Origin of the sequence: Cupriavidus sp. OTU4054, assembly GCF_038440175.1 — a bacterium.
In the GTDB taxonomy this organism is placed as follows: Bacteria; Pseudomonadota; Gammaproteobacteria; order Burkholderiales; family Burkholderiaceae; genus Cupriavidus; species Cupriavidus pauculus_D.
In genome coordinates this window covers 111,732-225,745 of the sequence record NZ_JASATF010000001.1, presented here as the reverse complement: position 1 = coordinate 225,745, position 114,014 = coordinate 111,732, and the positions used below count along the sequence as shown (strand labels likewise).

Sequence of the window (114,014 nt, the reverse complement as noted above, 5' to 3'; positions counted from 1 at the left end):
TCGTCGCTGGCCGAAGCGAGCGCGCGGTAGTAGGAGGCGGTGCCCGTCTCGACCACGCAGCGCGCGGCCATCTCCAGCGCGCGCGAGGTTTCGAGGTTGTCGTCGTTGCAGGTCAGGCGGTATTCGCCGAAGAACCGTTCGTAGCCGGCCTCCCAGTCGAAGTCCGGCCAGACGTGCTCCACATAGCGGCGCAGCGCGAGGCCGTGCTGGAGTTCCTCGCGCTCCCAGTGCTGCTTGAGCCAGCCCGCGGCTTCCGGCGTCTCCGCATAGTGGCGCGCGAGGTTGCCGGCGTAGGTATCGGAGCCGCTCTCCATATAGGACGCGGAGGTCAGCAGGTAGAACAACGTGCGGTTCGGGCGCACGCGTGAAACGTCTATGGCGTCGTAATCGATTTCATCGACCGACCACGTCATGTGGCTTCTCCATGTTGTCTGGGGTGTAACCCTGGCGAGTTTCCATCCGATTTGCCCATGTGACAATTGGATGTCGGTATTAGGCGTTCTAGAGACTGGTTCAAGCATGGCGCGCAAGTCTTGGATATACAACACTTTTCCGGGTCACCCGAGTGGGTTTTCGTGCCGCGCGCAACGGTCGATAAAGCGGCCGGTGGGGCGTTTCGCGATGGTATGATTGTCGCCATTCCGTCGGGCATCTCAGGTTTAAAGTGGGTATTAAGTCACACGTGACACCACGCCCGCCCGCATTCTCATCCGTAACGCCGAAAACCACACGACAACGTGCGACTGTCATCGATCAAGCTGGCGGGCTTCAAGTCCTTCGTCGATCCCACCAATTTTCAAGTGCCGGGCCAACTGGTCGGCATCGTCGGTCCCAACGGCTGCGGCAAATCGAACATCATTGATGCCGTGCGCTGGGTGCTGGGCGAGTCACGCGCTTCCGAGCTGCGCGGCGAGTCCATGCAGGACGTCATCTTCAACGGTTCCACGGCGCGCAAGCAGGCCGGCCGGGCGAGCGTCGAACTCGTGTTCGACAACGCCGAGGGCCGCGCGGCGGGCCAGTGGAGCCAGTACGCCGAAGTGGCCGTCAAGCGCGTGCTGACGCGCGACGGCACTTCCTCGTACTACATCAACAACCAGCCGGTCCGCCGCCGCGATATCCAGGACATCTTCCTCGGTACGGGCCTGGGTCCGCGCGCCTACGCGATCATCGGGCAGGGCATGATCTCGCGGATCATCGAGGCCAAGCCCGATGACATGCGGATCTTCCTGGAAGAAGCCGCGGGCGTGTCCAAGTACAAGGAACGCCGCCGCGAGACCGAGAACCGCCTTTCCGACACACGCGAGAACCTGACGCGCGTGGAGGACATCCTGCGCGAACTCGGCACCAACCTCGACAAGCTCGAAGGGCAGGCCGAAGTGGCGCAGCGCTTCAAGACGCTGCAGTCCGAGGGCGAGGAGAAACAGCATCTGCTGTGGCTGCTGCGCAAGCGCGAAGCCCAGGCCGAGCAGGAACGCCACCAGCGCGCGATCGAGCAGGCGCAGATCGACCTCGAAGCCCAGACCGCGCAGCTGCGCCACGTCGAAGCCGAGCTGGAGACCATGCGCGCCGCGCACTACACCGCGTCGGACGGCATGCATGCCGCACAGGGCGCGCTGTACGAGGCAAATGCCACGGTCAGCAAGCTCGAGGCCGAGATCCGCTTCGTCGTGGAGTCGCGCAATCGCGCGCAGGCGCAGATCGCCGCGCTGACCGCGCAACGCGACCAGTGGCAGGGCAAGGCCGAGCAGGCCGCCGACGAACTCGCGCAGGCCGAGGAAAGCCTCGCCGTGGCCGAAGGCCGCACGGTGGAAGCGCAGGAAACGGTCGCGGTGAAAACCGACGAACTGCCGACACTCGAGGGGCAGTGGCGCGATGCGCAGCAGCGCCTCAACGAGCAGCGCACCGCCATCGCGCAGGCCGAACAGACGCTGAAACTCGAGGCCGCGCAGCAGCGTAACGCGGACCAGACGCTCCAACAGCTCGAGCAGCGCCGCGAACGCCTGTCGCTCGAGGAGAAGGGGCTCGACCGTCCGGACGAAACCCGGCTGGAACAGCAGCGCGAGGAACTCGCCGAGCAGGAAGCCATGCTCGAGGAAGCGCAGGCCGTGCTGATGGACAGCGAGGACAGCGTACCGCGCCTCGATGCCGATCGCCGCACCGCGCAGGAGCGCGTGCAGAGCGAAGCCGCCGCCATTGCCTCGCTCGAGGCGCGCCTGGCCGCGCTGCGCCAGCTGCAGGAAAACGTGCAGACCGACGGCAAGGTCCAGCCCTGGCTCGAACGCCACGGCCTGGCCGAGCTGCCGCGGCTATGGAAGAAGGTGCATATCGAGCCGGGCTGGGAAAACGCGCTGGAATCCGTGCTGCGCGAGAAGCTGGCCGCGCTGGAAGTGTCGAACCTCGACTGGGTCAAGGCCTTCCTCTCCGACGCGCCGCCCGCCAAGCTCGCGTTCTATACGCCGCCGCCGGCCGCGCGCCCGATCGAGGCACCGGCAGGCCTGCGGCCGCTGATGTCGCTCGTGCAGATCACCGAGCCCGGCATCCGCGCGGTCATGCAGGACTGGCTGGCCGATATCTATACCGCCACCGATATCGCGCAGGCGATGGGCGCGCGCCATACGCTGCCCGATGGCGCATCGTTCGTCGTGGCCGAGGGGCACCTGATCGGCCGCAACGCGATCCAGATCTACGCTGCCGACTCCGAACAGGCCGGCATGCTCGCGCGCGAGCAGGAGATCGAGAACCTGCAGAAGCAGGTGCGCGCGCAGATGCTGCTGTCCGACGAGGCAAAGAGCCAGGCCGTGCGCGCCGATGCGGCGTACACGCAGGCGAGCCAGGCGCTGAGCGAGGCCCGCGGCCGCGCCGAGCAGGCCACGCGCCGCGTGCACACGCTGCAGATGGACGTGCTCAAGCTGTCGCAGGCGATGGAGCGTTTCTCCGCGCGTAGCGGCCAGATTCGCGACGAGCTCGCCGAGATCATGGCGCAGATCGAGGAGCAGCGCGCCGTGCGCGCCGAATCGGAAGCCGCGTTCGAGCAGCACGACGCCGCGCTTGCCGACCTGCAGGCCGCGCACGAGGACCAGCAGATGGCCTTCGACGCGCTGGACGGCAAGCTCTCGACCGCGCGCAACCAGTTGCGCGACTTCGAGCGCGCCGCGCAGGAAGCGCTGTTCGCCGAGCGCAACCTGTCGGGCCGTATCGACGAACTGCGCCGCAATATCCAGATGGCGGCCGACCAGACGGAGCGCATCGGCGAGTCGCTCGAGAATGCCCGCGCGGAACTCGAGACGATCAACGAACAGACCGCGAACACGGGCCTGCAGGAAGCGCTCGAAGTGCGGGCCGAGAAGGAAGAGAAGCTGTCGGCCGCGCGCATCGAACTCGACGCGCTGTCGGCACAGCTGCGCCAGTTCGACGAACAGCGCCTGGCCGCCGAGCGCAGCCTGCAGCCGCTGCGCGACCGCATCACCGAGTACCAGCTCAAGGAGCAGGCCGCGCGCCTGAACCAGGAACAGTTCAGCGAGCAGCTGACCACGGCGGAAGTCGATGAGGCCGCGCTGGCCGACAAGCTCACGGGCGACCTCAAGCCGTCGTACCTGCAGGGCGAAGTCACGCGCCTGAACAACGCGATCAACGCGCTGGGCCCCGTCAACATGGCCGCGCTCGACGAGCTGGCCGCCGCGCGCGAACGCAAGACGTTCCTCGACGCGCAGTCCGCCGACCTCAACGACGCGATCAACACGCTCGAGGACGCGATTGCCAAGATCGATCAGGAAACGCGCGCGCTGCTGCAGGGCACGTTCGACCAGGTCAACCATCATTTCGGCGAGCTGTTCCCGTCGCTGTTCGGTGGCGGCCAGGCGCGCCTGATCATGACCGGCGAGGAAATCCTCGACGCCGGCGTGCAGGTCATGGCCCAGCCGCCCGGCAAGAAGAACTCGACGATTCACCTGCTGTCCGGCGGCGAGAAGGCGCTGACCGCGATCGCGCTGGTGTTCGCGATGTTCCAGCTCAACCCCGCGCCGTTCTGTCTGCTGGACGAGGTGGACGCGCCGCTCGACGACGCGAACACCGAGCGGTACGCGAACATGGTGGCGCGCATGTCGGACAAGACGCAGTTCGTGTTTATCTCGCACAACAAGATTGCAATGGAAATGGCCCATCAACTCATCGGCGTGACGATGCAGGAGCAGGGCGTATCGCGCATCGTCGCGGTGGATATGGACGCAGCGGTATCGATGGCGGAGGCCGCCTGATGGAACTGCAGAATGCCCTGATCATCGCCGGTGTCGTATTGCTGCTGTTGCTGGTGGCGTACAACCGTTGGCAGATCCACAAGTCGCGCCGCGTGCGCCCGCTGATGCCGGAAGACGACCTGCCGCCGATGCGCGAGCCGGTGGTCGGCAAGACCGTGCGGCCCGAGACGGCCGCCAAGCTGCAGGAGACGCCGCCCGAACATATCCCGCGCCGCGAGCCGACGCTCGGCGGTGCCGGCAAGGTGTCGGTGGGGGCCGGTGCGGTCCAGGATGCCGACGCGCGCGATGCCAGCGTGGCGGCCGCGGCCGCGCATGCGGCGGCAGGTGGCGCCGATGCCGACGAGGCCGTTGCGGACGAGGTGGCCAATGCGGTCGCCGTGGCGCGCAAGCCGGGCGAGGGTGCCGATGGCACTCACGCGGCCGGCACCGCAGCGGGCGACGACGAGTCGGCCAACCTTGCCGCGGCCAATCAGGCCACGGCCAGCGCCGAGGCACAGTCGTCGCCGCAACTGGGCGCCGCGAGCCTCCAGCCGGAACCGAAGCCCGAAACCGCGCCGATGGATGGCCAGCCGTCGCCGGCCGTGATCGACCCGCTGATCGACTGCATCGTGCCGATGCACCTGGAACGCAAGGCGTCCGGCGATCGCATCCTCCCGCTCACGGGACGTCTGCGCCGTGCCGGGACCAAGCAGGTGCATATCGAAGGCCTGCGCGTGGAAGCCAATGCGTGGGAACCCGTGACCGCGGGCCACCAGTATGAAGACCTGCAGGTGGCCGTGCAGCTTGCCAACCGCAGCGGTCCGCTCAACGCGCTCGAGTTCTCGGAGTTCGTCAATGCGGTCGAGGCGCTTGCCGAGGCGCTCGACGCGTCGGCCGAGCTGCCGGACATGACCGAGACCGTGGCCAACGCGCGCGAGCTCGATGGGTTTGCCGCGGGCTGCGACGTGCAGCTGGGCGTCAACGTGATTTCCGATGGTGCGCCGTGGTCGGCCGCGTACGTGCAGAACGTGGCCACGCAGGACGGCCTCGTGCTGTCGCGCGACGGCACGCGTTTCTCGCGCTATCAGGCCGATGGCGACGGCGTGCAGCGTCCGCTGTTCACGCTGCAGTTCGGCGATACCAACTTCCTGCGCGACGACCTGACGATCAACGCCGGCGGCCAGATCACGCTGCTGCTGGACGTGCCGGTGGCCGCGCAGTCGACCAAGCCGTTCAAGACCGTGTGCGAGTACGGCTACAGCCTGGCGCAGCGCATGGGCGCGCAGCTCGTCGATGACAATATGCGGCCGCTGAGCGAGGCGTCGTTCGTCGCGATTTTCGGCCAGCTGGAGAAGCTGTACGAAAAGCTCGAGGCACGTGGCATGCCGGCTGGCTCGCCCGTCGCGCATCGACTGTTCAGCCTCTAGGAGTGCCGCGATGACCGGAAAAACCCGTGGCGCGCAGGCATCGACCTCCGCGCCGGCGGAGCGCGTGCAATGGCTGCGCGAAGAACTCGACCGCCATAGCTACCAGTATTACGTGCTGGATGCGCCGACGATTCCCGATGCGGACTACGACGCGCTGTTCGGCGAGTTGCAGGCGCTCGAGACCGAACACCCCGAACTGCTGACCGACGACTCGCCGACGCAGCGCGTGGGCGGCGCGCCGCTTGCCGCGTTCGATGCCGTGCGGCATCGCGTGCCGATGCTGTCGCTGAACAATGGCTTCGAGGACGACGACGTCGTCAACTTCGACCGCCGCTGCGCGCAGGGCCTCGGGCGTCCGGCCCCCGTGCCCGTGCCCGCCGCCGACGCCCCGCAGGATCTGTTCAGTCAGGCGGAAGAGACCGCGCGCGTGCCCGACAACGCGGTGGAGTACGCCTGCGAACTCAAGTTCGACGGACTGGCGATGTCGCTGCGCTACGAGGGCGGCAAGCTCGTGCAGGCCGCCACGCGCGGCGATGGCGAGACGGGCGAGGACGTCACCGCCAACGTGCGCACGATCAAGGCCATTCCGCTCAAGCTGCGGGGCGAGGCGCCCGCCGTGCTCGAAGTGCGCGGCGAGGTGTTCATGTACCGCGAGGACTTCGACAAGCTCAATGCGCGCCAGGCCGAGGCCGGCGAGAAGACCTTCGTCAATCCGCGCAATGCGGCCGCCGGCAGCCTGCGTCAGCTGGATCCGCGCATTACCGCGAAGCGTCCGCTGTCGTTCTTCGCTTACGGTCTCGGCGAACTGCAGGGCGCCGATCGTCCCGTCACGCACAGCGTGATGCTGGACGGTTTTGCGCGGCTGGGGCTGCCCGTCTGTGCCGAGCGCCGCGTGGTCAAGGGCGCGCCGGGCCTGCTCGCGTTCTATCGCGATATCGGCGCGCGCCGCGACCAGCTGCCGTACGACATCGACGGCGTGGTCTACAAGGTCAACGCGCTGGCAGAGCAGGAGCAACTGGGCTTTGTCTCGCGCGCGCCGCGCTTTGCGCTCGCGCACAAGTTTCCCGCGCAGGAGATGACCACGATCGTCGAGGACATCGAGGTGCAGGTCGGCCGTACCGGCGCGATCACGCCGGTGGCGCGGCTGGCGCCCGTGTTCGTCGGGGGCGTCACGGTGACCAACGCGACGCTGCACAACGAGGACGAGATTCGCCGCAAGGATGTGCATATCGGCGACACCGTGATCGTGCGCCGCGCCGGCGACGTGATTCCGGAGGTCGTGGCGGTGGTGGCCGAGCGCCGGCCCGCGGACGCGCGCGCGTTCGTGATGCCGACCGCATGCCCTGTATGCGGCTCGCATATCGAGAAGCTCGAAGGCGAGGCCATCGCGCGTTGCACGGGCGGGCTGATCTGCGCCGCCCAGCGCAAGCAGGCGCTGCTGCATTTCGCGCAGCGCCGCGCGATGGATATCGAAGGCCTCGGCGATAAGCTCGTCGAGCAGCTCGTCGATCAGGGCATCGTGCGCACGCCGGCCGATCTGTACAAGCTCGGCGTGATGAAGCTCGCGGCGCTCGACCGCATGGCGGACAAGTCGGCCGCCAATATCGTCGAGGCCATCGAACGTTCGCGCACGCCGATGCTCAATCGTTTCATCTTCGCACTGGGCATTCGCCACGTCGGGGAATCTACGGCCAAGGATCTGGCCAAACACTTCGGCAGGCTGCAGGCGGTCATGGATGCGGACGAAGCGGCACTGCTCGAGGTCAATGACGTCGGCCCCGTCGTGGCGCAGTCGATCGCGAACTTCTTTGCCGAGGAACACAACCGACAGGTCATCGAGGATCTGCTGGCTTCGGGCGTGACCCCGTCGGAGAGCGAACCGGCCGCGCGCGTGCCGGCGCCGCTCGCGGGCAAGACGTTCGTGCTGACGGGCACGCTGCCCACGCTCTCGCGCGAGGAAGCCAAGGAGCGGCTCGAGGCGCTGGGCGCCAAGGTGGCGGGTTCGGTGTCGAAGAAGACCGATTACGTGGTGGCCGGGGCCGAGGCGGGCAGCAAGCTCGAGAAGGCCCAGTCGCTCGGCGTGGCCGTGATCGACGAGGATGGCATGCTGGCACTGCTCGCCGAACTGGCGGGCGACGCGAGTGCGGGCTGAACCGGAGGGAACACGATGATTCGAGACATCCTGAAGATGGGCGATTCGCGACTGCTGCGGATCGCGCAACCCGTGACGCGGTTCAACACGCCCGAACTGCGCGCGCTGGTCGAGGACATGTTCGACACGATGGCCCATGCGAACGGCGCGGGCCTGGCGGCGCCGCAGATCGGCGTGGACCTGCAGGTCGTGATCTTCGGGTTCGATCGCATGCCCAATCAGCCCGACCGGCCGATGGTGCCGAAGACGGTGCTGATCAACCCCGTCATCGAACCGCTGTCGGAAGAGCGCGAAGAGGGTTGGGAAGGTTGCCTGTCGGTGCCCGGCATGCGCGGCGTGGTACCGCGCTACACGCATCTGCGGTACTCGGGCTACGACATCGAAGGGCACCGCATCGAGCGCGTCGCGGACGGGTTCCATGCGCGCGTGGTGCAGCACGAATGCGACCACCTGCTCGGCGTGCTGTACCCGATGCGGATCGAGGACTTCTCGCGCTTCGGCTTTACCGAAGTCCTCTTTCCCGAGCTCCCCGCGGATTATGACGACTGATCGCGACGACTGATCGCGACGACGGTTTACCGTGACGGGCAGGCGGCGGCCGGCACGACCGGCTGCCCATGCCGCGCGTGGTAGCGCAGCGCGCCCGCCAGCAACAGCACAATCAGCAGCAGTTCCGCGCCCAGTCCCGCCTGTGTGGCATCGAGGTAGGCGCCCGGCGGGATCGCGGCACCCGCATGGTGGTGCAGCACCTGCGCGAACACCGTCCCCAGCAATGCCGAGCCCAGGCCGAACGCGGCCTGCTGCATCGTCGCCAGCATCGCGCTTCCCGCGCCCGCGTGGTCGGCCGGAATATCGGCCAGCCCGATGCGATAGAAACAACCCACCATCAGCGCATTGCCGAAGCCGATCACCACGGTCGGCGGGGCAAGGTCCAGCCACGTCGGATGCGGCCACACGTGATGCAGCGTGTAGCACAGCGCGAGCATGCCGACGATATGAATCGCGCAGCCGGCGATCAGCGTGCGTGTGCGGCCGATGGCCGCGACGATGCGCGCGCTGAGCACGGCGCAGATGAAGTACGCGGTACCGAGCGCGATAAACGCATTGCCGCACTGGGTCGGCGACAGATGCGCGCCCGATTGCAGCGCGAGTGCCAGCACGAACATCATGCCGCTCCAGCTCGTGAACAGCAGGATGGCGATCGCGAGGCCGAAGCGCACGCTCGGCAGGCGCATCAGCGAGGGCGGCAGCAGCGGATGCAGGCCCCGGCGCTCCTGATTCAGTTCCACACGCCAGAGCAGCGCGATCAGCGGAACCGCGGCGGCCATCGTGGCCAGCAATGGCCAGGACCAGTGCATGGTCGGACCCATGGCCAGCGGCACGAGGATCGCCATGATCACGACCGCGAGGATCGCGGTGCCCGGCACGTCGATGCCGAACGCATTCTCGCGGCGCGTCTCGGGAATGAGCCGTGGCGACAGCACGAGGATGGCCGCGCAGACCGGCAGGTTGATCAGGAACGCACTGCGCCACCCGAGTCCGGCGATATCGGCGGAGACGAGCACGCCGCCGAGCACCTGCCCGATGATGAACGCGATGCCGCTGACAGAACCGAACAGCGCGATCGCGCGCGAATGCGCGGGGCCGCGCAGGCCCACGTGGATCGTGGCGAGGATCTGCGGCACCAACAGCGCGGCCGCGGTGCCCTGCAGCACGCGCGCGGCCAGCAGCATCAGCATCGAATCGGCGATGCCGCACAGCAGCGAGGCGATGCCGAACAGCAGCACGCCCATATTGAACACGCGGCGGCGGCCGAAGTTGTCGCCGAGGCGCCCGCCCATGGCGAGGCAGACGGCAAACGCCACGCCGTAGACGGCGACCATCAGTTCGAGTTCGGTGGCGGTCGCGTGCAGCGACTGCTCGATGGCGTTGAGGGCTACGTTGACGATCGAGAAGTCGATTTGCGGCAATAACTGGCCGGCCAGCAGCACATAGAGGCCGGACTTGGCCAGCGAAGGGGAGGGTGTCGTACTCATTGGGGTTTACCTGCAGACGCGATGCGATGTGCGGTAGTATCGGAGGTCGCCTAGACTGGTACAAGAGCCCAGTCTAGACTGGTATAAATTGTGTCAGCTTAGGTTTCCGAGGAGTTCTTGCATGACTGCACGTCCGGGTAGGCTCGATGTGGTGTCGCTCGATGACGATGTGACCGATGACGGGGTCTCGGACAGCCGCTCGCTGGAGCTGGGCGCCTTTCTGCGCGCCCGCCGCGAAAGTCTCGATCCCGCGGCCATGGGGCTTGGGCGCATGGGGCGGCGGCGAACGCCGGGGCTGCGGCGCGAGGAAGTCGCGGCGCTCGCCGATATCGGCATCACGTGGTACACGAAGCTCGAGCAGGGGCGTCCGATTCGCGTCTCCCACAAGGTGCTCGGCGCCGTGGCGTCGGCCCTGCAATGCAGCGAGTCCGAAACCGAGCATCTGTTCGTGCTGGCCGGCATGCCGCGTCCGCCCGCGATCCAGGCGCCGTGCGAAGCGGTGCTGCCGGCGACGCAGCGGATTCTCGACCAACTGAGCCCGTTGCCGGCGATCGTGGAGAACACGCGGTTCGATATCCTCGGGTTCAACGATGCCTATTGCCGGCTGGTGGGGATGGACCTGTCCCGGGTGCCACGCGAGGATCGCAACTGCCTTTACCTGGCGCTGTCGCAACCGAGCTGGAAATCGATCGTCGTGGACTGGGAGGGCATGGTGACCGCGATGGTCGCCCTGTTCCGCGCGCAGATGGCGGAGCATACGCACGACCCCGTGTGGCAGGCGGCGTTGCAGCGGTATATGGCGGTGTCGGAGACGTTCCGGGCATTGTGGCCGCGGTATCAGGTGCGCGGGTTCGAGAACCAGACCAAGCGCTTTTTTCACCCCGACACGGGCGTGTTGACCCTGCATAGCAACAACTGGTGGTCGTCGCCGCGGCATGGGGTACGGATGCTCGTGTATGTGCCGGTGGACGAGTCCAGCGAAGCGGCCTTGTCGCGGCTGCCGCCGCTGGCATCGTAGATGGCTGGTTGCCCTCTCCCTGCGGGGGAGAGGGCCGGGACCTCAGAACTTCTCGAACGGTCCGAGGAATCGCCACTGGCCGACGGGCAGGTCGCCCAGCACGATACGCCCCATGCGCACGCGCTTGAGCCCCACCACCTTGAGTCCGACCTGTTCGCACATCCGACGGATCTGACGCTTGCGGCCTTCGCGCAGCACGAAGCGCAATTGCTCTTCGTTCTGCCAGCTGACCTTGGCGGGCTTGAGCACCACGCCGTCGAGCGATAACCCATGGCGCAGCAGGTCGAGCTGCTCGGGCGGGAAGACCTCGCTCACCTTGTGCTCGACATCGCCCTGCGGGGATTGCCATACCACGCGCACGAGGTATTCCTTCTCGACCGTCGAGTCGTCGCCGATCAGCGCGCGGGCGACGCGGCCGTCCTGTGTCAGGACGAGCAGGCCCGTGGAGTCGATGTCCAGGCGGCCGGCGGGGGCGAGGTTCTTGCGTTGCCAGGGGGCAAAGCGCTTGCGGGTGGGATCGTTCTCCCACTGGTTTTCGGGGGCGAACAGCACGGCTGCGGGCTCGTAGCCGTCTTCGGCCTGGCCCGACACGTAGCCGATGGGCTTGTTGAGCAGCACCGTGACGCGTTCGCCCTGCTCGGAGCGGGCGGCCTGCAGGATCTCGATCTCGGCGTCGGGGCGGATGCGCGTGCCGAGTTCGGTGATGGGTTTGCCGTCGACGAGCACCCAGCCGCGCGGAATCCATTCATCGGCCTCGCGGCGCGAACACAGGCCGAGTTCGGACATGCGCTTCGAGAGCCGAACGAGACCGTCGTCCTCGGCGCGGGCGGAGGCATGATCCTCGCCGCGCGGCGCGGCGGCGGGGGTGCGCGGGGCCGGACGGGCGCGGTCGGCGTTGTCGCTGAACCGACGTTCGCGGGTCGGGGCGGGGCGGTCGCCACTGTCACGGCGCGGCGGACGAGCGTCGCCCTCTCGCCGCGGCGCGCGGCCGTCATCGTCGCCGAAGCGTCGCGGCGGACGCGAGTCGTCGTCAAAGCGTCGCGGAGGACGGCCCTCGTCGTTGCCATACGGCCGCGGCGGACGCACATCGCCGTCACGTCGCGGCGGGCGCGAGTCGCCGTCAAAGCGTCGCGGCGGCCGGCCCTCGTCGTTGCCATACGGCCGCGGCGGACGGGCATCGCCTTCACGGCGCGGCCGACGAGCGTCGCCGTCAAAGCGTCGCGGCGGACGACCCTCGTCGTTGCCATAGGGCCGGGGCGGACGGGCCTCGCCGTCACGTCGCGGTGGACGCGAGTCGTTGTCGAACCGTCGCGGCGGACGCGAGTCGTTGTCAAAGCGTCGCGGCGGACGGCCCTCGTCGTTGCCATAGGGCCGGGGCGGACGGGCATCGCCCTCACGTCGCGGCGGGCGCGAGTCGTTGTCGAACCGTCGCGGCGGACGCGAGTCGTTGTCAAAGCGTCGCGGCGGCCGGCCCTCGTCGTTGCCATAGGGCCGGGGCGGACGGGCATCGCCCTCACGGCGCGGCGGACGCGAGTCGTTGTCGAACCGTCGCGGCGGTCGGCCCTCGTCGTTGCCATACGGCCGGGGCGGACGGGCATCGTCGTCACGTCGGGGCGGACGCGAGTCGCCTTCAAAGCGTCGGGGCGGACGCGAGTCGCCGTCAAAGCGTCGCGGCGGCCGGGCGTCGCCTTCCCGTCGCGGCGGGCGATCGCCATACCCACCCCCGGCATTGCGCGCCGGCGACGCCGCACGCTCGCCACTCTCCCCCCCCTGCGGTTTCCGCTTCCCCGCCCGTTCCTTCGCCTGCCGGATCCCCTCCTGCACCGCCTGCACCCGCTTGCGATTCAGGTCCGACACGCGCACGGGGCGCGTCGCCCCCGTCTTCTTGGCAGGCGCGGCGTCGGAGGAGGAGGGGGTCTTGATGCCCAGCGTCTTGCGCCCGGGCGTTTTGCTATCGGTCATCTTGTAGGGTACGAATGCGGCGGCCGTTCAGACCGCCAGCGCATCGAGCAGGTCCTGCTCGAGCTGAAGCTGTAATCGATTATCCGAAGACAGGCGTCCGCCATCGACGAGGAACACGTCCTCGATACGCTCGCCGAGCGTATTGATCCGCGCCGAGAACACCGAAACCCGATGCCGCGCCAGCACCAGCGCGATCGAGTACAGCAGACCCGTACGGTCATTGGCGGAAAGCGAAAGAATGTAGTACTGGCCGCGCTCGTCGGCCCGCAGGTCCACGCGCGGCTTGATCGGAAAACTGCGCGACTGGCGCGACAGCCGTCCCTGCGTCGGCTCCGGCAGCGGACATTCCAGCCGCAGCCGCTCGGCCAGTTCATGCTCGACCAGCGCGAGAATGTCGCGATAGTCGCCCGCGAGCCCGGGATCGGTCACCTGGAACGTATCCAGCGCATACCCATGCCGCGTGGTGTGGATCTTCGCGTCCTGAATGGAGAACGCCTTGCGCTCGAAGTATCCGCAAATGCGCGCGAACAGATCGGGCTGATCCTTCACGTACACGGCAATCTGCAACCCCTCGCCGGCGGGCGAGATGCGCGCCTTCACCACGGCCGTCTCGCTGTCCACCTTGTTGAAGAGATTGCGCGTCAGCCACGCAATGTCGCGCGCATCGTGCCGCAGGAAGAACGACACGTCGAGCTTGTCCCACAGCGGCTTGCCGAGCTCCGGGTCGAATGCCTTGAGCCGAAGCTGCGCAATGGTCTCGTCACGGCGCTGCGCCCACAGCGAATGCGGGTCGAGCTGCGCGCCACCGAGCACCCGCAATGTAATGCGATACAGGTCCTCGAGCAGCTTGCCCTTCCACGCATTCCAGACCTTGGGACTCGTCCCGCGAATATCGGCAACGGTCAGCAGATACAACGCGGTGAGGTAGCGCTCGTTGCCCACCACCTTGGCGAACGCATGCACGACCTCGGGGTCCGTCAGGTCCTGCTTCTGCGCGACATGGCTCATCGTCAGGTGATGCTCGACGAGCCACGCGATCAGATCGGTGTCCTCGCGCGAAATGCCATGCTGCTTGCAGAAGCGCCGCGCATCGACGATGCCGAGCTTCGAGTGGTCGCCACCGCGGCCCTTGGCGATATCGTGGAACAGCGCCGCGATCCACAGCACCCACGGCCGGTCAAAGCTCGCGATGAGCTGGCTGCAGAACGGAAACTCGTGCGTATGCTCGACGATCGCGAACCGCCGCAGGTTCCGCAGCACCATCAGGATGTGCTGGTCCACGGTATAGACGTGGAACAGGTCGTGCTGCATCTGGCCGACGATGCGCCGGAAGTTGATGAGGTACCGGCCCAGCACGCTGGTCTGGTTCATCAGCCGCAATGCATGGGTGATGCCGTGCGGCTCCTGGATGATGGCCAGGAACAGCCGGCGGTTCTCGGGATCGTTGCGCCAGCATGCGTCCATCACCGTGCGCGCGTTGTAGAGCCCGCGCAGCGTGCGCGGCGACAGGCCCTTGACGCCAGGCGTGCGCTCGTACAGCAGGAACGTCTCGAGAATCGCGTGCGGCTCGCGCTCGTAGAGGTCGTCGCTCGTGATCTCGAGCATGCCCTGGCGCTCGACGAAGCGATCGTTCAGCACGCGCGTCACCTTGGACTCGCTCGGGAACAGCATCGCCTCGATATTGAGCAGCAGCACGCTGTTGAGCTGCGTGACCGCCTTGGCCGCCCAGTAGTACCGGCGCATCAGCTGCTCGCTCGCGCGCTTGTGGTTGTTCTGGCGATAGCCGAAGGCCTCGGCCAGCGCCGTCTGCAGGTCGAACACGAGCACGTCCTGCCGGCGCCCGGCCAGCAGATGGAGCCGCGCGCGGATCGTGCGCAGCAGACGTTCGTTACGCGTCAGTTCCTGCGCTTCGCGCTCGGTCAGCAGTCCGCGTTCGAACAGCTGTTTCCAGCTGTCGCCGAGGCCGGCCGCCTGCGTCATCCAGAGGATGACCTGCAGGTCGCGCAGGCCGCCCGGGCTTTCCTTGCAGTTCGGTTCGAGCGCGTAGGGCGTGTCCTGGTACTTCGCATGGCGCTGGCGCATTTCCAGCAGCTTGGCCTGGAAGAAGTCGCCGGCATCCATGTCCGCGTCGTAGCGCGCGCGCAGTTCGTCGAACAGCTTGCGGCTGCCCGTCAGCAGGCGCGCCTCGAGCAGCGAGGTGCGGATCGTGATATCGGCCGCCGACTCGCGGATGCAGTCGTCCACGGTCCGTACCGAGGACCCGATCTCGAGCCCGAGGTCCCAGCACAGGCCGATAAACCGCTCGAGCCGCGAGGCCGTGTCCGCATCGGGCTCCCCGCGCAACAGCAGCAGCACGTCCACGTCCGAGTACGGAAACAGTTCGCCGCGGCCGTAGCCGCCGACGGCCACCAGCGCGGCATCGCGCGGCAGCCCGAGGCCGGTCCACGCCTCGATCAGCGCGGCGTCCACGGCGCGGCGCAGCTTCGTGACGAGCGGATGCACCTGGTTGCTCGCATCGAATTCGGCGAACAGCGCCTGCTTGTCGGCACGCAGCCTGTCGCGGATGCGTTGGCAGAGCAGCAGTTCCGGCGTGGTGTCCATGGCGTGGGCGAGTGAATTCTTCACGGCTGAAAGCACAAAGGGCGCCATCGTCGGCGCCCCGGTATCGTTTGCGGCCTCAGGCCGCGACGGGTTCGGTAATAAAGGGAGGCGGTACCGGCGACCCCGCCGATAACGTCAGCACCTCGTAGCCGGTGTCGGTGACCAGCACGGTATGTTCCCATTGCGCGGACAGGCTGCGGTCGCGCGTCTTGACGGTCCAGTGGTCGGGCATCGTGCGGATGTCGCGCTTGCCCGCGTTGATCATCGGCTCCACCGTGAAGATCATGCCGCTCTTGATCTCGGCGCCGGTGCCCGGACGGCCGTAATGGAGGATCTGCGGATCCTCGTGGAAGTTCTTCCCGATACCGTGGCCGCAATACTCGCGCACCACGCTGTAGCCGGCCGCTTCCGCATGCGTCTGGATGGCATGGCCGATATCGCCGAGGCGCGCGCCGTTGCGCACCTGCTGGATGCCCTTCCACATGCATTCGTAGGTCACCTGCGCCAGGCGCTTGGCGAGGATGGAACCCTCGCCGACGACGAACATGCGGCTGGTGTCGCCGTAATAGCCTTCTTTCGTGATCACGGTGATGTCGAGGTTCACGACATCGCCGTTCTTGAGCACGCGGTCACCGGGAATGCCGTGGCAGATCACGTCGTTGACGGACGTGCAGATGGCGCCGGGGAAGGGCGGGTAGCCCGGCGGCGCATAGTTCAGCGGGGCGGGCACCGTGCCCTGCACGTCGCGCATATAGGCATGGCACAGGCGATCGAGTTCGCCCGTGGTCACGCCGGCCTTGACGTGCGGGGTAATGTAGTCGAGAACCTCGGAGGCCAGACGGCAGGCCACGCGCATTTGCGCGACGTCGTCGGCCGTATTCAGGTAGATGCTCATGCTGCGCTGTAAAAATGTGACGACAAGATCATAAAGACCTCGTCGGAAATCGAATCGCAAAGTAAGATTATCTCACCAACCCGGGCGGTTGGCAGGGATTTGCTGGCCCGCTTGAAGGAAACGCCGATTTGTTGCTACAATCGCGGGCTGCCTTGCTGACGGTTGCCGTTGCAGGCAGCGGAGTCGTACTCGAGAGCGAATGCTTGAGAGCATTACTCGGAACTTTTTGTAAATCGCTTGTCCGCCCATCCGGGGTGTTCCTTTTCAGGAATGTCGGGGCGGACTTCAGACCCAACCCTATTGGAGCACCTCACATGTCCGTGACCATGCGCGAAATGCTGGAAGCCGGTTGCCACTTTGGCCACCAGACCCGCTTCTGGAACCCGAAGATGGCCCCCTTCATCTTCGGCCATCGCAACAAGATTCACATCATCAACCTCGAAAAGACGCTGCCGATGTTCCAGGACGCACTGAAGTACGTGCGTCAGCTGGCTGCAAACCGCGGCACCATTCTTTTCGTGGGCACCAAGCGCCAGTCGCGCGAAGTCCTCGCCGAGGAAGCTGGCCGTGCCGGCATGCCTTACGTCGATGCCCGCTGGCTCGGCGGCATGCTGACCAACCACAAGACGGTCAAGATCTCGATCAAGCGCCTGAAGGACATGGAAGCCGCCAAGGAAGCCGGCGCGCTGGAAACCATGAGCAAGAAGGAAGCGCTGATGTTCGAGCGCGAAATGACCAAGCTGCAGAAGTCGATCGGCGGCATCAAGGACATGGGCGGCATTCCTGACGCCATCTTCGTGGTGGACGTCGGCTACCACAAGATCGCCATCACCGAAGCCAACAAGCTGGGCATTCCCGTGATCGGCGTGGTCGATACGAACCACTCGCCGGAAGGCATCGATTACGTGATTCCGGGTAACGACGACTCGAGCAAGGCTGTGGCACTGTACGTGCGCGGCGTGGCCGACGCGATCCTGGAAGGCCGTGCGAACGCCGTGCAGGAAGTGGTGGAAGCCGCTCGCGAAGGCGACGAATTCGTAGAAGTGCAAGAAGGCTGATGTTCCGGGCACGGGCGCCCTGGCGGCGCCCATGCCGGGAAATCGGGGGTCGAACCCCGAAACAGGGGGCACATCCGTCGCCCCCTTTTTTCAAACTATCAAGCTGTCATCCGCGGTGCGTACCCTTTCCCGCCGGTGACATCCAAGGAGTGAAAAATGGCGGCAATTACCGCAAGCATGGTTGCAGAACTGCGCGCGAAGACCGACGCGCCGATGATGGAATGCAAGAAGGCCCTGACGGAAGCCGATGGCAACCTGGAAAAGGCCGAAGAGCTGCTGCGCGTCAAGCTGGGTAACAAGGCCAGCAAGGCCGCTTCGCGCGTGACCGCCGAAGGCGTGGTCGCCACGTTCATCGACGGCACGACCGGCGCGCTGGTCGAGCTGAACTGCGAAACCGACTTCGTGTCGAAGAACGACGACTTCCTGGCCTTCTCGGCCAAGATCGCCGAACTGATCGCCAAGCAGAACCCGGCCGACGTGGCCGCCCTGTCGGCGCTCGAGATCGACGGCGTGTCGGTGGAAGCCACGCGTACCGCGCTGATCGGCAAGATCGGTGAAAACCTGGCGATCCGCCGCTTCAAGCGCTACGCCAACGGCGGCAAGCTGGCCTCGTACCTGCACGGCACGCGTATCGGCGTGGTCGTGGAGTTCGACGGCGACGAAACCGCTGCCAAGGACGTGGCCATGCACGTGGCCGCCATGAAGCCCGTGTCGCTGTCGTCGAACGACGTGCCGGCCGAGCTGATCGCCAAGGAGCGCAGCATCGCCGAGCAGAAGGCTGCCGAATCGGGCAAGCCGGCCGAGATCGTCTCCAAGATGGTCGAGGGTTCGGTCCAGAAGTACCTGAAGGAAGTCTCGCTGCTGAACCAGCCGTTCGTGAAGAACGACAAGCAGACCGTCGAGCAGATGCTGAAGGCCGCCAACACGACCGTGAAGGGCTTCACGCTGTTCGTGGTGGGCGAGGGCATCGAGAAGAAGCAGGACGACTTCGCTGCCGAAGTGGCTGCCCAGGTGGCCGCTGCCCAGAAGGGCTGATGTTCCGGGTGGCAAGCGGGCGTTCCATGCGGACTCCCAACGCTGCCACCGTATAATGCCGAGGGGCGCCGCAAGGTGCCCCTCTGCACAAGTAGCACTGCACCAGCACTGTACAAGCAGCCAGTTTTCGTCGTGATCCGGCACCCCGGGTCACGACGAAAACCGGTTACGACCGGCGTTTCCCAGTTAAATTTGCCCGAGGGTGAACATGCCAGCCTACAAGCGCGTCCTTCTGAAACTGTCCGGTGAGGCCCTGATGGGCGACGATGCCTTCGGCATCAACCGCTCCACCATCGAAAGCATGGTCAACGACATCGCCGAGATCGTGAAGCTGGGCGTCCAGGTGGCCGTGGTCATCGGCGGCGGCAATATCTTCCGCGGCGTGGCTGGCGGTGCCGCCGGGATGGACCGCGCGACGGCCGACTACATGGGCATGCTGGCCACGATGATGAACGCGCTGGCCCTGCAGGACGCCATGCGTCACGCCAATATCGAAGGCCGGGTCCAGTCCGCGCTGCGCATGGACCAGGTGGTCGAGCCCTATATCCGCCCCCGCGCCATCCGCCAGCTCGAAGAAGGCAAGGTCGTGATTTTCGCGGCCGGTACCGGCAACCCGTTCTTCACGACCGACACGGCCGCCGCGCTGCGCGGCGCCGAGATCGGCGCCGAGATCGTGCTCAAGGCCACCAAGGTAGACGGCGTGTACACGGCCGACCCGAAGAAGGATCCCAGCGCCACGCGCTACACGACGATCTCGTTCGACGAGGCGATTTCCCGCAACCTGCAGGTCATGGACGCCACGGCGTTCGCGCTGTGCCGCGACCAGAAGCTGCCGATCAAGGTTTTCTCGATCGTCAAGCCGGGCGCGCTGCTTCGTGTGATCCAGGGTGAGGACGAAGGTACGCTGGTGCACGTTTGACGTGGACGGACCGAGGCAGAATGGCAATTCGCGCGGTCCTTGAGAGTAGAATGGTTCATTTTCGATCCCGCCCAGGGCGGGATCCTGTCTGGCATTTCCGGAGGTAAACATGACCGTCGCCGACACAAAGAAGAGCGTCGAGCAGAAGATGCAGAAGTCGATCGAAGCCTTCAAGGCCGATCTGGCCAAGATTCGTACGGGCCGTGCCCATACCGGCCTGCTCGATCACGTGCAGGTGGATTACTACGGTTCGCCGGTGCCCATCAGCCAGGTGGCCAATGTCGGCCTGGCCGATGCCCGCACGATCAGCGTGCAGCCGTGGGAAAAGAAGATGGTGCAGCCGGTCGAGAAGGCCATCCGCGACGCGGACCTCGGCCTGAACCCGTCCACCATGGGCGACGTGATCCGCGTGCCGATGCCCGCCCTGACCGAAGAGCGCCGCAAGGAGCTGACCAAGGTCGTCAAGAGCGAGGCCGAGGGTGCCAAGATCGCCGTGCGTAACCTGCGCCGCGACGCCAACGAACAGTTCAAGAAGCTGGTCAAGGACAAGACGATCTCCGAGGACGACGAGCGCCGCGGTCAGGACGAAGTCCAGAAGCTGACGGACAAGTTCGTCGCCGAGATCGACAAGCTCGTGGCCGAGAAAGAAAAGGAGATCATGACGGTGTGAAACCGTCTGTCACCATGCAGCACATCAGTTCTACGCTCGGCGTTCCCGATACCAGCTATGTGCCCCAGCACGTTGCCATCATCATGGATGGCAACGGCCGCTGGGCGACACAACGCCATCTGCCCCGCATCGCCGGCCATAATCGTGGCCTGGACGCGGTTCGGGCCGTGGTCGAGGCGAGCGCCGCGCGTGGCGTGCAGTTCCTCACGCTGTTCGCATTCAGTTCCGAGAACTGGCGCCGCCCCGCGGACGAAGTCTCGTTCCTGATGCGCCTGTTCATGACCGCCCTGCGCCGCGAGGTGGTCAAGATGCACGCCAACAATATTCGCCTGCGCGTGGTGGGAGACCTGTCCCGCTTCAGCCCGCGCATTCAGCAGCTGATTGCCGATGCCGAGGCGCGCACCGCGAAGAATACCGGCCTGACGGTGACCATCGCCGCCAACTACGGCGGCCGGTGGGACCTGCTCCAGGCCATGCGCAAGATGCTCGCGCGCCAGCCGATGCTCGACCCCGAAACCATCGACGAATCGGTGCTCGCACCGCATCTGGCGATGGCCTACGCCCCGGAGCCGGACCTGTTCATCCGCACCGGCGGGGAACAACGCATCAGCAATTTCCTGCTCTGGCAGCTCGCCTACTCCGAGCTTTACTTCACCGATACCTACTGGCCCGATTTCGACGCCGCCGAACTCGACAAGGCGTTTGCGTCGTACCGGCAGCGGGAACGGCGTTTCGGCCGCACCAGCGCACAGCTGGTCGCGCCGGGTCTGTCGGGAACCGCCTGAGCGTCCTCGGGACGCTCCTGCCGTTCACGGGCCATTCACTCAGGGACACCGCAGCGCATGCTCATTACCCGCGTCATCACCGCCGTTTGCCTGCTGCTGTTGATCCTGCCGATCCTGTTTCTGGCACCGCCGGTGGCGCTGGCCGGGCTCGTCGCGATCATCGTCCTGCTGGGCGGCTGGGAGTTCGGCCGCCTGATCGGCCTGCGGGGGTCCATGCCCGTCGTCTATGCCGTGGTCTGCCTGCTCGTGCTGCTGGTCTGGGATGCCGCGCCCGATCCGCGCTCGGTGATGGTGCTGCTTGCGGCCGCCGTCGTCGCGTGGGGCGTCGCGCTGGTGCTGCTCGCGCGTGGCGTGCGGACGGCCACGCCGGCCTTTACCGGGCTGGGCGCGATTCTGGGTGTCATCATGCTGCCGGCGTTCGGCCATGCCGTGATGGTGCTGCGCGGGCAGGGCATTGCCGTCCTGCTGTCGGTGGCGGTGCTGGTCTGGGTGGCCGATATCGGCGCGTATTTCGTGGGCAAGGCCATTGGCCGCCGCAAGCTCGCGCCGACCATCAGCCCGGGCAAGTCCTGGGAGGGCGCGCTGGGCGGCTGGGTGTTCGTCATGGCGCTCGGCCTCGGACTGGCGGCATCGCATGCGTTCGCGCCGACCTGGTTCTCCGCGATGGCGGACCGCCACGGTCTGGGCCTCGTCGCGGTGCTGACGACATTGCTGGTGGCCGCGAGCGTGATCGGCGATCTGTTCGAGTCGCTGCTCAAGCGTCAGGTCGGGATGAAGGACAGCAGCGGCCTGCTGCCCGGGCACGGTGGCGTGCTGGACCGCATCGATGCGCTGATTCCCGTATTTCCGCTGGCGGCGCTGCTGCTGGCGTGGCTGTGACCCTTATCTGAACTGGTTTCTATGCAACGCATCACCATTCTCGGCGCAACCGGATCCATTGGCGAAAGCACGCTGGACGTCGTGCGGCGCCACCCGGACCGCTACACGGTTCACGCGCTGTCGGCGCATCGCCAGGTCGACAAGCTCGCGGCCGCCTGTGCCGAGTTTCGTCCGGCACGCGCCGTCGTGGGCAGCCCGGAAGCGGCACGCGAACTCGAGGGCCTGCTGCGCCAGGCCGGCGTGAAGACCGAAGTCAGCCATGGACCGGAGGCGCTCGAGTCGGTGGCCGCCGATACGGGGACCGATGCGGTCATGGCCGCGATCGTCGGCGCCGCGGGGCTGCGCTCGTCGCTGGCCGCCGCGCGCGCGGGCAAGCGCGTGCTGCTCGCGAACAAGGAATCGCTCGTGATGTCCGGCGCCATCTTCATGGACGCGGTGCGCGAGCATGGCGCCACGCTGCTGCCGATCGACAGCGAGCACAATGCCATCTTCCAGTGCCTGCCGACCGACGACCCGCGCTATCGCGCCGGCGTGTCGAAGGTGCTGGTCACCGCGTCGGGCGGCCCGTTTCGCACGCGCGATCCCTCGACGCTGCACGACATCACGCCCGACGAGGCCTGTGCCCATCCCAAATGGGTGATGGGGCGCAAGATCTCGGTGGATTCGGCGACGATGATGAACAAGGGCCTCGAGGTCATCGAAGCCCACTGGCTGTTCGGCGCGCCCGCGGACAAGATCGAGGTCCTGATCCATCCGCAGAGCATCGTCCATTCGATGGTCGCCTATGCCGACGGCTCGGTGCTCGCGCAGCTCGGCAACCCCGATATGCGCACGCCCATCGCCTACGGCATGGCGTACCCCGAGCGCATCGACTCCGGCGTGACGCCGCTGGACCTGACCGTGGCCGGCGGCCTGCATTTCGAGACCCCGGACCTGAAACGCTTTCCGTGCCTGGGGCTCGCGTTCGACGCGCTGCGCGCGGGGGGCGTGGCGCCGGCGGTGCTGAATGCCGCCAACGAGGTCGCCGTGGAGGCGTTCCTGACCGGCGGCGCGCGCTTTACCGACATCGCGCGCGTGGTCGAGGGCGTCCTCGGCCAGCCGCACGAAGGCTCGGCGGAGTCGCTCGACGGCGTGCTCGCGGCCGATGCCGGCGCGCGCGCGGCCGCGCAACAACTGGTGGCGAGCCTGGCTCGCTGATGATCGTGGCGATAACGACCGCGGCGATGTGCAATGCGCGTTCGCCGAGGTCCGCAGTCTTGACGGATGACATGCCATGCAAACCGTGATCGCTTTTATCGTTGCCCTGTGCATTCTGATTTTCGTGCACGAAATGGGGCACTACCTGGCGGCGCGGGCCTGCGGCGTCAAGGTCCTGCGATTCTCGATCGGCTTCGGCCGGCCGCTCGCGCGCTGGGTATCGAAGGGCCGTGACCGGACCGAGTGGACGCTCGCGGCGATTCCGCTGGGCGGCTACGTCAAGATGCTCGACGAGCGCGAGCGCGATCCCGAGGTCGATCCGCCGATCGACGCGGCCGAACTGCCGCGCGCGTTCAACCGCCAGCCCGTGGGCAAGCGGTTCGTGATCGTGGCGGCCGGCCCGCTGGCCAACTTCCTGCTGGCGATCGTCTTCTATATGGTGCTGCTCGCGGGCGGCATGCGCGAGCCGGTGCCCGTGGTGGCGGCGCCCGCGGCCGGCACGGTCGCGGCGGAGGCCGGCGTGCGCGAGGGCGACCGCGTGCTGTCGCTGACCGCGCACGACAGTACCGAGACCATCCGCTCGTGGAACGACCTGCGCATGGCCGTTTTCTCAAACGGATTCGACGATGCCCCGGCCGTGCTGCGCGTGCGCGGCACCGACGGCGCCGAGCGCGACGTGCGGCTGGGCCGCCTGCCGAATACGGGCGGCAATCCGGAGCAGGACCCGCTGGCCACGCTGGGCCTGAATCTCAAGGGCGGCCCGGTCACCGTGGCCGAAGTCCTGCCGGACAGCGCCGCGCAACGGGCCGGCCTGCGGGCGGGCGACCAGGTGGTGGCGTTCGGGGACAAGCCGCTGACGCAGGCGAGCGAGCTGATCCGCGCCGTGCGCGCGCAGCCGGGCCAGGCGGTGGTGCTCGGCATCCAGCGCGACGGCAAGCGGCTCGACGTGCCGGTCACGCTCGACACCGCGCCCGGCGAGGCGCCCAAGGATGGCGGTGCGGCAAAGCCCGCCGGCAAGCTGGGCGCGGCGCTCAATCAGGCCGTACAGACCGAAACCGTGCGCTATCCGCTCGGGCAGGCGACGGTCCGTGCCGCGGCGCAGGTCTGGAACACGAGCGTGCTCTCGCTGAAGCTGCTCGGAAAGATGCTGATCGGCGAGGCGTCGCTGCAGAATCTCAGCGGGCCGCTGACCGTCGCCGATTATGCGGGCCGCGCGGCCAACATGGGTTGGCAGCCGTTCATCAGCTTCCTGGCGCTGGTCAGCGTCAGCCTCGGTGTACTGAATTTGTTACCTATTCCGGTTCTGGATGGGGGGCATTTGCTGTATTATTGCGTGGAATTTTTGACTGGCAGGCCCGTACCAGATCACTGGCAGGCGACGCTGCAGAAGGTCGGCATCGCCTGCATCTTGCTCCTGACCTCACTCGCTTTGTTCAATGACGTCAGCCGATTGTTCCTGGCGCGCGGGTAGCTGCGCGTTGGCCGGGACGACGGGTACGCGCCGCGGCGCCAGAGCCTAAAAAATATTCCTGTATCGCATTGCATCGATTTGAGAGAGAGGGGATCGACATTGATCAGAAATAAGCGCATCTCGCTGGGCGTGCTGACGAGTGCGATTATCGCGGCCTGGAGCCCTGCGGGCTGGGCCGCCGATCCGTTCGTAGTCAAGGACATCCGCGTCGAAGGGCTGCAGCGCGTCGAGCCGGGCACCGTGTTCGGCTACCTCCCGGTCCGCGTCGGCGAAACCTTCACCGACGACAAGGGCGCCGATGCCATTCGCGCGCTCTACAACACGGGCTTCTTCAAGGACGTGCAGATCCGTGCCGAAGATGGCGTGCTCGTCGTGCAGGTGGAGGAACGTCCCGCCATCTCGCAGCTCGAGTTCGTCGGCATCAAGGAATTCGACAAGGACACGCTGCGCCGTTCGCTGCGTGCCGTCGGCGTGGCCGAGGCGCGTTACTACGACAAGGCGCTGATCGACAAGGCGGAGCAGGAGCTCAAGCGCCAGTACGTCGCGCGCGGCTACTATGCCGCCGACGTGCAGACCACCGTGACGCCGGTGGACCGCAATCGCGTGTCCGTGGTGTTCAACGTGGACGAAGGCCCCGTCGCGAAGATCCGCCAGATCAATATCGTCGGTAACAAGGCGTTCAAGGAAAGCACGCTGCGCGACGAGATGCAGCTGTCGACGCCGAACTGGCTGTCCTGGTACACGAAGAACGATCTCTATTCGAAGCAGAAGCTGACGGCCGACCTGGAAGCGCTGCGTTCGTACTACCTGAACCGCGGTTACCTCGAGTTCCAGATCGAATCGACGCAGGTGTCGATCACGCCGGACAAGAAGGACATCTACCTGACGCTGAACATCAAGGAAGGCGAGCAGTACAAGGTGTCCGACATCCGCCTGGCCGGCGAACTGCTCGGCAAGCAGGAAGAGATGGAAAAGCTCATGCAGCTGAAGAAGGGCGATATTTTCTCGTCCGAAAAGCTGACCGCGAGCACCAAGGCCATTACGGACCTGCTGGGCACGTACGGCTACGCGTTCACCACGATCAATCCGCAGCCGAACATCGATCAGGGCAAGCGCGAAGTCGCGCTGACGCTGATGGTCGATCCGGGCCGCCGCGTCTATGTGCGCCGCGTGAACGTGGTCGGCAACAGCAAGACGCGTGACGAGGTGGTGCGCCGCGAGATGCGCCAGATGGAAAGCTCGTGGTTCGACAGCGAGAAGCTCACGCAGTCGCAGGCGCGTATCAACCGTACCGGCTACTTCACCGACACGAACATCACCACCGAGGACGTGCCGGGCGCGCCCGACCAGGTCGATGTGAACGTGAACGTGACCGAGAAGCCGACCGGTCAGATCAGCCTGGGTCTGGGCTTCTCCTCGACCGACAAGCTCGTGCTGCAGGCCGGCCTGCGCCAGGACAACGTGTTCGGCTCCGGTACCAGCCTCGGCCTGGACGTGAACACCGCGAAGTCGTTCCGCACGATCTCGCTGACGCAGTACGACCCGTATTTCACGGTGGACGGCATCAGCCGCTCGACCGATATCTACTACCGTACCGCGCGTCCGCTGTACTACACGGGCGACCAGGACTACAAGATCGTCACCGCGGGTGGCGGCTTCAAGTTCGGCGTGCCGTTCTCGGAAAACGATACCGTGTTCTTCGGTATCGGCTACGAGCGCACGCAGGTCTACACCTCGGTCAACACGCCGTCGCAGTACCAGGCGTGGCTGCAGAAGATTGGCAAGAGCAGTGGCGACCCGATCAACAACTTCCCGTTCACGATCGGCTGGGCGCGCGATCGCCGCGACAGTGCGCTGATCCCGACCAAGGGTCCGTACACGCAGGCCAACCTCGAAGTGGGCGTGCCGGGTGGCGATACGCAGTACTATCGCGCCAGCTTCCAGCAGCAATACTTCTATCCGCTGTCGAAGGCCTTCACGCTGGCCTTCAACGGTGAAGTGGCGTACGGGCACGGCTACGGCGACACGCCGTTCCCGGTGTTCAAGTACTTCTACGCCGGTGGTATCGGCTCGGTACGTGGCTACCAGACCAGCACGCTGGGTCCGAAGGACCAGAACGGCAACCCGGTCGGCGGCGCGTCCAAGCTTATTGGTAACGTCGAATTCGTGTTCCCGCTGCCGGGGTCCGGTGTGGACCGCACGCTGCGTCTGTTCACGTTCTTCGACTTCGGTAACGTGTATCAGGAAGGCGCGCCCATCAAGGTCAGCGACCTCAAGTACTCGACCGGTCTCGGTATGTCGTGGCTGTCTCCGATCGGCCCGCTCAAGGTCAGCGTCGGCTTCCCGCTCAAGAAGGACGATACCGACCGGGTCCAGCGCTTCCAGTTCCAGATCGGTACCGCGTTCTGATTGCGACAAAGGATTCGTTTCATGAAACTCCATTCTCCACTGATGAAATCCCTGAGCGCGGCCGCGCTGGCCGCTGCGGCCCTGTGCGCGGCAGCGCCGGCGATGGCTCAGGAGGCGCGCATCGCCGCGGTCAACTCGGAGCGCATCCTGCGTGATTCGCAGCCGGCGAAGGCCGCTCAGGTCAAGCTCGAGCAGGAATTCTCGAAGCGCGACCGCGAACTGCAGGACATGGCCCAGAAGATCAAGGGCATGGCCGACAAGCTCGACAAGGACACCGCGGTGCTCGCGGACTCCGACCGCCAGCGCCGTCAGCGCGAAGTGGCCGACCTCGACCGCGAATTCCAGCGCAAGCAGCGTGAATTCCGCGAGGACCTGAACCAGCGCCGCAACGAGGAACTGGCACAGGTGCTGGAGCGCGCCAATCGCGTGATCCGCAGCCTGGCCGAGCAGCGCAAGTACGATCTGATCGTGCAGGAAGCGGTGTACGTGAATCCGCGCATCGACATCACCGACGACGTGATGAAGGCGCTGAACGCGAGCACCACGGGCGCGAAGTAAGCCCGTCGGCCCGCAGGTTCCATCGCGCGTCGATTCGATCGTTCCCTTTCAGGAAGTACCGCCATGCAGACACCCACACTGGGGCAGCTCGCCACCGAGAACGGCGCGCAGGTTGTGGGTGATCCCGACCTGACCGTTGCCGGCCTCGCGCCGCTCGACCAGGCCGGTCCCGGCGACCTGTCGTTCCTCTCCAATCCGCTGTACCTCGCGCAGGCCGTCGCTTCGGGCGCGGGGGCGATCATCGTGTCGCCCGCCGACCTCGAGCGCATTCGCGCCGAAGGGCATGCCGACGGCCGCAACTGGCTCGTCGCGCGCAATCCGTACGTATGCTTTGCCCGTGTCGCGCAGCGTTTCGACCGCGCCAACGCGGACACGCGTACGGGCATCGACCCGCGCGCGAGCGTGGCGGCCGATGCCGTGGTCCCCGCCTCGTGCTTTATCGGCCCGAACGTGGTGATCGAGGCTGGCGCGCGACTGGGCGAGCGTGTACGCATCGTCGGCAACAGTTTTGTCGGTTCGCACGCGGAGATCGGCGACGATACGCTGATTTACGCGAATGTATCGGTTTATCACCACTGCGTGGTCGGTAAACGGAATATCCTGCATAGCGGCGCGGTGATCGGCGCGGACGGCTTCGGCTTTGCGCCCGATATCGGGCCGGCCGGCGTTGCCTACGTGAAGATCCCCCAAACGGGTCGCGCGGTGCTCGGCGATGACGTCGAGGTCGGCGCCAATACCGCGATCGACCGTGGCGCGATGGCGGACACGGTGATCGAAGAGGGCTGCAAGCTCGACAATCAGGTCCAGATTGCGCATAACGTAAGGGTCGGCGCGCATACCGTGATCGCGGGTTGCGCCGCGATCGCGGGCAGTACCCGTGTCGGCCGTTTCTGCGTGATCGGTGGATCGGCCAATTTCGCGGGCCACCTGACCATTGCCGACCGGACCACGATTTCGGGCGGCACCTCGATCACGAAGTCGATCAGCAAGCCTGGCGGCCATTTCACGAGCGTTTTCCCATTCCTGCCGCATGGCGAATGGGAGCGAAACGCCGCCATCGTACGCGGGCTCGCGAAGCTTCGCGAAAGGGTGATCCAGCTGGAGCGCCGTCTGCGCGGCCAGTCACCGGATCCCGCCCCAACACAAGACCAAGAGAAATCATCATGACCGCATCCGACATCGACATTCGCAAGATCCTGAAGCTGCTGCCGCATCGGTATCCGATCCTGCTCGTCGACCGCGTGCTCGAGCTGGAGCCGCAGAAGCGGATCAAGACGCTCAAGAACGTCACCATCAACGAGCCGTACTTCGTGGGCCATTTCCCGGAACAACCGGTGATGCCCGGTGTCATGATTCTCGAGGCGCTCGCGCAATCGGCCGGGCTGCTGACGTTCGGCGCGGACATGGAGCGCAAGGAAGGCTCGCTGTACTACTTCGTCGGCATCGACGGCGCGCGCTTCAAGCGCGTGGTGTACCCCGGTGACCAGCTGCACCTGAACGTGACCGTGGAGCGCTATATCCGCGGCATCTGGAAGTTCAAGGCCAATGCGACCGTGGACGGCGAGGTCGCCTGCGAAGCCGAACTCATGTGCACGGTCAAGCAGGCCGACGCCTGAGCCGCGCCACTTCACACGCATCAGACCACAGGACAGGACGTATGACGCAAATCCATCCCACCGCACTGGTCGACCCGAAGGCAGAACTTGCCGCCGACGTGACCGTCGGCCCGTTTTCCATCGTTGGCCCGAACGTGCGGATTGGCAGCGGTACCCGGATCGGCTCGCATACCACCGTCGAAGGGCATACCACCGTGGGCGAGGGTAACCGTATCGGTCCCTACGCCTCGATCGGCGGCACGCCGCAGGACATGAAGTACGCCAACGAGCCGACGCGGCTCGAGATTGGCGATCGCAACACGATTCGCGAATTCACGACGATCCATACGGGTACCGTGCAGGATCGCGGCCTGACCCGCCTCGGCAACGACAACTGGATCATGGCGTACGTGCATATCGCGCACGACTGCGACGTTGGCAACCACGTCGTGTTTTCGAGCAATGCGCAGATCGCCGGCCACGTGCAGGTGGGCGACTGGGCGATTCTCGGCGGCATGAGCGGCGTGCACCAGTTCGTGCGCATCGGCGCGCATGCATTCCTTGGCGGTGCCTCGGCGCTCGTGCAGGACATTCCGCCGTTCGTGATCGCCGCGAGCGACAAGGGCGGCAACAAGGCCACGCCGCACGGCGTGAACGTCGAGGGCCTGCGCCGCCGCGGTTTCGACGCGGGCCAGATCGCCGCGCTGCGCCAGGCGTACAAGCTGCTCTACAAGTCGGACCTCAACTTCGACGACGCGCGCAATGAAATCGCGGCGCTGCTCGCGCAATCGGACGCCACGACGGCGGAGCCGCTGCGCGCGCTCGCCGACTTCCTGGCCACGACGCAGCGCGGCATCGTTCGCTAAGCCGACGCGACATGGTCGAGGCAAAGCGCGGAACCGTCGCGATGGTGGCCGGAGAGGCTTCCGGCGACCTGCTGGCGTCGTTATTGCTCGAAGGGCTGCACAAGCGGCTCGGCGAATCGGTGGACTATGCCGGCATCGGCGGCCGCCGCATGATGGAGCAGGGCTTCGTCTCGCACTGGCCGATGGAGACGCTCTCCGTCAACGGCTATGTGGAGGTACTGGGCTCGCTGCGCGAGATTCTCGCCACGCGGCGTGCGATCCGCGAGAAGCTGATTGCGCAGCCGCCGCTATGCTTTATCGGCGTGGATGCGCCCGATTTCAATTTCGGCCTCGAAGTCCCGCTGCGCCGCGCGGGGATTCCGGTCGTGCATTTCGTCAGCCCGTCGATCTGGGCATGGCGCGGCGGGCGGATCCGTACGATCGCGCGCGCGGTCGACCATATCCTCTGCCTGTTTCCGTTCGAACCCGAGATCTACGCGCGCGCGGGCATTCCCGCGACGTATGTCGGCCATCCGCTGGCCGACGTGATTCCGATGGTGCCCGATGTGGCCGGCGCGCGCGCGACGCTGGGCCTGCCCGAGGGCAAGCGCGTGGTCGCGGTGCTGCCGGGCAGCCGGCAGTCGGAGGTGAAGAACCTCGGCGCCACGTTCTTCGGCGCGATGGCGCGCATGCATCGCATGGACGGCAACCTCGCCTTCGTCGTGCCTGCGGCAAGCGCGCCGCTGCGCGCGATCATCGAGGGACATGCGCTCGATCATCCGGAACTCGACGTGACGATCGTCGATGGTCAGTCGCATCTTGCGATGGAAGCCGCCGACGTCGTGCTGCTGGCGAGCGGCACCGCCACGCTGGAAGCCGCGCTGTACAAGAAGCCGATGGTCATCTCTTACAAGGTGCCCTGGCTGACCGCGCAGATCATGAAGCGGCAGGGCTATCTGCCCTATGTCGGGCTGCCGAATATCCTGTCCGGCCGTTTTGTCGTACCGGAACTGCTGCAGGACGATGCCACGCCCGAGGCGCTCGCGCGCGAAACGCTGCTGCAGCTCAACGACGAAGGCAATATCGCATTCCTCCGCGAGCATTTCACGGCCATGCACGAGACCCTCAAGCGCAATACCGCATCGATCGCCGCCGATGTCGTGGTCGATCTCATGCATCAGCGGGGGGTACGCTGATGCCGCGCGCCAAGTCGCCTTCGCCGCAACTGGGGCTCGAACTCACCCAGACCGTGGCCGTCGTACAGCGCCTGTGCGGCGTGGACGAGGCCGGTCGCGGCCCGCTCGCGGGGCCCGTGTATGCGGCCGCCGTGGTGCTCGACCCCGCGCGCCAGATCCGCGGGCTGGCCGATTCCAAGATCCTCAGCGCGGAGAAGCGCGAAGTGCTGTTCGAGCGCATCTGCGAACGCGCGCTGGGCTGGCATATTTCGTTTGCGACGGTCGAGGAGATCGACTCGATCAATATCCTGCATGCCTCGATGCTGGCCATGCAGCGCGCGGTGCAGGGGCTCGCCGCCAAAGGCGTGATTCCCGACCTCGTGCAGGTGGACGGCAATCGCTGCCCGCAGGTCGCGTTTCCGGTCGAAGCGATCGTAAAGGGCGATGCCAAGGTGCGTGCGATCTCGGCGGCGTCGATCCTCGCCAAGGTCGCGCGCGATCGCGAACTGCACGCGCTGCACCAGCAGTATCCCGAGTACGGGTTCGACAGCCATGTGGGCTATCCCACGCCGCAACACCTGGCCGCGCTCGAGCAGTTCGGGGCCACGCCGCATCACCGCCGCACGTTCGCGCCGGTACGCATCGTGCTCGATCGCATGACGGTTGCGCAGGAAGCGCCGCCGTTCTGAAGGGTCTACGGTGAAGCACATCACATCGCGCGACAACGCGCTGTTCAAGCATCTGAAGGCGCTGACGGGCTCCACCCACCAGCAGCGCAAGGCGGGCCAGTCCGTGCTCGATGGCGTGCACCTCGCGCAGGCCTACGTCGCGGCGCTGGGGCAGCCCGTGCAATGCGTGCTCGGCGAGCGCCACTACGATCATCCCGAGGTGCGGGCGCTGCGCGACGCCGTCGACGAGCACCGCGTCATCGTGCTGGCCGACGCGCTGTTCTCGCAGATCGCGTCCGTCGCCAATGGGATCGATCTGCTGTTCGTGATCGACACGCCGGGCGGGCATCTGCCGCAGACCATCGACACCGATTGCGTGATTCTCGATGGCGTGCAGGACGCGGGCAACGTCGGCTCGATCCTGCGCAGCGCGGCCGCGGCGGGCATTCCGCACGCGTTCCTCGTGACCGGCAGCGCGTCGGCATGGTCGGCCAAGACCCTGCGCGCCGGCATGGGCGCGAACTTCCATCTGAATATCGTCGAGCACTGCACGCTCGACATGCTGTCCAGCCGGCTGCGGGTGCCGTTGCTGGCGACATCCTCGCACGCGGATGCGGCGGTATTCGATACCGATCTGCGGGCGCCGGTGGGGTGGGTCGTCGGTAACGAAGGCGCTGGTGTCAGCGCGGCATGGATGGCGCATGTGTCCCGCACGGTGACCATTCCACAGCCAGGCGGACTCGAATCGCTGAACGTGGCGGCGGCCACTGCCGTTTGCCTGTTCGAGGCGGTGCGGCAGCGGCGCGGGGCGGGCGCATAGCGGGCTAGCGCGTCTGCGCCCTGGTGTCCGCCGGTTGTCCCGTCTTCGGGGCGATGAATGCTTCGACCTTGTCGAGCCGAACTTCGAGTCTGTCCACCTTGCGATCGAGGGCGTGCACCTGCGCCTCGAGGCGATCAAACCGCTGATCGAATTTGGTTTCCAGGCGACCGAGCCGCTGATCGAATTTGGTTTCCAGGCGACCGAGCCGGCTGTCGAATTGGGTTTCGATGCGAACGAGGGCGTCCTTCAGGTCGCGGCCGTTGTATTCCACGATGGCAAACACGGCGGACAGCGACGTGAGAACGCCGGCGAAAAGAAGGGCGCCGACCTTCAGCGGCAGGTGGCCGGGATCGCGTGGGGTCAGGGTATGCGGGAAGTCGCCAGCGGTATGCACATGGCCTTGGGGATGGGACACGGTGGTTTTCTCCTGTGGACAACGACAGCGTTGCCATTGAAATTTGCCACCGTGTCAGGGCTCCGAACAGGAGACGATTCTCAAAATAGCGGTCAATAGTTGTCGCGATCGACCTTGATTTCCTGCAGGATCGTCGTCGCGATTTCCTCGATCGACTTGTGGGTCGAGGACAGCCACTTGATGCCCTCGCGCCGCATCATCGTCTCGGCCTCGTTGACCTCGTAGCGGCAGTTCTCGATGGCCGCGTACTTGCTGCCGGGCCGGCGCTCGTTGCGGATTTCGGTCAGGCGCTGCGGATCGATGGAAAGCCCGAAGATCTTGTTCTTGAACGCATAGAGCGCCGAGGGCAGCTTGCCGCGTTCGAAGTCGTCGGGAATCAGCGGGTAGTTGGCGGCCTTGAGGCCGTACTGCATGGCCAGGTAGAGGCTGGTCGGGGTCTTGCCGCTGCGCGAGACGCCCACGAGGATGACGTCGGCTTCCTGCAGGTTCTTGTGCGACTGGCCGTCGTCGTGCGCGAGCGAGAAGTTGATGGCCTCGATGCGGTTCTTGTAGGCCTCGGTGTCGGCGTTCTGGTGGAAGCGGCCGATCGCGTGCGTGGACTTGAGGCCGAGCTCCTTCTCCAGCGGCTCGATGAAGGTCTGGAACATGTCCAGGATCATCGCCTTGGCGCGGCGGATGGCCTTGTTGGATTCGGCGTTGACGAGCGTCGTAAACACGATCGGCGGCACGCCTTCGTTGTAGAACGCCTCGTTGATCTTGCCCACGGCGATATGTGCCTTCTCGGGCGTATCGACGAACGGCATGCGCACCTTGCGGAAACGCATCTCGAACTGCGCGAGGATCGAGTGGCTGAATGTTTCGGCGGTAATGCCGGTGCCATCCGAGACGATAAAGACCGTACGGACGGCAGGGCGATCGGCGGCGCCGGTGACGGGGGTGGGCGCTACGGACGCCGGTTGCGGCGCATCAGGCGCTTCCGGAAGGGACATGTCTGATCAATTATTTGGAGCCGCATTTTCGCGAAGTGCGGTGCGGCACGGTAGAATAGCGGCGATCTTTTGGCTAAGCAATTGCGCGGGCGCAAGCCAGACAACGATCATACGGTCGATTGTCAACAATGTGCGCCGCAGCAAAGGCGATGGAAATGCCGGGCAAATGCTTAGCCAAGCGATCGCTTCCGGGAACAGAACTCCAACAAGATACCGGGCGACACGAAAGATTTCTTACTTTGTTTTGAGGCTTTCATGACCAACGCCAATCAGGCAAATGCCGGCGCACTCGACGGCGCCTATGTGCTGCCGTTCGAGCAGCTCCGCATGCACGACGTGGAGACTGTCGGCGGCAAGAACTCGTCGCTCGGCGAGATGATCTCCCAGCTGGCGCAAGCCGGCGTCCGCGTTCCCGGCGGCTTTGCGACGACCGCGCTCGCCTTCCGCGATTTCCTGGCTCACAACGACCTGACCGCGCGCATCTCCGCGCGCCTGAAGGCACTCGACGTCGACGACGTCAAGGCACTGGCCGAGGCCGGCGCCGAGATTCGCGGCTGGGTCGTGAACGCGCCCCTGCAGCCGCGTCTGGAAAAGGAGATTCGCGAGTTCTACGCAACGGTGTCCGCGCGCGAAGGCGCCGAGGCGTCGTTCGCCGTGCGTTCGTCGGCCACGGCCGAGGATCTGCCGGACGCTTCGTTCGCGGGCCAGCAGGAGTCGTATCTGAACGTCAGCGGCATCGATGACGTGCTGGACAAGATCAAGCACGTGTTCGCCTCGCTGTACAACGACCGCGCGATCTCGTACCGCGTGCACAAGGGCTTTGCCCACGACGTGGTGGCGCTGTCCGCCGGCATCCAGCGCATGGTGCGTTCGGACCTCGCATCGTCGGGCGTGATGTTCACGATCGACACCGAGTCGGGCTTCCCCGACGTGGTGTTCATCACGTCGAGCTACGGCCTCGGCGAGACGGTGGTGCAGGGCGCCGTGAACCCGGACGAGTTCCACGTGTTCAAGCCGACGCTGGCGTCGGGCAAGTACCCGATCATCCGCCGCTCGATCGGCTCGAAGCTCATCAAGATGGAATTCACGGCACCGGGCGAAGCCGGCCGCGTGAAGACCGTCGATGTGCCCGTGGAACTGCGCAACCGTTACTCGATCACCGACGCCGACGTGTCGGAACTGGCCAAGTACGCGGTCATCATCGAGAAGCACTACGGCCGCCCGATGGACATCGAGTGGGGCAAGGACGGCAAGGACGGCAAGATCTACATCCTGCAGGCGCGCCCGGAAACGGTGAAGAGCCAGTCCGCCGGCAAGGCCGAGCAGCGCTTCAAGCTGAAGGGCACGGCACCCGTGCTGACCAGCGGCCGCGCCATTGGCCAGAAGATCGGTACCGGTCCGGTCCGCGTGATCAACGATCCGTCGGAAATGGAACGTGTGCAGCCCGGCGACGTGCTCGTGGCCGACATGACCGACCCGAACTGGGAGCCGGTGATGAAGCGTGCTTCGGCGATCGTGACGAACCGTGGCGGCCGTACCTGCCACGCGGCGATCATCGCGCGCGAACTCGGCGTGCCCGCCGTGGTGGGTTGCGGCGACGCGACCGACATCCTCAAGGACGGCACGCTGGTGACCGTGTCCTGCGCCGAGGGTGACGAAGGCCGGATCTACGACGGCCTGCTCGAGACCGAAGTGACCGAGGTCCAGCGCGGCGAAATGCCGGCCATCGACGTCAAGATCATGATGAACGTGGGCAATCCGCAGCTCGCGTTCGACTTCGCGCAGATCCCGAACGAAGGCGTGGGCCTGGCGCGTCTCGAGTTCATCATCAACAACAACATCGGCGTCCACCCGAAGGCGATTCTCGACTATCCGCAGGTCGATGCCGACCTGAAGAAGGCCGTGGAATCGGTGGCCCGCGGCCACGCGAGCCCGCGCGCGTTCTACGTGGACAAGCTGGCCGAAGGCATCGCGACGATCGGCGCGGCGTTCTATCCGAAGCCCGTGATCGTGCGTCTGTCGGACTTCAAGTCCAACGAGTACAAGAAGCTGATCGGCGGTTCGCGCTACGAGCCGGACGAAGAAAACCCGATGCTGGGTTTCCGTGGCGCCTCGCGCTATATCTCCGACGACTTCGCCGAGGCGTTCGAGATGGAATGCAAGGCCATGAAGCGCGTGCGCGACGAAATGGGCCTGACCAACGTCGAGATCATGGTGCCGTTCGTGCGGACCCTGGGTCAGGCGGAAAAGGTCATCGAGCTGCTGGCCAAGCACGGCCTCAAGCGCGGCGAGAACGGCCTGCGCATCATCATGATGTGCGAAGTGCCGTCGAACGCGATTCTGGCCGAAGAGTTCCTCCAGTACTTCGACGGCTTCTCGATCGGCTCGAACGACCTGACGCAGTTGACGCTGGGCCTCGACCGCGACTCCGGCATGGAGCTGCTGGCCAAGGACTTCGACGAGCGCGATCCGGCGGTGCAGTTCATGCTGGCCCGTGCGATCTCCACGGCGCTGCGCCTGGACAAGTATGTCGGCATCTGCGGCCAGGGTCCTTCGGACCATCCGGACTTTGCCGCGTGGCTCGCCAAGGAAGGCATCAAGTCGATCTCGCTGAATCCTGATTCGGTGATCGATACGTGGAAGCAGCTGGCTTCGTAAGCCACGTCGCCATGTAGAAAGGCCGCCCCGAGGGGCGGCCTTTTTGTTTGCAGGTTTGCGAGATCGCTTATTTTTCCTGCATCTTCGCGGCCTTGACGATCTCGCCCAGGCGGCGGCGTTCGGCGTCCACGAACTTCACGAACTCGGCGCGCGTGCCGCCGATGGGCTCGATACCGACGGACTTGAGCCTGGCCGCCGTGGCCGGGTCGCGCATGGCCTGATCGACCGCGGCCGCCACCTTGTCCATGATCGCGGGCGGCGTGCCCTTGGGCGCGTGCACGCCGGCCCAGTGCGCGATCTGCAGGTCCGGGAAGCCTTGCTCCGTGGCCGTGGACAGCTGCGGGTAGGCGGAGATGCGCTGCGTCCACGTCGTGGCCAGCGGCTTGAACTTGCCTTCGCCCACGATATGCGGCAGTGCGATGATGCTGGCCTCCGACGTGCCTTCCACCTGTCCGCCGAGCACGGCGGTCGTGCTCTCGCCACCGCTCTTGTACGGAATCGACTGCAGCTTGGCGCCGTACTTCACGTTGAGGATCTCGGCCACGAAATGCGGCGTGCTGCCGGTGCCCGCGGTCGCGAAGTTGAAGCCGTTGCCTTTCTTCGAGGCATCGACGAATTCGCGCAGGGTGTTGTACGGGGAGCTCTTCGGCACCACGATCACGGACGGGGCCAGGCCGATCATCACGACCGGCACCAGCGCATCGTCCTTGAACGGGATCGACTTCTTGATCATGCTGTTCGAGATCACGCCCGCCGCGCTGATCAGGAACGTATAGCCGTCGGGGGCGCTGCGGGCGACGACTTCCGCGCCCACGGTACCGCCCGCGCCCGGACGATTGTCGATCAGTACCGTCTGGCCCAGCACCTTCGACGCGCCTTCGGCCGCCGCGCGGGCCATCAGATCGTTGGCGCCGCCGGCCGAGAACGGCACGACGAAGCGAATGGTCTTGGACGGCCACGTGTCGGCGGCGGCCGCGGTGCCGGCCGCCGTAAACGTGGTGATCAGGGCCGCCGAAGCGATCAGGGTGCGCGTGAATCGGTTGGTCTTATGCAAAACGTGTCTCCAAAAGCGAATAACAACATCTGAAACGTCAGTCTTTCGCGGCGTACTTCTTGTCGAGCGCGTCGTAGCGCGGCTTGTTGACAAGGCGTTGGCGCTCGCTGAACGGTGCCACGAGCGTCGCGTCTTCATCGAGGCGCCCCTGCTTTTGCAGCGTGCCGAGCGCGCGCTGCATGCCGAGCACCGCGCCCTGCAACGCCGCGTTCGCGTACAGCACGATGGCGTAGCCAAGGCCGGCAAGCGCCTCGCGCGACTGCGTCGGCGTCTTGCCGCCGATCACGATATTGATCAGTTGCGGAATGTCGATCAGGCCGGGCAGGCGTTCGATATCGGCCAGCGACTCGGTGGCTTCGATAAACAGGATGTCCGCGCCCGCCTCGACGAAGCGGCGGCCGCGGTCGATCGCGTCCTCGATGCCATGCACGGCGGCCGCATCGGTCCGCGCGATGATCAGCAGGTTTTCGTCCTCGCGCGCATCGGCCGCGGCCTGGATCTTGCCGACCATCTCGCTCGTGCTGATGACTTCCTTGCCCGCGAAGTGCCCGCACTTCTTCGGCATGATCTGGTCTTCCAGCTGGACCGCGTCGGCGCCGCTGCGTTCGAGGACCTGGATCGTGCGATAGACGTTCACCGCGTTGCCGAAGCCCGTGTCGGCATCGACGATGATCGGTAGCGCGATGGCATCGCGCACGCGCGACGTGTGCTCGGCGACTTCGTGCAGGCCGATAAAGCCGAGGTCGGGCAGGCCCAGCGACATGTTGGTCACGCCGGCACCGGTCAGGTACAGCGCCTCGAACCCGGCGTCCTCGATGACGCGGGCGCTCATGGCATTGAATGCGCCGGGCACGAGCAGGCCCTGGCGGGCTTCGACCTTGGCGCGGAAGGCGGCACGGCGTGCCGCGGAGGAGGTGGTCATGATGGGGTCTCCGGATCTCGAATGGATGTGCCTCTTTTCGCACGGAGCGTGCCAGTCGGACGGTTCGCCAAAAACTTCATGCAAAACAATGACTTGGGTGCGGGGCGCGTGGTTGAGCTACCATGCCGGAACGTTTCATGTGTTTCACGGAACGTTCCAGTCTCGGGCTGGACGTTTTGGCACCAAGGTCTTTCCCATGTCCCAAGTCGTATCGAACGCCGTCCCTGGACGTCCCGGCATCGCCCTCGTCAGTTTTAGTCAACTTGCGACGCTCTGTGAAACCGTCGCGCCGCGCTATGGCGATCAGGCGCGATTTTTCTCGGTGCGGGCCGGCTACGGCGCGGCCGTCGCGGCGCTGCAGACACATATCGAGGCCGGCACGGTCGATGTGGTGCTGGCCGCGGGCTCCAACGGCGCCTATCTGCGCGACAACCTCGCGGTGCCCGTGGTCATGGTCAAGGTCAATGGCTTCGACGTGCTGAGCGCCATCGCGCAGGCCATCTCGCTATGGCCGGGCGAGTCGGTCGGACTCGTGCTGCACGAGGCCATTTCGAAGGAGCTCGCCGAACTGGGCAAGTACCTGCGGCTCGACCTGCGGCAGCGCGCCTATCGCTCGATCGACGAAGTGCGCGAAGCCGTGGAGACCCTGGCGGCCGAAGGCTGCACCGTGATCATCGGCCCGGGCATGGCCTGCGACCTTGCATTGCGTGCGGGGCTGCACAGCGTGTTCCTGTATTCCATGGGCGCCGTGGAGGAAGCGTTCGAACGATCGATCGAACTCGCGCGCATGAGCCGGCAGAAGGAGTCGAAGCGCGTGCGTCTGAACACGATCGTCGCGCATCTGCGCGATGGGGTGGCCGCGTTCGACGAGTCGGGGCAGGTGGAGGTGGTCAACCCGGCAATGCTCGAACTGCTGGGTGTGGACCGCGCGCAGGATATCGATGCGCAGTTGATGCGCGCGCTTGGCGCGCAGCTGCGCGACGCGGGCGACGGCGATGCCATGGCGGAAGAGCGCATCGAGCAGATGGGCGGCCGCGCGCTGATCATGAACAGCCTGCCGATCGTCGATCATGGCGTGCGTTCGGGCACGGTCATCACGGCGCAGGATGCGCTCGTCGCGCAGCGCATCGACCGCTCGCTGCGCACGAGCCAGCGGCCGCGGCATCTGGTCGCGCGGCACAAGCTGGCCGATCTGACCGGCGCATCGGCGGCGATCGATCGCGTCAGGCGGCTCGCGCAGGCCAGCGCGGCGCACGATGCCACGCTGCTGCTGATCGGCGAGAGCGGCACGGGCAAGGAGCTCGTCGCGCAGGGCGTGCACAACGCGAGCGAGCGCCGGGGCAATCCGTTCGTGGCCTTCAATTGCGCGGCGTTGCCGGAGGGACTGATCGAAAGCGAACTGTTCGGGCACGAAGAGGGCGCGTTCACGGGCGCGCGGCGCGGCGGCAAGCCGGGGCTCTTCGAGGTGGCGCACACGGGCACGATCTTTCTGGATGAAGTGGGCGAGATGCCCGCGGCGTTGCAGAGCCGGCTGCTGCGCGTGCTGCAGGAGCGCGAGGTCATGAAGCTCGGGGCGGGGCGCGCGACGCCGATCGACGTGCGCGTGATTGCCGCCACGCACCGGGACCTCCGCGAACTCGTGCGGCAGGGGACGTTTCGCGCCGACCTGTATTTCCGTCTGAATCTGCTGCAGATCGCGTTGCCCGCGCTGCGCGAGCGGCGCGAGGACATTCCCGACCTCGCGCGGCAACTGCTGGCGCGCAGCCGCAGCAAGTACGGCCTGGCCCCGAGGAACGATGGACAGGACGACGCGCGCATCGTCGCGTTCCTGCAGCCGTTATTCGCGTCGTACGCGTGGCCGGGCAATGTGCGCGAGCTCGAGAACCTCGTGGCGCGCGCGGCGATCTATCTGACCGATGCCGCGTGGAGCGCGCAGCAGGATCTGCGGGAGATCTTTCCGGAGTTCGATGAGGTGGGTGAGGTAGATGAGGTGGGTAAGGCGGGTGAGGCGGGCGAGCGGCACCGGCAGGCCGCGGCACCATCCGCAGCGCCGCTGTCGCGTGACGACGTGCTGCGCGCGCTGGAGGCGCACGGCGGCAATCGCGCCGCGGCGAGCCGCGCGCTCGGCATCGGCCGTACCACGCTGTGGCGGCTCATGAAGTCGCCACCCGCGCGCTGAGGGCGGCCACGATCAGGACGACCGGATCGTGGGCGATTACTCCTTGGCGTCGCCCTTGAGGATGCGCGCCTTCTCGCGCTGCCAGTCGCGGTTCTTCTCGGTCTCGCGCTTGTCGAACTGCTTCTTGCCCTTGGCCAGTCCGATCTCGCACTTGATGCGACCGCGCTGGTAATGGAGGTTCAGCGGGACCAGCGTATAGCCGCGCTGCTCGACCTTGCCGATGAGCTTGCTGATCTCGGCGGCCTTGAGCAGCAGCTTGCGCGTGCGGACGGGGTCGGGCTGGACGTGCGTGGAGGCGCTCTGCAGCGGGCTGATATGCGCGCCGATGAGGAACATCTCGGCGTTGCGGATGACCACGTAGCCTTCCTTGATCTGCGCGCGGTTAGCCCGGATCGCCTTGACTTCCCAGCCTTCCAGCACGAGGCCGGCTTCGTACCGCTCTTCGATGAAGTAGTCGAAAAAGGCTTTCTTGTTGTCTGCGATGGTCATGCGTTCCGATGAATGATGAGCTGGGGTGTCCGCTGGGGATGCCCTTCGCGCGCGTGTCGGCTAAAATCCCGATTCTAGCAAACCAGACAGGCGCCGGCCCAGCCCGGCAGCGCCCCGCATTCCGCTTACATGGCCGACGTCCACAAATCCGTCCTGCTCGGGTATTCCGCCGAGCAGATGTACGACCTGGTAACCCGCGTGGAGGACTACCCGAAGTTCCTGCCGTGGTGCGGAGGAGTGGAGGTCTTCGAGCAGACCGAGACGCTGCTCGACGCGAAGATCAATATCCACTTCAGCGGCATCAAGCAGTACTTCCATACGCGGAACATCCAGGAGCGTCCCACGCGAATCGATATGACGTTCGCGGACGGACCTTTCAAGACCTTCAATGGCACGTGGCGCTTCACGCCGCTGCGCGCCGACGCGTGCAAGATCGAATTCCATCTGCACTACGAGTTCTCGAGCGTCCTGCTCGAGAAGATCATCGGCCCGGCGTTCAGCGTCATCGCCAATACGTTCGTCGATGCGTTCGTGAAGCGGGCCGAGGTGGTCTATGACAACAAGACCTGATCTGGCGCCCGGGTCGCCGGCTGCCGTCGTGCGCCTGGCCGTCTGCTATGCGCGGCCGGACCGCGTGTTCCTGGAGGACGTGGAAGTCCCGCCGGGGACGTCGATCGTGCAGGCCATCGCGGCCAGCGGGCTCGTGCGGGCCTGTCCCGAGGTCGATCCGAACACGATGCGCGTGGGAATCTTCGGCAAGCTCAAGACGCTCGATACGGTGGTGCGCGACGGTGACCGTGTGGAGGTGTATCGCGCGCTCACGGCCGATCCCAAGCAGGCGCGGCGCAGGCGCGTGCAGAAGACCCGCGCCACGGGGACCCGCGAAGGCCAGAAGTGGCTGCGCGGCAAGTCTGACTGATCAGCCGCCGGCGCCGCACTCCGCCGCGATCGCGGTATTCGTGCGTTCCAGCGACGCGGCGCGCTCGGCATCGTCCAGCGCCTCGCGCGCGCCTTCGCTGTTGATGCGCGCGATGCGCGCGTTCTGCGAGAGTCCCAGCGCGTAGTTCTGCAGCTCCTGGCAGCGCGCGGCGCGCTGAGCGAGCCTCGCTTCCCTGGCGGCCGTTTCCTCTTCCTGCTTCAGGCGCGCCGCGCGGCGCTTCTCGAAGCCTTCCTTCTGGGCCTGCAGGGCCGCCTGGCTGTCGTTCGGCGTCGAGGCGATGGTATTGACCGACCCCTTGCCCTTGTCGGCTGCGCCCTCGGCGCCATCGGCGGGGACATAGGCGCCCGGCGCGCGGCCCGGTGCCGACAGGATGTTGCGCGCCGGCACGCCAGGCGGCGGTGGCGTGTCGCTGTAGACCTTGCGGCCGGCCTCGTCGCGCCATTGCCACTGGGCCTGGGCGATGCCGGGCAGCGCGGCGATGCCGGCCGCGGCGAGCAGGGAGAGACCGAAAAAGCGCGCGAACGAGCGTTTCATGGGGAGGTAACGTGCGTGGTGAGCAACGCACAGCAGTCTACGCAGACTTGTCCGGGGCGTGCAAGCGCACGGACCAGGCCACCCCGATCATCAGCAATGCAACGGCGGCCGTCTCGAGCGGCCGGGGCCAGCGATGGTCGAAGACAAACCCATATGCCAGCGCGAATAGCGTCTCGAACACGATCATCTGGCCCGACAGCGTGAGGGGTAGCCGACGGCTCGCGATGTTCCACAGGTTGTTGCCAATAAGCGACGCTCCGATTGCAACGGCGCCGTTGACGATCCAGAACCACTGCCAGTCGCGCTGGCTGCCGGACGCGGTGAGGGTGTCGCCGGCGACCATCCACCCGATGACCGCGAGCACCGCGGAAACGAGGCCCGTGGACAGCCCGTAAAGCGCGGACCATTCGTTGCCGCTGAAATGCGGGTTGCGCTGCAGGTAGCGCGCGTTGTCCACCGCGTACAGCGACCAGCAGACGAGCGCGCCCACGGCGCACAGCACGCCGGCGATCTTCTCCCATACCAAACGGATTGCCGCGTCGGTGGCCGCCGCGCCATGGGCGCCGCCGCCGCCGGAGAACAGATCGATATTGATGCAGGCGATGCCCGCGGCAACGACGAGCAGCGGCAGTACGAGCTTCGATAACGGAACCGCGCCATGGTCGCGGCGGCCCATGATCGTGACCGTGATCGGGAGGATGCCGATGATCAGCGAGGTGGGGCCCACGCCGGCCAGTTGCACACCGAACGCGAGCAGCACGTAGTAGAGCAGGTTGCCCGTGAATGCCTGCCGCAGCAGCGCGATGCAGTCGGCGCGCGTGAGCTTGCGCAGGATGCGGCGAAGCATCGGCAGCGTGGCCACGAATGCGACGATGCCATAGGCGAGGTAGCGGCCGATGGCGAGTTCCCACGGTGAAAATACCGGCAGCAGCTTGGGCGCGATGAACACCATCCCCCAGAACGCGCCGGCCAGCAGGCCGCACAGGACGCCGATTCCCATCGTCTCCGTTCTCGAATCTTGAAAGGAAGGCGAGCATAGCAAAGGGTTTGCGGGAAAGCATCAGCAAATCCTGCAATCCTGTATAATCTGCTTTTGCGCCTAGAGGATTTGCTATGCGTCTTGTCCAGAAAGCACTCACGTTCGATGATGTGCTGCTCGTACCGGCCTATTCGGCCGTCCTGCCCCGGGATGTTTCCCTTCGCACCCGCCTGTCTCGTTCCATTGAATTGAACATTCCGCTGGTCTCCGCCGCCATGGATACCGTGACGGAAGCCCGCCTCGCCATTTCCATGGCACAGGCCGGCGGCATCGGCATTGTCCACAAGAACCTGAAGCCAGCCGACCAGGCGCGCGAAGTCGCGCGGGTCAAGCGCTACGAGTCGGGTGTACTGCGTGATCCGATCACCATTTCGCCGGACATGAAGATCCGCGATGTGATCGCGCTGTCGCAGCACCACGGCATTTCGGGTTTCCCGGTGCTCGAAGGCAAGACCGTCATCGGCATCATCACCAACCGCGACCTGCGCTTCGAGGAAGACCTGGAAGCGCCGGTGCGCGCGAAGATGACGCCGCGCGAGAAGCTGGTGACCGTGGCCGAAGGCGCGCCGCTCGAAGAAGCCAAGCGCCTGATGAACCGTCACCGCCTGGAGCGTGTGCTCGTGGTCAACAGCGCGTTCGAGCTGCGCGGGCTGATCACGGTGAAGGACATCCAGAAGGCCGTCGATAACCCGCTGGCAAGCAAGGACGACCATGGCCAGCTGCGCGTAGGCGCGGCAGTTGGCGTGGGCCCGGACAACGACGAGCGTGTGGATCTGCTGGTGAAGGCCGGCGTGGACGTGATCGTGGTCGATACCGCCCACGGCCACAGCCAGGGCGTGCTGGACCGCGTGCGCTGGGTCAAGCAGAACTATCCGCAGGTGCAGGTCATCGGCGGCAACATCGCCACCGGCGCCGCCGCGCGTGCGCTGGTCGATCATGGCGCCGATGGCGTCAAGGTCGGTATCGGTCCCGGTTCCATCTGCACCACGCGTATCGTCGCGGGTGTGGGCGTGCCGCAGATCACGGCCGTCTCCAACGTGGCCGAGGCGCTGCAGGGCACCGGTGTGCCGCTGATCGCCGACGGTGGCGTGCGTTACTCGGGCGATGTGGCCAAGGCCCTCGCGGCCGGCGCGCATACGGTGATGATGGGCGGCATGTTCTCGGGTACCGAGGAAGCGCCGGGCGAAGTGTTCCTCTATCAGGGCCGCTCGTTCAAGAGCTACCGTGGCATGGGTTCGGTGGGCGCGATGAAGGATGGCGCCGCGGACCGTTACTTCCAGGAAGACAACACCGCCAACGTCGACAAGCTCGTGCCGGAAGGCATCGAGGGCCGCGTGCCTTACAAGGGCCCGGTGCAGGCGATCATTCACCAGCTGACCGGTGGCATTCGCGCGTCGATGGGCTATTGCGGCAGCAGCTCCATCGCCCAGTGGCACGAGACGGCGGAGTTCATGCAGATCACGGCGGCAGGCATGCGCGAGTCGCACGTGCACGACGTCCAGATCACGAAGGAAGCGCCGAATTACCACATCGACTGATTCCGCAGTCGATCCGGCCGCACGGCCGCGCAAGCCTTGTCCGCGCAGATTGCGGGCGGGGCCGCGCGGCCGTGTGTACATGAGTCACCGACATCACGGACAGGAGCGCCAATGAAGATACTGCTGCGAGCGGTGCTGTTTCTCGATGCCTTGCTCCAACTGCTGCTTGGCATCCTGCTGCTGGCGTCGCCGTTTGCGACGCTGTATGCCGCGCTGCAATTGCCGCAGCCGCAGCCCGCGCTGTACGGGCAACTGCTCGGCGTGGCGATGATCGGCTTTGCCTGGCTTCTGGTGCAGGCCACGATCAACGGCCAGCTGACCGTCGCCATCGCGCGGACGGTCGGACAGGTGAATCTGATCGGCGCGATTCTGATCGTATCGTGGGTGCTGTTCCTCGAAGTGCCCGTGCAGGGCGCGGGCAAGATCTGGCTGCTGACGCTGGCCGCGGTCCTCGCGTTCTTTGCAGCGGTGCAGATTCCCGCGGCCAAGCGCGTGCGCCGGCGCGAGCGCGAGGCACAGCTGGCACGCGAGGCCGAGCGCCAGGCGGCCACCACGGCCACCACGGGCGGACGTCCCGTCGGTCCCGGTGGCGATGCGGTGCGACCCGACCCTTATCCTCATGACGATGCGGTTCGTCCGGCATCGCGCGAATATCCTGAATACCGGCGCGAGCCGGTCATCACGCCGCCGCCGGGCTATGGGCCCGGTACCGAAGTGTTGCCCGACCCTGCAACGGAAGAACTGCCATCCCCCCATCATGCACGACAAAATCCTCATTCTTGATTTCGGCTCGCAGGTCACGCAGCTGATTGCCCGCCGTGTTCGCGAGGCCCACGTCTATTGCGAAATCCATCCGAACGACGTGTCCGACGAGTTCGTGCGACAGTTCGCGCCGAAGGCCATCATCCTGTCGGGCAGCCACGCCAGCACCTACGAGGACCATCAGCTGCGCGCGCCGCAGGCCGTGTGGGACCTCGGCGTGCCCGTGCTCGGCATCTGCTACGGCATGCAGACGATGGCCGTGCAGCTGGGCGGCAAGGTGGAGTGGAGCGACCATCGCGAGTTCGGTTACGCCGAGGTGCGCGCGCACGGCCATACGCCGCTGCTGCAGGACGTGCAGGACTTCGTCACGCCGGAAGGCCACGGCATGCTCAAGGTCTGGATGAGCCACGGCGACAAGGTGGCCGAACTGCCGCCGGGCTTCAAGCTCATGGCGTCCACGCCGAGCTGCCCGATCGCGGGCATGGCCGATGTGGATCGCGGCTACTACGCCGTGCAGTTCCACCCCGAAGTCACGCACACCGTGCGCGGCCGCGAGATGATCGAACGCTTTGTGCTCGGCATTGCCGGCGCGAAGGCGGACTGGGTCATGCGCGACCACATCGAGGAAGCCGTCTCGAAGATTCGCGAGCAGGTGGGCGACGAAGAGGTGATTCTGGGCCTGTCCGGCGGTGTCGATTCGTCGGTGGCCGCGGCGCTGATCCATCGCGCGATCGGCGATCAGCTGACCTGCGTGTTCGTCGATCATGGCCTGCTGCGCCTGGACGAAGGCAAGATGGTGATGGACATGTTCGCGGGCCGCCTGCACGCGAAGGTGGTGCATATCGACGCGTCGGACCAGTTCCTCGGCCATCTGGCCGGCGTGACCGACCCCGAGCAGAAGCGCAAGATCATCGGCCGCGAGTTCGTCGAGGTGTTCCAGGCCGAGGCGAAGAAGCTGAGCAACGCCAAGTGGCTGGCGCAGGGCACGATCTATCCGGACGTGGTGGAGTCGGGCGGTACCAAGACGAAGAAGCAGACCACGATCAAGAGCCACCACAACGTGGGCGGCCTGCCGGAGACGCTGGGCCTGAAGCTGCTGGAACCGCTGCGCGACCTGTTCAAGGACGAAGTGCGCGAACTCGGCGTGGAACTCGGCCTGCCGCCGGAGATGGTGTACCGCCACCCGTTCCCGGGCCCGGGCCTCGGCGTGCGGATTCTGGGCGAGGTGAAGCGCGAGTACGCGGAGCTGCTGCGCCGCGCCGATGCGATCTTCATCGAGGAACTGCGCAAGACGATCGCGACCGAGCAGGACGCGGCGGCCGGCCTGTGCGAGCCGCATCAGGTGGGCAAGAGCTGGTACGACCTGACGAGCCAGGCGTTCGCGGTCTTCCTGCCCGTGAAGTCGGTCGGCGTGATGGGCGATGGCCGCACGTACGACTACGTGGTGGCACTGCGCGCGGTGCAGACCACGGACTTCATGACGGCGCACTGGGCGCACCTGCCTTACGCGCTGCTGGGCCGCTGCTCGAACCGCATCATCAACGAGGTCCGCGGGTTGAACCGCGTGGTGTACGACGTTTCGGGCAAGCCGCCTGCGACGATCGAGTGGGAATAACGGCCCAGCGGACTTCCGGTTTATAGATGTCGCAAAAAGCTCACGTTCAGTGAGCTTTTTGCCATTTGTGAGCCATCTCCGCCTTGACGCATTGAGGGTGGCACTAAGATAACGTACTTCTGCACGATAACATGGTGTATGTTATCGTGTGGAATGTACGTTACCGGGGCTTCACCTTGCCATCTCTCGCGACCGACGTTCTGCGTTATCTCCATGAGGTCTTGGGCATCGACGCACCAGGCGTCGAGCCGTGGACAGGCGCGGGGCAGTTGCCTTACTTCCTCCAGGATGCCTTTCAGTTCTGCGAGCTAGAGCTGCTAGGGCAGCCCGTCATTCTGGCGATGGCCGCCGCCGACGCCAGGACGTCTCTGAGCGAGATCCGGCTCTGGGTGAGCAAGGTCGGCGCCTTGGCCGGCCATCCGGTGGTTTACGTCACCGATGCCTTGCCGTCCTATGACCGCCGGCGGTTGATCGAGCAGAAAGTCCCGTTCATCGTTCCGGGCAACCAACTCTACCTGCCAGACCTGGGTCTGGATTTGCGTGAACATTTTCGGCAGCGCGCTACGCCCACGGAAGCGCTGAGCCCATCCGCGCAGGCCATGCTGATTTCCGCTTTACTGCATCAGCCATGGCAATCCGACTGGCAGCCCTCCAGCGTGGCGGCGGTCCTCGGCTATACGCCAATGACAGTGTCGCGTGCTGTCAAGGAACTCACTGGGACCGGGCTCGCCACTGCCTACACGGTTGGTCGTTCGCGCTGGCTGAAGATGGAACATCCTCCAGAGCAGATATGGGAACGTGCGAAACCCATGCTGCGAACGCCGGTCAAGCGCGTGGCGTGGGTGGCAGCCTGTGTAGACGTCCGATATCGGCCGACTCGCATGGCGGGCCTGAGTGCCCTCGCTCGCCATTCCATGCTGACGGAGCCGAGATGGCCGGTGTATGCGATGGCTGCCACCGATTGGAAGGTCGCGACGGAGGCCGGGATTCAGGAGTTGCCCGAGCCCGAAGCGGGCGCCCAGCAGTGGCAGTTATGGAGCTACAGCCCGGCGTTGATGTGGGATACCGACATTGTTGACCCCCTCTCGCTGACGCTTAGTTTGCAGGATAGCGCCGACGACAGGGTTCAGCTCGCACTGGATGAACTCAAGGGACTGTTGCCGTGGTGAGAGGATTGGCTATTTTTCAGGAGCATTTCGCGGCGTACGCCGACCAATATGTATTGATTGGCGGCACAGCTGCGAGTCTGACGATGGAGGAGGCGGGCCTGGAGTTCCGAGCCACGAAGGACCTCGACATTGTCCTGCACGTGGAGGCGTTGACGCAGGCGTTCGGCGAAGCCTTCTGGGAATTCGTTGAGGAGGGTGGGTACGAAATTCGTCAGGCGAGTGACACAGGCAAACCGACCTTCTATCGATTTCAGAAGCCGGCCGATGATCGCTACCCCGCGATGATCGAGTTGTTCGCGAGAACGCCTGCCGGACTAAAGCTGGCCGAAGGCAGTGCGCTGACACCGATACCATTGGATGAAGCCGTCTCCAGCCTGTCCGCCATTCTGCTGGACGAAGTCTACTACGCGTTTATCATGGCTGGACGTCGCGAGGTCGGTGGTCTGCCGTGGGTCGGTGAAGATCGTCTGATCCCGCTCAAGGCCATCGCGTGGCTGGACCTGAGCAGCCAGAAGGAGCATGGCGCAAAGGTAGATGCCAAGGACGTGCGCAAGCACCTCAACGACGTGCTGCGTCTTTCCCAGCTTCTGACACCCGATACACGCATCGCGCTCGACAACAAGATCGGCGCGGACCTGACGCGCTTTCTGGTCGCCATTGCGGCCGATGCAACGATCGATCCAAAAGCACTGAATCTCGGCAACGTTGCCGTCGCCGATCTGGTCGCCCGAATCGCCAGGGCGTATGACATTGCATTGCCTGCGCAGGCGGAGCGATGATGATCTATGCGGCCAGCGGGACCCCGAATGCCCTCACGCTTAGGTCCACGAAGCTGCGTACCTTGGGGTCCATGTAGCGGCTGGAGGCGAATACGGCGTGGACCGGGGCGGGCGGTTCTGACCAGCCCGGCAGTACGCAGGACAGCGCGCCTTCCGCTTCGTACGGCGCCGCCATGAAGCGGGGCAGTTGCGCGATGCCGATGCCCGCCAGGGCGAGGTTTCTTGCGGAGAGGGTGCTGCTGACCGCGCAGCGTGGGGACGTCGTGATGCGCTCCGTTTGCGTGCCATTGCCGAGCGTCCAGCTGGCGCGGCCGCGGGTCGTTTTCACGATCAGCGCGTGATGCTTCAGGTCGCCGGGCGTCAGAAGCTTCGGTGCATCTTTCAGGTAATCCGGGGCCGCGTACAGGCCGTAATCCACTTCCCCCAGCTTGCGGGCCGACAGGCCTGAGTCCTCCAGCGCGCCGACGCGAATCGCGACGTCGAAGCCTTCGTGGATGATGTCGACCATGCGGTTCGTGTATTCCGCCTCCACCGTGACCTTCGGTGCCAGCCGCAGGAATGCGGCGACCCACTGGTCCACGACCATCGTCCCGAATTCGGAGCCGGCCGTGATCTTGAGCAGGCCCTTGGGCTCCCTCGACTGTTGCGCCACCGCGGCCTCCGCGGCCTCGGCGGCGGTGAGGATGCTGATCGCGCGCTCGAAATAGTCGCGGCCGACTTCGGTCACGTTGAGCCGCCTCGTCGAGCGAGTCAGGAGCTGGGCGCCGAGTTTTTCTTCCATGCGCCGCACGATGCGGCTGACCCTTGCCTTGTCGGTGCCGAGCCGTTCCGCGGCCGTGGTGAAGGAGCCGTCGGTTACCACGGCCGCGAAGACGCGCATCTCGGGCAGGTCGATTGATGTAGTCATGGACAACAGTATGTGATTTTCGGCGCTATTTATCAATCATGGCGTCACGTTCAAAGTGCGATCTTCTTCAACACACGAGACGTACGATGAAACAAACAATCGGAATCATTGGCGCGGGACTGGTCGGCAAGGCCGTTGCGCGTCTGGCGGTCGCGGCGGGCTATCACGTCGTGATCAGCAACGCGCGCGGCCCCGCCACGCTTTCCGCGCTGGTCGGGGAGCTCGGGCCGCTCGCTCGCGCCGGCACCGTCGAGGACGCGATTGCGGCCGCGGATATCGTCACGCTCGCCATTCCGCTGGCGGTCTTCGAGACGCTGCCGGCGGACGGATTTGCCGGCAAGGTCGTGCTCGACCAGACCAACTATTACCCGGGCATGGGCGAGTTTCGCCGGGCCGATCTCGACAACGGCGAACTGACGTCGAGCGAACTCGTGCAACGGCACCTTCGTGGCGCGAAGGTGGTGAAGGGCCTGCATAACCTGAGCTGGATCCACATGGCGCGCAATGCCCGTCCCCGGGGCGATGCCGCCCGGACGACATTGCCCATTGCTGGCGACGATGCGGCCGCGAAGGCTGCCGTGATGCGCTTTGTCGAGGCGGTGGGCTACGACGTCATCGACGCGGGCGCGCTCGCGGACAGCTGGCGGATCGAACCCGGCACGCCGATCTATTTCTGGCGCTATGCCCCCGTCGTGCCGGATGGCGCGACGGGCGACGAGGCGAAGCGGTACTACCTGCAGCCAGGCAAACCCGTTTCTCGCCATGATGCCCGCCAACTCGTCGACGAGGCGGTACGCCCGTCGCCGATCGGCGGGACGCTGGACGGCATGCCGCAGGTGCATATCGACCTGTTCCTCGAGCAGGCCAGTGCGGACACGGTCAGAACGTAAGCGCGAGGAACCAGACATGTCACAGTTGCTTGTGGGGAAAACCGCGCTGGTCACGGGTGGGTCGCGCGGCATTGGACGGGCGATCGCCGAGCGGCTCGCGAAAGAGGGCGCGACGGTCGCGCTGACGTACAACGCGAACAAGGCCGGTGCAGAAGAGGTGGTTGCGGCCATCGGGAGGGATGGGGGCCGTGCTTTCGCGCTGCAGGCCGACCTCGTCGATGCGGCGGCGATTCCGGCAATGTTCGCGGCGCTCGACGGCGAACTTGTCGAACGCACGGGCAGCACGGTACTCGACGTGCTCGTCAACAATGCCGGGAATTCCGGCTGGGGCGGTCTTGCGGATGCGACGCCGGACAGCTGGGACACGATGTTCGCGGTACATGCCCGCGCACCGTTCTTCGTCGTTCAGTCCGCGTTGCGTCGTCTGGCGAATGGCGGTCACATCGTCAATATCTCGTCGGGCCTCGCCACGCGTCCGTTGCCGGTGGTGCCCATCTACGGCATGGCCAAGGCGGCGATCAACAACCTGACCCACTCGCTGGCCATGGAACTGGGGCCGCGCGGCATTACCGTGAATGCCGTCGCGCCAGGTTGGGTGCGAACCGACATGAACGCCGCGGTTCGCGAGAATGCCGGTATGGTGAAGGCCATCGAGGGCGATACCGCATTGGGCCGCTTTGGCGAAACCTCGGACATCGCGGCGGTGGTGGCATTCCTGGCGTCGGACGAAGGGCGCTGGGTGACCGCGCAGGTGATCGAGGCGAGCGGCGGGTACAGGCTTGGATAAGGGTAAATCGGCAAAGTGCGATTCCAAAGGGGGGCTTGGGGGGTGTATGGTTGTCACATGACAACTATGTGGGGGTTCCCACACTGGAGATCGCCGATGGCGCGCGTCGCTCATCCGAAGAAGGACGTAGAGGAAGCGCTCAGGTACGCCGAAAGTTGTGGCTGGCGTGTGGAGGCGGGTGGTGGCCATGCGTGGGGACGGATTTTATTGTCCCCATAACGCGCGCGATTGTCGTTGCGGGGAGTTCTGTATCTCCAGTGTCTGGAGTACTCCCCGGAACGCCTGCAACCATGCGCGTGCGATTCGGCGCGTCGTGGACAACTGCGCGATGCAACAGAGACCGATTCACGTTCCCAAGCTGCGGGAGGATTAGCCGATGGAATACGTTTTTACCTTGAAGTACCAGCTGGCCGATGGTCTGGGCGATCCGGACCGTGTGGTGGCACGGCTGGGGGATGCGGGTTGCGATGACGCGCTGGTTGGCATCGGGCAGCCCGGCCGACTCGCGTTGGCGTTCACGCGCGAAGCGCCCAGCGCCGATGCGGCGGTGCGCAGTGCGCTCGCGGATGTGCGGCGGGCCGTGCCGGAGGCGCGGCTCATCGAGGTGGCGCCGGACCTCGTTGGACTGACCGATGTCGCCGAGATGATTGGCGTGTCGCGGCAGAACATGCGGAAGCTGATGCTGTCGCACCCGGGGAGTTTTCCGACGCCCGTGCATGAAGGCAGCGCTTCCATCTGGCATCTGGTGGACGTGTTGGCGTGGCTGCAGGCGAAGGGGACCTACTCGCTGGCCAGGGAGGCGCTAGACGTGGCGCGAGTCGCGTTGCAGGTCAATCTGGCCAAGGAGGGCCAGCGGTTGCCGCGGGCGGCGGCGAGGGAGTTGCAGGCACTGGTGGGGTGAGTCCGGTTTTCGGCGGAATCACGCCTTGCCTGGCTCGGCCTCGCGCATGGCCATGCGATAGGCCCTGGGCGAGTGGCCGTTCACGCGCTTGAAGGCCGTGCTGAACGCGCTATCGGATGAGTAGCCGAGCGATTGGGCGACGACGGTGACCGGCGTGTCGTCTTCCCGCAGCGCGCGTTCGGCGAGTCGCATGCGCCATTCGGTGAGGTAGGTCAGCGGCGCGACGCCGGCGACGGTCCTGAAGTGGGCGGCGAACGTCGTGCGGGACATGGCGCAGGCTTTCGCGAGGTCTTCGAGGTGCCAGGTGCGCGCCGGGTCGTCGTGCATCAGGCGCAGGGCCGGCGCGAGGCGGGCGTCTCCGAGCGCGCGGAGCCACCCGGGTGGCATCGGTGCGGACGTCCGCAGGTGCGCGCGCAGGATCTGGATAAACAGCAGCTGCGCGAGCTGCGCGGAGGCGAGCTGGGTGCCGGGCTGTTCGTTGGCGCGCTCTTCGACCAGTTGCGCGAGCAGCCAGCGAAAGGCCGTGGCCTGCGCGGAGGCGGCCGGGACATGGATCCATGGCGGCAGGACGTCGGCCAGCAGCCGGCCGCTGACAGGGTCCAGCAGGATGTGGCCGCCTATCTGCGAGAAATCCGGCGCCGTGCCGGTGCCGGTGCCGATACCGATACCGAGATGCACACCGTTGTTGCCGGCACGGGCGAACACGCTCATCGCATCGACGGGTGGCGTGTCCAGATCGCTCGCGAGCACGAACGATCGTTTGGCCGCCAGCAACCCGACGTCGCCAGTCTCGAAGCGGACCGGTTCCTGCTCGCCGTCGATCCGCACCCAGCACTGCCCCTTCACCACCGCAAAGAACTTGATCTTCTCCGGAGCCGGGAAGCGGAGCGCCCACGGGCCGGTCGCCGTGAATCCGCCTGTGACGATGGACTCGGCATGGGTGAACTTCAGGATGTCGGAAAACGGATCGCGGCTCATCGGACTCATTCGGCGTATTTCGAGCTTTTTAGTACTATCGCGAAAGTAAATCGCACTTTCAATTATTCACCGTACGCGGCCTCGTGTCTAACCTGACGCCTTTCGGTATTTGGGACATCGACATGAGCGAAGAGACGGTACTGGTCACGGGCGGAACGGGATTTATCGCGCAGCACTGCATGCTGGCCCTGCTGCGCGCGGGCTATCGGGTGCGGACCACGGTCCGGTCCGCGGCGCGGGAGGCGGCGGTGCGCGACCAGTTGCGGACGGGCGGCGTGGCGGCGGGAGATCGGCTGTCGTTCGTCGTCGCCGACCTGGGCGACGACCGCGGCTGGACAGAAGCCGTGGCCGGATGTGCCTTCGTGCTCCACGGGGCGTCGCCGACGCCGTCGGGCGATCAGGTGCGCGACGAGGACTGGATCCGGCCCGCGGTCGACGGCAATCTGCGCGTGCTCCGCGCTGCGCGGGATGCCGGTGTCAGGCGCGTCGTGCTGACCTCCGCGTTCGGAGCGATCTGCGCCGGGCATGCGCAACTGAATCGGCCGTTCGACGAGAACGACTGGTGCGATCTGACGGCCGGCGACATCTGGCCGTACCAGAAGTCCAAGACGCTGTCCGAGCGCGCGGCGTGGGACTTTATCGTGCGCGAGGGCGGTGGCCTCGAGTTGTCGGCCGTCAATCCGACGGCGGTGGTGGGGCCCGTGCTGGGCGCCGACTATTCGCACTCCATCTCGATGATCACGCGAATGCTCGACGGGCAGCGCGGATGCCCGAAGGTCAATTGCGGCTTTGTCGATGTGCGGGACGTGGCCGACCTGCATGTGCTGGCCATGACGAACCCTGCCGCCCGTGGCGAACGCTTCCTGGCGATCGCGGGCGACAGCCTGTGGATGGGCGACGTGGCGAAGGTATTGCAGCGCCGGATGGGCGCGGCGGCCAGCAAGGTATCGGCGTGGGAACTGCCGAACTGGATGGTGCGCCTGGCCGCGCGCAGGAACCCCTCGTTGAAAGGGGTCGCCACGCTGCTGGGCAGGAACATGAACGCCACGAGCGAGAAGGCCATTCGCCTGCTTGGCTGGGCACCGCGTTCGAGCGAGGACGCGATCGTGGCCACGGCCGAGAGTCTGGTCCGGCTGGGCTTGCTGGGGCGGTCGGGCATGGCGGCTTAGTCAGAGTTTGCCGAAAGTTTCTGGTGGGTCCACGCGTGGGATGAATTCGAGAGATCGGCTATTCAGCGCGCTTTGCGGCGCTGCTAGGGTTGGGGTCTGATAACTCTCCGCGCTCGGAATTCGTACCATGCATCCTCCGCACGTCACGCCGCATGACTACTTCACGTTCACCCTGACATACCAGCTTGCCGAGCACGAGCGTGACCTCGAAACCCTCGTCGAACGTCTCGCCCGGCCCACGCTGGCGCAAATGCTGATCCAGATCGACCGCGAGCGGCGATTATCGATGACGTACGTGTGTACGGCGACCGAGGCGCATGCCGTCATGAGCCAGATGCTCCTCGGTGTTCAGCGCGTCGCGCCGTCGGCGTCGTTCGTGTCGTGGGTCCGCCGCGATGGCGTCTGCATCCAGCCGTGACATGCATGGCGGTCGACCGCGACGTTCCTGTCGCGGCGGCGTCAGCGATGCTCACTGCGCCAGATAGGCGCCATCGACCGCAATGGACTGACCCGTGAGATAGCGGGCCTTGTCGCTGCCAAGAAACACGATGGTCTGCGCGATCTCTTCGGGCGTGCCGGCGCGGCGCGCGGGAATCGTGTCGAGAAAGCCGGACCGGGCGCCGGCGTCGTTGCCGGTGAAGCGGTCGAGCATGTCCGTGGCGACGGGCCCGGGGGCGACCGCATTGACGCGGATGCCGGCGACGGCACCCTCCAGCGCGGCGGACTTGGTCAGGCCTTCCACGGCGTGCTTGCTGGCCACGTAGACCGATGCGCCCGCAAAGCCAGCGTGTCCGGCGACCGACGACAGGTTGACGATCGCGCCGCTGCCCTGGGCCAGCATCACGCGCATCTCGTGCTTGAGCGCCAGCAGCGTGCCCAGCACATTCGTCGAGAACGTTTCCTCGTAGTTGGCCGCCGACTGCTCGGACAGCGGGGCGACCTGGCCTTCGGTCCCCGCGTTGTTCACCGCCACGTCGATGCGGCCGAAGCGTTCGACCGCGCGTTCCACGAGGTTGCGGACATCGGCTTCGAAGCGCACGTCGGCGCGAACGAACTCGGCTTCCGTGCCGAGCGCGCGCAACTCGGCGGCCAGCTGATGGCCGGCTTCCTCGCGGCGGCCGCTGACGACGAGGCGGCTGCCCTCGCGTGCGAAGGCGAGGGCCGTGGCGCGGCCAATGCCGGTGAGGGCGCCGGTAATGAGGACAACAGGGGCGGCAGCGGAAGGGGTCATGATGGGTCTCCGTGGTTTTGCGTTCATCCACTATCGTTGATTCCCATGCGTAGATTCAGTGGGGTATTCTCATATCAATCATTCCACCCTGGAATAAAGACGAAGGGATATCGATGGACAAGCTGCAGGCGATGCGGACCTTTGTGCGGGTCGTGGAAGCCGGGAGTTTTTCGGCGGTGGCGCATGAGGCGGACGTGACGCAGGGCGCGGTAAGCAAGCAGGTGGCGGCGCTCGAGGCGGACCTCGGCGCGAAGCTGCTCACGCGCACGACGCGATCGCTTGCACTGACCGAGGAAGGCGCGCGCTATTTCGAGCAGGTGCGGCGGCTCGTGGCCGAGATCGCGGAGGCCGAGGGTGCGCTGCGTTCCGGAGAGCAGCAGCTGTCGGGATGGCTGCGCGTGGCCGCGTCGGTCGCGTTCGGGCGCCGCAAGCTGATGCCGATCGTCCAGGATTTTCTGGCGGAACATCGCCATGTAAAGATTGACCTGCGCCTGCATGACGGGTTTGTCGATCTCGTCGAGCTCGGGATCGATGTCGCGGTGCGGATCGGCGAACTATCGGACAGCAGCCTCGTGGCACGGCGGCTGGGCACCACGCACCGGACGCTGGTGGCGCATCGCAAGTATCTGCGCAGGTTGCCGTCCGGCCTCAAGGCGCCGAAGACACCGGAAGATCTCGCGCAGCACAACTGCCTCGTCTACACCGAGACCGTGTCGCGCAACGTCTGGCAGTTCACGGCGGGCGCCGGTGCGGAAGTGCCGGCGGGCACGACCTCCGCGGTACGGATTCAGGGGAATCTGCAGACGAACAGCAGCGAGGTCATGCGGGCGTCGCTGCTCGCGGGCATGGGGATCGGCTACTCGCCGACATGGCTGTTCGACGAAGAGCTGGCGAGCGGCGAGTTACAGCGATTGTTACCGGACTGGGAAGCCGTGCCAATGCCCATTCATCTGGTCAGCCCCCAGCAACGCCGGCATTCGGCGAAGGTGAGGGCGTTCGCGGACTTCGTCAGCCGCCGGTTCGCGTAGCCGGGCCAGCAGAACGAGCGAGGTCAGGCCGGCGCGAGCATCTGTCCCGGATAGGCGCCCGTGGCGCGCTGCCCATCCCAGACGCATTCGCCATTGACCCACACTCCGGCAATCCCCTCGCTCGCCTGAATCGGCGCATCGAACGTCGCGCGGTCGGTGACCGTGGCCGGGTCGAAGACGACGAGGTCGGCGCGCATGCCCGGTAGCAGCAGGCCGCGGTCGGGCAGGCCGTAATACCGGGCGGCCAGACCCGTCATCTTGTGGATGGCGGTCTCCAGCGGCATCAGCCCGCGTTCGCGAACGGTGTCCGCCAGAATGCGCGTGAACGTGCCCCACTGGCGCGGATGCGGATGCTTGTCGAACGGCAACCCGTCCGAGCCGACCATGCACTGGGGATCGGCGACGATACGATCGACGTCCTCCTGGCTCATCAGGAAGTAGATGGCGCCGGCCGGTGACAGGCGCGCGAGCATCTGGTCGTCGTCGAGGCCCAGTTCGCGCTGGATATCGTCGAAGTCGCGGCCGGAAGCCTCCGGATAGCCTTCCGACCACGTGATCATCGTGCGGCGGGCCAGACGCACGCGGTCGAGCCGCAGCATCGTCGAGGTGGCGGGATACGGATGGCAGTCGAGGCAGACGGGCTGGAGCGCGCCGGCCTGGCCGATACGCGCGAGCGTCGCGGCCGAGCGGCCATGGTTGCGTTCGCCCGCGAGCTTGTGGTGAGAGAACACCACGCGTGTGCCGAGCGCGCGACCGATCTCGAGCGCTTCTTCGATGGCCGCGTCGATCTGGTCGGCCTCGTCGCGCAGATGCGTGGCGTAGATACCGCCGCGCGCACGCAGCGGGTCGCCGACGTCGATGATCTCGCGCGTGGTGGCATGGGCCGCGGGCGGATAGAACGTGCCCGTGGACATGCCGAATGCGCCGGCCTCGATCGCCTCCGCCAGCAGTGCCTGCATGCGGGCCGTCTCGTCCGGCGTGGCGGGGCGTTGCAGGTCGTCCATCGCGGCGACGCGCAGCGTGGTATGGCCCACAAGTGGAATCACGTTCACCGCCGCGGGCTGGGCGCGCAACGCAGCGAGCCAGTCCGCGAAACGCGGAAAGCGGAACAGGTCGCGCGGGCCGAGCAGGTCGAGCGGTTGCGGCAGCCGGTCCGCCGCCGGCGACGGCGCCAGGCTGATGCCGCAGTTGCCGGTGACCACCGTGGTGATCCCCTGCGACACCTTGGGCACCATGTCGCGATGCGCGAGCAGATAGCCGTCGTCGTGCGTGTGGGAGTCGATAAAGCCGGGCGCGACGGTGAGCCCGGCGATATCACGCACAGTCATATCGCCCACGTCGCCCTCGGTGGCGGTGCCGGGCGCGGCGAGGGCCGCGATGCGGTCGCCTTCGACGAGGACGTCCGCGGCGCGGGCCGGCGCGCCGGTGCCGTCGATGACCATGCCGCCACGCAGCAACAGGCGGGCGGTCCGATCCGGTTGGCGGGATGGGGTCATGGCGATCAGTCGAGCTTCTCGATATGCGCTTCGTCGATCAGCTTGCGCCAGCGCTCGGTTTCTTCGTTGATCGTCGCCTGGAAATCGGCCGGACTGCCACCGGCGGGCACGGCACCGAGCTTGGCAAGCCCATCGCGCACCACGTCGGTCTTGAGCGCGGCATTGGCGGCCTGGTTGAGCTTGCTCACCACCTCGGGCGGCGTACCGCGCGGCGCGACCACGCCGCCCCATGCCACGGTCTGGTAGCCCTTGAGCCCCGATTCGTCGAGCGTGGGCACGTTGGGCAGGATCGGCAGCCGCTTGAGGCTGCTGACGCCGAGCGCGCGCACCTTGCCGGCCGCGATCTGCGGGCCGACTTCGGACGTATTGGCGAACAGATAGTCGATGCGGCCGCCGAGCAGATCCTGCAGCGCGGCCGGGCCGCCGTTGTACGGCACGAAAAGCACGTCGATCCTGGCCATGCTCTTGAACAGTTCGCCGCCAAGGTGGCCCGTGGTCCCGATGCCGGGCGCGCCGAACGACAGCGTGCCGGGCGCCTTTTTCGCGGCGTCGATCAGGCCCTTGGCGGTGTGGAACGGCGAATCGCTGCGGACGATCAGCACGTTGTAGAGATCAAACGCGTGCACGATGGGCACGAGGTCCTTGTCCACGTCGTAGGGCAGCTTCTTGAACAGCGAGCGGTTGACGGCCAGCGTGTTGACGTTGCCATAGCCTACCGTGTAGCCGTCCGCGGCCTTGCTCTTGATTTGCAGGATGCCGATATTGCCGGCCGCGCCGGGACGGTTCTCGATGACCATCGGCACGCCGAGCGTGCGCGTCATTTCATTGGTGACGAGCCGCGACAGCACGTCGGGCGAGCCGCCCGCCGCGGACGGGACCACGAACGTGATGGGTTTGTCCGGCCATGCGGCGAACGCCTGCACCGCGGGCAGTGCCAGCGAGACGCCGATGGCGGCAATGGTCAAACGCTTGATGAAACGGGAGGGCAGACGAAACGGGAGCATGCGACTTCCTTCGGGCAGACGGCAGATCGATAATTCGGGGAATGCAACAAGCGTGCGCGGCGATGGTTCGACGTGGCGTTCCACGCAGCCTCAGGGCAGCGGATCGCCCACGCCGACGCGCTCGGTAATGAGCCGGTAGTGTTCGGGGCGCCGGTGCTTCGCGAAGTTGAAGACGTGCTGGCGGAAGTGTTCGCCAAGCGTCAGGTCCGCGTGCACCGAGATGACCTCGTCCTCTTCGGTGAGCGCGCGCGCGACGATCTCGCCCGTGGGCGCGACGATGACCGAGTTGCCGATCATGTGATGGCCGTCCTCGCTGCCGCACTTGGCCGCCGCCGCGACCCAGATCCCGTTCTGGTAGGCATTGGCCTGCAGCGAGATGAGGTGCGTGGACGTGCGCAGATGCGCGGGCTCGTTCCAGTGGATATTGCGTGACGGCGTGTTGTAGCCGAGCACGACCACCTCGGCACCCTGCAGCGCCATGACGCGATAGGTTTCGGGCCAGCGGCGATCGTTGCAGATGCACATGCCGAAGCGCGTGTCCTGCGTATCGAATACGCGGAAGCCGAGGTCGCCGACTTCGAAGAACTTCTTCTCGAGATGCTGGAACGGCGCGTCCGGCTTGTGATCGCTGTGGCCAGGCAGATGGATCTTGCGGTATTTGCCGACGATCGCACCGTCCGTGCCGACGAGGATCGACGTGTTGAAGGCCTGCCCCTCGGGCGTCAGTTCCGCGTAGCCGAGGTAGAAGCCGACGCCGAGCTTTTTCGCCTCGTCGAACAGCGGCTGCGTGGCCGGGCCGGGCATGCTGCGTTCGAAGAAGCGTTCCTGCGCTTCGGCCTCGTCCATCCAGTAGCGGGGAAAGAACGTGGTGAGCGCGAGCTCGGGAAACACGACGAAGGTTGCGCCGCGGCCGTGCGCGTCGCGCATCATGTCGAGGAGTCGGCGGACGACGGCGGCACGCGAGTCGGCCAGATGGACGGGGCCCATCTGTGCGACGGCGAGGCCAAGGGTGCGCTTGGATTGCATGCGGGTTCCGTAATGGTCGGGAGCGGGATGCGAGCCATTATCGGAACCGGGTGCGGGCGCGTCGAATGACGGTTTGTGCGTCGGTCTTAATCGCGGTTTAAGACGTTGCCCCGGCGTGGTGCGGTGCACACGGACAGTGCGGCGTGCACAAAGGTCGCTACGGTGCCGCCACGTCGTGCTGCGCCAGCACATTGCGCAGCACGCGGATAAAAGCCTCCGCCACCGGCGAGACGGACTCCGTGCGCAGGTGGACGAGGTCCGCGACGATCGGCGCGGCATGCTCCAGGGGCAGAACGCGGAAACGCGCGCCGGGCCAGCCGCGCAGCAGGAACTCATCGACGAGTGCAATGCCCGCGCCCGCATGCACGAGCGCACAGGCCGTGTGGGGCAGTCCGGCCTCGATCGCCACGCGCGGGGTTTCGCCGGCTTCGCGGTAGAGCTTGTCGATGCGCTGGCCGAACGGCGTATCGGGCGGATAGGCGATAAGGGGATACGGCAGCAGGTCCGCCACGGTGACCGATGTCCGCGACGCCAGCGGGTGCGACGGCGGGCAGATGCAGACCACGCGGCTCGATGCCAGCGGCGTGGTGGTCAGCGTCGGATGATCCATCGGCAGCGTGGAGACACCGACCTCGATCTGACGGTTCAGCAACTGCTCCTTGAGCTGCGCGTGCGTCATGCACTGGAAATGGATGCGCACGTCGGGGTTGCCGATATGGAATTGCGCGATGGCCTGCGGCACGAGCATCTGGCCGATGCTGGGGCTCGCGCCGACGCTGATCAGGCCGTGGCGGCGATCGGCGAGCTCGTGGATCAGGTCCTCGATGCGCTCGACGCCGCGATAGACGAGCTGCACCTCGTGATAGAGGCGGCGCGCTTCCTCGGTGGGGTGAAGACGGCCCTTGATGCGCTCGAACAGCGGAAACCCGAGCCGGCTCTCGGTGTACGACAGCATGCGGCTGACCGCGGGCACGGAGACGTGCAGCAGCCGCGAGGCATCGCTCACGGAGCCCGTGCTCATGACCGCCCGAAAGACTTCGATCTGCCGCAGGTTCATGATTCGCTCCCCTCAGCGCGCTCAGTTGCGCTTCGCACCCTTGCCCTGCACGTAGGCGCCGGCCTGATGCAGCTGCCCCTCGGTATGCTCGAGCGCCTTGATCGCGCCCTTGCCCTTGCGCGCCAGCAACTGCTCGACGAGGCCTTCGGCCAGCGCGATACCGGCGGTGATCGACGGGAAGAACGACGGGCTATCCACCGAGAACAGCAGCGTGCAATCGGCATGCAGCGCGATGGGCGCCACCGTGCTGTCGGTCATCGCGACCACGCGGCAGCCCGCTTCGCGCGCGGCGTCGGTGACGCGGATGATCTCGGCGGAATAGGGGGCGAAGCTGACGACGACGACCGCATCGCGCGCGGTAAGGGCGCGGAGTTCCATTTCCAGCGCGCCGGCATCGCCGCGAATGAGCTGGACCGTCGGGCGGAACAGCCGGTAGACGTAATGCAGGGTCGCCGCGATGGGCGCGCACGAGCGGAAGCCGGCCACATAGACGTTGCCGGCCGCGCTCAGCAGGTCGACGGCCTTGGTCATGGCTGCCGCGTTCTGCTCGCCGGTCACGTCGAGGTTGCGATGCTGCGCGTCGAACATGTCCTTGAGCAGGCGATTGGAGCCGCCGGCCTGCACGACCTTGCGCGCGCGTTTGGCATACGGTTGCGGGCCGCCGCGCATCGACTCGACGAACAGCTCGCGCAATCCCTGCCAGCCCTCGAAGCCCAGGAACTGCGCGAGCCGCACGAGCGTGGCGGGCTGGACGCCGGCTTCGGTCGCCACCTTGCGCATCGACAGCAGCGGGACTTCCTGGGGATGGTCGAGCAGATAGCGCGCGCCGCCCTGGAACTGGGTGCTGAGCTCGGCGAAATGCTCGCGCAGATACGTCAGCAGATCGTCGAGGTGTTGCGGCGGCACGAGGGGGGAGGTCATCGTCGGGGTGCGTGGGACTCGGGATGTAACGATTGTTGCACAAGTCAGGATTGAATCATTCGAATCTTATCTCGCTGCTTATGAAACAAATGTTGCGTAACGCGCGGGGCGCTCATATACTTTCTCCATCGGTTTTCACCTTCACACCACCATGACCAAGGTCTTCCATCGCAATCCGCGTCAGGCCATGCCCATTGCCGTCGGCGGGCAGGGCGTCGAGCTGTTCGACAATCAGGGCAAGCGTTATATCGACGCATCGGGCGGCGCGGCCGTATCGTGCCTCGGGCACGGGCATCCGCGCGTGATCGCGGCCATTCGCGAGCAGGTGGAGACGCTGGCTTATGCGCATACGTCGTTCTTCACGACCGAGGTATCGGAGACGCTCGCGGATACCCTCGTCGCGGCGGCGCCCGGCGATCTTGATCATGTGTACTTCGTCTCGGGCGGATCGGAGGCCGTGGAGGCCGCGCTGAAGCTCGCGCGGCAATATTTCGTGGAGACTGGACAGCCCGCGCGGCGTCACTTCGTCGCGCGCCGCCAGAGCTATCACGGCAATACGCTCGGTGCGCTGGCGATCGGCGGCAACGCGTGGCGCCGCGAACCGTTCCTGCCGTTGCTGGTGCCCGCGCATCATGTGTCGCCGTGCTACGCCTATCGCGACCAGCGCGAGGACGAGACCGAGGACGCGTACGCACAGCGGCTGGCCGACGAACTCGAGGCGAAGATCCTCGAACTCGGGCCGGAGACGGTGGCGGCGTTCGTCGCGGAGACAGTCGTGGGCGCCACCGCGGGCGCCGTACCCCCCGTTGGCGATTACCTGCGCCGCATCCGCGCGGTCTGCGACAAGTACGGCGTGCTGCTGATCCTCGACGAAGTCATGGCCGGCATGGGCCGCACCGGCTATACGTTCGCCTGCGAGGAAGACGGCGTGGTGCCCGATATCGTGACGATTGCCAAGGGGCTCGGCGCGGGGTACCAGCCCATCGGCGCGATGCTGTCCACGGACCGGATCTACGATGCGATCGTGGGCGGCAGCGGCTTCTTCCAGCATGGGCATACCTATATCGGCCATGCGACCGCCTGCGCGGCGGCACTGGCCGTGCAGCGCACGATTGCCGAGGAGCGTCTGCTCGACAACGTGCGGGCGCGCGGCGAGCAGCTGCGCGCGCGGCTGCGCGAGGTACTGGGCGCGCATCCGAACGTCGGCGATGTGCGGGGCCGCGGGCTGTTCGTCGGCGTGGAGTTCGTGGCGGACCGCGAGACCAGGGCCACGCTGGATCCCGCGCGCAAGGTGCACGCGAAGATCAAGTCGACGGCCATGCAGAACGGGCTGCTGATCTATCCGATGGGCGGCACCGTGGACGGCGTGCATGGCGACCATGTGCTGTTCGCCCCGCCGTTCATCAGCACCGCGAACGATATCGATCGCATCGTCGAGCGGTTTGCGACGACGGTCGATGCCGTGTTGCCCGCATCGGGGAGCGCCCGATGACGACATCCGCAACGAACACGCGGCGCGGGTACGCGCTGGCCGTGGCGCCGAACGGCGCGCGCAAGACGCATCGCGATCATGCGCGCCTGCCGATCACCCCCGATGAACTGGCCCGATGCGCGCGCGAGTGCCTCGATGCCGGCGCGTCGATGATCCATCTGCATGTGCGCAAGGCCGACGATACGCATAGCCTCGAGGTCGGCGACTATGCACCCGCCGTGGCGGCCGTGCGCAAGGCCGTGGGGCAGGAGCTGGTCATCCAGCTGACGACCGAGGCCGTGGGGATCTATGCGCCCGCGCAGCAGATCGCGACGATTCGCGCGCTGCGGCCCGAAGCCGCATCGGTGGCGGTACGCGAGCTCGTGCCGAAGGACGCCGCGCAGGACGATGCCGCGGCATTTTTCCACTGGATGCGCGAGGCAGGGGTGGTGGCGCAGTACATCCTCTACGACGCCGAAGACGTGCGCCGCTATGCGGCGCTGCGCGCAAGCGGCGTGATCCCGGCGGACGGGCACTGGGTGCTGTTCGTGCTGGGGCGCTACGCGGTCGGGCAGACGTCGTCGCCCGCGGACCTGCTGCCGTTTCTTGAGGCCTGGCGCGAGCTGGGCCTCGATCGCGCCGGCATCGAATGGGCGGTCTGCGCGTTTGGCCGGCAGGAGGCGGACTGCGCGGCGGCCGCGATCCTGCTCGGCGGGCATGCGCGCATCGGGTTCGAGAACAATATGCTGCTGCCGTCCGGCGACGTCGCGCCGGACAATGCGGCCCTGCTGCGCGCGGTGCGAACGAGCGTGGATGCGCTTGGCTATGCGCCTTGCAACGCGGCCGCCTTGCGTGGGCTCACCTGAGGCTTCGCCGGGCCGGCCGGCTTGCCGTGAAACTGGCGGATCATTGCCAGAAAGGCCTGCATGGCGCTCGTGACATAGGCATCTTCGCGGCGGATGAACAGGGTGTCCACGCGCGCAAGCTCGCGCGGCATGCGATGCAGCGCGATGCGGCCCGCGGCGGCCGCGTCGGCGAGCACGCCGCGCGGCAGCAGCGTGACGCCCACCCCCGCGGAGACGCAACTGACGATGGCATCGAGCGAGCCGAATTCGAGCGGCCTTGCCACGACGATGCCGAGGCTCGCAAGGTAGGATTCGAGCCGCTGGCGATACGAACAACCGCTCTGGAACACCACGATGCGTGGATCGGGCAGGGACGCGAGCGCCCTGGGCGAGGGGATGGCGAGGCTCGTCGCCAGCACGAGTTCCTCGGTGAATACGCGCTCCTGATGCAGATCGGGATGCGAGACCGGCCCCGCGACGAACGCGCCATCCATTTGCGAGGCAGCCACGTCGCGCACGAGGCTCGCGGTGCTGCCCGCCGTGACGGTCAGCCGCACGGCCGGATAGGCGCGCGCGAACTCGGTCAGCAACGGCGACAGCCGCCACGCGGTGGTCGTCTCCAGCGAGCCCAGCGCGAGCGTGCCGCCCGGTACGCCGTCGTCGCGCGCGGCGGCCCGCGCCTCCGCAATCAGCCGCGCGATGCGTGGCACGAACGGCAGGATGCGTTGCCCGGCCGCCGTCACGCTGACGCCGCGCGCATGGCGCTCGAATAGCTGGGCGCCCAGCGCGTCTTCCAGCGCGCGGATGCGCGCCGTCACATTGGATTGCACGGTGTGCAGTTCCGCGGCGGCCTTGTTCATGCTGCCATGCCGGGCCACGGCTTCGAAAGTTTTCAGGTCGGCGACGTCCATGGGGTCTCGCTGGATGCGGTCATCGTTCCCGACTGTAGCGCGCTTCCGCGATCGTTGCATGGGTATCTGTATTTCAGATAACTGGTATCGCTATTTTTCAGTTCTCATGATTGCCGATTACGCCTAGCCTTTGGCTATCTCCGATAGCGATGGATAGAGGCAATGACGATGAAGGACGACATGGCGCTGGCCGTGGGCGGCAACTCCCCTCCGGCGGATGTCGCCTCGCCGCCGCCGGCGCGCGGATACGCGGAGCGCAATCAGGCGTACTGGCGGCGCAACCTTTACGTCTGCGTGTTCGGCTCCTTCACCACGCTGATCAGCCTCAGCATGCTGCTGCCGTTTCTGCCGCTCTACGTCGAGCAGCTTGGCGAGACCTCGCCGGCGGCCATCGTGCAATGGTCGGCGGTGGCCTTCGGCGCCACGTTCTTCGGGACCGCCATCACGGCACCGCTCTGGGGCCGCCTGGCGGACCGCTTCGGCCGCAAGCCGATGCTCGTGCGCGCGGCCATCGGCATGGCGATCGTGATGTCGCTGATCGGTGTGGCGCATACGGTCACGGAACTGGTGGTGCTGCGGCTCGTCGCGGGGCTGATCGGAGGCTATGCCTCCGCGTCGATCGTCATGATCGGCACGCAGGCGCCGAAGGAACGCGCGGGGTGGGCGCTCGGCGTGCTCTCCACCGGGGCGCTGGCCGGCAACCTGATCGGGCCGCTCGTCGGCGGTTTCCTGCCGGGACTCGTCGGCATTCGCGGCACGTTCTTCGTCGGCGGCGCCATCATCGCCGTGGCGGCGCTCGCCACGATCTTTCTGGTGCGCGAAGACTTCGACCGCCATGCCGATACGAAGCCGCGCGTGCAGGTCGATGGCATGGCGGCCGATCCGTCACGGCGTATCGTCATCGTCGCATTGCTGATTACCGCGATGATGGTGCTGCTGGCGAACATGTCGATCGAACCGATCATCACCGTGTATATCGGCGAGCTCGGGGTGCCGACCGCGCATCAGGCGCGCATGGCCGGTATCGTGATGGCCGCTTCCGCCTTCGGCAGCATGCTGACCGCGCCGCGGCTCGGCGCATTGGCGGACCGCATCGGCAGCTGGAACGTGATCGTCGGGTGCCTTGTGGCGACCGCCGTGGTGATGGTGCCGCAGGCGTTCGTGACGGCGTGGTGGCAGCTTGCCATCCTGCGTGGCCTGATGGGCATGACGATTGCCGGGTTGTTGCCGTCGATCGCCAAGCTCGTCCGGCAGTCGGTCGACGAGAACCGCTCGGGCAAGACGCTCGGGTGTCTGCAGTCGGCGCAGTTCTCGGGACAGGTAGTGGGGCCGCTGCTTGGCGGCCAGGTGGGGGCGCATGTCGGCCTGCGCTACGTGTTTGTCGCGACGGCGGCGCTGCTGCTGCTGTGCGCGGCGATGAACCGCTGGGTCAAGCAACGGCACGTTTAGAGAATTTGCACTATTCTCTCGGCTGTCGTTCACCTTCCCCCCGAGGAGACCCCGTCCATGAGCCAGACTTCGCTCTCGATGTATGACGCATCGATCCCCGTTTTCATTCGTTACCTGACCAACCTCTCGGCCATTCTGGAGAAGGGCGTGGCGCATGCGAAGGAGCAGGGTATCGATCCGCAAACGCTGATCGATACCCGCCTCGTGGCGGACATGGATGCGCTGCCCGCGCAGATCCAGCGCGCGAGCGATGCCGCCAAGGGCGCCGCCGCGCGTCTGGCGGGCGTGGAAGTCCCGTCGTTTGCCGACGACGAAACGACGTTTGCCCAGCTGCAGGAGCGCATCGCGAAGACGATCGGCTTCCTGAAGACCATTCGCGCCGAGCAAATGGAAGGCAGCGAATCGCGCTCGATCGAGCTCAAGATGCGCACGGGCCCCGTGACGTTCGACGGCAAGACGTACCTGCTGTCGTTCGCGCTGCCGAATTTCTTCTTCCACGTGACCACCGCGTATGGCCTGCTGCGCCACAAGGGCGTGCAGATCGGCAAGCTGGACTACCTCGGGCCGCGCTGAGCCCTCCGCCGCGCCCCTATTTGGCCCCTGATACGCGCCAGATCATGTTGCCGACGTCGTCGGCAACGAGCAGCCCGCCGCGCTTGTCGATGGCCACGCCGACGGGCCGCCCCTGCGCATCACCATCCTCGTTCAGGAAGCCCGTCAGCACGTCGAACGGGGCACCGCTCGGCTTGCCCTGGTCGAACGGCACGAAGATGACCTTGTAGCCCGAGCGCGGCTTGCGGTTCCACGAGCCGTGCTGGCTCACGATCATGCCGTGCTGGAACTGCGCGGGCAGGCTGCTGCCCTGGGCCGACGTGAGCCCCAGCGACGCGGTATGCGCGCCCACGGCATAGTCGGGCACGATGGCCTTGGCCACCATGTCCGGCGCGGGCGGCTTCACGCGCTCATCGACGTGCTGCCCGTAGTAGCTGTAAGGCCAGCCGTAGAATCCGCCATCGCGCACCGACGTGATGTAGTCGGGCACGAGGTCGTTGCCGATCTCGTCGCGTTCGTTGACGGAGGTCCATAGCATGCCGCTGGCCGAATCCCACGCCATGCCGTTGGGATTGCGCAGGCCGCTCGCGAAGACGCGGTGCTGGCCCGTGCGCGGATCGATTTCCCAGATGGCCGCCCGGCCCACTTCCTTGTCGATACCGTTTTCCGCGACGTTGCTGTTGGAGCCGACCGTCGCGTACAGCTTCGTCCCATCCGGGCTGGCAATGATGTTCTTGGTCCAGTGGTGGTTCAGCGGTCCGGCCGGCAGATCGACGACCTTCTGTCCCGGTTCGGTGATGCTGGTCTGGCCGGGCGTGTAGGGGAATCGCACCACCGCATCGGTATTGGCCACGTAGAAGTCCGCGCCGACCAGCGCCATGCCGAACGGCGAATTGAGGTTCTGCAGGAATACGGTCTTCACTTCGGCCACGCCGTCGCCATCGGCATCGCGCAGCAGCGTGATGCGATTCGCGCTGGGAACGGTCGCGCCCGCGCGCTTCATGAACATCCTGGAGAACCACCCCTTGATGCCCTTGTCGTCGTCCGGCTTGGGCGGCGCGTTCGATTCGGCCACGAGCACGTCGCCGTTGGGCAGCACATAGACCCAGCGCGGATGGTCGAGCCCGCTCGCGAACGCGGTGACGCTCATGCCCTCGGCCGGCACCGGGGTCTTCCCGTCTGCCCAGCCCTTGGCCGTGGCGACGTGCACGGTGGGGATGGTCTGCTTCTTCGGCTCGGGAAGCTGCGGCGTGGGGCCGAAGCCCGCGGACTCGGGCAACTTGGACGATTCGCCGCAGCCGGTGGCGAGCACCACGATGGCGGCGGCTAAGGGCAGGGCAAGCATGCGGGACATGCGCTGTGCCATGGCGGATCTCCAGATTCTCGGTGAACGTTTATTCGGACAGCAGACCGTGGCGCGCATGCCAGTCGTGCAGCGATTCCTCGGGCCACGTGCCCACGTGCCGGTGGCCCTTGCCGCGTGGCACATCGACCCAGGGTGCCACGTAGTCGAGTCCGGCCTCGACGACTTCGGGCGGTTTGGGCAGCGGCGTATCGATGGCGCTCGCGTGGGGATGGACGAGTTCGGGCCAGCGCGGATCCCACATCCACAGTGCGCTGCCGCACTTGATGCAGAAATGCCGTTGCCCTTTCGAACGCGTGGGACGCTTGCCGGCTTCACGCATCACGGCGTGATAGATCGCGACGTTCTTCTTGCCGCGCACGCGCAGCGTGGTGGCATCGCCGCCGAGGTTGATCGCATAGCCGCCACCGCCCGCGGTCTTGCGGCAGATGGAGCAGTGGCAATGCATGTACGGATACGGCGAGTCGGATTCGAGGCTGAATTCCACCGCGCCGCAATGACAGGATCCTTCCAGATGCATGGTGCCTCCATACAGGACGTCGTCACTCAGTGTGGTCCACGGAGCGCGCCTGTGCAAGCGAAACGGCGCCTATCTGTGGCCTTGTCGGGCTCTGTCTGTCAGCGTGGATGAGTTTTTGTAAGGAGATGTGTGAATGCGGCACGCGGGGCCCGATGACGCTTCTAAACTTCGGCAGGCATGCGGTACCAAAAACCCGCTCATTCATCCCGCTCACGTATGCGGCTTTTTTCAAAAACTACCTGAGAGGTCTCACATGTCCAAGAACCATACCCTTCGTACTTCCGCTCTGATTGGCGCGCTGGCCGCGGGCCTGATGTCGGCCACCGCCTTCGCCCAAACCACGACCACGACCGCGCCGGCCGCCGGTACCAGCACCGTGCCGCCGGGCTACACGCAGGTGCAGCCGCCCAAGGATCCGCTCGTGGAGCGCCGCGAACAGCGCCGCGAAGCGAAGCAGGAATACGCGGCGGAGAAGAAGGCCGCCAAGGCCGAATACAAGCAGGATGTCGGCGCCGCGAAGCAGGAGCGCAAGGACGCCTACAAGGCCGCCAACGAGCAGGCCACCCAGCAGCTCCAGCAAGGCACGAAGCAGTAACGACGTTGCCAGTCAGGGAGCGTGGCCGGGGCGTGACTATACGAGTCGCGCGCCCGGCCACGCGCCGGACATCACGATATTCCGCACCGACATGCGCACGGCCTGCATGACGTCCCAGAGTTCGGGGACGGGCGGCCGGTTTCGCGCGGTCGCGAGCGCGACCTGACGCGTGACCACCGGATCGACGATCCGTGCCGAGTGCAGGCGTCCCTGCGCGACGCGATCGGCGACCGCGGCAAACGGCAGCATCGTCGCGCCGCATCCGTCCTCCACCAGCCGCATCGCCACCGTGTTCGACGCATCGCACTCGAGCGCCATGTTCAGTGTGGTGCCGACGCGCGTGGCCAGCGTTTCCGCGAGCACGCGCAGGCCATGGCCCGTGCTCGGCAAAATCATCGGCATCTCGCCGAGCCGCTTCGCCGGGAACGTCGCGCCCAGATGGCTCCAGGATGTCGGCGTGACAAGCGTGAGGTCTTCTTCCAGCAGGACATCCACCTTGAGCGCGCCCTGCTGCTCGGGCAGGTACAGCAATGCCACGTCGATCTCGCCCGCGGCGAGCCATGCGAGGATCGGGCTCGCGAGGCCTTCGACAAAACGCACCCGGGTCGCGGGAAACCGTTGCTTGAGCGCGGCGGCTATCGCCGCGAAGGCCGTATTGGCGATGGTCGGCTGCGCGGCGATGACCATCTGGGCGGGGCCGTTGCCCGTGGAGGCGCGGACGGCCGCGCGCGCTTCGGTGAGCGTGCTCGCGACCTGCCGCGCGTAGGTAAGCAGGGTATTGCCGGCCTCGGTCAGCACGACGCCGCGGCCGCTGCGATGAAACAGCCGCGCATCGAGCGCGGCCTCCAGCCGCGCGATCTGGCGGCTGACCGTCGATTGGTCGGCACCGAGCTCGAGCGCCGCGCGAGAGATGCTCTGCGTGTTGGCCACGCAGACGAAGCACGCGAGGTCGTCCGAGTTCAGTGTCGACATGGGGCGCGGGCCAGTCGGCCGGGCAGTTACTTCTTCGGCGTGTCGCCGATCTTGAACGACGCCATATGCTCGAGCGCGCGCACCATGCCCGAATGGTCCCAGCCGGCGCCACCCTGGGCCACGCATACGTTGAACAGCTGCTGCGCGGAGGCGGTGTTCGGCAGTGCCATGCCGAGCGCCTTGGCCGTGGATAGCGCGAGGTTCAGATCCTTCTGATGCAGCTCGATGCGGAAGCCCGGATCGAACGTGCGCTTGATCATGCGTTCGCCGTGCACTTCCAGGATGCGCGAGCTGGCGAAGCCGCCCATCAGCGCCTGCCGCACGCGCGCGGGATCCGCGCCGGCCTTCGCCGCGAGCACGAGCGCCTCGCCGACCGCTTCGATCGTGAGCGCCACAATGACCTGGTTGGCCACCTTGGCGACCTGGCCGTCGCCGACGTTGCCGACCAGCGTGATGTTCTTGCCCATCAGCTGCAGCAGGGGCAGCACGCGGTCGAACACGTCCTGCTTGCCGCCGCACATGATGGACAGCGTGGCGGCCTTGGCGCCGACTTCGCCGCCCGAGACCGGGGCATCGACATACTCGCAGCCGAGCTTTTCGATACGCGCCGCGAACTCGCGCGTCTCGATCGGCGAGATCGAGCTCATATCGACGACGGTCTTGCCCTGGCTCAGGCCTTCCGCCACGCCCCCGTCGCTGAAGAGCACGCGCGCGACGTCGGGCGTATCGGGCAGCATCAGGAAGACGACGTCCGCCTCGCGGGCCACGTCCGCCGCGCTCTCGCGCGATTGCATGCCGGCGTCCAGCAGGTCCTTCGGCACGCCGCTGCGCGTATGCGCGAACACCGTGTGGCCGCCTTGCTGGAGATGGAGCGCCATGGGCTTGCCCATGACGCCGAGTCCGATGAATCCGATCTTGCTCATGTCACGTTCCGGTCGTTGTACAACTATCAGTCGGCAAACTTCTGGCGCAGCGCGCGCGTCGCATCGCGCAGCAGGCCATGGTCGAGGCCCACGGCGACGAAATGCGCGCCCATGTCCAGATAGCGGCGCGCCTCGGCCTCGACAGGCGTCAGCGTGCCGATGGCCTTGCCCGCGCGATTGGCCGCATCGTAGATGCGCTGCACGGCGGCCTGCACGTCGGGGTGGTTCGGGTTGCCCAGATGGCCGTAGGCGGCCGCGAGGTCGTTGGGGCCGATGAAGATGCCATCGACGCCGGGCTCCGCGCAGATCTCGTCGATCGCTTCCACGCCCTTGCGGCTTTCCACCTGCACGAGCACGCAGATGTTCTCGTTGATGGTCTTGAAGAAGTCCGGCAGCGTGCCGTAGCGGTTCTGGCGCTGGATGCCGGACACGCCGCGGATGCCGTCGGGCGGATAGCGCGTGGCGCGTACCGCGCGGCGGGCTTCCTCGGCCGATTCCACGAACGGGATCAGGAAATTGTAGAAGCCCACGTCGAGCAGGCGCTTGAGCATGACCGGATCGTTCCACGGCGGGCGCACGACGGGCGCGCTCGTGCTGTCCTTGAGTGCCATCAGCTGCGGCACGAACGTCAGCACGTCGTTGGGCGAGTGCTCGCCGTCGAGCAGGATCCAGTCGAAGCCGGCCAGACCGACGATTTCGGTCGTGATGGGATGGCCGAGCGAACTCCAGCAGCCGATCAGCCGCTTGCGGGCGAGCACGTCCGCGCGAAACTGGTTCGGCAGCGGCGACAGGTGGGGCAGATGGGGGGCGGTGCTCATGGGTGTCTCCTGAAATTCAATCGAGCGCGAGCCGTGTCAGCGGCCCTGGCGATTTGCCGCGCGACTGCAGCACGCGTGCCGCCGCGTCGTCGAGCTGGGACAGCGTGCCCGCATCGACGGGAATGGTTTCCGCGCGCAGCTGGCGCCATTGCCGTTCCGGATCGCCGGGGAACAGGATGTCCTCGGTGCCCGGCTGCAGGCGCGAGGCCTTGACCCACTCGACGAACGCCTCGACCTCGTGGCCGAACGTGGTGCTCGTGCCCAGGCGAGCGGGATCGAACACGATGGCGAGCATGTTGTTCCAGACCGCGTGCTCGTGCGTGAGCGTCTCCGGCCGGATGGTATGGCCGCCCGTGACCGCGGCGCCGAGCAGTTCGCACATCATGGCCAGCACGTAGCCCTTGTGCTCGCCGAACGTGCGCAGCGCGCCGTGCGGGCCGCCGGCCATCGGGAACATGATCGACGGGTCGTTCGTCGGGTTGCCGTGATCGTCGATCAGGCAGCCCGGCGGCACGGGCACACCCTTGTTGTTGGCCACGCGCACCTTGCCGAGCGCGATCGCGCTGGTGGCAAAGTCGAGCACGAGCGGCGGGCGGCCCGGAATCGGCACGGCGATCGTGAACGGATTGGTGCCGAAGCGCGCGTCGTAGCCGCCGTGCGGCGCGACGATCGGCTTGGACAGCACGTTGACGAAGTGGATCGAGATCAGGCCCGCGGCCGCCGCCTGCTCGGCCCAGTGGCCCACGCGGCCCAGATGATGCGCGCGGCGCAGCCCCAGCACGCAGACGCCATGTTCCTTCGCGCGCGCAATGCCGATGCGCATCGCCTCTTCGGTGAGGGCCTGCCCCATGCCGCGGTTGGCATCGAGGCTCACAATGCCGCCCGACTCGTGCACGACGCTCACGCGCTGGTTCAGCTGCAGCTGATCCGCCTGCCACGACAGCACGTACTTGGGAATCATGCCGACGCCGTGCGAGTCGTGGCCCGACTGGTTGGCCAGTACGAGGTGGTCGGCGGTCAGGCGCGCCTCGCGCGCGTCGGAGCCCGCGGCGAGCCAGAGATCCTGCACCCACTGGTGCAGGGCGGCGGCGGGAATGCGGTGTTCGCTCATGCTGTCGATTACTCCAGTCGGATGTTGGCTACCTTGATCAGCTCCGCCCATTTGGCGACTTCGCGCTTCTGGAACGCACCCAGTTCCGCGGGGCCCGCACCGGAGGGCTCCACGCCGAGCCCGGCGAGCTTCGCGCGCATCTCGGGTTCGCGGATGATCTTGCCGATCTCGGTGGCGAGCTTGTTGACGATCGGCGCGGGCGTGCCGGCCGGCGCGAAGATGGCCTGCCACGACACGATCTCGTAGCCCTTGAGGCCCGCCTCGGACACCGTGGGCACGTCGGGCAGCTCGGCCGAGCGCTTCGGACCCGTGGTGGCCAGCGCGCGGAACTTGCCGGACTGGATCATCGGCACGGCGGCCACGCTGTTCTCGAAGACGAGGTCCACCTGATTGCCGAGCAGCGCCTGCACGGCCTGGCTGCTGCCCTTGTACGGCACGTGCGTGAGCTTGAGGCCGGCCATGTTGGCGAACAGCTCGGCCGACAGATGCTGCGAGGTGCCGTTGCCCGACGAGCCGAAATTGATCGCGCCCGGCTTGGCCTTGGCCGCGGCGATCACGTCCTCAACGGACTTCCACGGACTGCTGGCGTTGACCACGAGTACATTGGGCAGCGTGCCGATAAGCGCCACCGGCTGGAAGTTCTTGACCGGGTCGTACGGCATCTTGGGATACAGGCTCACGTTGATCGAGTGCGAGCTGATGGTGCCGCCGACCAGCGTATACCCGTCGGGCGCGGCCTTGGCCACATAGTCGGAACCGATATTGCCGCCGGCGCCGGGCCGGTTTTCCACGACGACCGACTGGCCGAGTACCTGCGACAGACGCTGGCCGATCAGGCGGCCGAGCAGGTCCGTGGTGCCGCCCGCCGCGAACGGCACGACGTAGTTGATGGGCTTCGAGGGGTATTTGTCGGCCGACTGGGCCCGCGCGTGGGGCGCCGTGGCCATGCATGTGACACAAAGCGCGGCAAACAGCGGCCGCATCATCCCGCGTGAAACTTGGGGAAAGGGCATTGCGTGGTCTCCAGTTGCTGTGTAGTTTTCAGGGCGTCGTTGCAACATGCGCCGTCAGCAAATCTACACGCCCCCATGGCGTGCCGTCTTGCATAATTCGCATAACAGAAATGCACGATAGACCGCGCGATGCGTATCGTCAAACGGAACAATCGCAGACAATCTGTTTTCTCGTCTACCTCTTCAATCCTCACGCTTCGTCATGACCGCTTCGACTTCCTCCCCCTCGGCCCGCACCGGTGGCCGCGTCCTCGTCGATCAACTGCGTATCCATGGTGCCGAACGCATCTTCTGCGTGCCCGGCGAGAGCTTTCTCGACGTTCTGGACGCGCTGCACGACCAGCCCGCGATCGACCTCGTGGTATGCAAGCACGAGGGTGCCGCGGCCAACATGGCCGAGGCCGATGGCAAGCTGACCGGCAAACCGGGCATCTGCTTCGTGACGCGCGGGCCGGGTGCCACGCATGCGAGCATCGGCGTGCATATCGCGCAGCAGGATTCGACGCCGATGATCATGTTCGTCGGCCAGATCGCGCGCGAGCACAAGGGGCGCGAGGCCTTCCAGGAGGTCAATTACGCGGCGGTCTTCGGCACGCTGGCCAAGTGGGCCGTGGAGATCGACGATCCGAAGCGCATTCCCGAGGTCGTGGCGCGCGCATTCCAGGTGGCCACGTCGGGCCGGCCGGGGCCCGTGGTGATCGCGCTGCCGGAGGACGTGCTCGACAACCTGTGCGAGACCGCCGATGCGGCCCCGTACCGCGTGGTGGCCGCCGCGCCGCGGCCCGAGGATACGGCCGCGCTGGCGGCGGCACTGGCCGAAGCGAAGCGGCCGCTCGTGATCGCGGGCGGCGCGAACTGGACCGAGGCCACCGCGCGTGACTTCGCGGCGTTCGTGAAGACGTGGAACCTGCCGGTGGCCTGCGTGTTCCGCCGTCAGGACACCTTCGACAACCGCGATCCGCACTATGTGGGCCACCTGAGCCTTGGCGTGAGCCCGAAGCTGGCGGAGCGGGTGCGCGGCGCGGACCTGATCATCGCATTCGGCACGCGCCTCGGCGATATCGCGACCGATGGCTACACGATGCTGCAGGTGCCGCGGCCGGTGCAGAAGCTCGTGCATATCCATGCCGACAATGCCGAACTGGGGCGCGTCTATCAGGCCGACCTGCCGATTCATGCGGGCGTGGAGCCCGGCGCCGCGATGCTGGCCTCGCTGAAACCCGCCGCGACGCCGGTCTGGGGCGACTGGACGGCCGGCGCGCGCGCCGAGCATGAGGCGTTCGTCACGGTGCCCAGGCCGCATCCGGAACTGACCGGCGTCGATATGGCCGCCGCGATGGCGCACCTGAACGACGTGCTGCCGGCGGATTCGATCCTGACCAACGGCGCGGGCAACTACACGGTGTGGCTGCACCGCTTCTACGCCTACAGGCAGCCGCGCACGGAACTGGCGCCGACCTGTGGCGCGATGGGCTATGGCCTGCCCGCGGCAATCGCGGCCAAGCTGCGTTCGCCCGAGAAGACCGTGATCGCGTTCGCGGGCGATGGCTGCTTCCTGATGTATCCGCAGGAGATCGCCACGGCGGCCGCGCATGGGGCCAACCTGATCGTCATCGTGGTCAACAACGGGATGTACGGCACGATCCGCATGCATCAGGAGCGGCGTTACCCGGGGCGTCAGAGCGGGACGACGATCCCGTCGCCGGACTTTATCGGCATGGCGCGGGCTTGCGGCGCGGTGGCCGAGCGCGTGGAGCGGACCGAGGATTTCCCCGCGGCGCTCGAGCGCGCGCGGGCGGCCACGGTGGCCGAACAGAAGCCGGCCTTGATCGAGCTCGTGACCGATCCGCTGCAGATCACGCCCGCCATGCGGGTGACGGACCTGCCGGCCTGATCAGAACAGGGAGCCCTGCGGACGCGATGCGGCGCGGGGTTCCGGCCGGCGGGCGGGCTGAGCGGGGTGGGAGGCCGCGGGGCTGGCGGCGCCGAGGATCTGCCGGATGCGCTTGAGGTAGCGTTCGCCCACGGCGCGGTGCGTCTTCGCGGCCTCGTCGCGGAATGCGCGGCGGGACGGGGGGCGAATGCCGAGGCTACGGCAAATCGTTGAAAGATAAGGCTTTTCGCCATCCGTGGCGGCCTGGCGCGCGGCACTTTGCAGCGCCGCGTCGCCTACGCGCACGCGCAGCCAGCCCAATACCTGACGGTCATATTCGTTTTGCACCCGAACGAGTTGTTCCATCGCACGCTCCGATACTGTGTATTCATACAGTTACTGTGAATATATACAGTATTGGGCGTTTTTCAAGGTCGGGTGCTCAGAAATGTCCGAGATCCTCCTCTAACACGCGGCTAGAACCGGTGGCGGATACCGATGACCGCGCCGAACTGGTTCTGGCCGGCGCCGACCTGTTCCGTCGTGTTGACCAGCGTGGTCGCGGACCGGTTCAGCGACGGGCCGAAGCCGCTCAGGCTCAGATTGGAGCCGTCGCGATTACGGGTGAAGCCGAACACCGTGTAGACGTCCGTCCGCTTGGAGAACGCGTATGAGCCCGACAGCACGAAGCTGTAGGGATCGCCGCCGCTGTTGCGCACGTCGGTGTAGTAGGCCACGCCCGTCACGGAAATCACCGGGGTCAGCTGGTACTGCATGCCGGCCCAGTACAGATTCGTGCGCAGCGAGCTCGTGGTGAAGTCGCCGTAGTACCAGCGATACCCGACGAACGCCTTGGCCGGGCCGAACGTGTAGGTGCCGGCAATCGCCGCGCGGCGTTCACGGTTGTCGTCGGTGGCCAGCGTGCTGCCGTGCAGGTCGTCGTAGACCACACGCAGGGCGAGCGGGCCCGCCGCATAGCCGAGCGCGGCGCTCATCTCGCGGCCCGCCTTGTAGTCGCCCGGAATCTCGCCGCCGGCGCTGCTGTCGTAGCCCGTGCTGTAGAGCAGGCCATAGTAGACGCTACCGGTCTGGCCGAAGAACTTCACGGAATTGTCCGAGCGGCTCGACATCCAGCGATCGTGCATCAGCAGCGAATAGCGCGTGGCGATGGCCATCGGGTCGAACGCGTTGGAGAAGTCGTAGACGAGGTTCTGATGGCGGCCGAGACTCAGCGTGCCGTAGCGCTGCTGCAGGCCGACATAGGCCTGACGGCCGAACAGGCGGCCCCCCTGATTGGCCACGCCCGTATCGAGGTCGAAACCGTTCTCGAGCAGGAACACCGCGGCCAGGCCGTCGCCGAGGTCCTCGCGGCCGCGCAGGCCCCAGCGGGACGTCGACAGATTGCCGGCCGACATGCGCACGGTAGAGGCGCTGCTGTTGCCGGCGCGGGGCAGGTGATTGATGTATTCGATGCCGTCGTCGACGACGCCATAGAGGGTGATGCCGCTTCCCTGGGCGGAAGCAAGGGCTGGCAGCATGGACAGTGCCGCCAGGCAGGCATGATGGGCTTTCATTATCGGAGTCCTTATTGTGGCAGCCGCGCGTGTGTCTAATGGGCTCGAAACACGCGGGCCGCCCAATGTAACGGCACGTATTCGCTACGTCATAGGCCAGTTTTGTCGACACAGTATTCCTGCCCATGAACAATAGGAGCCCTTGCGGTGGACTGCCACCATCCCCATCTTGGCGCCGGCCGGTCACCGCAGACCCCGAGGTTTTTCAGCTTTGCCCGGACACCTCGATCAAAGCATCGACGACTACCGCGCCATCGGGGCCCGCCATCACGGGGTTGAGATCGACCGAGGCGATCGCGCCGCGTGCGTCGTGAACCATGCGGCCCACCCCGGCAGCCAGCCTGCAGAGCGCTTCCACGTCGATCGGCTTGTCGCCGCGCACGCCCGCGAGTAGCGGCGCGATGCGCAGCGACGACAGCGCGCGCGCGACCGCCGCCGGGGTGGCGGGCGCCAGCAGCAGCGCCGTGTCGCGCAGCACCTCGACGTACTTGCCACCGTCGCCTACGAGCAACACTGCGCCGAAGGTCGGATCCCAGTGCGCGCCGACCATGAGCTCGCGCTGGCCGCGCGTCATGCGCGCGACGAGCACGCCCTCGCAGTCGGCCCGCATGTCGGCGAGCGTGCGCGTCTGCGCGGCAAAGGCCTGCCGGATGGTATCGGCGTCATTGCAATGCAGCATGACCAGGCCGTGTTCGCTCTTGTGCGGAACCTGCGGCGAACTGGCCTTGACGGCGACGGGCGCGCCGATCTTTTGCCACGCGGCCACGGCTTCGTCGGCGGTGCGGCACAGCACGTGCTCGACCACGTTGACGCCCGCGTCGGCCAGGCGCGCGAGGCTCGCGGCTTCGGACAGCGTGCGCGTCTTGCCGCCATGCGGAGGCGCGGGTATGGCCGCGGCGGCCGGCGGTTCCTGCGCGACGATGCGCAGCAGCGCCTGATGGCCGGTCAGCTGGCGGAACGCGGCCAGCGCATCGGCCGCGTTCTCGAAGGTCGGCACACCGGCCGCGCGGAACACGCTGGCGACCGACTCCTGCCATGTGGCCACGGCGATCGGCTTGCCCGCGTTGTCGGCAAAATGCGCGGCGTCGCGCGCGAAACGGGGGACGTCGTAGCCCATGCCGGCCACGGGGATATCGAGCAGGAACAGATCCGCGGACGGATCTTCGGCGACGACCGGCAACACGTCCCCGAACAGCGCGCTGTTGGTCAGCAGGGCGGCCGTGACATCGACGGGGTTTGCGGTGGCGGCGAAGCCGGGCAGGCGTTCGGCGAGCGCGGCCTGCGTCGCGTCGGAGAGCGGGGCGATGGACAGGTCGAGCGTATCGGCCGCGTCGGCGGCCATCACGCAGCTTGCGCCCGAATTGCTGACGACCACGAGCCGGCGGCCCGATGGCTGCCAGCCGCGCAGGTACAGCGGCGCGCAGCGTGCGAGCGCGTGGGCGTCGTCCGCACGCCAGATGCCGTGCCGCGCGAGGAATGCATCTACCGCTCGGTCTTCGCTTGCCATCGCGCCCGTATGCGACGCGGCCGCGCGCTGGCCCGCGTTCGTGCGGCCGGCCTTGACGGCGACCACGGGCACGCCGCGTGCGCGCGCCACCGCGGCGGCCTGCGCGAGCATGTCCGGGTCCGAGAGGCTTTCCAGATAGAGCAGCAGCAGCCTGACGTCCGGGTCGTGCGCGACGGCCAGCGCCAGTTCGCTGGCGGTGACGTCGGCCTGGTTGCCCGTGGCATGCACGTGCCGCACGCCGATGCCCTGGCTGCGCAGCAGGCCGTAGACCATGGCCGCCATGCCGCCGCTCTGGCTGACCACGGCGACGGGGCCGTCCTGCGGCGGGACTTCGATGAACATGGTCGAGAAACTGGCGACCGCGCCGTTGCCGAAGTTGGCGAGGCCCTGACTATTGGGGCCGACGATGCGGAGATTGGCGTCTTTCGCAATGCGCACCATCTCGTCCTGCTGGCGCCTGCCTTCCTCGCCGGCTTCACCGAAACCCGAGGCGATGACGATCGCCGACTGCACGCCGAGCCGCGCGCAATCGCGCACGGCCTGCACGGCGGCGTCGCCGGCGACCACGATGATCGCGAGTTCCGGCACCGCGGGCAGCGCGTCCAGCGAGGGGAACGAAGGGATGCCCTGAATCGTTTCGCGCTGCGGATTGACCGGGTAGATCGTGCCGGCATAGCCGTGCTGGCGCATGTAGTAGATTGGCCGGCCGCCGATCTTGTGGATATTGTCGGAGGCGCCGATCACGGCGATGGACTTGGGCGAGAGCAGGGAGTCGAGACGAGTGGACATGTTTCGGATCAGTGTTCGTGTTTCAGGCAAATCGCAGCAGGGTGCCGTCGCCAAACGGCAGGAACGACGCGCGCACGCGGTCGCCGATGCGTACGCCAGGGGCTGCGTGGCCCATGACGCGCGGGCCTTCGTCGAGCGTGGCGAGGACGAGCGTGTACGGGGCGAGCGCGCGGAACGCATCGGTCGGCGCGCGGGAGACTTCGGTGACGGCGAAGACCGTGGCGTCGCCGCTGGCGTCCTGCCAGTGGAGGTCGGCGCTGCCGCACGTCCGGCACGCGAGCCGGGTGAGCGGTTGCCACGCGCCGCATGCCGCGCAGCATTGGTAGCGGACCACGCCAGCGGCCAGTCCTTCGGTATAGGGATGCGTCATGCGGTCTCCAGGATCAGGCTGACATGGGACGACAGCACGCCGCCGTCCGCGTGGAACAGTGCGCGCCGCCTTGCTGTCCCGCCTTGGGGCGCGATCTGCCGTGCGCCGGCGCGGCCCGCGAGCTGGCGGCTGGCTTCCGCCAGATGCATGAGGCCGCCCGCCACGCCCGAGTGGCCGAACGCGAGCAGGCCGCCATGCGTGTTGAGCGGCAGCACGCCATCGACGCCGAAGTCACCCGCGCGCAGCCGGTCGATCGCACGGCCGCGCGGCGCGATGCCCAGTTCCTCGAGCAGCATCACGAGCGTGATCGTGAACGAGTCGTAGATGGCGAGCAGATCGATATCGGCCACCGCGCAGCCCGCTTCGGCGAACGCACGCGCGGCGGCATCGGCCGCGCCCGAGTCCATCACGCTTTCGATCGCGGACAGATGCTGGTGCCGATGCGCCTGTCCCGCGCCGGCAATGCGCACCGGCGTGCCCGCGCCCGGCTCGATGGAGACCACCACGGCTACCGCGCCATCCGAAATCGGGCAGCAGTCGGACAGCCGCAGCGGCGCCGCGATCCATTTGGCGGCAAGCGCATCCGCCAGCGTCATCGGCTCGCGCAGATGGGCATCGGGATGGCCCCCCGCATGCCGGCGCATCAGCACGGCAAACTCGGCTAGCGCATCCGCTTCGAGCCCGGTCTCGTGCAGATAGCGCGAGGCCAGCAGCGCATAGTAGGCGGGGACCGACGCGCCATTGGGCACCTCGATGGCGGGCTCGCCGACCTGCGCCAGCGTTTGCATGGACTGGTCGCGGCTCTGGCCGGACAGCCGGTTCTCGCCGGCCACCACGAGCACATTGCGGCAGCGGCCCGCGCGGACGAGGTCGTGCGCGAGCATCGCCATCAGGCCGCCGGTTGCCCCGCCGCCAGCCATGCCATGCGCATAGGCCGGGGAGAGCGACGCGGTCTCGCAGAACAGGTCGGCCAGCATCAGATGCGGCAGCGTCGTGGCATAGCCGCACAGCACGCCATCGACGTCCTGGCGCCGCAGGCCGGCCTGCTCCAGCGCGACCGACGCCGCGTCCGCCATCAGTGTCAGCGGCGTGCTGCCGGGCAGCCGGCCGAAAGGCGTGTTGCCCACGCCGCGTACATAGCTCGCTGTCATCGGTCTATTTCTTCATCAGGGGGCATTGGGATTTGGACGGCGGCATAAAGGCCTGGTCGCCGGGCACGGTGGCCAGCACCTTGTAGTAGTCCCACGGATACTTGGACTCGCCGGGCGCCTTGACTTCGAACAGGTACATGTCGTGGACCATGCGGCCGTCCTCGCGAATGCGGCCGTTCTTCGCGAAGAAGTCGTTGATCGGCATCGACTTCATCTGCTTCATGACGGCCGCGGTCTCGTCGGTCCCGGCGGCCTGTACGGCCTTGAGATAGTGCGTCACCGACGAATAGACGCCCGCCTGGCTCATATTGGGCATCTTCTTGACCTTGTCGAAGTACTTGCGCGACCACGCGCGGGTTTCGTCGTTCATGTCCCAGTAGAACGCTTCCGTCAGTACGAGCCCCTGCGCGGTCTTGAGGCCGATGGCATGGATGTCGTTGATGTACAGCAGCAGCCCCGCCATGCGCTGCGCGTTGTTGCGCGTGAGGCCGAACTCGGAGGCCGCCTTGATCGCGTTGACGGTATCGCCGCCCGCGTTGGCGAGCCCGACGACCTGCGCCTTGCTGGCCTGCGCCTGCAGCAGGTAGGAGGCAAAGTCGCTCGCGCCCGTGGGATGCCGCGAGGCGCCGAGCACGGTGCCGCCGGCTTCCTGCACGACCGCCGTGGCCGACTGCTGCAGCGTGTGGCCGAACGCGTAGTCGGCGGTCAGGAAGTACCAGGTCTTGCCACCGCGCTGGACCATGGCCTTGGCCGTGGTGTTGGCGAGCGCGTAGGTGTCGTAGGCATAGTGGACGGAGACCGGCGTGCACAGGTCGTTGGTAATGCGCTCGGTGCCGGGACCCGAGAACACGACGATGCGGTTCTTCTGCTTGGCCACGTCGAGTACCGCGAGCGCGGGGGCGGAGGCCGCGACGTCGAGAATGGCGTCCACGTGGTCCGTATCGAACCACTCGCGCGCCTTGTTGGCGGCGATGTCGGCCTTGTTCTGGTGATCGACCACCACGAGTTCGATCTTCTTGCCCAGCACCTTGCCACCGAAGTCGTCGATGGCCATCTGCGCCGCGGCCGCGCTGCCGCGGCCGGTCACGTCCGCATACAGGCCGCTCATGTCCAGCAACAGACCCATCTTGACCACGTCGTCGGAAATGCCGGGTTTGGGTTGCGCGGTGGCCTGGCCGGCCGGCAGTGTGCCGAACGCAGCGAGCGCGAGCGCGCCGAGGGCCTTGCGGCCAAAGGGAATACGCATGGTTGTCTCCTGAGTTTTTTCTGGGTTTCTTATGGGTTTGTCTTGGTGCGTGCTGCTTTGAAATTAGCAATTAACCGCCAAGGTTTGGTTCCGGCCGCATTGGCCGGCCGCCAGGCGTGTGCCTCACCTGCGTTCAGACAGTGGCGATCGGTGTCGTCGGGGATCCGACCGCGCCCGGCAATCGCAGCGGCGGCGCGGTCAGCATGAAGCGCGTGCGCTGGTGCGCGCGCAGCCAGTCGGCAAGCTCCTTCAGGTACCAGAGCTCGCCGAGCGGCAGCCCGAGCTTGAACAGGCAGTGGTGATGGAGCGGCAGCATCGGATGGGTGGCCTGGCCGGCCGGCGCGGGGCGCGCCGGAAAGCGCTCCACCGCATAGTTGTCCGCGATCAGCGCGGCAATGCCCGCATCGGTAATCCACCGCAGCAGCCGCTCGTCGCGGCCATCGAGCGCGCAGCAGCTGTGGTGCAGCACTGTCTCGTCGGGATCGCGGGCCATCGACAGCACGACTTCCGAGAACCCCGTACGCAGCAGCAGCATGTCGCCGGATTCGACCTCGGCGCCGGTCGCCTCCATCGCGCGCATCAGTTCGTCGTAGCCGATATCGCGAAACTCGGTGCCGTACACGTGCGCAAGATCGACGAGCACGCCGCGGCCCTGCATGCCCTTGACCGCAAAGTTCTCGATGCCCAGTGCATCCGCGTGGCTGTGTTCGTGCCCGCATGGGTGCGCGGCAAAACCGGCGTCCTCCGCGTAGTCCATCGGACCGACGATATGGTCGTTGGCGCGATAGCCGTTGTAGTAGACGCGCTCGGCGCGGCCGTCGCCATCGGCATCGAACAGCGCCCCGACGTGCGCGAGCGAATCCCACTGGGTCGAATACTGGAGCGACAGCAGCACCTGGTCGTCGCTGATCACGTCCGTCGCGGCCGGGTGCACCTTGGCGAGCGGAAAGTTCAGATAGGGCGTGTCTTCCCGGAACGTGGGCCGCAGCACGGGCGGGTGCCGCCGCGGATTGAGCTTGTTGCCGCCCGGATAGTCGAGCGGCAGCGACAGGCAGAAGCTCAGCCCTGCCTGAATCTCGCGCGCGCCCCTGACCACCTGCTCGGGACCGATCAGATTCACGCGTCCCAGTTGATCGTCGGGACCGAAGTCGCCCCAGTTGGAACCTTCCGGACGTTGTTTCCAGCGCATGCGGTCAAGCCTCCTCGATCGTGGTGGTTGGGGTGGCGGTGCGGACGGGGGTGGCGCGCGCGAGGGCGGGGGCGTTCGGCGCAGGGGCACGGCCGCGCCATGTCGCGCAGATCGCCTCGGCCTCGCGGCGCAGCGCGCGGGCGATGGTCGCCTCGCGCTCGGTAATGCGTTCGTTGAGCGCGGCCATGCTGATCGCGCCGAGCGGATAGCCGTTGGCATCGGGCAGCGCGATGGCGATGCCGCCCATGCGCTCGACCACGACGTCCAGCAGCACCGCGTAGCCGCGCTCGCGCGTGGCGTCGATATGGCGGCGCAGCACGTCGGCGTTGAGGCGCGTATAGCGCCGCAGCGAGGGGGCGATGCAGCCGAGCACGGTCTCCACCTCGCTGTCGGGCAGCGCGGCCAGCAGCGCCAGGCTGCCGGCACCCACGCCAAGCGGGCGGCGGCTGCCGATATCGAGGTAGTTCGCGCGAATGGGGAAGGTGCCGAGGCGCAGTTCGATGCAGACCGATTCCCAGCCGCTGGGCACGGAGAGGATGGCGGAGTCCTCGAAGGCGTTGGCCAGCCGGATCAGCGCGGGCCGCACGACCGGCCGCAGGTCAAAGCGGCGCTGCGCGGCCGATTGCAGCGTCAGCCATTCGCGGCCCGGGGAAAAGGCCTTGGTATCGGGGTCGCGTTCGACGAGCCCCTCGGCCACGAGCGTTTCGAGCAGGCGCAGCGCGGACGCCTTGTCGACGCCTGCCGCGGCGGCCACGTCGGTCAGCCGCGTATGGCGTGCATCCGAGAGCGCGCGTAGCAGCCGGCAGGCCTTCTGCAGGGACGTGCTGGGTACCGTCACCAATGTCTCCTCTTTTCTGGAATTTCGCCACGTGAAACTCCGCGGGCGGCATCCTTGTGGCCCATGCGGCATTGGCACGGGCGTTAGAGCAAGGTTATAGGCGAACGGATGCGGCAGGTCATTCTGCGCTGCATCAATGTTTTGCGGGATGAAATTATTGCCCGGTGAAACCGGGCAGGCGCGGCGTCATTCGCCGAGAAACTCGGCAAGGAGCTCGAGGCCCTCCACGTGATCGGCGACGACCTTGGCGATGACCGCCAGCGGAATGGCCAGCAGCATGCCCCATGTGCCCCAGAGGAACGTGAACAGCAGCAGCGCGACGAACACGGCCACGGCGTTCATGCGTGCCATGCGTCCCGTCATCCAGGTCGTGACCACGGAGCCGATCAGCGTGGCGATCAGCAGCGAGCCGCCGGCCGCCACGGCCGCGATGCCGAGCGTGCCGAACTGCATGAAGGCCGCGACGCCGAGGCAGATGGCGATGAGCACCGCGCCGAAGTACGGCACGAGGTGCAGCGCCGCCGCGGCAACGGCCCACGTACCCGCGTTGTCCATGGCGAGCCATTTGAGCAGCAGCCACGTGCAGGCCCCCAGCGCCGCATTGGTGAGGAGCAGCATGAGCATGTAGCGCTGGATCGAGCGGTTGATTTCCGCGAGCATATGCACGCTGATCTTCTTCTGGCTGATGGTCTTGCCGACCATCTTCACGAACTTGCGCTTGAACATGTCGCCGCCGAGCAGCAGGAACCATGTCAGGAATAGCACGGCCGTCGCCTGCGCAAGCATCGAGAAGACGCCCGCGGAGCCGAGCCACAGCACATTGCTGAGACCATCGCTGGGACGCTCCACGACCACCTGCGGCGCGCGCGCCGGCACGGGCTGTCCGGTGCCGCTGAGCACGGTGGCGGCACGGCGCACTTTCTGGATCATCGAGTCGTCCCCCGACATCAGCGCACCGAGCGACCGCGAGAGCTTGCCCGCGATCTCGGGCAGCCGATCGACGATCGATTCGATCTGGCCCTGCAGCAGATAGGCGAGGCAGGACAGCAGCGAGCACATCGCGAGCAGCACGAAGGTGGCGCCGACGCTGCGCGGCACGCGATAGCGCTGCAATCCCGCCACGAGCGGATCCAGCAAGTAGGCGATGACGATCGACATCACCACGGGGACGAGGAACGTGCGGGCCGCATGCAGTGCGTACAGGCAGGCCAGTGTGGCCAGTATGACGAGCGCGATGCTTGCCCGCCGCTGGTAGAGCGCCGGCGTGGGATCGCCGTCGGCGGTAAAGAAGGGCGGCGAGGCCTCCGGACCACTGTCCGGTTGAGTAACCGGCTCCGGCGTGATTTCCTGCGGAGGGGGCGGGAAGGGCGGCGCGACGGCGGACATGATGGGCGGCGATCTGTAGGTAAGCGGGGTAAGCGTAACGGGGCAAGCAGGGCACGATGGGGCACCATGCCCTGCTTACACGATAGCCAACCCGATGCCACATGCTGTCGGCGCGCCGCACCTCGGCCTGTAGGACAGGGGCGGAAAAGAAAAAAGCCCGGCAGGACATGACCGGGCTAACAAGGGAACGGTGCGGCGCAGCGCACGGCAGCGCGGTGCGTTACCGGCGGTCCTCCGTTTGCGGGCGCGTGCGCGGTTTCAGCGCATGCTGCCGCAGCAGGGGGTCATTCTTGAGCACCCAACGGGCGCCGTAGGCCAGTGCAACGATGCAGGCCAGCATGTACGCAACGATCGCGGTCAGAGTCATCATGTTTCTTCACGGATGAGGGTTGCGACCGCAAGGCTAACGGCAGGTCGAATCGAACAAAAACGCGACGAAAGCTGGCGGGCCGGAATGTGACCCGGATTGTAGGGAACGTCGTTACGCTTGGCGTCTGAAACTTTTTGTAGGCCGATCTAAGCGCGACTAATATCGCGCTCAGCCATAGCAACCGAGGTCGTATTGCTGCGTGCGCAGGGCGCGGTGGCTCTCGCGATAGCGGCGTGACCCCTCCCATGTGGGGGATTCCACGATCGCGCGTTCACTCGCGCGAAGCTGGAATTCGAGCATCTGACACTCGGCCCAGAAATTGTTCTGCGCAATGCGATAGCGTTGCTGATCGAGCGTCCACTGTGCCTCTCGCTCGCGAACTTCGGCGGCGAGCACGCGCGCATATGCGGCGTCCTGCTGGCGCGACGCCGGCGTGCTGCGCGGCACGGTGGTGATGTTGGCTTTCATGCCGGCGGTGATATTGGCGTATCCCGCCGGACAGGTACCGTTCTGGTAGAGGATGCCGTCCGGTCCCTGGCATTTGGTAACGGCATGCGCCACGTTGCCCGCAAGCAGCAGCAACAGGGACAGCAGGGACGATGCGAGCGCGCGGGTCATGACGATCCCCTCGATGCATGAACGATGGATTTATCGTAGGCAGCGATCGCGGGGTTCGCCAGTCGGACGGACGTTTCCGAGCGTCAGTACGTGATTTTCGCGTTCAGGCTGATCGCGCGCGGATCGGCCGGCTGCATATAGTCGGCGTACTGGAAGCCCCAGATGCGCTTGTTGGTCAGGTTGGCCAGCACCGCGCGCAGCGTGACCTCGCGGCCCGCCACGCGCGTGCTGTAGCTGGCGCCCGCATTGAACACGGTGTAGCCGCCCAGCGCAATATCGCCGGCGGGCCGCAGCTTCACGCTGCCCGTGTACTTGCCGTCCACGCCGATGCGCAGGCCCGGCACGAACGGCACGCGATAGCCCACGGCGCCCGCGAGCACGAGCGCCGGCGCGCCCGCCACGCGATTGCCGTCGTTCTGCACGCCGCGCGCATAGCGCGCATGCAGGTACATCGCGCTGGCCTTGAGATCCCATTGGCCGACGCGCGTGTAGCCGTCCAGTTCCACGCCCTGATACACCTCGAGCCCGTCCTGCGCCATATAGTTGCCCTGGCGGTACTGGGCGCCGCGTTCGAGGCGGAACAGCGCCGCCGTGCCGGTCCAGCGGTCGCGGTCGGTCTTGGCGCCGACCTCGTACTGCCGGCTGCGGACCGGATTCAGCTGCTGCCCGAAGTTGGCGAGGCTCTGGTCGCTCACCAGCGTGCCTGGCTCCAGCGATTCCACGTAGCTGGCATAGAGCGTCGTACCCGGCGCCGGCTTGAACATCAGCGCCGCAGTGGGCGAGATGACGCCGCTCTTGCTGTAGACGCTCTTCGTCGTGCCGCCGCGGTTGTAGTTGTGCTGCGAGAAGTTCGTATAGCGCACGCCGGCGAGCACCGACCAGCGCTCGGTCAGTTGCAGCGTGTCGGAGAGGAACGCGGCCTTTTGCTCGATGTCGCTCGCGCGGAACGTGACGAGGCCATCCGGCTGATAGAAGACATTGGTGCTTGGCTCGAAGATATTGCCGGTGCCGAGCAGGAAGTAGCGGCCCGTGCCGCGGCTATAGAAGTTTCGCTGCTTCTGGCCGGCCACGCCCGCGACGATCTGGTGCGCGAACGGCCCCGTGCGGAACCGGCCCTCCACCATGGCATCGACATAGTTGAACTGGTGCCCCTGAATACCGTAGTAGCGATAGTCGTCGTAGTCGCCGGCGCTGTTCCGCAGCACGTAGGACGACTCGTTGCGGTTGCGCGATTGCTTGGAGAAGCTGTAGCGCGTGGTGAGCGTCCAGTCCGGGGAGAGCGCGTAGCGCAGGCCTGTCGTGTAGAGCTGGAGGTTCGTGTACAGATGCTGGTCCGGCCCGGCAAAGACGCCGCCACGGCCGCTGACCATGGCCGGCAGCCGCGTGCCCTGGATCGCATAGGTCGCGAACGTGGGCGTCTGGCCCCAGGCATTGCGGTCCTGATAGAGGCCGTCGAATGTCCACGTGAGCGCGGGGGTGACGCGTGCCTCGAGGCCCAGCGACGCCGCGTTGCGGTTCATGCCGACCGCGTTGGCGGGCTTGCCTTCCTCGTGCGTGAGGTTCACGCGGTAGCCGAACCGGTCGTCCGGCCCCACGCGCCCGCCGAGGTCGAGGTGCTCGCCCCAGAGATGCGCGGTGCGGTATCCGAAGTCGATGCTGGCCAGCAGCGGCTCGCCCGGCGCGGGCGGCTTCTTCGTGACGTAGTTGAGCGCGCCGCCCGGCGTGGCAAAGCCATACATGAACGCCGAAGGCCCTTTGAGCAGTTCCACCTGCGCGAGCTGTTCGTATGGCAGCGTATTGCCGTAGCCGACGTAGGGCATGCCGTTGATCTTGAAGCCGCGCTGCCAGTCGAGTGGCACGCCGCGCACGGTCAGGTACGAATTCCACGCACTGTTGCCATTGCTGTTGTCCGTGACCGAGGCATCGAGCGCGAAGATGTCGCCCAGTTTGGTGACCTGGCGGTCGGCCAGATCCTCGCCGGTGACGATGGTCGTGGAGAACGGCGTGTCGAGCTGCGAGCGGCTGCCCAGCGCGCCGTTGGCGAAGGGCGTTTCCAGCTGGTGCCCCCTTGCGTCGTTGGCGGCAAGCGTGGGCGCGGTGACGGTGACGGCGGGGAGGGTGGTGGCCGCCGGGGCCGCATGGGCGAGCGTGGTGCCGCAGAGCGGGAAGCCCGTCAGCACGACAAGCCGCGCCAGGGCCGCGAGCGGGCGGATGGCGCTAGCCGGAGAGGGAGCGAGCGGGGAATGCAAACTGGATGTCATCTTCAGTGGCTCATGGAGAGCGAATCGCGCACGGATGCGAATGATTCGCGTTTTAAAGCCACGAATGGTGCCTATCCAGTAGGCAGTGTGAAATCGGAGATTTATGAAATTTGGCGCGTATTTCCGCTAAATAGCGCCAAAATTGCCGCCTAATGGCGGCAATTTCGCATAGCGCGTTCGGAAATTTCCGGAGGGATCAACGTCCCGGGCCCAGCGTCGCCTCGATCGCGTTGAGCAGGTCCTGCAGGCGCAGCGGCTTGCCGCAGACCGCGTCGAAGCCCGACTCCAGCGACACGCGGCGGTCCTGCTGGCGCGTGAAGGCGGTCAGCGCGATGGCGGGCACGCGCGGCAGCGACTCGAGCGTTTCGCGGATGCGGATGTCGCGGATCAGATCGTTGCCGTCGCGGCCGGGCAATCCGATATCGCTGATGACCAGGTCAGGCGTGGCCCGACTGATCTGCGCAAGGGCTTCGTCGCAATCGCGCGCACAACGGACGCGCGCGCCGTAGCCGGTCAGAATCGTCGAGAGCGCGGCCGAGGCGTCGGCGTCGTCTTCGACCACGAGGATATCGAGCGCCTGAAGCGGCACCGGCTGATGGGCCAGCACGGGCTGGCCGCCCGAGGCGTCGGTATCCGTGGGCGCGGTTTCGTGGAGCGGGATCGTGACTTCGAACGTCGAACCCTGGTTCTCGCCGCCGCTGCGTGCCTGTACCGATCCGCCATGCATTTCGGCCAGATGCTTGACAATGGCGAGCCCGAGGCCGAGGCCGCCGTGCTTGCGCCGGTTTGCATCGTCGCTTTGGGTAAAACGGTCGAATAGCAGCGGCAGGAACTCGGCGGAGATACCACGGCCCTGATCCATGACGGTGACCTGCAGCGCGTCGCCTTCGGGGCGCGCGATCACGCGCACGGTGCCGCCTTCGGGCGAGAACTTGATCGCGTTGGAGAGCAGGTTCCACAGAATCTGCTGGAAGCGCGCGGGGTCGATGAACGCTTCGTTGGTCAGCCCGGGCGCGAACTCGGCGTCGAGCGTCACGCGGCGGTCCTGCGCGGCAGCCTCCATGCTTTCGATGGCGCTGCGAATGACGTCGGCGGGATTCGTGCGTTCGCGCTCGAGCTTGAGCTTGCCGACGTTGAGCATGGACACATCGACGAGGTCCGCCACGAGCCGGCGCTGGATCGCGATATTGCGTTCCACGGCGGCCAGTCCGCGCCGGCCCTCGTCGGAGTCGATATGGCGGCCGAGCACATGCGTCCATACCGAAATCACGTTGAGCGGATTGCGCAGCTCGTGCGAGAGGATGGCGATGAAGTCGTCCTTCATGCGGTTGAGCCGCTCGACCGCCGCGCGCGCGGCCTGCTCGCGCTCGATCAGCTGCTCGCGCTGCTGTTCGAGGTTGACGCGGTCCGTGATGTTCGATGCCACCGCGACCTTGACGCCGGTCTCGAGCACGGAAGAGATGCTCCATTCGAAGAACGTGAGCTGGCCTTCGGCATCGAGCAGCGGGAACGCGCCCTGCCAGCCGTGGTTGGCATGCGGGCCCGTGGCTTCCTCCACGCGCTCCCGCCAGCCGGGCGGGGCGAACGATGCGACCGGTTGCCCCACGAGCTCCTCCGGCGGGCGGCGCAGCACGCTCTGCATGGCCGGATTGACGTCGACGAACCGGCCATCGAGATCGATCGTGCAGATGCCGCCGATGGCCTGATGGTAGATCGCGCGGAAACGCGACTCGGACTCCCGCATCGAGCGTTCGGCCGCGCTGGCACGCAGCAGCGACGAGATCGTCGCCACGAGCACGGCGGGTTCCGCCGGGTGGATCAGATAGGCGCTGGCGCCGGCGTCCAGGCCGCGCACCTTGTCGTAGTCCTGGACGTACGTAGCCGACAGGTGGACCACCGGCACGGTCGCCGTGTCATGGCGCTCGCGCAGCATGCGGCAGACCTGGAACCCGTCGATATCGGGCAGGTTGACGTCGAGCACGATCGCGGAGACCGTCACGTCCGCGCGCTGGAGCGCTTCCTGCCCGCTTTCGGCCTCGATGGTGCGAAAGCCCGCGGCGGACAGCGTGCGGACCGTCGCATAGCGCGTGACGGGATTGTCGTCGACGACGAGTACCAGGGGCGCGATATCGCGGCCCGGCATCGTCGGTGCCGAGGGTGCCGGCGCGGGCATCGCATCATTGCCCATGGCTGCCTCCGTGTGTATTGGCGTCGGCGTTCGACGGCGCGCCGTAAGTCACGGGCAGCGTGACGTAGAAGCGCGAGCCGACGCCGACCTCGCTTTCGAACCCGACATGGCCGCCCAGCACCTCGGCCAGCCGCTTGCTCAGTGCCAGTCCGAGGCCGGATCCGCGATACCGCCGCTGCAGCGGCGAGTCAATCTGCACGAAGTCCTGGAACACGGCGCCATGCGCTTCGGCGGGGATGCCGATGCCGGTGTCGCGCACGGAGAACGTGATGGTGGCCGGGTTGTCGCTGTGCGCGGCGATGCGGACCTCGCCGCTCGGCGTGAACTTGAGCGCGTTGGAGATGAAGTTGCGCAGGATCTGCGACAGCTTGCGATCGTCGCCGAACAGCTTCGGGATATCCTGCGGTTCCTCGAAGATCAGCGAGACTTCGGGATTAGTCAGCACGGGCTTGAACATGCCGCGCAACGCATCGAACAGCACCACCATGTCGAACCACGCCGGGGACACATCGACGCGTCCCGCTTCGAGCCGCGCGAGGTCGAGCAGGTCGTTGACCATGTCGGCGAACTCCGCGGCGGTATCGCGCACGAACGTGACCTGCCGTTCCTGCTCGGTCGTGAGCGGGCCGTCCACGCGATCGATCAGCAGCCGCGTAATGCTCTGGATGGCCACGATGGGCGTCCGGAATTCGTGGCTCATGTAGGCGAGGAAACGGCTCTTGAGCTCCGTGGCCTGTCGCAGCTGGTCGGCCTGGATATCCAGTTCCGAGTACAACGCCAGCACGCCGCGGTTCGTTTCCTCGAGCTCCGCGCGCAGCGCTTCCACTTCCTGCGTGCGCGCATCGAGCAGGGCCTGCAGGGTGGCGGGGTCGTTGTCGAGTTCGGCCATGGTCAGGTCTCCGCGCGGCGAATCACCACCACGGTGGCGTCGTCGCGGCCGCGGCAGAATTTCCAGATGACGAAGGCGGCCACGAGGGCCGGGTCCCGTTGCAGCAGACTGCGATCCTCCAGTTGCCAGCGCGACTGTACGCCGTCCGAGCAGAGCAGCAGCAGCGCGTGGGCGGGCCACTCCATGTCCTGCTCCTGCACGTTCGATCGCAACTGCACGCCGGCGGTGCCGTTCTGCGCCAGCAGCGTGCGGTCGGTCACACCGGAGAGAATACGCCCGACGACGTTGCCGGCGCCGGAAAAACTGACGCGGCCCGTCGCGGCGTCCGCCTGCGCGATGGCGATCGCCGCGCCGCGCGTGCCGCGCAGCGCGTTGTGCGCGAGTTCGACGAAACGGCCCGCGCCGCGGGGCCGCGGCCGATCGAAAGCGGCCAGCGCGGCATCCGCGGCGACCGCGGCGTCCGGGCCGTGGCCGAGTCCATCGGCGACCATCACTTCGATGGTACTGGCGTCGATGTTGACGCTCCAGCCGTCGCCGCTGACGCGCTCGCCCGGCGCGGCCAGGCAGATGGCGCCAACCGCGAAACCGGACAGGCGCCGCGCGGCGCCGCTGCGGTCGCGTTCGCGATAGAAGCGGGCCAGTACCAGCGTGCCGTCGCCGGCCTGCGAATGGATGTCGAAGTCGTCCGCCATGCGCTGCATCGCGCCAAGCCCCTGGCCTGCGCTGCCTGCGGTGGAATAGCCGTCGCGCATGCAGGCCTGGATATCGGCAATGCCGGGACCCTGATCCATCGAGATGAGTTCGATGGCCACGCTGTCGTTGATCGTGCGCGCGCCGATCAGCAGCCGGCCGCCCACCGCGTGTCGCAGCAGGTTGTTGCCGAGCTCGTTGACCACGACGGCGAGCCGGCCAGACTGGATGGCGTCGAACGCGAGACGCGTGGCCAGATCCGCCGCGAACCGGCGCGCCTCGCCAACGCGGCTCGGATCGCCCATGGGGAACGTGACGTGGGGGCCGTGGGTGCTATTTCCACCGAGTGATGCTGACACAGGTCCCCTCACCAACGTTGGTACGGATGGCAAATTCATTTACCAGTCGCTTGCTGCCGGACAGGCCCATGCCGAGCCCGCTGCCCGTGGTCCAGCCGTCGACCAGTGCCTGCTCGACGTCCGGAATGCCGGGCCCCTTGTCCTCGAAATGCAGGCGCAACCCCTTGCGCACCGCGTCGCCAATCACCTCCCAGCGCATTTCGCCGCCGCCGCCGTAGACGACGGTATTGCGCGCGAGCTCGCTGGCCGCGGTGATCATCTTGGTCTGCTCGACGAGCGAGAACTTGAGTCCGACCGACAGGGTGCGCACGATCGCACGCGCCTGCACGATGTCGCGCTCGTCGCGCAGGGGCGTGTTGCCCGTGGGCGCCATCGCGCCGCTTGGTAGGACGCTCATGTCATTGGTCCTGTGCGGCGTCGAGCATGGCCATGCCGCGCTCCACATTGAGGGCGGTACGCACACCGGTCAGCGATAGCCCAAGCTCCACGAGCGTGATGGCTACCGCGGGCTGGATGCCCACGACGACTGTTTCCGCGCCGAGAATGCGCGCGATACCGGAGATGCTGACGAGCATGCGGCCGATGAAGGAGTCCACCATCTCGAGCGCGGAGACGTCGATCAGCACGCCGCGCGCGCTGGTCTTCTCGATCCGGTTGGCCAGGTCTTCCTGCAACTGCAGCGCGGTCTGATCCTGCATGTCGATCTGGATCGTCACCAGCAGGAATTTGCCCATGCGCAGGATTGGAATGCGTTCCATATCGGCTCCCGCTCAACCGGCGCGGCGTGCGACCGTATGGCCCGTGCGGCGCAGGGCCTCCGACAGGGCATCGGCCAGCGTGGCCTTGGTCTGGATGCCCTGGAGGTCGATGCCGAGGTGCACGATGGTCTGCGCGATCTGCGGACGGATGCCGCTGATGATGCTTTCGGCGCCCATCAGGCGGATGGCGGTAACGGTCTTCATCAGATGCTGCGCCACGAGCGTATCGACCGTGGGCACGCCCGTGATGTCGATGATCGCCAGTTCGGAGCCGGACTCGACCAGCCGCTCCAGAAGCGTCTCCATGACGATCTGCGCGCGGCTGCTGTCGAGCGTGCCGATGACGGGTACCGCGAGCACGCCATCCCACAGCTTGATGACCGGCGTGGAGAGTTCAAGCAGCTCGTGCTGCTGGCGCGAGATGATCTCCTCACGCGAGCGCTGGTATGTGGATATGGTCCATTGCGCCATGCGATCGACGATCGCCGACGCGGCCCACAGTACCTCGATCTGGGATTCCAGCTCGCTACGATGGCGCTGCAGGCCCTCGAAGATCGGTCGCTTGATCGCCAGCACGAACGCGCTGGTCACGTCGGCCGTTTCGCCTTGCGCGGCGCGCGAGGCCGAGAGTTGCGCGAGCACGTCGCGCAACGGGGCCCATGCGGTGGATTCGAAGCCGGCCGCATTGCCGTCGGCCCGGACGCCGGCCTCCAGTGCCTTGAGGATGGCCATCTGTTCCCCGAACAGGGTCTGGCTGACGCCGCGGCCGCCCGCGTTGGCCTGATATTCGGCGGTCCAGCTCTTGACGATGGCGTCCTGATCGTCACGAAGCAGGTCGGCGAGGCGCTGGTTTTCTTGTCGCATGGAAGTATGGGTATCGGTTTCGGGCAGGGCCGGCACGGACTGCGGCATTGCAGCCGTCCGGACAGGGACTACGGGCATTGCCGAATCATTCTAGGTGGGATTGATAGTTCACACTATCGGCCTCCGGCTGATTGACGCCGGAAGCAAATCTGGTGTGTAGTTTCTCTAAAGTATTTTATAGATCACATTGTCGGAATGCGCCGACAGCACGAGCAGCCTCCGCCGTCTGGACGGTGCCCAGGCAGGCCGCGCGACAATGACGCTGCAAGGAGGGCCCGGCCATGGAGAGCCAGCAGAAGGAGCAGTCCGCGGACCTGGTGGTGGCGCGGCCCGAGGGGTTGTATTGCCCACCGGGCGATTTCTATATCGACCCCTGGCGTCCGGTCTCGCACGCCGTCATCACGCACGCCCATTCCGACCATGCGCGGTTCGGCCATGGCCATTATCTATGCGCCGAACCCGGGCGTGGCGTGCTGCTGGCGCGCCTGCCGGGGATCACGCTCGATACGCTGCCGTATGGCGAGCGTATCGTCCATCGCGGCGTGACGCTGAGCCTGCATCCCGCGGGGCATGTGCTCGGGTCCGCGCAGGTGCGGCTCGAGCATGGGGGGCGCGTGTGGGTGGCATCGGGCGACTACAAGGTGGAGGACGACGGCACCTGTGCGCCGTTCGAGCCCGTGCGCTGCGACACGTTCATTACCGAGAGCACGTTCGGGCTGCCCATCTACCGTTGGCCGGCGCAGCCCACGCTGATGGCCGAGATTTTCGAATGGTGGCGCGTCAACGCGGAGGCAGGGCGCGCGAGCGTCCTCTACGCGTATGCATTCGGCAAGGCGCAGCGCATCCTGCATGGGTTGATGACCCATGCGGGGGCGGACGTCGCGCTGCCGGGGCCGATCGTCGCGCACGGCGCGCTGACCTCGCTGAATCAGGCGTATCGCGAAGCGGGCGTGGCGTTGCCGCCCGTGATGCTGGCCGCGGATCTGGCGCCGCGCAGCCCCGCGCTGCGGCGCGCGCTCGTCATGGCGCCGCCGTCCGCGCATGGGTCCACGTGGCTGCGCCGCTTTGGCGATGCCTCGGATGCGTTTGCGAGCGGGTGGATGCAATTGCGCGGCACGCGGCGCCGGCGCGGGGTCGATCGTGGCTTTGCGCTGTCCGATCATGCGGACTGGCCGGGGCTGATCTCGGCGATCACGGCCACGGGCGCGGAACGCGTGATCGTCACGCACGGCAACGTGCCGGTGATGGTGCGCTATCTGTCGGAGCGGGGCTGGCGCGCGCAGGCATTCGACACCGCCTATGGCGATGAAGAAGACAGCGATGCGGACGTCGCGGCGGAGGCGCCCGCGGCATGAAGGCGTTCGCCGACCTCTACGCCGCGCTCGATGGCACGACGTCGAGCAATGCCAAGCTCGCCGCGCTGGTTGCTTATCTGCGGCAGGCGCCGCCGGCCGACGCGGCCTGGGCCGTGTTCTTCCTGGCCGGCGGCAAGCCGCGCCAGATCGTGCCCGTGGCGATGCTGCGCGAACTCGCCCAGCGCGCGGCCGGGCTGCCCGAATGGCTGTTCGAGGAAAGCTATCAGGCCGTGGGCGATCTGGCCGAGACCATCGCGCTGCTGTTGCCGGACCCCGAGCAGGCCGACGACGCGGGTCTTGCCGAGTGGGTCGAGCAGCGCGTGCTGCCGCTGCGCGGGCTGCCGCCCGGGGAAGTGGCCCAGCGGCTCGATGCGTTGTGGCGGCCGCTCGACGCGCGCGGGCGGCTCGTGCTCTTCAAGCTGATTACCGGCAGCTTCCGCGTCGGCGTCTCGCGGCTGCTGGTGACGCGCGCGCTTGGCGCGGTGGCCGATATCGATCCCAAGCGCGTGGCGGAGCGCATGGTCGGCTATACGGACCTTTCGGCGCGCCCCGATGCGAGCCGGTTTCTCGCGCTGATTTCCACGGCCGACGACGATGCCACGACGCGTGGCGGCCAGCCGTATCCGTTCTTTCTTGCGCACCCGTTGCAGGCGCCGCTCGATACGTTCGACACGGTGCTGGGCGAGCCCGCGCGCTGGCTCGTCGAGTGGAAATGGGATGGCATTCGCGCGCAGCTCGTGCGCCGGCAGGGCGACACGTGGTTATGGTCGCGCGGCGAGGAACTGATTACGGAGCGCTTTCCTGAACTGGCGGAGGCCGCGGCGTTGCTGCCCGATGGCACGGTACTCGACGGCGAGATCGTGATCTGGAAGGACCGGCGGGTGCAGCCGTTTGCGCTGCTGCAGCAGCGAATCGGCCGCAAGACGCTGGGCGCGAAACTGCTGCGCGATGCGCCTGCCATTCTGATGGCCTACGATCTGCTCGAATGGCAGGGGGAGGACTGGCGCGGACGGCCGCAGGCGGAGCGGCGCGCGCAGCTGGCGCGCGTGCTCGAGGCGACCGTGCATCCGGCGCTCGAACTGAGCCCGCTCGTCGAGGCGGACAGCTGGGATGCGTTCGCGACGCTGCGCGAGGCGTCGCGCGAGATGGGCGTGGAGGGGTTCATGCTCAAGGCGGCCGACGCGGCCTATGGCGCCGGCCGGACGCGCGATGTGGGCGTCTGGTGGAAATGGAAGATCGATCCGTACACCGTCGATGCGGTGCTGATCTATGCGCAGCGCGGGCATGGGCGGCGTGCGAGCCTCTACACGGACTTCACGTTCGCGGTCTGGAACGCGCCGCCGGACACACCCGAGCGCGCGCTGGTGCCGTTTGCCAAGGCGTATTCGGGGCTGACGGACGAGGAGATGCGCAAGGTGGATGCGATCATCCGCCGCACGACGGTCGAGAAATTCGGGCCCGTGCGGAGCGTGGAACCGACGCAGGTGTTCGAGCTCGGGTTCGAGGGGATTGCCCGCAGCACGCGGCACAAGAGCGGCATCGCGGTGCGGTTTCCGCGCATGCTGCGGTGGCGAACGGATAAGCCGATTGCAGAGGCGGATACGTTGGGGACGTTGGAGGGGATGCTGCGATCGGCCGAGCCGCCGGCTGGGGACACCGGGCCCGCTGCGCCCGCAGGTCCGGCCCCGGCTGCGCCGGCGTCCGGCTCGCCCGTGCCGGAGGACCCCGCATGAGCGCGCGCGCGGTGCGGGGACGGGCCGGGACGCCGGCGGTCGAGCTGGCCGTGCCGCTCGCATCGCGCCTCGACGCGTGGTTCACCTCGCGCGGGTGGGCGCCGTTTCCGTTCCAGCGCGACGTCTGGAACGCCATCCGCGCCGGCCAGAGCGGGCTGCTGCACGCGACCACGGGCACCGGCAAGACCTATGCAGCATGGCTCGGCGCGCTGCTCGCGTTCGCGGACACCGCGGAGAGGAAGGAGCCCGCGCCGCTCACGGTGCTATGGCTCACCCCGATGCGCGCCCTCGCCGCGGACACCACGCGCGCCCTGCAGGCCCCGCTGGCCGAACTCGGCATCCCATGGACCGTCTCGCTGCGCACCGGCGACACGGGCAGCGGCGAGCGGGCCGCGCAGGCCCGCCGGCTGCCGAGCGCGCTCGTCACCACGCCCGAGAGCCTGTCGCTGATGCTCACACGCGCCGACGCCCAGCAGACGCTCGGCCGCGTGCAACTGGTCGTCGTCGACGAGTGGCACGAACTCATCGGCAACAAGCGCGGCGTCCAGACGCAGCTCGCGCTCGCGCGCCTCCACCGCTGGCAACCCGCGCTGCGCGTCTGGGGGCTCTCCGCCACGCTCGGCAACCTGGACCACGCGAGCGACGTGCTGCTGGCCGGAGTGCCCGCGGCGCAGCGCGTGCGCGTGCAGGGCCATACCCCCAAGGCGCTGACCATCGACACGCTGCTGCCCGATCATGCGGGGCGGTTTCCGTGGGCCGGGCATCTGGGGCTGTCGATGCTGCCGCATGTGGTGCGCGAACTCGACGAGAGCAGCACCACGCTCGTATTCCTCAACACGCGTTCGCAGGCGGAACTCTGGTATCAGGCCGTGCTCGACGCGCGCCCCGAGTGGGCGGGGCAGATCGCGCTCCATCACGGCTCCCTCGACCGCGCGACGCGCGAGTGGGTCGAGGTCAGCCTCAAGCAGGGGGTGTTGCGCGCGGTCATCTGCACGTCGAGCCTCGACCTCGGCGTGGATTTCCTGCCCGTGGAGCGCGTGCTGCAGGTGGGCTCGCCCAAAGGGGTGGCACGGCTGCTGCAGCGCGCGGGCCGCTCGGGCCACGCACCGGGGCGTACCTCGCGCGCCACCGTGGTGCCGACGCACAGCCTGGAACTCGTCGAGGCGCTGGCCGCGCGGCATGCCGTGGCGGCGGGGCGCATCGAGGCGCGCGAGTCGCCCGACCAGCCGCTCGACGTGCTGGTCCAGCATCTGGTGACGGTGGCGCTCGGCGGCGGTTTCCGTGCCGACGACCTGCTGCGCGAGGTGCGTACGACCTGGGCCTATCGCGATCTGTCCGACGAGGCATGGCAGTGGTGCCTGGACTTCGTCCGGCAGGGCGGCAGGACGCTGTCCGCCTATCCCGATTACCGCCGCGCGCAGCCCGGCGACGACGGCATCTGGCGCGTGCCCGACGCGCGGCTCGCGCGGCGGCATCGTATGAGCGTCGGCACGATCGTGAGCGACGCGACGATGCAGGTCCGCTACTGGTCCCGCGCGGCATCGGGCGGCGCGTCGCTCGGCAGCGTGGAGGAGGGCTTTATCGCACGGCTGGCGCCGGGCGACTGCTTCCTGTTCGGCGGACGCCTGCTCGAGCTCGTGCGCGTGCAGGAGATGACGGCCTACGTGCGCCGCGCCAGCGGCCGCAAGCCCGTGGTGCCGCGCTGGAACGGCGGACGCATGCCGCTCTCCACCGAGCTCGCCGAGACCATGCTCGATATGCTCGAGGCGGTCGCGCAAAAGCGCCTCGATCCGCGCGAGACGCCCGAGCTGCCGCTGATCGAGCCGATCGTCGAGCTGCAGACGCGCTGGTCCGCATTGCCCACGCGGCATACGCTGCTGGCGGAGAGCCTCCATTCGCGCGAGGGATGGCATCTGTTCCTCTATCCGTTTGCGGGCCGGTCCGTGCATCTGGGGCTCGGCAGCCTGCTGGCGTGGCGGCTGGGGCAAAAGGTGCCGGCCACGTTCTCGGTGGCGGTCAACGACTACGGACTGGAGTTGCTGACACCGTCGGAGATCGACTGGGCGCGATGGCTGCCGGAAGTGCTGGCGGAGGAGGCGCGCCCTGACGGCGGGCGCGATCTCGCGCGCGATGTGCTCGGCAGCCTCAATGCGGGCGAACTCTCGCTGCGGCGCTTTCGCGAGATTGCGCGCGTCGCGGGGCTGATCTTTCAGGGCTATCCGGGCGAGGCGCGCAGCGCGCGGCAGCTGCAGGCATCGTCGAGCCTGTTCTACGAGGTGTTCCGCAAGCACGATCCCGACAACCTGCTGCTCGGGCAGGCGGAGCGCGAGGTCCTGATGCAGGAACTGGACGCGCACCGGCTCGGCGCGACGCTCGCGCGGCTGGCCGCGCTGCCGCTGGATCTGCGCGTGCTGCGGCGGCCGTCGCCGTTCGCGTTCCCGCTCGTGGTGGAATTTCTGCGCGAGAAGCTCAGTACCGAGAAGCTGGCCGATCGGATCGCGCGGATGCTTGCGGACCTCGAGCGCGCGGCAGGGCCCGCTGTCGGGGACACCGCGCGGGACACAGCCGGGAACGTGGCGGAAGACGCGGCGGAGGTCGCGACGGTCGCCCGCTTCGGCATGTCCGACCACGCCGCCAGCGGCACACCGCGCAAGCCCAGACGCGCGCGCAAACCTTCCAGACCATTGCCACCCCTATGAGCGACGCCGATCTCACCGATCTCGCCGCGTTGGGCGCCGTGGCCGCGGACGTCGCGGGCGAGACGCTATGGCTGCTGCCGGAGCACGCGGTATGGTGGCCCGCGCGTGCGATGCTGCTCGTGGCCGATGTCCATATCGGCAAGGCCGCATCGTTCCGCGCGCTCGGGCAACCGGTGCCGGCCGGCACGACGGCCAGCAACCTCGCGCGGCTGCGCACGCTCGCCATGCGCCATCGCGCGCGCGAACTCGTGTTCCTGGGCGATTTCCTGCACGCGCGGGCGGCGCGGACCGCGGCCGTGCTCGTCGCGCTGCACGATTGGCGCGACGCGTTACCGGCGGACCTGCGGCTCACGCTCGTCCGGGGCAATCACGATCTGCATGCGGGCGATCCGCCGCCCGAACTCCAGATCGATGTCAGGACCGAACCGTATGGGGCGGGGCCGTTCGCGCTATGTCATACGCCGGACACGTCGGACACGTCGGACAGCGGATACGTGCTGGCGGGCCACCTGCATCCGGCGTTTCACCTGCGCGGACGCGGCGCCGACGCGGTGCGGCTGCCGTGCTTCGTACTGGGGCCACGCGGGGGCATTCTGCCGGCGTTCGGCGCGTTCACGGGCCACGCGACCGTACGGGCCGAAGCCAATACCCGCCTGTACGTGATTGGCGACGGACGCGTGTGGCCCGTCGTGCATGGCAGATAGGTGCCGCTGACCGGCGCCGGCAAAACGTACCGGCAGACGATGCACGGCCGATGTAAAAGTTACTGGGCGGCCGGACCGAAATCGGCGAGCGTCGCCAGCAGCTTGTCGAGGTCGACAGGCTTGACGAGGTGCGCATGAAAGCCCGCATCCTGCGTCTGCTGCCGGTCGGAAGCCTGGCCGAATCCGGTCAGCGCCACATAGCGCGTGCCGGACAGCGCCGGCATTCCGCGCAGTGCATGGATCACGGCGAAACCGTCCATGCCGGGCATGGCAAGGTCGATCAGCGCCACGTCGGGGCGAACGCGCGCGGCCGCGTGCACGGCTTCCATGCCGTCGTAAGCCACGGCCACTTCGTGCCCGGACATTTCGAGCAGCATCGCCATGCTGTCGGCCGCGTCGCGGTTGTCATCGACGAGCACCACGCGGAGCGGACGCGTGCCGGCCGTCCGGTCGTCATCGGCGCGATCGGACGCCGCGGCCGAACTCGCCATTGGCAGCCGGATGGTGAAGGTGCTGCCAAGCCCCGCCCCTTCGCTCATGGCCGTTATCGAGCCGCCGTGCATCTCGATGAGCGAACGGCAGAGCGAAAGGCCGATGCCGAGGCCGCCCTGCGCATTGCTCCCGGGCCGGTCCTCCTGCACGAACAGGTTGAAGATGTCGTCGAGCGCGTCGCGCGAAATGCCGCGGCCCTGGTCAATGATCTGGATCACGAGCGTGCGTCCCTGGGCGTGAATCGATATGGCAACCGGCGAACCGGGTGGAGAAAATTTGGCCGCATTGAGCAGCAGGTTCTGGATGACCTGGACCAGCCGGGTCTTGTCGACGAACAGCGGGAGCGCGCCCGCGTCGGCGTTGATGCTGACGGTCTGCCCCTTGGCATCGAGCGCGGGTTGTGCGGCCTCGATGCCGAGCACCACGACGTCGCACGCATCGATGGGCTCCCGCCGCAGTTCGATCTTCCCGGACGCGATACGGCCGACGTCGAGCAGATCGTCCACGAGCCGCGTCAGATGCGTGACCTGCCGGTCGATCAGGCCCAGGCCTTTTTCGGTCGCGGCAAGGTCGCCCGGGCGCAGCCGCATGACGGTCAGCGCGTTGCGTACCGGCGCGAGCGGATTGCGCAGTTCGTGCGAGAGCGTGGCCAGGAACTCGTTCATGCGCCGGCCCGAACGTTCGAGTTCCTCGAGCCGCTTGCGCTCGCTCATGTCGCGCGTGACCTTGGCAAAACCGCGCAGCGTCTCGCTTTCGTCGTAGATTGCGGTAATCGTGACGTCGGCCCAGAACAGCGTGCCGTCCTTGCGCACGCGCCAGCCTTCGTCCTCGACGCGCCCCTCGTGCCGCGCGATCTCGAGTTCGAGGTCCGGCTTGCCCATGCGCACATCGTCTGCCGGATAGAAGCGCGAGAAATGCTCGCCGATGATCTCGTCGCGCCGGTAACCCTTGATATAGGACGCACCCGAGTTCCAGCTCATGATGTAGCCCTGTGGGTCGAGCATGAAGATCGCGTAGTCCTTGACGCTCTCGACCAGCATGCGGAATGTCTCTTCGCTCCGGCGCAGCGCCTCGGCGGCGTTGCGCCGCTCGGTCATGTCGCGCGTGACCTTGCCGAAGCCGGTCAGCCGGCCGGACGGGTCGCGCAGCGCGGTGATGATGACGTTGGCCCAGAACTGGGTGCCGTCCTTGCGCACGCGCCAGCCTTCATCCTCGAAACGGCCGTGTTCGGCGGCGGCCAGCAACTCCGCGCCGGGCCAGTCGCGGGCCTTGGCCTCCTCGGTGTAGAACCGCGAGAAATGGCTGCCGATGATCTCGTGCGCCGCATAGCCCTTGATGCGCGCGGCGCCGGCGTTCCAGCTCGTGACGTGGCCCGTGGCGTCGAGCGTGAAGATCGCGTAGTCGGTGATCGTTTCCACAAGCGTGCGGAAGCGCTCGTCGCCGGCCGGTTGCACGGGCGTCGCGGTCACGGTCGCGGCCTCGCCGGCGCCGACGGCGGACGCGTGCCGGTCAAGGGGCGGGGCGGAGCGGGACATGATGGGGCGCGGATGCGAACATTCCGCAAGGATACTCGTGTTCCCGGCACCCCCGCGCTTTTTTGGGGCAGCCGCTGGCGCGGACCTTGCTGCATTTGCACATCCGTTTTCCCCGATTGGCATTCCGTTCGCGTAGACTCCAGTGCTGGCGGTCCGCAGTCCGGGCAACAATACCTTCGAACAATCATCGCCGCAAAACACGGCCGAGTCTTTTAGCGACGCAAGGAGACGTCCCGCATGTATGCAGAGTCTTTGCTAGACAGCCGTACGAACGATACACCCCTCGACAAATCGGTCGAGACACCGGTAGAACCGTCCGAGCGCGATCTGCGCCGCGTGCCGATTCATCCCGATTACTGGTATCCGCTCGCCTGGTCGCGCGAAGTCCGCAAGGGGCGCGCGCACGGCGTCCATTTCGCCGGCGATCCGATCGTGCTGGTGCGTACCGAGACGGGCAAGCTGTTCGCGCTCGAGGACCGCTGCGCGCACCGCCAGGTGCCGCTGCACGCGGGCGTCGTGGACGGCGAGACGCTGCGCTGCTGCTACCACGGCTGGAGCTACGATTGCAGCGGCAAGTGCATCGACGTGCCTTACCTCGGCAAGGAGCGCCTGCCCAACGGCGTCCGCGCCTATCCGTGCCGCGAGCAGGCCGGCCTGATCTTCGTGTTCACGGGCGATCCGGCGCTGGCCGACAGCCGGCCGGTCCCCGAGCTGGCTTCGGTGACGAACCGCGAGTACAAGACGCGCCGCTTCGGCCGCGAGGTCAAGTGCCACTACTCGTTCATGCACGAGAACCTGATGGACATGAACCATCAGTTCCTGCATCGCCGGCAGATGGGCAACATGCGCGCGCGCTCGCTGGGGCGCCGCCGCGGCGAGGGGTTCGTCGAGGTCGACTACACGTTCTACCGGGAGGCCGGCAAGCAGCCGCTCGGCGAGTCGCTGGTCTTCGGTGGCGGCAAGAAGAACGAGAGCGGTACGGGCGGCAAGGACGTGATGACCGTCCGCACGGGCTATCCCTATCAGACGCTGCAGATTCGCACCGCGAGCGGCACGCTCGTGATGGACCTGTGGATCGCCTACGTGCCGCTGGACGCCGCGCAGCGGACCAATCGCACGTTCGGCGTGCTGTCGATCCGCCGGCCAAAGGTACCGTTCGTGATGGATCTGGCGTGGCCGCTGCTTGTCTGGTTTACCGAACGTATCTTCCAGGAAGACCGCGATATCGTCGAACTCGAACAGCTCGCGCACGACAAGCAGGGCGCCGACTGGAACCACGAGGTCTTCCCGGTCATCCGTGAACTGCGTGCGCTGCTGCGCGAAAACGGCGGCCGCACGGTGATTCCCATCCACAAGGTCTGATCATCATGGAAGTCGCATTTATCGGCCTCGGCACCATGGGTGCGGCCATGGCCGCGAACCTCGTCAAGGCGGGACACCGCGTGCGGGGCTGGAACCGTTCGCCGGACCCCGTTGCCGCGCTGGCGGCGGCCGGTGGCCATGCGGCGGCCAGCGCCGCGGACGCGGCGCGCGGCGCCGAGGTGCTGATCACGATGCTGGCCGACGACAATGCCACGCGCGCGGTGATCGACGACGCCGTGCTCGGCGCGCTGGCGCCGGGAGCGATCCACGCCAACATGGCCACGGTCTCGGTGGCGTTCACGCGGGAGATGGCCGATTTTCACGCCGCGCATGGGGTCGGCTACGTGGCGGCACCGGTGCTGGGGCGTGTCAACGTGGCGCGCGACGGCAAGCTCAATATCCTGGCGGGTGGGGAAGACGCGCTGCTCGACCGACTGCAGCCGCTGTTCGACGTGCTCGGCCAGAAGACATGGCGCTTTGGCGCGCGGCCCGAACAGGGCACGATCGTGAAGCTGGCGACCAACTTCATGCTTGCCAGCGCGATCGAATCGATGGGCGAGGCCGCGGCGCTCGCCCGCAGCCAGGACGTCTCGAATGTCGATTTTCTCGACATGGTCACGTCCACCGTGTTCGCGGTGCCCGCGTACCGCGGCTATGGCATGGCGATGGCGAACGGGCAGTTCGATCCGCCCGGCTTCAAGCTCTCGCTCGGCTACAAGGACGTGCGGCTCGCGCTGGAGGCGGCGGGCACCGGCGAGGTGCCGATGCCGTTTGCGAGCGTGCTGCGCGACAACCTGCTGGACAACCTCGCGCACGGCGAGGGCAATCTCGACCTCGCCGCGCTAGGCAAGGTCTCCGCGCGCCGCGCCGGCCAGCAGGACTGACAGGGCGGCGCTTCCGGGAAGCGGCTTACGAGGCCGCGAGCAGCGGGTAGTCGGTATAGCCGGTGCCGCTCGCGTGCTCGAGGTCGTAGATCGTGGCCGCGTTCACCTCGTTGAGCGGCGCGCGCTGGCGCAGCCGTTCGACGAGGTCGGGGTTGGCGATAAACGCGCGCCCGAACGACACCGCATCGGCGGTACCTTCGGCCAGCACGGCCTGCGCCGCGTCCAGGTCGAATCCGTCGTAGGCGATGACGGCACCGCCGAACTCACGCTTCAGCTGGGCCAGCAGCGCGCCGTCGCCCCGCGTCTCGCGCACGAACAGGAAGCCGACCTTGCGCTTGCCGAGCTCGCGCGCGACATAGCCGAACGTTTCGGACGGGTTCGAATCGGCCATCGAATGGCTCGGCGATCGCGGGGCAAGGTGCACGCCGACGCGGCCCGGACCCCACACCGCCGTGACGGCGTCCGCCACCTCCAGCAGCAGCCGCGCGCGATTCTCGATCGCGCCGCCATAGGCATCGGTACGCTGGTTGGAGCCATCCTGCAGGAACTGGTCGAGCAGATAGCCATTGGCGGCATGGATGGTCACGCCATCGAAGCCGGCCGCCTTGGCATTGGCCGCGCCGCGCGCAAAGCCGGCCACGACTTCCTTGATGTCTTCCACCGACATCTCCCGCGGTACCACGTACTCGCGCTGCGGGCGCAGCAGGCTCACATTGCCCTTGGCCGCGATGGCGCTCGGGCCCACGGGCTGGCGGCCGTCGAGCAGATCGGGGTGGGTGATGCGGCCCACGTGCCACAGCTGGGCGACGATACGGCCGCCGGCTTCGTGCACGGCGCGCGTCACGATCTGCCATCCTGCAACCTGCTCCTGCGACCACAGGCCCGGCACGTTCGGGTAGCCCACGCCATCGGGCATGACGGGTACGCCTTCGGACACGATGAGGCCGGCCGAGGCGCGCTGCGTGTAGTACTCGGCCATCAGCGCGTTGGGCACGTGGACGGGACTGGCCGCGCGCAGGCGCGTCAGCGGTGCCATGACGATACGGTTGGACAGTTGCAGGTCGCCGATCTGGATGGGGTCGAACAGGGTTGTCATGAACTCGATAGTTTCACAATGAAAGTCTGTGGATACTAGCAGTGGTTGAAAAATCGTGCAGATGAGGAGGCCGGCGCCCCGGGAACCGTGCAAAAGGAAGAACGACGCACATGCGGGGCGATGAAAGTTGCCGGCGCTACCTATAATCTTTCGCACCGAACGAGCCAAAGGGAGCTGTGATGACCGCACCAGAACGTTTCGACGCCATCCTCATCGGTACCGGTCAGGCGGCGCCCGCGCTGGCCAACCGGCTTTCGGCCGCCGGGATGGCGGTTGCCGTGATCGAGCGCGGCGACGTGGGCGGGACGTGCGTCAACGTGGGCTGCACGCCGACCAAGGCGATGGTCGCCAGCGCCTACGCGGCGCGCATGGCCGCGCGGGCGGCCGAGTACGGCGTGATGCTGGACGGCACGGTGCGCGTGGACATGGCGGCCGTGCATGCGCGCACGCAGGGCATCGTCCTCAAGAGCCGCAATGGCGTTACGCGCTGGATCGAGGGCATGCCGCGCGCGAAGCTGATTCGCGGCCACGCGCGCTTCGAGGACCCCCGGACCGTGCGCGTCGGCGACCGGTTGCTGACCGCCGACAAGATCTTTATCAACGTCGGCGGACGCGCGCTCGTGCCCGACGCGATCAAGGGCCTGCCCGCGGTCCCGCATCTGACCAATGTGGAGGCCCTCGCGCTGGAGACCGTGCCGAAGCACCTCGTGGTGATTGGCGGCAGCTATATCGGGCTCGAGTTCGCGCACGTATTCCGGCGCTTCGGCGCCGAGGTGACGGTGGTCGAGCGCGGCGCGCGGCTTGTCGCGCGCGAGGACGAGGAGGTGTCGGCGCAGATACGCGGCATTCTGGAGGCCGAAGGCATCCGGATCCGGACCGATGCGAACTGCATCACGGTCAGCGCGCATGCCGAAGGGGTGGAGGTCGGCGTCGACTGCGAGTCCGGCGAGCCCGCGGTGGTCGGCAGCCATGTGCTCGTGGCGGTCGGGCGCCAGCCCAATACGGACGACCTGGGCCTGGACAAGGCCGGCGTCAGGACCGACGCGCATGGCTATATCGTGGTCGATGACGGGTTGCGCACCAGCGTGGACGGCATCTGGGCGCTCGGCGACTGCAATGGCCGGGGGGCATTCACCCATACGGCCTACAACGACTTCGAGATTGTCGCGGCCAATCTGCTGGACGGCGAGCATCGCTCGGTGGCCGATCGCATCCCCGTGTATGGCCTGTTCATCGACCCGCCGCTGGGCCGCGTGGGCATGACGGAGGCGCAGGCCCGGCAGGCCGGGCATCGCGTGCGCGTCGGCAAGCGGCAGATGACGCGCGTGATGCGCACGGTGGAAAAGGGCGAGAGCCAGGGGTCCATGCGTGTGGTCGTCGATGCCGACACCGATCGCATTCTCGGCGCGGCGATCCTTGGCGTCGGCGGCGACGAGGCCGTGCATTCGATCCTGTCGATGATGGCCGCGGACAAGCCGTACACGCTGCTGGCGCGGACCATGGCGATTCATCCCACTGTGTCGGAACTGATTCCCACGATCCTCGGCGAGCTCGGGGACACCCTCGCGCCCACCAGATAAAAAAAAGGGCAGCGGGGAACTGCCCGTGCCACTGGGGGTGAAGCTGCCGGCCGGGGAGGCCCGGCGCCAGCGGCGAAACCTATGGCTGAATACAGTGTGGCAGGCGAAAATGAGCCGAAAATGAGAGCCGAATCAAGAGCCGAATCAAGAGCCGAAACGAGCGCCGAAACGCGCGCCGAAGCGCGCGCCGAAACCCGCGAGCCGCTCAGCCCTGCCGGAGCCCGCATGCCAAGCCAGACCGCCGTCCGTTCCCTGCATCGCCGCCTGAGCCTATCCCTCGGGAGCCTCGCGCTGGTGATCGGATTGCTCGGGGCGTTCGGCGCGTGGGTCGTCGTGCGTCAGCTTGCCAGCCAGTTCAACGCGGACCTCGCGCATGCGGGTTCGACGATGCAGCCGTCGCCGGCCGCCATGCCCGTGCCCGCGCCGGCCGGCCATCCGACGCCGCATATCGTGATCCAGACCTGGCGCCCCGGCGATGGCGCATTGCCGGGCCATACGAGCGATCCGACCGTGCTGGTGCCGCGCGTGCCGCCGGGCTTTTCGGAGGCGCGCGGCGCCAACGGGCGCATGTGGGATGTCTTCGCGATGCAGGCCGGCACGGCCTGGGTCCAGATGGCCGAGCAGCGCGCGGTGCGCAACGACAATGCCGCGCGTGTGGCGATGTGGGCCGCGATTCCCGTGGTGCTGCTGTTGCCGCTGCTCGTCTGGGTGGTGCGGGCAAGCGTGCGCATGTCGCTGCGGCCGCTCGGCGAGATCGGCGAGCGCGTGGCCAAGGTCGATCTCAATCATCTGCAGCCCGTGGAAACGCAGGCCGCGCCCGAGGAACTGCGGCCGTTCCTCGATTCGATCAACCGCATGATGCAGCGCCTGTCGTCCCTGATCGACGCGGAGCGCACGTTCATTGCCGACGCCGCGCACGAACTGCGCTCGCCCATCACCGCATTGCAGCTGCAGGTCGACAATCTGCGGCATGCGCCGCCGGAGGCGATGGAAGACCGCATCGAGGAACTGCAGCGCGGCATCCGCCGCACGTCGACGCTGGTCACGCAGCTGCTCGGTCTGGCCCGCGCGGAGATCGGCGCGCGCGCCTCCCCGGCCGAGGTGCCGCTGACGCAGGTGGTGACGGACGTGGTGACCGACCTGTTGCCGCTTGCGCTCGATCGCGGCGTGGACCTTGGCGCGGAGCAGATGGACGACGCGGTCGTGCGCGCGCAGGAAACCGACTTGCGCATGCTCGTGAAGAACCTGATCGACAACGCCATTCGCTACGGCGGCGCGGGGTGCCGCGTGGACGTGAGCGTGCGTCGCCTCGACGGTCACGCCGAGATCGAGGTGGCGGACGACGGACCCGGCATTCCCGAATCCGAACGCGCGCGCGTGTTCGACCGCTTCTATCGCGGCGGCGCCACGGACGAGGAGGGCAGCGGACTGGGACTGGCGATCGTCCAGACCGTGGTCGATAACCTGGGCGGCAGCGTGACGCTTTCGGGCCGGGCCGACGGCGGGCATGGACTTGTGGCGCGCATCGTGCTGCCGTTGCAAGGGCAGGCGCAAGGGCAAGCGCGAGGGCAAGAGCAAGGGCAAGAGCGAGGGCAGGCGATATGAGAATCCTGTTGATCGAGGACGATCCGCAGATCGGCCAGAGCCTGGTGCGCGCGCTCAAGGACGCGCAATGCAGCGTCGATTGGGCACGCACGGGCGACCTCGCGCGCTCGGCGATCGATGACGGGTCCTATTCGGCGATCCTGCTCGACCTCGGCCTGCCCGATATCGACGGCCTCGAGATTCTCAAATGGCTGCGCACGAAGCACGATGAAACGCCGTTGCTCATCATCACCGCGCGCGACGATGTGGACACGCGGATCGATGGCCTCGACTTCGGTGCCGACGACTACGTGATCAAGCCGTTCGAGGCGCGCGAACTTCTTGCGCGTATTCGCGCCGTCATTCGCCGGAAGTCGGGCTCGGCATCGTCCACGCTCGTGCACGGCAAGGCCACGCTCGACCTCAACCTGCGGCAGCTCAACTACGATGGGCGTGCCGAAGCGCTGAGCGCGCGCGAGTATGCGCTGGTGCTGGCGCTGCTCGAGCGTCCCGGCGCGATACTCTCGCGCGCGCAGCTGGAAGAACGGCTCTATGGCTGGGGCGAGGAAGTCGAAAGCAATGCGGTGGATGCGATCATCTACGGCATTCGCCGCAAGTTCGGCAGCACGCTCGTACGCAATGTGCGCGGGCTTGGCTGGACTATCCCGGGCACCTGACCCTAGAACGACCCCAGCCATCCTCCGAGCACGATCACCGCGGCCAGGGCAAGCATCGGGCCGACGATGCCGACCATGACGATGCCGCCATAACTCTGGCGATGCGTGGCGCCGCAGACCGCGAGCAGCGTGACCACCGCGCCGTTATGCGGCAGCGTGTCGAGCGTGCCCGCGCTCATCACCGCCACGCGGTGCAGGATGGCCGGATCGAGGCCGATCTCCGCCGCCCGCGCGAGGTAGGTCCCGCCCAGCGCCTCGAGCGCGATGGTCAGGCCACCGGACGCGGAACCCGTCAGGGCCGACAGCACGTTGGTGGCCACGGCCAGCGAGACGAGAGGCCCGCCCCCGATGCCGAGCACCCAGTCGCGCACCACGGCAAAGCCCGGCAGCGCCGCCACCACGGCGCCAAAGCCGACGAGGCTCGCCACGCTGAGCACGGGCAGCGCGGCCGCGTGCACGCCGGCTCCCATCGTGTCGCGCAGCGCGGGCAGCCGCCGCAGGTTCAGCAGCACCAGGCAGACGATGGCCGCGACCAGCGCCACGATGACCGACCATACGCCGCCCAGTGCCTGCAGGCTCGTCTCGCCCCACTGCGGCAGCTGCAGGTAGTCGGCGGGCCAGCGGGGCAGCACGACCAGCGTCATCAGGAGGTTGACACCGATCACGACGGCCAGCGGCAGCAGCGCGACCGCCGCGCCGGGGCCCTGCGCGCTGCGCAGGCCGTGCAGGGCTTCGGCCGGGTCGAACTCGTGCGCGGTGCTCGCGCGTTCGCGGATCAGCGGGCGCTCGGCCACCTCGTCGGGGTTGGCCGGCATGTCCGGGCCGTAGCCGTCTCCCGCGCGGCGTGCCTTGCGTTCGGCGTGGCCGAGCCACCAGAGACCGAACGCGAGCATGATCGCGCTGGCCGCGATGCCGAGGCCGGGCGCCGCGAACGGCGTGGTGCCGAAGAACGGCATCGGGATCGCATTCTGGATGGCCGGGGTGCCGGGCAGCGCCGACATCGTGAACGTGGATGTGCCCAGCACGATCGCGGGCGGCATCAGTCGCGGCGGGATATCGGCCGCGCGGAACAGCGCATGCGCCATGGGCGCGAGCACGAAGAAGGCGACGAACAGGCTCACGCCGCCATACGTGAGCAGCGCGCCGGCCAGCACCACGGCCAGCATCGCGCGGCGCGGGCCGAGCGTGCGCGTCATCCAGTCCGCGATGGCGGTGACGGAGCCGCTGTCGTCCATGAGCTTGCCGAACAGCGCGCCGAGCAGGAACAGCGGAAAGAACTGCGCGACGAAGCCGGCCGCCGTGCCCATGAACGTCTGCGTCCAGTGCGCGAGCAGCGGGGCGCCCGCCGTGGCGGCCGCCAGCAGTGCGGCGGCCGGCGCGATCAGCAAAATGCTCCAGCCGCGGAACGCCAGCCAGATCATTGCCGCGAGGGCAATGACGATGCCGAGCAGGCCCATCGGTCAGACCTCCTCGAGCAGTTCGTCGAGGTCGAACGTGGAGCGCCGGCCGAGCGCATCGGCATGCGCGGCAAGGAAGCCGTCCGCGGCCTGCCGACCTTCATCGCGCAGCATGCACAGGAACGACCATTCGGCATTCATCTTCGACGACGAGCCGAACTCGGCCATGCGGTCGCTCGCGATGCGATGGATGCGCATGCCGGCCCATTGCGCGCCTTCGCAGTCGCCGGCGCTGGCCACGCGGCGCAACACCGCGATCATGCGCAGCTCCTTGAGCAGCGTGGCATTGAACGAGATCTCGTTGACGCGGCTCAGGATATCGCGCGCGCTGCGCGGCACGCCGGGGCGTGCCACCGGATTGATCTGGACGAGAATGGTGTCGCGCGACTGGCATTCGCGCACGAGGGGCGTGATGGTCGGATTGCCCGCGTAACCGCCATCCCAGTACGGAACGCCGTCGATCTCCACGGCCTGAAAGACCGTGGGCAGGCAGGCCGAGGCGAGCAGCA

Annotated in this window: 98 protein-coding genes and 4 pseudogenes (2 of these 102 cut by a window edge); 52 read left to right on the top strand and 50 right to left on the bottom strand. The window is 66.9% G+C overall.

The window, feature by feature from the left end; genetic code table 11:
• Positions 1-413, bottom strand: the 5' portion of a protein-coding gene (locus AAHB16_RS01050; RefSeq protein WP_150371984.1) for a ferritin-like domain-containing protein. It extends 391 nt beyond the left edge of the window; only the first 413 of its 804 coding nucleotides appear in the window; it begins with the start codon at positions 411-413; the stop codon falls past the left edge of the window.
• 324 nt (positions 414-737) lie between these two features.
• Here AAHB16_RS01050 and smc point away from each other — a divergent pair, with 324 nt between their 5' ends.
• Genes smc through def form a run of 4 tightly spaced genes read left to right on the top strand, consistent with a single transcriptional unit; the run spans position 738 to position 8,360 of the window.
• On the top strand, positions 738-4,253 hold the full coding sequence (gene smc, locus AAHB16_RS01045) for a chromosome segregation protein SMC (protein WP_150371983.1): 3,516 nt from the start codon (positions 738-740) through the stop codon (positions 4,251-4,253).
• Positions 4,253-5,659: a cell division protein ZipA C-terminal FtsZ-binding domain-containing protein gene (locus AAHB16_RS01040; protein WP_150371982.1), complete on the top strand. Its 1,407-nt coding sequence runs from the start codon at positions 4,253-4,255 to the stop codon at positions 5,657-5,659. Before smc ends, AAHB16_RS01040 begins: the two co-directional genes overlap by 1 nt.
• 10 nt (positions 5,660-5,669) lie before the next feature.
• Positions 5,670-7,811: an NAD-dependent DNA ligase LigA gene (gene ligA / locus AAHB16_RS01035; RefSeq protein WP_342049823.1), complete on the top strand. Its 2,142-nt coding sequence runs from the start codon at positions 5,670-5,672 to the stop codon at positions 7,809-7,811.
• A 15-nt stretch (positions 7,812-7,826) separates the two neighbouring features.
• Positions 7,827-8,360, top strand: coding sequence for a peptide deformylase (gene def / locus AAHB16_RS01030; RefSeq protein WP_150371980.1), 534 nt, complete (start codon positions 7,827-7,829; stop codon positions 8,358-8,360).
• Between the two features lie 26 nt (positions 8,361-8,386).
• On the opposite strand, the gene AAHB16_RS01025 is transcribed toward def, so the two are convergent.
• Entirely contained in the window at positions 8,387-9,847 is a 1,461-nt protein-coding gene (locus tag AAHB16_RS01025; protein WP_342049822.1) for an MFS transporter, read from the bottom strand.
• Between the two features lie 121 nt (positions 9,848-9,968).
• On the opposite strand from AAHB16_RS01025, the gene AAHB16_RS01020 reads away from it, so the two are divergent.
• Positions 9,969-10,865 carry a helix-turn-helix transcriptional regulator gene (locus AAHB16_RS01020; RefSeq protein ID WP_342049821.1) on the top strand — a complete coding sequence of 299 codons (897 nt, stop codon included), beginning with the start codon at positions 9,969-9,971 and terminating at the stop codon, positions 10,863-10,865.
• Between the two features lie 42 nt (positions 10,866-10,907).
• Here AAHB16_RS01020 and AAHB16_RS01015 read toward each other — a convergent pair whose 3' ends face one another.
• The 3 genes from AAHB16_RS01015 to map form a co-directional block, all read right to left on the bottom strand.
• The gene (locus tag AAHB16_RS01015) at positions 10,908-12,827 is read right to left on the bottom strand and encodes a pseudouridine synthase (RefSeq protein WP_342049820.1); all 1,920 of its coding nucleotides are present in this window, start codon (positions 12,825-12,827) and stop codon (positions 10,908-10,910) included.
• Between the two features lie 27 nt (positions 12,828-12,854).
• Positions 12,855-15,428, bottom strand: coding sequence for a [protein-PII] uridylyltransferase (locus tag AAHB16_RS01010; RefSeq protein WP_342050012.1), 2,574 nt, complete (start codon positions 15,426-15,428; stop codon positions 12,855-12,857).
• 76 nt (positions 15,429-15,504) lie between these two features.
• The gene (map, locus tag AAHB16_RS01005) at positions 15,505-16,323 is read right to left on the bottom strand and encodes a type I methionyl aminopeptidase (RefSeq protein WP_150371976.1); all 819 of its coding nucleotides are present in this window, start codon (positions 16,321-16,323) and stop codon (positions 15,505-15,507) included.
• Between the two features lie 314 nt (positions 16,324-16,637).
• Here map and rpsB point away from each other — a divergent pair, with 314 nt between their 5' ends.
• From rpsB to AAHB16_RS00925, 16 genes and pseudogenes are all read left to right on the top strand, one after another.
• Entirely contained in the window at positions 16,638-17,381 is a 744-nt protein-coding gene (gene rpsB / locus AAHB16_RS01000) for a 30S ribosomal protein S2 (protein WP_109581250.1), read from the top strand.
• A gap of 156 nt (positions 17,382-17,537) precedes the next feature.
• Positions 17,538-18,416, top strand: a complete 879-nt coding sequence (gene tsf, locus AAHB16_RS00995) for a translation elongation factor Ts (RefSeq protein ID WP_150371975.1) — start codon at positions 17,538-17,540, stop codon at positions 18,414-18,416.
• A gap of 208 nt (positions 18,417-18,624) precedes the next feature.
• Positions 18,625-19,335: a UMP kinase gene (gene pyrH, locus AAHB16_RS00990; protein WP_150371974.1), complete on the top strand. Its 711-nt coding sequence runs from the start codon at positions 18,625-18,627 to the stop codon at positions 19,333-19,335.
• A gap of 109 nt (positions 19,336-19,444) precedes the next feature.
• Positions 19,445-20,005, top strand: coding sequence for a ribosome recycling factor (frr, locus tag AAHB16_RS00985; protein WP_150371973.1), 561 nt, complete (start codon positions 19,445-19,447; stop codon positions 20,003-20,005).
• Between the two features lie 14 nt (positions 20,006-20,019).
• Positions 20,020-20,790 (top strand): isoprenyl transferase, encoded by a 771-nt coding sequence (locus AAHB16_RS00980; protein WP_150373791.1) that lies wholly within the window; start codon positions 20,020-20,022, stop codon positions 20,788-20,790.
• 57 nt (positions 20,791-20,847) lie between these two features.
• Positions 20,848-21,669 carry a phosphatidate cytidylyltransferase gene (locus AAHB16_RS00975; RefSeq protein ID WP_342049819.1) on the top strand — a complete coding sequence of 274 codons (822 nt, stop codon included), beginning with the start codon at positions 20,848-20,850 and terminating at the stop codon, positions 21,667-21,669.
• Positions 21,670-21,690: 21 nt separating this feature from the next.
• Positions 21,691-22,866, top strand: coding sequence for a 1-deoxy-D-xylulose-5-phosphate reductoisomerase (ispC, locus tag AAHB16_RS00970; RefSeq protein ID WP_150371971.1), 1,176 nt, complete (start codon positions 21,691-21,693; stop codon positions 22,864-22,866).
• Positions 22,867-22,942: 76 nt separating this feature from the next.
• Positions 22,943-24,337: an RIP metalloprotease RseP gene (gene rseP, locus AAHB16_RS00965; RefSeq protein WP_150371970.1), complete on the top strand. Its 1,395-nt coding sequence runs from the start codon at positions 22,943-22,945 to the stop codon at positions 24,335-24,337.
• A gap of 99 nt (positions 24,338-24,436) precedes the next feature.
• Entirely contained in the window at positions 24,437-26,746 is a 2,310-nt protein-coding gene (bamA, locus tag AAHB16_RS00960) for an outer membrane protein assembly factor BamA (protein ID WP_150371969.1), read from the top strand.
• A gap of 21 nt (positions 26,747-26,767) precedes the next feature.
• Positions 26,768-27,304 (top strand): OmpH family outer membrane protein, encoded by a 537-nt coding sequence (locus AAHB16_RS00955; RefSeq protein ID WP_109581241.1) that lies wholly within the window; start codon positions 26,768-26,770, stop codon positions 27,302-27,304.
• A 63-nt stretch (positions 27,305-27,367) separates the two neighbouring features.
• On the top strand, positions 27,368-28,471 hold the full coding sequence (lpxD, locus tag AAHB16_RS00950) for a UDP-3-O-(3-hydroxymyristoyl)glucosamine N-acyltransferase (RefSeq protein WP_150371968.1): 1,104 nt from the start codon (positions 27,368-27,370) through the stop codon (positions 28,469-28,471).
• The gene (gene fabZ / locus AAHB16_RS00945) at positions 28,468-28,920 is read left to right on the top strand and encodes a 3-hydroxyacyl-ACP dehydratase FabZ (RefSeq protein WP_150371967.1); all 453 of its coding nucleotides are present in this window, start codon (positions 28,468-28,470) and stop codon (positions 28,918-28,920) included. The genes lpxD and fabZ overlap by 4 nt, the downstream gene beginning before the upstream one ends.
• Before the next feature lie 41 nt (positions 28,921-28,961).
• Complete coding sequence (lpxA, locus tag AAHB16_RS00940; RefSeq protein ID WP_150371966.1) at positions 28,962-29,765, top strand: acyl-ACP--UDP-N-acetylglucosamine O-acyltransferase; 804 nt, start codon at positions 28,962-28,964, stop codon at positions 29,763-29,765.
• A gap of 11 nt (positions 29,766-29,776) precedes the next feature.
• Positions 29,777-30,940, top strand: a complete 1,164-nt coding sequence (gene lpxB / locus AAHB16_RS00935) for a lipid-A-disaccharide synthase (RefSeq protein ID WP_150371965.1) — start codon at positions 29,777-29,779, stop codon at positions 30,938-30,940.
• Positions 30,940-31,509, top strand: a pseudogene (locus tag AAHB16_RS00930) (ribonuclease HII); the annotation flags it as partial. The gene lpxB and the pseudogene AAHB16_RS00930, both read left to right, overlap by 1 nt.
• Before the next feature lie 109 nt (positions 31,510-31,618).
• Positions 31,619-32,407, top strand: a complete 789-nt coding sequence (locus tag AAHB16_RS00925) for a TrmH family RNA methyltransferase (RefSeq protein WP_342049818.1) — start codon at positions 31,619-31,621, stop codon at positions 32,405-32,407.
• 4 nt (positions 32,408-32,411) lie between these two features.
• Here AAHB16_RS00925 and AAHB16_RS00920 read toward each other — a convergent pair whose 3' ends face one another.
• Positions 32,412-32,822: a hypothetical protein gene (locus tag AAHB16_RS00920; protein ID WP_342049817.1), complete on the bottom strand. Its 411-nt coding sequence runs from the start codon at positions 32,820-32,822 to the stop codon at positions 32,412-32,414.
• Between the two features lie 92 nt (positions 32,823-32,914).
• On the bottom strand, positions 32,915-33,811 hold the full coding sequence (gene ppsR / locus AAHB16_RS00915) for a posphoenolpyruvate synthetase regulatory kinase/phosphorylase PpsR (RefSeq protein WP_342049816.1): 897 nt from the start codon (positions 33,809-33,811) through the stop codon (positions 32,915-32,917).
• Positions 33,812-34,066: 255 nt separating this feature from the next.
• On the opposite strand from ppsR, the gene ppsA reads away from it, so the two are divergent.
• On the top strand, positions 34,067-36,469 hold the full coding sequence (gene ppsA / locus AAHB16_RS00910; RefSeq protein WP_150371960.1) for a phosphoenolpyruvate synthase: 2,403 nt from the start codon (positions 34,067-34,069) through the stop codon (positions 36,467-36,469).
• A gap of 67 nt (positions 36,470-36,536) precedes the next feature.
• Here the strand turns inward: ppsA and AAHB16_RS00905 are convergent, their stop codons facing one another.
• Together AAHB16_RS00905 and AAHB16_RS00900 are read right to left on the bottom strand one after the other, a co-directional pair.
• Positions 36,537-37,493, bottom strand: coding sequence for a tripartite tricarboxylate transporter substrate binding protein (locus AAHB16_RS00905; protein WP_223851491.1), 957 nt, complete (start codon positions 37,491-37,493; stop codon positions 36,537-36,539).
• A gap of 67 nt (positions 37,494-37,560) precedes the next feature.
• Complete coding sequence (locus AAHB16_RS00900) at positions 37,561-38,445, bottom strand: isocitrate lyase/PEP mutase family protein (protein WP_150371958.1); 885 nt, start codon at positions 38,443-38,445, stop codon at positions 37,561-37,563.
• Between the two features lie 196 nt (positions 38,446-38,641).
• On the opposite strand from AAHB16_RS00900, the gene prpR reads away from it, so the two are divergent.
• The gene (prpR, locus tag AAHB16_RS00895; RefSeq protein WP_342049815.1) at positions 38,642-40,624 is read left to right on the top strand and encodes a propionate catabolism operon regulatory protein PrpR; all 1,983 of its coding nucleotides are present in this window, start codon (positions 38,642-38,644) and stop codon (positions 40,622-40,624) included.
• A 36-nt stretch (positions 40,625-40,660) separates the two neighbouring features.
• On the opposite strand, the pseudogene smpB reads toward prpR, so the two are convergent.
• Positions 40,661-41,119: pseudogene (gene smpB, locus AAHB16_RS00890) on the bottom strand (SsrA-binding protein SmpB); the annotation flags it as partial.
• A 123-nt stretch (positions 41,120-41,242) separates the two neighbouring features.
• On the opposite strand from smpB, the gene AAHB16_RS00885 reads away from it, so the two are divergent.
• Together AAHB16_RS00885 and AAHB16_RS00880 are read left to right on the top strand one after the other, a co-directional pair.
• Entirely contained in the window at positions 41,243-41,683 is a 441-nt protein-coding gene (locus AAHB16_RS00885; RefSeq protein WP_150371955.1) for a type II toxin-antitoxin system RatA family toxin, read from the top strand.
• Positions 41,667-42,032, top strand: a complete 366-nt coding sequence (locus AAHB16_RS00880) for an RnfH family protein (RefSeq protein ID WP_150371954.1) — start codon at positions 41,667-41,669, stop codon at positions 42,030-42,032. Before AAHB16_RS00885 ends, AAHB16_RS00880 begins: the two co-directional genes overlap by 17 nt.
• On the opposite strand, the gene AAHB16_RS00875 is transcribed toward AAHB16_RS00880, so the two are convergent.
• Both AAHB16_RS00875 and AAHB16_RS00870 read right to left on the bottom strand, forming a co-directional pair.
• Positions 42,033-42,587: a DUF4124 domain-containing protein gene (locus AAHB16_RS00875; RefSeq protein ID WP_150371953.1), complete on the bottom strand. Its 555-nt coding sequence runs from the start codon at positions 42,585-42,587 to the stop codon at positions 42,033-42,035.
• Between the two features lie 37 nt (positions 42,588-42,624).
• Positions 42,625-43,587 (bottom strand): DMT family transporter, encoded by a 963-nt coding sequence (locus tag AAHB16_RS00870; protein ID WP_342049814.1) that lies wholly within the window; start codon positions 43,585-43,587, stop codon positions 42,625-42,627.
• A 113-nt stretch (positions 43,588-43,700) separates the two neighbouring features.
• On the opposite strand from AAHB16_RS00870, the gene guaB reads away from it, so the two are divergent.
• The 5 genes from guaB (at position 43,701) to AAHB16_RS00845 (ending at position 49,489) form a co-directional block, all read left to right on the top strand.
• Complete coding sequence (gene guaB / locus AAHB16_RS00865) at positions 43,701-45,164, top strand: IMP dehydrogenase (protein ID WP_150371951.1); 1,464 nt, start codon at positions 43,701-43,703, stop codon at positions 45,162-45,164.
• 111 nt (positions 45,165-45,275) lie between these two features.
• On the top strand, positions 45,276-45,947 hold the full coding sequence (locus AAHB16_RS00860) for a hypothetical protein (RefSeq protein ID WP_150371950.1): 672 nt from the start codon (positions 45,276-45,278) through the stop codon (positions 45,945-45,947).
• On the top strand, positions 45,922-47,541 hold the full coding sequence (gene guaA, locus AAHB16_RS00855) for a glutamine-hydrolyzing GMP synthase (RefSeq protein WP_150371949.1): 1,620 nt from the start codon (positions 45,922-45,924) through the stop codon (positions 47,539-47,541). Before AAHB16_RS00860 ends, guaA begins: the two co-directional genes overlap by 26 nt.
• Before the next feature lie 131 nt (positions 47,542-47,672).
• Positions 47,673-48,710 carry a hypothetical protein gene (locus tag AAHB16_RS00850; protein WP_342049813.1) on the top strand — a complete coding sequence of 346 codons (1,038 nt, stop codon included), beginning with the start codon at positions 47,673-47,675 and terminating at the stop codon, positions 48,708-48,710.
• 5 nt (positions 48,711-48,715) lie between these two features.
• Positions 48,716-49,489, top strand: coding sequence for a hypothetical protein (locus tag AAHB16_RS00845; protein ID WP_342049812.1), 774 nt, complete (start codon positions 48,716-48,718; stop codon positions 49,487-49,489).
• Positions 49,490-49,493: 4 nt separating this feature from the next.
• Here AAHB16_RS00845 and AAHB16_RS00840 read toward each other — a convergent pair whose 3' ends face one another.
• Entirely contained in the window at positions 49,494-50,396 is a 903-nt protein-coding gene (locus AAHB16_RS00840) for a LysR family transcriptional regulator (RefSeq protein WP_342049811.1), read from the bottom strand.
• An 86-nt stretch (positions 50,397-50,482) separates the two neighbouring features.
• Between AAHB16_RS00840 and AAHB16_RS00835 the strand changes: the two genes are divergently transcribed.
• The 4 genes and pseudogenes from AAHB16_RS00835 (at position 50,483) to AAHB16_RS00820 (ending at position 52,974) form a co-directional block, all read left to right on the top strand.
• Positions 50,483-51,286, top strand: coding sequence for an NADPH-dependent F420 reductase (locus AAHB16_RS00835; protein ID WP_342049810.1), 804 nt, complete (start codon positions 50,483-50,485; stop codon positions 51,284-51,286).
• A gap of 16 nt (positions 51,287-51,302) precedes the next feature.
• Complete coding sequence (locus AAHB16_RS00830) at positions 51,303-52,073, top strand: SDR family NAD(P)-dependent oxidoreductase (RefSeq protein ID WP_150371946.1); 771 nt, start codon at positions 51,303-51,305, stop codon at positions 52,071-52,073.
• 96 nt (positions 52,074-52,169) lie between these two features.
• Positions 52,170-52,446: pseudogene (locus AAHB16_RS00825) on the top strand (hypothetical protein).
• A gap of 3 nt (positions 52,447-52,449) precedes the next feature.
• Positions 52,450-52,974, top strand: a complete 525-nt coding sequence (locus AAHB16_RS00820; RefSeq protein WP_342049809.1) for a helix-turn-helix transcriptional regulator — start codon at positions 52,450-52,452, stop codon at positions 52,972-52,974.
• An 18-nt stretch (positions 52,975-52,992) separates the two neighbouring features.
• Here the strand turns inward: AAHB16_RS00820 and AAHB16_RS00815 are convergent, their stop codons facing one another.
• On the bottom strand, positions 52,993-54,018 hold the full coding sequence (locus tag AAHB16_RS00815) for an AraC family transcriptional regulator (protein ID WP_446718055.1): 1,026 nt from the start codon (positions 54,016-54,018) through the stop codon (positions 52,993-52,995).
• Positions 54,019-54,074: 56 nt separating this feature from the next.
• Between AAHB16_RS00815 and AAHB16_RS00810 the strand changes: the two genes are divergently transcribed.
• On the top strand, positions 54,075-55,121 hold the full coding sequence (locus AAHB16_RS00810) for an SDR family oxidoreductase (protein WP_342049807.1): 1,047 nt from the start codon (positions 54,075-54,077) through the stop codon (positions 55,119-55,121).
• Between the two features lie 127 nt (positions 55,122-55,248).
• Positions 55,249-55,539 (top strand): hypothetical protein, encoded by a 291-nt coding sequence (locus AAHB16_RS00805; protein ID WP_150371942.1) that lies wholly within the window; start codon positions 55,249-55,251, stop codon positions 55,537-55,539.
• Between the two features lie 51 nt (positions 55,540-55,590).
• On the opposite strand, the gene AAHB16_RS00800 is transcribed toward AAHB16_RS00805, so the two are convergent.
• Positions 55,591-56,352, bottom strand: a complete 762-nt coding sequence (locus AAHB16_RS00800; protein WP_342049806.1) for an SDR family NAD(P)-dependent oxidoreductase — start codon at positions 56,350-56,352, stop codon at positions 55,591-55,593.
• Positions 56,353-56,465: 113 nt separating this feature from the next.
• Between AAHB16_RS00800 and AAHB16_RS00795 the strand changes: the two genes are divergently transcribed.
• Positions 56,466-57,380 carry a LysR family transcriptional regulator gene (locus tag AAHB16_RS00795; RefSeq protein WP_150371940.1) on the top strand — a complete coding sequence of 305 codons (915 nt, stop codon included), beginning with the start codon at positions 56,466-56,468 and terminating at the stop codon, positions 57,378-57,380.
• 23 nt (positions 57,381-57,403) lie between these two features.
• On the opposite strand, the gene AAHB16_RS00790 is transcribed toward AAHB16_RS00795, so the two are convergent.
• The 5 genes from AAHB16_RS00790 to AAHB16_RS00770 all read right to left on the bottom strand — a co-directional run bounded on the left by AAHB16_RS00790 (position 57,404) and on the right by AAHB16_RS00770 (position 62,884).
• On the bottom strand, positions 57,404-58,876 hold the full coding sequence (locus AAHB16_RS00790) for an N-acyl-D-amino-acid deacylase family protein (protein WP_342049805.1): 1,473 nt from the start codon (positions 58,874-58,876) through the stop codon (positions 57,404-57,406).
• A 5-nt stretch (positions 58,877-58,881) separates the two neighbouring features.
• Complete coding sequence (locus AAHB16_RS00785) at positions 58,882-59,880, bottom strand: Bug family tripartite tricarboxylate transporter substrate binding protein (protein ID WP_150371938.1); 999 nt, start codon at positions 59,878-59,880, stop codon at positions 58,882-58,884.
• A 90-nt stretch (positions 59,881-59,970) separates the two neighbouring features.
• Positions 59,971-60,906 (bottom strand): N-carbamoyl-D-amino-acid hydrolase, encoded by a 936-nt coding sequence (locus tag AAHB16_RS00780; RefSeq protein WP_342049804.1) that lies wholly within the window; start codon positions 60,904-60,906, stop codon positions 59,971-59,973.
• A 157-nt stretch (positions 60,907-61,063) separates the two neighbouring features.
• Positions 61,064-61,963: a LysR family transcriptional regulator gene (locus AAHB16_RS00775; RefSeq protein WP_342049803.1), complete on the bottom strand. Its 900-nt coding sequence runs from the start codon at positions 61,961-61,963 to the stop codon at positions 61,064-61,066.
• Between the two features lie 21 nt (positions 61,964-61,984).
• Positions 61,985-62,884 carry a MurR/RpiR family transcriptional regulator gene (locus AAHB16_RS00770; RefSeq protein WP_150371935.1) on the bottom strand — a complete coding sequence of 300 codons (900 nt, stop codon included), beginning with the start codon at positions 62,882-62,884 and terminating at the stop codon, positions 61,985-61,987.
• 151 nt (positions 62,885-63,035) lie between these two features.
• Here AAHB16_RS00770 and AAHB16_RS00765 point away from each other — a divergent pair, with 151 nt between their 5' ends.
• Together AAHB16_RS00765 and AAHB16_RS00760 are read left to right on the top strand one after the other, a co-directional pair.
• On the top strand, positions 63,036-64,376 hold the full coding sequence (locus tag AAHB16_RS00765; RefSeq protein ID WP_342049802.1) for an aspartate aminotransferase family protein: 1,341 nt from the start codon (positions 63,036-63,038) through the stop codon (positions 64,374-64,376).
• Positions 64,373-65,221, top strand: coding sequence for a 3-keto-5-aminohexanoate cleavage protein (locus tag AAHB16_RS00760; protein WP_342049801.1), 849 nt, complete (start codon positions 64,373-64,375; stop codon positions 65,219-65,221). The genes AAHB16_RS00765 and AAHB16_RS00760 overlap by 4 nt, the downstream gene beginning before the upstream one ends.
• On the opposite strand, the gene AAHB16_RS00755 is transcribed toward AAHB16_RS00760, so the two are convergent.
• Positions 65,179-66,111, bottom strand: coding sequence for a LysR family transcriptional regulator (locus AAHB16_RS00755; protein ID WP_342049800.1), 933 nt, complete (start codon positions 66,109-66,111; stop codon positions 65,179-65,181). The two genes, AAHB16_RS00760 and AAHB16_RS00755, sit on opposite strands and share 43 nt — an antisense overlap.
• 168 nt (positions 66,112-66,279) lie before the next feature.
• Between AAHB16_RS00755 and AAHB16_RS00750 the strand changes: the two genes are divergently transcribed.
• Positions 66,280-67,560, top strand: a complete 1,281-nt coding sequence (locus AAHB16_RS00750; RefSeq protein WP_342050011.1) for an MFS transporter — start codon at positions 66,280-66,282, stop codon at positions 67,558-67,560.
• A 57-nt stretch (positions 67,561-67,617) separates the two neighbouring features.
• Positions 67,618-68,133 (top strand): DUF1993 domain-containing protein, encoded by a 516-nt coding sequence (locus AAHB16_RS00745; protein WP_223851455.1) that lies wholly within the window; start codon positions 67,618-67,620, stop codon positions 68,131-68,133.
• A gap of 16 nt (positions 68,134-68,149) precedes the next feature.
• On the opposite strand, the gene AAHB16_RS00740 is transcribed toward AAHB16_RS00745, so the two are convergent.
• Together AAHB16_RS00740 and AAHB16_RS00735 are read right to left on the bottom strand one after the other, a co-directional pair.
• Complete coding sequence (locus AAHB16_RS00740) at positions 68,150-69,478, bottom strand: PQQ-dependent sugar dehydrogenase (RefSeq protein WP_342049799.1); 1,329 nt, start codon at positions 69,476-69,478, stop codon at positions 68,150-68,152.
• A 28-nt stretch (positions 69,479-69,506) separates the two neighbouring features.
• Positions 69,507-69,995: a GFA family protein gene (locus AAHB16_RS00735; protein ID WP_342049798.1), complete on the bottom strand. Its 489-nt coding sequence runs from the start codon at positions 69,993-69,995 to the stop codon at positions 69,507-69,509.
• 253 nt (positions 69,996-70,248) lie between these two features.
• Between AAHB16_RS00735 and AAHB16_RS00730 the strand changes: the two genes are divergently transcribed.
• Positions 70,249-70,590, top strand: coding sequence for a hypothetical protein (locus AAHB16_RS00730; protein WP_342049797.1), 342 nt, complete (start codon positions 70,249-70,251; stop codon positions 70,588-70,590).
• A gap of 36 nt (positions 70,591-70,626) precedes the next feature.
• On the opposite strand, the gene AAHB16_RS00725 is transcribed toward AAHB16_RS00730, so the two are convergent.
• The 5 genes from AAHB16_RS00725 to AAHB16_RS00705 are packed head-to-tail and all read right to left on the bottom strand — an operon-like array spanning position 70,627 to position 75,361.
• Positions 70,627-71,562 (bottom strand): LysR family transcriptional regulator, encoded by a 936-nt coding sequence (locus AAHB16_RS00725; RefSeq protein ID WP_150371929.1) that lies wholly within the window; start codon positions 71,560-71,562, stop codon positions 70,627-70,629.
• Between the two features lie 26 nt (positions 71,563-71,588).
• Positions 71,589-72,485, bottom strand: coding sequence for a 2-hydroxy-3-oxopropionate reductase (locus AAHB16_RS00720; RefSeq protein WP_150371928.1), 897 nt, complete (start codon positions 72,483-72,485; stop codon positions 71,589-71,591).
• A 26-nt stretch (positions 72,486-72,511) separates the two neighbouring features.
• On the bottom strand, positions 72,512-73,303 hold the full coding sequence (gene garL / locus AAHB16_RS00715) for a 2-dehydro-3-deoxyglucarate aldolase (protein ID WP_150371927.1): 792 nt from the start codon (positions 73,301-73,303) through the stop codon (positions 72,512-72,514).
• A gap of 16 nt (positions 73,304-73,319) precedes the next feature.
• Complete coding sequence (locus AAHB16_RS00710) at positions 73,320-74,414, bottom strand: malate/lactate/ureidoglycolate dehydrogenase (protein ID WP_150371926.1); 1,095 nt, start codon at positions 74,412-74,414, stop codon at positions 73,320-73,322.
• A gap of 8 nt (positions 74,415-74,422) precedes the next feature.
• Positions 74,423-75,361, bottom strand: a complete 939-nt coding sequence (locus tag AAHB16_RS00705) for a Bug family tripartite tricarboxylate transporter substrate binding protein (protein ID WP_342049796.1) — start codon at positions 75,359-75,361, stop codon at positions 74,423-74,425.
• Positions 75,362-75,629: 268 nt separating this feature from the next.
• Here AAHB16_RS00705 and AAHB16_RS00700 point away from each other — a divergent pair, with 268 nt between their 5' ends.
• Entirely contained in the window at positions 75,630-77,321 is a 1,692-nt protein-coding gene (locus AAHB16_RS00700) for a thiamine pyrophosphate-binding protein (protein ID WP_342049795.1), read from the top strand.
• Here AAHB16_RS00700 and AAHB16_RS00695 read toward each other — a convergent pair whose 3' ends face one another.
• The 18 genes from AAHB16_RS00695 to AAHB16_RS00610 form a co-directional block, all read right to left on the bottom strand.
• Positions 77,322-77,666 (bottom strand): hypothetical protein, encoded by a 345-nt coding sequence (locus AAHB16_RS00695; RefSeq protein ID WP_150371924.1) that lies wholly within the window; start codon positions 77,664-77,666, stop codon positions 77,322-77,324.
• 110 nt (positions 77,667-77,776) lie between these two features.
• Complete coding sequence (locus AAHB16_RS00690) at positions 77,777-78,874, bottom strand: porin (RefSeq protein ID WP_150371923.1); 1,098 nt, start codon at positions 78,872-78,874, stop codon at positions 77,777-77,779.
• Between the two features lie 205 nt (positions 78,875-79,079).
• Positions 79,080-81,170 carry an acetate--CoA ligase family protein gene (locus tag AAHB16_RS00685; protein WP_342049794.1) on the bottom strand — a complete coding sequence of 697 codons (2,091 nt, stop codon included), beginning with the start codon at positions 81,168-81,170 and terminating at the stop codon, positions 79,080-79,082.
• Positions 81,171-81,192: 22 nt separating this feature from the next.
• Complete coding sequence (locus AAHB16_RS00680) at positions 81,193-81,540, bottom strand: Zn-ribbon domain-containing OB-fold protein (RefSeq protein ID WP_342049793.1); 348 nt, start codon at positions 81,538-81,540, stop codon at positions 81,193-81,195.
• Positions 81,537-82,691, bottom strand: a complete 1,155-nt coding sequence (locus tag AAHB16_RS00675; RefSeq protein WP_342049792.1) for a thiolase family protein — start codon at positions 82,689-82,691, stop codon at positions 81,537-81,539. Before AAHB16_RS00675 ends, AAHB16_RS00680 begins: the two co-directional genes overlap by 4 nt.
• Positions 82,692-82,695: 4 nt before the next feature.
• On the bottom strand, positions 82,696-83,937 hold the full coding sequence (locus AAHB16_RS00670; protein ID WP_150371919.1) for an ABC transporter substrate-binding protein: 1,242 nt from the start codon (positions 83,935-83,937) through the stop codon (positions 82,696-82,698).
• Between the two features lie 133 nt (positions 83,938-84,070).
• On the bottom strand, positions 84,071-85,126 hold the full coding sequence (locus AAHB16_RS00665) for a cyclase family protein (RefSeq protein ID WP_342049791.1): 1,056 nt from the start codon (positions 85,124-85,126) through the stop codon (positions 84,071-84,073).
• Between the two features lie 4 nt (positions 85,127-85,130).
• Positions 85,131-85,964 (bottom strand): IclR family transcriptional regulator, encoded by an 834-nt coding sequence (locus tag AAHB16_RS00660; RefSeq protein WP_342049790.1) that lies wholly within the window; start codon positions 85,962-85,964, stop codon positions 85,131-85,133.
• Positions 85,965-86,150: 186 nt separating this feature from the next.
• Positions 86,151-87,350, bottom strand: coding sequence for an AI-2E family transporter (locus AAHB16_RS00655; RefSeq protein WP_342049789.1), 1,200 nt, complete (start codon positions 87,348-87,350; stop codon positions 86,151-86,153).
• A 220-nt stretch (positions 87,351-87,570) separates the two neighbouring features.
• On the bottom strand, positions 87,571-87,720 hold the full coding sequence (locus AAHB16_RS00650) for a hypothetical protein (RefSeq protein ID WP_191002216.1): 150 nt from the start codon (positions 87,718-87,720) through the stop codon (positions 87,571-87,573).
• 168 nt (positions 87,721-87,888) lie between these two features.
• A complete protein-coding gene (locus AAHB16_RS00645; protein ID WP_150371915.1) occupies positions 87,889-88,338 on the bottom strand; it encodes a hypothetical protein in 450 nt (149 codons plus the stop codon).
• An 83-nt stretch (positions 88,339-88,421) separates the two neighbouring features.
• On the bottom strand, positions 88,422-90,599 hold the full coding sequence (locus tag AAHB16_RS00640; protein WP_342049788.1) for a TonB-dependent siderophore receptor: 2,178 nt from the start codon (positions 90,597-90,599) through the stop codon (positions 88,422-88,424).
• Between the two features lie 196 nt (positions 90,600-90,795).
• Positions 90,796-92,787: a hybrid sensor histidine kinase/response regulator gene (locus AAHB16_RS00635; RefSeq protein WP_223851454.1), complete on the bottom strand. Its 1,992-nt coding sequence runs from the start codon at positions 92,785-92,787 to the stop codon at positions 90,796-90,798.
• Positions 92,777-93,676, bottom strand: a complete 900-nt coding sequence (locus AAHB16_RS00630) for a sensor histidine kinase (RefSeq protein WP_150371913.1) — start codon at positions 93,674-93,676, stop codon at positions 92,777-92,779. The genes AAHB16_RS00635 and AAHB16_RS00630 overlap by 11 nt, the downstream gene beginning before the upstream one ends.
• 2 nt (positions 93,677-93,678) lie before the next feature.
• Positions 93,679-94,671, bottom strand: coding sequence for an anti-sigma regulatory factor (locus tag AAHB16_RS00625; protein WP_342049787.1), 993 nt, complete (start codon positions 94,669-94,671; stop codon positions 93,679-93,681).
• Positions 94,672-94,699: 28 nt separating this feature from the next.
• Entirely contained in the window at positions 94,700-95,122 is a 423-nt protein-coding gene (locus tag AAHB16_RS00620; protein ID WP_342049786.1) for an anti-sigma regulatory factor, read from the bottom strand.
• 1 nt (position 95,123) lies between these two features.
• Complete coding sequence (locus tag AAHB16_RS00615) at positions 95,124-95,483, bottom strand: STAS domain-containing protein (protein WP_150371911.1); 360 nt, start codon at positions 95,481-95,483, stop codon at positions 95,124-95,126.
• 12 nt (positions 95,484-95,495) lie between these two features.
• On the bottom strand, positions 95,496-96,347 hold the full coding sequence (locus AAHB16_RS00610) for an STAS domain-containing protein (RefSeq protein ID WP_342049785.1): 852 nt from the start codon (positions 96,345-96,347) through the stop codon (positions 95,496-95,498).
• A gap of 281 nt (positions 96,348-96,628) precedes the next feature.
• On the opposite strand from AAHB16_RS00610, the gene AAHB16_RS00605 reads away from it, so the two are divergent.
• The 4 genes and pseudogenes from AAHB16_RS00605 to pdeM all read left to right on the top strand — a co-directional run bounded on the left by AAHB16_RS00605 (position 96,629) and on the right by pdeM (position 102,838).
• Entirely contained in the window at positions 96,629-97,702 is a 1,074-nt protein-coding gene (locus tag AAHB16_RS00605) for a ligase-associated DNA damage response exonuclease (RefSeq protein WP_342049784.1), read from the top strand.
• Positions 97,699-99,345: pseudogene (locus AAHB16_RS00600) on the top strand (ATP-dependent DNA ligase); the annotation flags it as partial. The gene AAHB16_RS00605 and the pseudogene AAHB16_RS00600, both read left to right, overlap by 4 nt.
• 86 nt (positions 99,346-99,431) lie before the next feature.
• Positions 99,432-102,134, top strand: coding sequence for a ligase-associated DNA damage response DEXH box helicase (locus tag AAHB16_RS00595; RefSeq protein ID WP_342049782.1), 2,703 nt, complete (start codon positions 99,432-99,434; stop codon positions 102,132-102,134).
• Complete coding sequence (gene pdeM / locus AAHB16_RS00590; RefSeq protein ID WP_342049781.1) at positions 102,131-102,838, top strand: ligase-associated DNA damage response endonuclease PdeM; 708 nt, start codon at positions 102,131-102,133, stop codon at positions 102,836-102,838. The genes AAHB16_RS00595 and pdeM overlap by 4 nt, the downstream gene beginning before the upstream one ends.
• A gap of 59 nt (positions 102,839-102,897) precedes the next feature.
• Here pdeM and AAHB16_RS00585 read toward each other — a convergent pair whose 3' ends face one another.
• Positions 102,898-104,865 carry a PAS domain-containing hybrid sensor histidine kinase/response regulator gene (locus AAHB16_RS00585; RefSeq protein ID WP_342049780.1) on the bottom strand — a complete coding sequence of 656 codons (1,968 nt, stop codon included), beginning with the start codon at positions 104,863-104,865 and terminating at the stop codon, positions 102,898-102,900.
• 237 nt (positions 104,866-105,102) lie between these two features.
• Here AAHB16_RS00585 and AAHB16_RS00580 point away from each other — a divergent pair, with 237 nt between their 5' ends.
• Both AAHB16_RS00580 and AAHB16_RS00575 read left to right on the top strand, forming a co-directional pair.
• Entirely contained in the window at positions 105,103-106,227 is a 1,125-nt protein-coding gene (locus AAHB16_RS00580; protein WP_150371904.1) for an aromatic ring-hydroxylating oxygenase subunit alpha, read from the top strand.
• 5 nt (positions 106,228-106,232) lie between these two features.
• Positions 106,233-107,111 carry an NAD(P)-dependent oxidoreductase gene (locus AAHB16_RS00575; protein WP_342049779.1) on the top strand — a complete coding sequence of 293 codons (879 nt, stop codon included), beginning with the start codon at positions 106,233-106,235 and terminating at the stop codon, positions 107,109-107,111.
• A 25-nt stretch (positions 107,112-107,136) separates the two neighbouring features.
• Here the strand turns inward: AAHB16_RS00575 and AAHB16_RS00570 are convergent, their stop codons facing one another.
• The gene (locus AAHB16_RS00570) at positions 107,137-108,207 is read right to left on the bottom strand and encodes an alkene reductase (protein WP_342049778.1); all 1,071 of its coding nucleotides are present in this window, start codon (positions 108,205-108,207) and stop codon (positions 107,137-107,139) included.
• A 179-nt stretch (positions 108,208-108,386) separates the two neighbouring features.
• On the opposite strand from AAHB16_RS00570, the gene AAHB16_RS00565 reads away from it, so the two are divergent.
• The 3 genes from AAHB16_RS00565 to AAHB16_RS00555 all read left to right on the top strand — a co-directional run bounded on the left by AAHB16_RS00565 (position 108,387) and on the right by AAHB16_RS00555 (position 112,048).
• Positions 108,387-109,787 carry an FAD-containing oxidoreductase gene (locus AAHB16_RS00565; RefSeq protein ID WP_342049777.1) on the top strand — a complete coding sequence of 467 codons (1,401 nt, stop codon included), beginning with the start codon at positions 108,387-108,389 and terminating at the stop codon, positions 109,785-109,787.
• A 225-nt stretch (positions 109,788-110,012) separates the two neighbouring features.
• Positions 110,013-111,392, top strand: a complete 1,380-nt coding sequence (locus AAHB16_RS00560; RefSeq protein WP_342049776.1) for a sensor histidine kinase — start codon at positions 110,013-110,015, stop codon at positions 111,390-111,392.
• A complete protein-coding gene (locus tag AAHB16_RS00555) occupies positions 111,389-112,048 on the top strand; it encodes a response regulator (RefSeq protein WP_150371899.1) in 660 nt (219 codons plus the stop codon). The genes AAHB16_RS00560 and AAHB16_RS00555 overlap by 4 nt, the downstream gene beginning before the upstream one ends.
• Before the next feature lie 2 nt (positions 112,049-112,050).
• Here AAHB16_RS00555 and AAHB16_RS00550 read toward each other — a convergent pair whose 3' ends face one another.
• Entirely contained in the window at positions 112,051-113,505 is a 1,455-nt protein-coding gene (locus AAHB16_RS00550) for a GntP family permease (protein ID WP_342049775.1), read from the bottom strand.
• 3 nt (positions 113,506-113,508) lie between these two features.
• Positions 113,509-114,014, bottom strand: partial view of a patatin-like phospholipase family protein gene (locus AAHB16_RS00545; RefSeq protein ID WP_223851488.1) — the 3' portion only. Its footprint extends 481 nt past the window's final position; only the last 506 of its 987 coding nucleotides appear in the window; its start codon lies off the right edge, out of view; it ends in the stop codon at positions 113,509-113,511.

Bases quoted from the DNA above. Each gene is read 5' to 3' on its own strand.
- AAHB16_RS01040 (WP_150371982.1), top strand. From the start codon at position 4,253: ATGGAACTGCAGAATGCCCTGATCATCGCCGGTGTCGTATTGCTGCTG.
- ligA (WP_342049823.1), top strand. From the start codon at position 5,670: ATGACCGGAAAAACCCGTGGCGCGCAGGCATCGACCTCCGCGCCGGCG.
- def (WP_150371980.1), top strand. From the start codon at position 7,827: ATGATTCGAGACATCCTGAAGATGGGCGATTCGCGACTGCTGCGGATC.
- AAHB16_RS01025 (WP_342049822.1), bottom strand. From the start codon at position 9,847: ATGAGTACGACACCCTCCCCTTCGCTGGCCAAGTCCGGCCTCTATGTG.
- AAHB16_RS01020 (WP_342049821.1), top strand. From the start codon at position 9,969: ATGACTGCACGTCCGGGTAGGCTCGATGTGGTGTCGCTCGATGACGAT.
- AAHB16_RS01015 (WP_342049820.1), bottom strand. From the start codon at position 12,827: ATGACCGATAGCAAAACGCCCGGGCGCAAGACGCTGGGCATCAAGACC.
- AAHB16_RS01010 (WP_342050012.1), bottom strand. From the start codon at position 15,428: ATGGACACCACGCCGGAACTGCTGCTCTGCCAACGCATCCGCGACAGG.
- map (WP_150371976.1), bottom strand. From the start codon at position 16,323: ATGAGCATCTACCTGAATACGGCCGACGACGTCGCGCAAATGCGCGTG.
- rpsB (WP_109581250.1), top strand. From the start codon at position 16,638: ATGTCCGTGACCATGCGCGAAATGCTGGAAGCCGGTTGCCACTTTGGC.
- tsf (WP_150371975.1), top strand. From the start codon at position 17,538: ATGGCGGCAATTACCGCAAGCATGGTTGCAGAACTGCGCGCGAAGACC.
- pyrH (WP_150371974.1), top strand. From the start codon at position 18,625: ATGCCAGCCTACAAGCGCGTCCTTCTGAAACTGTCCGGTGAGGCCCTG.
- frr (WP_150371973.1), top strand. From the start codon at position 19,445: ATGACCGTCGCCGACACAAAGAAGAGCGTCGAGCAGAAGATGCAGAAG.
- AAHB16_RS00980 (WP_150373791.1), top strand. From the start codon at position 20,020: ATGCAGCACATCAGTTCTACGCTCGGCGTTCCCGATACCAGCTATGTG.
- AAHB16_RS00975 (WP_342049819.1), top strand. From the start codon at position 20,848: ATGCTCATTACCCGCGTCATCACCGCCGTTTGCCTGCTGCTGTTGATC.
- ispC (WP_150371971.1), top strand. From the start codon at position 21,691: ATGCAACGCATCACCATTCTCGGCGCAACCGGATCCATTGGCGAAAGC.
- rseP (WP_150371970.1), top strand. From the start codon at position 22,943: ATGCAAACCGTGATCGCTTTTATCGTTGCCCTGTGCATTCTGATTTTC.
- AAHB16_RS00955 (WP_109581241.1), top strand. From the start codon at position 26,768: ATGAAACTCCATTCTCCACTGATGAAATCCCTGAGCGCGGCCGCGCTG.
- lpxD (WP_150371968.1), top strand. From the start codon at position 27,368: ATGCAGACACCCACACTGGGGCAGCTCGCCACCGAGAACGGCGCGCAG.
- fabZ (WP_150371967.1), top strand. From the start codon at position 28,468: ATGACCGCATCCGACATCGACATTCGCAAGATCCTGAAGCTGCTGCCG.
- lpxA (WP_150371966.1), top strand. From the start codon at position 28,962: ATGACGCAAATCCATCCCACCGCACTGGTCGACCCGAAGGCAGAACTT.
- lpxB (WP_150371965.1), top strand. From the start codon at position 29,777: ATGGTCGAGGCAAAGCGCGGAACCGTCGCGATGGTGGCCGGAGAGGCT.
- ppsR (WP_342049816.1), bottom strand. From the start codon at position 33,811: ATGTCCCTTCCGGAAGCGCCTGATGCGCCGCAACCGGCGTCCGTAGCG.
- ppsA (WP_150371960.1), top strand. From the start codon at position 34,067: ATGACCAACGCCAATCAGGCAAATGCCGGCGCACTCGACGGCGCCTAT.
- AAHB16_RS00900 (WP_150371958.1), bottom strand. From the start codon at position 38,445: ATGACCACCTCCTCCGCGGCACGCCGTGCCGCCTTCCGCGCCAAGGTC.
- prpR (WP_342049815.1), top strand. From the start codon at position 38,642: ATGTCCCAAGTCGTATCGAACGCCGTCCCTGGACGTCCCGGCATCGCC.
- AAHB16_RS00885 (WP_150371955.1), top strand. From the start codon at position 41,243: ATGGCCGACGTCCACAAATCCGTCCTGCTCGGGTATTCCGCCGAGCAG.
- AAHB16_RS00880 (WP_150371954.1), top strand. From the start codon at position 41,667: ATGACAACAAGACCTGATCTGGCGCCCGGGTCGCCGGCTGCCGTCGTG.
- AAHB16_RS00875 (WP_150371953.1), bottom strand. From the start codon at position 42,587: ATGAAACGCTCGTTCGCGCGCTTTTTCGGTCTCTCCCTGCTCGCCGCG.
- AAHB16_RS00870 (WP_342049814.1), bottom strand. From the start codon at position 43,587: ATGGGAATCGGCGTCCTGTGCGGCCTGCTGGCCGGCGCGTTCTGGGGG.
- guaB (WP_150371951.1), top strand. From the start codon at position 43,701: ATGCGTCTTGTCCAGAAAGCACTCACGTTCGATGATGTGCTGCTCGTA.
- AAHB16_RS00860 (WP_150371950.1), top strand. From the start codon at position 45,276: ATGAAGATACTGCTGCGAGCGGTGCTGTTTCTCGATGCCTTGCTCCAA.
- guaA (WP_150371949.1), top strand. From the start codon at position 45,922: ATGCACGACAAAATCCTCATTCTTGATTTCGGCTCGCAGGTCACGCAG.
- AAHB16_RS00850 (WP_342049813.1), top strand. From the start codon at position 47,673: ATGGTGTATGTTATCGTGTGGAATGTACGTTACCGGGGCTTCACCTTG.
- AAHB16_RS00840 (WP_342049811.1), bottom strand. From the start codon at position 50,396: ATGACTACATCAATCGACCTGCCCGAGATGCGCGTCTTCGCGGCCGTG.
- AAHB16_RS00835 (WP_342049810.1), top strand. From the start codon at position 50,483: ATGAAACAAACAATCGGAATCATTGGCGCGGGACTGGTCGGCAAGGCC.
- AAHB16_RS00830 (WP_150371946.1), top strand. From the start codon at position 51,303: ATGTCACAGTTGCTTGTGGGGAAAACCGCGCTGGTCACGGGTGGGTCG.
- AAHB16_RS00820 (WP_342049809.1), top strand. From the start codon at position 52,450: ATGGAATACGTTTTTACCTTGAAGTACCAGCTGGCCGATGGTCTGGGC.
- AAHB16_RS00810 (WP_342049807.1), top strand. From the start codon at position 54,075: ATGAGCGAAGAGACGGTACTGGTCACGGGCGGAACGGGATTTATCGCG.
- AAHB16_RS00805 (WP_150371942.1), top strand. From the start codon at position 55,249: ATGCATCCTCCGCACGTCACGCCGCATGACTACTTCACGTTCACCCTG.
- AAHB16_RS00800 (WP_342049806.1), bottom strand. From the start codon at position 56,352: ATGACCCCTTCCGCTGCCGCCCCTGTTGTCCTCATTACCGGCGCCCTC.
- AAHB16_RS00795 (WP_150371940.1), top strand. From the start codon at position 56,466: ATGGACAAGCTGCAGGCGATGCGGACCTTTGTGCGGGTCGTGGAAGCC.
- AAHB16_RS00790 (WP_342049805.1), bottom strand. From the start codon at position 58,876: ATGACCCCATCCCGCCAACCGGATCGGACCGCCCGCCTGTTGCTGCGT.
- AAHB16_RS00785 (WP_150371938.1), bottom strand. From the start codon at position 59,880: ATGCTCCCGTTTCGTCTGCCCTCCCGTTTCATCAAGCGTTTGACCATT.
- AAHB16_RS00780 (WP_342049804.1), bottom strand. From the start codon at position 60,906: ATGCAATCCAAGCGCACCCTTGGCCTCGCCGTCGCACAGATGGGCCCC.
- AAHB16_RS00775 (WP_342049803.1), bottom strand. From the start codon at position 61,963: ATGAACCTGCGGCAGATCGAAGTCTTTCGGGCGGTCATGAGCACGGGC.
- AAHB16_RS00770 (WP_150371935.1), bottom strand. From the start codon at position 62,884: ATGACCTCCCCCCTCGTGCCGCCGCAACACCTCGACGATCTGCTGACG.
- AAHB16_RS00765 (WP_342049802.1), top strand. From the start codon at position 63,036: ATGACCAAGGTCTTCCATCGCAATCCGCGTCAGGCCATGCCCATTGCC.
- AAHB16_RS00760 (WP_342049801.1), top strand. From the start codon at position 64,373: ATGACGACATCCGCAACGAACACGCGGCGCGGGTACGCGCTGGCCGTG.
- AAHB16_RS00755 (WP_342049800.1), bottom strand. From the start codon at position 66,111: ATGGACGTCGCCGACCTGAAAACTTTCGAAGCCGTGGCCCGGCATGGC.
- AAHB16_RS00750 (WP_342050011.1), top strand. From the start codon at position 66,280: ATGAAGGACGACATGGCGCTGGCCGTGGGCGGCAACTCCCCTCCGGCG.
- AAHB16_RS00745 (WP_223851455.1), top strand. From the start codon at position 67,618: ATGAGCCAGACTTCGCTCTCGATGTATGACGCATCGATCCCCGTTTTC.
- AAHB16_RS00740 (WP_342049799.1), bottom strand. From the start codon at position 69,478: ATGGCACAGCGCATGTCCCGCATGCTTGCCCTGCCCTTAGCCGCCGCC.
- AAHB16_RS00735 (WP_342049798.1), bottom strand. From the start codon at position 69,995: ATGCATCTGGAAGGATCCTGTCATTGCGGCGCGGTGGAATTCAGCCTC.
- AAHB16_RS00730 (WP_342049797.1), top strand. From the start codon at position 70,249: ATGTCCAAGAACCATACCCTTCGTACTTCCGCTCTGATTGGCGCGCTG.
- AAHB16_RS00725 (WP_150371929.1), bottom strand. From the start codon at position 71,562: ATGTCGACACTGAACTCGGACGACCTCGCGTGCTTCGTCTGCGTGGCC.
- AAHB16_RS00720 (WP_150371928.1), bottom strand. From the start codon at position 72,485: ATGAGCAAGATCGGATTCATCGGACTCGGCGTCATGGGCAAGCCCATG.
- garL (WP_150371927.1), bottom strand. From the start codon at position 73,303: ATGAGCACCGCCCCCCATCTGCCCCACCTGTCGCCGCTGCCGAACCAG.
- AAHB16_RS00710 (WP_150371926.1), bottom strand. From the start codon at position 74,414: ATGAGCGAACACCGCATTCCCGCCGCCGCCCTGCACCAGTGGGTGCAG.
- AAHB16_RS00705 (WP_342049796.1), bottom strand. From the start codon at position 75,361: ATGGCCACGGCGCCCCACGCGCGGGCCCAGTCGGCCGACAAATACCCC.
- AAHB16_RS00700 (WP_342049795.1), top strand. From the start codon at position 75,630: ATGACCGCTTCGACTTCCTCCCCCTCGGCCCGCACCGGTGGCCGCGTC.
- AAHB16_RS00695 (WP_150371924.1), bottom strand. From the start codon at position 77,666: ATGGAACAACTCGTTCGGGTGCAAAACGAATATGACCGTCAGGTATTG.
- AAHB16_RS00690 (WP_150371923.1), bottom strand. From the start codon at position 78,874: ATGAAAGCCCATCATGCCTGCCTGGCGGCACTGTCCATGCTGCCAGCC.
- AAHB16_RS00685 (WP_342049794.1), bottom strand. From the start codon at position 81,170: ATGTCCACTCGTCTCGACTCCCTGCTCTCGCCCAAGTCCATCGCCGTG.
- AAHB16_RS00680 (WP_342049793.1), bottom strand. From the start codon at position 81,540: ATGACGCATCCCTATACCGAAGGACTGGCCGCTGGCGTGGTCCGCTAC.
- AAHB16_RS00675 (WP_342049792.1), bottom strand. From the start codon at position 82,691: ATGACAGCGAGCTATGTACGCGGCGTGGGCAACACGCCTTTCGGCCGG.
- AAHB16_RS00670 (WP_150371919.1), bottom strand. From the start codon at position 83,937: ATGCGTATTCCCTTTGGCCGCAAGGCCCTCGGCGCGCTCGCGCTCGCT.
- AAHB16_RS00665 (WP_342049791.1), bottom strand. From the start codon at position 85,126: ATGCGCTGGAAACAACGTCCGGAAGGTTCCAACTGGGGCGACTTCGGT.
- AAHB16_RS00655 (WP_342049789.1), bottom strand. From the start codon at position 87,350: ATGTCCGCCGTCGCGCCGCCCTTCCCGCCCCCTCCGCAGGAAATCACG.
- AAHB16_RS00650 (WP_191002216.1), bottom strand. From the start codon at position 87,720: ATGATGACTCTGACCGCGATCGTTGCGTACATGCTGGCCTGCATCGTT.
- AAHB16_RS00645 (WP_150371915.1), bottom strand. From the start codon at position 88,338: ATGACCCGCGCGCTCGCATCGTCCCTGCTGTCCCTGTTGCTGCTGCTT.
- AAHB16_RS00640 (WP_342049788.1), bottom strand. From the start codon at position 90,599: ATGACATCCAGTTTGCATTCCCCGCTCGCTCCCTCTCCGGCTAGCGCC.
- AAHB16_RS00635 (WP_223851454.1), bottom strand. From the start codon at position 92,787: ATGGGCAATGATGCGATGCCCGCGCCGGCACCCTCGGCACCGACGATG.
- AAHB16_RS00630 (WP_150371913.1), bottom strand. From the start codon at position 93,676: ATGGCCGAACTCGACAACGACCCCGCCACCCTGCAGGCCCTGCTCGAT.
- AAHB16_RS00625 (WP_342049787.1), bottom strand. From the start codon at position 94,671: ATGGGCGATCCGAGCCGCGTTGGCGAGGCGCGCCGGTTCGCGGCGGAT.
- AAHB16_RS00620 (WP_342049786.1), bottom strand. From the start codon at position 95,122: ATGAGCGTCCTACCAAGCGGCGCGATGGCGCCCACGGGCAACACGCCC.
- AAHB16_RS00615 (WP_150371911.1), bottom strand. From the start codon at position 95,483: ATGGAACGCATTCCAATCCTGCGCATGGGCAAATTCCTGCTGGTGACG.
- AAHB16_RS00610 (WP_342049785.1), bottom strand. From the start codon at position 96,347: ATGCGACAAGAAAACCAGCGCCTCGCCGACCTGCTTCGTGACGATCAG.
- AAHB16_RS00605 (WP_342049784.1), top strand. From the start codon at position 96,629: ATGGAGAGCCAGCAGAAGGAGCAGTCCGCGGACCTGGTGGTGGCGCGG.
- AAHB16_RS00595 (WP_342049782.1), top strand. From the start codon at position 99,432: ATGAGCGCGCGCGCGGTGCGGGGACGGGCCGGGACGCCGGCGGTCGAG.
- pdeM (WP_342049781.1), top strand. From the start codon at position 102,131: ATGAGCGACGCCGATCTCACCGATCTCGCCGCGTTGGGCGCCGTGGCC.
- AAHB16_RS00585 (WP_342049780.1), bottom strand. From the start codon at position 104,865: ATGTCCCGCTCCGCCCCGCCCCTTGACCGGCACGCGTCCGCCGTCGGC.
- AAHB16_RS00580 (WP_150371904.1), top strand. From the start codon at position 105,103: ATGTATGCAGAGTCTTTGCTAGACAGCCGTACGAACGATACACCCCTC.
- AAHB16_RS00575 (WP_342049779.1), top strand. From the start codon at position 106,233: ATGGAAGTCGCATTTATCGGCCTCGGCACCATGGGTGCGGCCATGGCC.
- AAHB16_RS00570 (WP_342049778.1), bottom strand. From the start codon at position 108,207: ATGACAACCCTGTTCGACCCCATCCAGATCGGCGACCTGCAACTGTCC.
- AAHB16_RS00565 (WP_342049777.1), top strand. From the start codon at position 108,387: ATGACCGCACCAGAACGTTTCGACGCCATCCTCATCGGTACCGGTCAG.
- AAHB16_RS00560 (WP_342049776.1), top strand. From the start codon at position 110,013: ATGCCAAGCCAGACCGCCGTCCGTTCCCTGCATCGCCGCCTGAGCCTA.
- AAHB16_RS00555 (WP_150371899.1), top strand. From the start codon at position 111,389: ATGAGAATCCTGTTGATCGAGGACGATCCGCAGATCGGCCAGAGCCTG.
- AAHB16_RS00550 (WP_342049775.1), bottom strand. From the start codon at position 113,505: ATGGGCCTGCTCGGCATCGTCATTGCCCTCGCGGCAATGATCTGGCTG.